Source organism: Variovorax sp. V116 (assembly GCF_041154435.1).
GTDB classification, from domain to species: Bacteria; Pseudomonadota; Gammaproteobacteria; order Burkholderiales; family Burkholderiaceae_C; genus Variovorax; species Variovorax paradoxus.
Window position 1 is genome coordinate 111,517 of the sequence record NZ_AP028662.1, and the last position, 108,077, is coordinate 219,593.

Annotated in this window: 113 protein-coding genes (2 of these 113 only partly in view); 55 read left to right on the plus strand and 58 right to left on the minus strand. The window is 67.8% G+C overall.

Translation table 11 applies throughout. The features are described 5' to 3' along the window. Both ACAM58_RS26465 and ACAM58_RS26470 read right to left on the minus strand, forming a co-directional pair. Nucleotides 1-74, minus strand: the 5' end (the start) of a protein-coding gene (locus tag ACAM58_RS26465) for a carboxymuconolactone decarboxylase family protein (protein WP_369665098.1). 592 nt of this gene lie to the left of the window's left edge; only the first 74 of its 666 coding nucleotides appear in the window; its start codon is at nucleotides 72-74; the stop codon falls past the left edge of the window. Between the two features lie 91 nt (nucleotides 75-165). Further along, nucleotides 166-657: a cupin domain-containing protein gene (locus ACAM58_RS26470; RefSeq protein WP_015865798.1), complete on the minus strand. Its 492-nt coding sequence runs from the start codon at nucleotides 655-657 to the stop codon at nucleotides 166-168. Nucleotides 658-792: 135 nt separating this feature from the next. Here ACAM58_RS26470 and ACAM58_RS26475 point away from each other — a divergent pair, with 135 nt between their 5' ends. Further along, nucleotides 793-1,707 carry a LysR family transcriptional regulator gene (locus ACAM58_RS26475; RefSeq protein WP_369664881.1) on the plus strand — a complete coding sequence of 305 codons (915 nt, stop codon included), beginning with the start codon at nucleotides 793-795 and terminating at the stop codon, nucleotides 1,705-1,707. 27 nt (nucleotides 1,708-1,734) lie between these two features. On the opposite strand, the gene ACAM58_RS26480 is transcribed toward ACAM58_RS26475, so the two are convergent. After that, nucleotides 1,735-2,721: a serine hydrolase domain-containing protein gene (locus ACAM58_RS26480; protein ID WP_369664882.1), complete on the minus strand. Its 987-nt coding sequence runs from the start codon at nucleotides 2,719-2,721 to the stop codon at nucleotides 1,735-1,737. Between the two features lie 388 nt (nucleotides 2,722-3,109). On the opposite strand from ACAM58_RS26480, the gene ACAM58_RS26485 reads away from it, so the two are divergent. After that, nucleotides 3,110-3,964: an NAD(P)-dependent oxidoreductase gene (locus ACAM58_RS26485; protein ID WP_208856359.1), complete on the plus strand. Its 855-nt coding sequence runs from the start codon at nucleotides 3,110-3,112 to the stop codon at nucleotides 3,962-3,964. Between the two features lie 21 nt (nucleotides 3,965-3,985). Here ACAM58_RS26485 and ACAM58_RS26490 read toward each other — a convergent pair whose 3' ends face one another. Continuing rightward, nucleotides 3,986-5,290: a LysR family transcriptional regulator gene (locus tag ACAM58_RS26490; RefSeq protein WP_369664883.1), complete on the minus strand. Its 1,305-nt coding sequence runs from the start codon at nucleotides 5,288-5,290 to the stop codon at nucleotides 3,986-3,988. A gap of 164 nt (nucleotides 5,291-5,454) precedes the next feature. Between ACAM58_RS26490 and ACAM58_RS26495 the strand changes: the two genes are divergently transcribed. From ACAM58_RS26495 to ACAM58_RS26515, 5 genes are read left to right on the plus strand one after another with little or no spacing between them, the layout of a single operon-like run. After that, nucleotides 5,455-6,483 carry an amidohydrolase family protein gene (locus tag ACAM58_RS26495; RefSeq protein WP_369664884.1) on the plus strand — a complete coding sequence of 343 codons (1,029 nt, stop codon included), beginning with the start codon at nucleotides 5,455-5,457 and terminating at the stop codon, nucleotides 6,481-6,483. A gap of 4 nt (nucleotides 6,484-6,487) precedes the next feature. Next, complete coding sequence (ligK, locus tag ACAM58_RS26500; protein ID WP_018904797.1) at nucleotides 6,488-7,195, plus strand: 4-carboxy-4-hydroxy-2-oxoadipate aldolase/oxaloacetate decarboxylase; 708 nt, start codon at nucleotides 6,488-6,490, stop codon at nucleotides 7,193-7,195. 15 nt (nucleotides 7,196-7,210) lie between these two features. After that, nucleotides 7,211-8,233, plus strand: coding sequence for a Bug family tripartite tricarboxylate transporter substrate binding protein (locus tag ACAM58_RS26505; RefSeq protein ID WP_369664885.1), 1,023 nt, complete (start codon nucleotides 7,211-7,213; stop codon nucleotides 8,231-8,233). A 17-nt stretch (nucleotides 8,234-8,250) separates the two neighbouring features. Next, nucleotides 8,251-9,156, plus strand: coding sequence for an NAD(P)-dependent oxidoreductase (locus tag ACAM58_RS26510; protein WP_018904795.1), 906 nt, complete (start codon nucleotides 8,251-8,253; stop codon nucleotides 9,154-9,156). Beyond that, entirely contained in the window at nucleotides 9,153-9,845 is a 693-nt protein-coding gene (locus tag ACAM58_RS26515) for a substrate-binding domain-containing protein (RefSeq protein WP_027730980.1), read from the plus strand. The genes ACAM58_RS26510 and ACAM58_RS26515 overlap by 4 nt, the downstream gene beginning before the upstream one ends. Before the next feature lie 18 nt (nucleotides 9,846-9,863). Here ACAM58_RS26515 and ACAM58_RS26520 read toward each other — a convergent pair whose 3' ends face one another. Further along, the gene (locus tag ACAM58_RS26520; RefSeq protein ID WP_015865788.1) at nucleotides 9,864-10,271 is read right to left on the minus strand and encodes a VOC family protein; all 408 of its coding nucleotides are present in this window, start codon (nucleotides 10,269-10,271) and stop codon (nucleotides 9,864-9,866) included. Beyond that, nucleotides 10,268-10,762 (minus strand): helix-turn-helix transcriptional regulator, encoded by a 495-nt coding sequence (locus ACAM58_RS26525; protein WP_369664886.1) that lies wholly within the window; start codon nucleotides 10,760-10,762, stop codon nucleotides 10,268-10,270. The genes ACAM58_RS26520 and ACAM58_RS26525 overlap by 4 nt, the downstream gene beginning before the upstream one ends. Nucleotides 10,763-10,859: 97 nt before the next feature. Here ACAM58_RS26525 and ACAM58_RS26530 point away from each other — a divergent pair, with 97 nt between their 5' ends. Both ACAM58_RS26530 and ACAM58_RS26535 read left to right on the plus strand, forming a co-directional pair. Next, on the plus strand, nucleotides 10,860-11,339 hold the full coding sequence (locus ACAM58_RS26530; protein ID WP_369664887.1) for a VOC family protein: 480 nt from the start codon (nucleotides 10,860-10,862) through the stop codon (nucleotides 11,337-11,339). 41 nt (nucleotides 11,340-11,380) lie between these two features. Further along, nucleotides 11,381-12,058: a glutathione S-transferase family protein gene (locus ACAM58_RS26535; protein ID WP_369664888.1), complete on the plus strand. Its 678-nt coding sequence runs from the start codon at nucleotides 11,381-11,383 to the stop codon at nucleotides 12,056-12,058. 23 nt (nucleotides 12,059-12,081) lie between these two features. Here the strand turns inward: ACAM58_RS26535 and ACAM58_RS26540 are convergent, their stop codons facing one another. From ACAM58_RS26540 to ACAM58_RS26560, 5 genes are all read right to left on the minus strand, one after another. Then, nucleotides 12,082-12,513 (minus strand): VOC family protein, encoded by a 432-nt coding sequence (locus ACAM58_RS26540; RefSeq protein ID WP_369664889.1) that lies wholly within the window; start codon nucleotides 12,511-12,513, stop codon nucleotides 12,082-12,084. A gap of 29 nt (nucleotides 12,514-12,542) precedes the next feature. Further along, nucleotides 12,543-13,409, minus strand: coding sequence for an alpha/beta fold hydrolase (locus tag ACAM58_RS26545; RefSeq protein ID WP_369664890.1), 867 nt, complete (start codon nucleotides 13,407-13,409; stop codon nucleotides 12,543-12,545). An 82-nt stretch (nucleotides 13,410-13,491) separates the two neighbouring features. After that, nucleotides 13,492-14,004 (minus strand): AAA family ATPase, encoded by a 513-nt coding sequence (locus tag ACAM58_RS26550; RefSeq protein ID WP_307594403.1) that lies wholly within the window; start codon nucleotides 14,002-14,004, stop codon nucleotides 13,492-13,494. 29 nt (nucleotides 14,005-14,033) lie between these two features. Beyond that, the gene (locus tag ACAM58_RS26555) at nucleotides 14,034-14,447 is read right to left on the minus strand and encodes a GNAT family N-acetyltransferase (RefSeq protein ID WP_369664891.1); all 414 of its coding nucleotides are present in this window, start codon (nucleotides 14,445-14,447) and stop codon (nucleotides 14,034-14,036) included. 60 nt (nucleotides 14,448-14,507) lie between these two features. Beyond that, nucleotides 14,508-14,876 (minus strand): hypothetical protein, encoded by a 369-nt coding sequence (locus tag ACAM58_RS26560; protein ID WP_062365022.1) that lies wholly within the window; start codon nucleotides 14,874-14,876, stop codon nucleotides 14,508-14,510. A gap of 189 nt (nucleotides 14,877-15,065) precedes the next feature. On the opposite strand from ACAM58_RS26560, the gene ACAM58_RS26565 reads away from it, so the two are divergent. Next, nucleotides 15,066-15,815 (plus strand): TerC family protein, encoded by a 750-nt coding sequence (locus tag ACAM58_RS26565; protein ID WP_015865779.1) that lies wholly within the window; start codon nucleotides 15,066-15,068, stop codon nucleotides 15,813-15,815. A 13-nt stretch (nucleotides 15,816-15,828) separates the two neighbouring features. Here ACAM58_RS26565 and ACAM58_RS26570 read toward each other — a convergent pair whose 3' ends face one another. Then, nucleotides 15,829-16,278: an SRPBCC family protein gene (locus ACAM58_RS26570; RefSeq protein WP_015865778.1), complete on the minus strand. Its 450-nt coding sequence runs from the start codon at nucleotides 16,276-16,278 to the stop codon at nucleotides 15,829-15,831. Between the two features lie 236 nt (nucleotides 16,279-16,514). Between ACAM58_RS26570 and ACAM58_RS26575 the strand changes: the two genes are divergently transcribed. Then, nucleotides 16,515-17,375 (plus strand): helix-turn-helix domain-containing protein, encoded by an 861-nt coding sequence (locus tag ACAM58_RS26575; RefSeq protein ID WP_369664892.1) that lies wholly within the window; start codon nucleotides 16,515-16,517, stop codon nucleotides 17,373-17,375. Nucleotides 17,376-17,414: 39 nt separating this feature from the next. Next, nucleotides 17,415-18,119: a B3/4 domain-containing protein gene (locus ACAM58_RS26580; RefSeq protein WP_369664893.1), complete on the plus strand. Its 705-nt coding sequence runs from the start codon at nucleotides 17,415-17,417 to the stop codon at nucleotides 18,117-18,119. Nucleotides 18,120-18,146: 27 nt separating this feature from the next. Here the strand turns inward: ACAM58_RS26580 and ACAM58_RS26585 are convergent, their stop codons facing one another. After that, nucleotides 18,147-18,929, minus strand: coding sequence for an IclR family transcriptional regulator (locus tag ACAM58_RS26585; RefSeq protein ID WP_015865774.1), 783 nt, complete (start codon nucleotides 18,927-18,929; stop codon nucleotides 18,147-18,149). A gap of 121 nt (nucleotides 18,930-19,050) precedes the next feature. Between ACAM58_RS26585 and ACAM58_RS26590 the strand changes: the two genes are divergently transcribed. From ACAM58_RS26590 to ACAM58_RS26600, 3 genes are read left to right on the plus strand one after another with little or no spacing between them, the layout of a single operon-like run. After that, a complete protein-coding gene (locus tag ACAM58_RS26590) occupies nucleotides 19,051-20,058 on the plus strand; it encodes a TRAP transporter substrate-binding protein (protein ID WP_015865773.1) in 1,008 nt (335 codons plus the stop codon). Nucleotides 20,059-20,073: 15 nt separating this feature from the next. After that, entirely contained in the window at nucleotides 20,074-20,523 is a 450-nt protein-coding gene (locus ACAM58_RS26595; protein ID WP_015865772.1) for a type II 3-dehydroquinate dehydratase, read from the plus strand. Between the two features lie 35 nt (nucleotides 20,524-20,558). Further along, nucleotides 20,559-21,572: a TRAP transporter substrate-binding protein gene (locus ACAM58_RS26600; RefSeq protein WP_369664894.1), complete on the plus strand. Its 1,014-nt coding sequence runs from the start codon at nucleotides 20,559-20,561 to the stop codon at nucleotides 21,570-21,572. Nucleotides 21,573-21,588: 16 nt separating this feature from the next. Here the strand turns inward: ACAM58_RS26600 and ACAM58_RS26605 are convergent, their stop codons facing one another. Beyond that, nucleotides 21,589-22,182, minus strand: a complete 594-nt coding sequence (locus tag ACAM58_RS26605; RefSeq protein WP_369664895.1) for an NADPH-dependent FMN reductase — start codon at nucleotides 22,180-22,182, stop codon at nucleotides 21,589-21,591. A 31-nt stretch (nucleotides 22,183-22,213) separates the two neighbouring features. Here ACAM58_RS26605 and ACAM58_RS26610 point away from each other — a divergent pair, with 31 nt between their 5' ends. The 6 genes from ACAM58_RS26610 to ACAM58_RS26635 all read left to right on the plus strand — a co-directional run bounded on the left by ACAM58_RS26610 (nucleotide 22,214) and on the right by ACAM58_RS26635 (nucleotide 27,052). Beyond that, a complete protein-coding gene (locus ACAM58_RS26610; RefSeq protein ID WP_369664896.1) occupies nucleotides 22,214-22,930 on the plus strand; it encodes a GntR family transcriptional regulator in 717 nt (238 codons plus the stop codon). A 33-nt stretch (nucleotides 22,931-22,963) separates the two neighbouring features. Further along, nucleotides 22,964-23,515: a VOC family protein gene (locus ACAM58_RS26615; protein WP_015865768.1), complete on the plus strand. Its 552-nt coding sequence runs from the start codon at nucleotides 22,964-22,966 to the stop codon at nucleotides 23,513-23,515. Between the two features lie 36 nt (nucleotides 23,516-23,551). Then, entirely contained in the window at nucleotides 23,552-24,415 is an 864-nt protein-coding gene (locus ACAM58_RS26620; protein ID WP_369664897.1) for a fumarylacetoacetate hydrolase family protein, read from the plus strand. Nucleotides 24,416-24,481: 66 nt separating this feature from the next. Continuing rightward, complete coding sequence (locus ACAM58_RS26625) at nucleotides 24,482-25,453, plus strand: tripartite tricarboxylate transporter substrate binding protein (protein ID WP_369664898.1); 972 nt, start codon at nucleotides 24,482-24,484, stop codon at nucleotides 25,451-25,453. A 10-nt stretch (nucleotides 25,454-25,463) separates the two neighbouring features. Further along, the gene (locus ACAM58_RS26630; RefSeq protein WP_062365011.1) at nucleotides 25,464-26,042 is read left to right on the plus strand and encodes an amino acid synthesis family protein; all 579 of its coding nucleotides are present in this window, start codon (nucleotides 25,464-25,466) and stop codon (nucleotides 26,040-26,042) included. Continuing rightward, nucleotides 26,042-27,052, plus strand: coding sequence for a zinc-dependent alcohol dehydrogenase family protein (locus ACAM58_RS26635; RefSeq protein WP_369664899.1), 1,011 nt, complete (start codon nucleotides 26,042-26,044; stop codon nucleotides 27,050-27,052). The genes ACAM58_RS26630 and ACAM58_RS26635 overlap by 1 nt, the downstream gene beginning before the upstream one ends. Nucleotides 27,053-27,091: 39 nt before the next feature. Here the strand turns inward: ACAM58_RS26635 and ACAM58_RS26640 are convergent, their stop codons facing one another. After that, nucleotides 27,092-27,661 carry a flavin reductase family protein gene (locus ACAM58_RS26640; RefSeq protein WP_369664900.1) on the minus strand — a complete coding sequence of 190 codons (570 nt, stop codon included), beginning with the start codon at nucleotides 27,659-27,661 and terminating at the stop codon, nucleotides 27,092-27,094. Nucleotides 27,662-27,711: 50 nt separating this feature from the next. Beyond that, nucleotides 27,712-28,407, minus strand: a complete 696-nt coding sequence (locus ACAM58_RS26645) for a GntR family transcriptional regulator (protein WP_015865762.1) — start codon at nucleotides 28,405-28,407, stop codon at nucleotides 27,712-27,714. A gap of 82 nt (nucleotides 28,408-28,489) precedes the next feature. Here ACAM58_RS26645 and araD (ACAM58_RS26650) point away from each other — a divergent pair, with 82 nt between their 5' ends. Genes araD (ACAM58_RS26650) through ACAM58_RS26660 form a run of 3 tightly spaced genes read left to right on the plus strand, consistent with a single transcriptional unit; the run spans nucleotide 28,490 to nucleotide 32,010 of the window. Next, a complete protein-coding gene (gene araD / locus ACAM58_RS26650; RefSeq protein WP_369664901.1) occupies nucleotides 28,490-30,217 on the plus strand; it encodes an L-arabinonate dehydratase in 1,728 nt (575 codons plus the stop codon). 53 nt (nucleotides 30,218-30,270) lie between these two features. Continuing rightward, nucleotides 30,271-30,981 (plus strand): ribonuclease activity regulator RraA, encoded by a 711-nt coding sequence (locus tag ACAM58_RS26655; protein ID WP_018904776.1) that lies wholly within the window; start codon nucleotides 30,271-30,273, stop codon nucleotides 30,979-30,981. A 45-nt stretch (nucleotides 30,982-31,026) separates the two neighbouring features. Next, nucleotides 31,027-32,010 (plus strand): Bug family tripartite tricarboxylate transporter substrate binding protein, encoded by a 984-nt coding sequence (locus tag ACAM58_RS26660; protein WP_369664902.1) that lies wholly within the window; start codon nucleotides 31,027-31,029, stop codon nucleotides 32,008-32,010. Nucleotides 32,011-32,113: 103 nt separating this feature from the next. Here ACAM58_RS26660 and ACAM58_RS26665 read toward each other — a convergent pair whose 3' ends face one another. The 3 genes from ACAM58_RS26665 to ACAM58_RS26675 all read right to left on the minus strand — a co-directional run bounded on the left by ACAM58_RS26665 (nucleotide 32,114) and on the right by ACAM58_RS26675 (nucleotide 35,657). After that, nucleotides 32,114-33,622 carry a PPC domain-containing protein gene (locus ACAM58_RS26665; protein ID WP_369664903.1) on the minus strand — a complete coding sequence of 503 codons (1,509 nt, stop codon included), beginning with the start codon at nucleotides 33,620-33,622 and terminating at the stop codon, nucleotides 32,114-32,116. A gap of 138 nt (nucleotides 33,623-33,760) precedes the next feature. Then, entirely contained in the window at nucleotides 33,761-34,861 is a 1,101-nt protein-coding gene (locus ACAM58_RS26670; protein ID WP_062365003.1) for an ABC transporter ATP-binding protein, read from the minus strand. Between the two features lie 31 nt (nucleotides 34,862-34,892). Beyond that, entirely contained in the window at nucleotides 34,893-35,657 is a 765-nt protein-coding gene (locus ACAM58_RS26675; protein WP_018904771.1) for a FadR/GntR family transcriptional regulator, read from the minus strand. 164 nt (nucleotides 35,658-35,821) lie between these two features. Between ACAM58_RS26675 and ACAM58_RS26680 the strand changes: the two genes are divergently transcribed. The 8 genes from ACAM58_RS26680 to ACAM58_RS26715 all read left to right on the plus strand — a co-directional run bounded on the left by ACAM58_RS26680 (nucleotide 35,822) and on the right by ACAM58_RS26715 (nucleotide 44,293). Beyond that, on the plus strand, nucleotides 35,822-37,189 hold the full coding sequence (locus ACAM58_RS26680) for an ABC transporter substrate-binding protein (RefSeq protein WP_369664904.1): 1,368 nt from the start codon (nucleotides 35,822-35,824) through the stop codon (nucleotides 37,187-37,189). Between the two features lie 28 nt (nucleotides 37,190-37,217). Continuing rightward, a complete protein-coding gene (locus ACAM58_RS26685) occupies nucleotides 37,218-38,120 on the plus strand; it encodes a carbohydrate ABC transporter permease (protein WP_369664905.1) in 903 nt (300 codons plus the stop codon). After that, nucleotides 38,117-38,953, plus strand: a complete 837-nt coding sequence (locus tag ACAM58_RS26690; protein ID WP_015865752.1) for a carbohydrate ABC transporter permease — start codon at nucleotides 38,117-38,119, stop codon at nucleotides 38,951-38,953. Before ACAM58_RS26685 ends, ACAM58_RS26690 begins: the two co-directional genes overlap by 4 nt. Before the next feature lie 4 nt (nucleotides 38,954-38,957). Beyond that, a complete protein-coding gene (locus ACAM58_RS26695; RefSeq protein WP_015865751.1) occupies nucleotides 38,958-39,761 on the plus strand; it encodes a shikimate dehydrogenase substrate-binding domain protein in 804 nt (267 codons plus the stop codon). 24 nt (nucleotides 39,762-39,785) lie between these two features. After that, complete coding sequence (locus ACAM58_RS26700; protein WP_369664906.1) at nucleotides 39,786-40,769, plus strand: Bug family tripartite tricarboxylate transporter substrate binding protein; 984 nt, start codon at nucleotides 39,786-39,788, stop codon at nucleotides 40,767-40,769. A 20-nt stretch (nucleotides 40,770-40,789) separates the two neighbouring features. After that, nucleotides 40,790-41,608, plus strand: a complete 819-nt coding sequence (locus tag ACAM58_RS26705; protein ID WP_369664907.1) for an HpcH/HpaI aldolase/citrate lyase family protein — start codon at nucleotides 40,790-40,792, stop codon at nucleotides 41,606-41,608. 26 nt (nucleotides 41,609-41,634) lie between these two features. Next, nucleotides 41,635-43,398 carry an L-arabinonate dehydratase gene (gene araD, locus ACAM58_RS26710; protein WP_369664908.1) on the plus strand — a complete coding sequence of 588 codons (1,764 nt, stop codon included), beginning with the start codon at nucleotides 41,635-41,637 and terminating at the stop codon, nucleotides 43,396-43,398. 115 nt (nucleotides 43,399-43,513) lie between these two features. Further along, a complete protein-coding gene (locus tag ACAM58_RS26715; protein WP_018904764.1) occupies nucleotides 43,514-44,293 on the plus strand; it encodes a sulfite exporter TauE/SafE family protein in 780 nt (259 codons plus the stop codon). 21 nt (nucleotides 44,294-44,314) lie between these two features. On the opposite strand, the gene ACAM58_RS26720 is transcribed toward ACAM58_RS26715, so the two are convergent. The 5 genes from ACAM58_RS26720 to ACAM58_RS26740 form a co-directional block, all read right to left on the minus strand. After that, complete coding sequence (locus ACAM58_RS26720) at nucleotides 44,315-44,782, minus strand: MarR family winged helix-turn-helix transcriptional regulator (RefSeq protein WP_369664909.1); 468 nt, start codon at nucleotides 44,780-44,782, stop codon at nucleotides 44,315-44,317. A 79-nt stretch (nucleotides 44,783-44,861) separates the two neighbouring features. Further along, nucleotides 44,862-45,827 carry a 2Fe-2S iron-sulfur cluster-binding protein gene (locus ACAM58_RS26725; protein ID WP_369664910.1) on the minus strand — a complete coding sequence of 322 codons (966 nt, stop codon included), beginning with the start codon at nucleotides 45,825-45,827 and terminating at the stop codon, nucleotides 44,862-44,864. Continuing rightward, nucleotides 45,824-46,882: an aromatic ring-hydroxylating dioxygenase subunit alpha gene (locus ACAM58_RS26730; protein WP_015865744.1), complete on the minus strand. Its 1,059-nt coding sequence runs from the start codon at nucleotides 46,880-46,882 to the stop codon at nucleotides 45,824-45,826. The genes ACAM58_RS26725 and ACAM58_RS26730 overlap by 4 nt, the downstream gene beginning before the upstream one ends. A gap of 43 nt (nucleotides 46,883-46,925) precedes the next feature. Further along, on the minus strand, nucleotides 46,926-48,263 hold the full coding sequence (locus ACAM58_RS26735) for an MFS transporter (RefSeq protein ID WP_015865743.1): 1,338 nt from the start codon (nucleotides 48,261-48,263) through the stop codon (nucleotides 46,926-46,928). 189 nt (nucleotides 48,264-48,452) lie between these two features. Then, complete coding sequence (locus ACAM58_RS26740; RefSeq protein ID WP_230537800.1) at nucleotides 48,453-49,958, minus strand: sensor domain-containing diguanylate cyclase; 1,506 nt, start codon at nucleotides 49,956-49,958, stop codon at nucleotides 48,453-48,455. 383 nt (nucleotides 49,959-50,341) lie between these two features. Here ACAM58_RS26740 and adh point away from each other — a divergent pair, with 383 nt between their 5' ends. From adh to ACAM58_RS26775, 7 genes are all read left to right on the plus strand, one after another. Then, a complete protein-coding gene (adh, locus tag ACAM58_RS26745; RefSeq protein WP_015865741.1) occupies nucleotides 50,342-51,862 on the plus strand; it encodes an aldehyde dehydrogenase in 1,521 nt (506 codons plus the stop codon). Nucleotides 51,863-51,992: 130 nt separating this feature from the next. Then, nucleotides 51,993-52,433 carry a hypothetical protein gene (locus ACAM58_RS26750; RefSeq protein WP_369664911.1) on the plus strand — a complete coding sequence of 147 codons (441 nt, stop codon included), beginning with the start codon at nucleotides 51,993-51,995 and terminating at the stop codon, nucleotides 52,431-52,433. A 117-nt stretch (nucleotides 52,434-52,550) separates the two neighbouring features. Then, nucleotides 52,551-52,901, plus strand: a complete 351-nt coding sequence (locus tag ACAM58_RS26755; RefSeq protein ID WP_369664912.1) for a hypothetical protein — start codon at nucleotides 52,551-52,553, stop codon at nucleotides 52,899-52,901. Beyond that, a complete protein-coding gene (locus ACAM58_RS26760; RefSeq protein ID WP_369664913.1) occupies nucleotides 52,898-54,325 on the plus strand; it encodes a TolC family protein in 1,428 nt (475 codons plus the stop codon). Before ACAM58_RS26755 ends, ACAM58_RS26760 begins: the two co-directional genes overlap by 4 nt. A 35-nt stretch (nucleotides 54,326-54,360) precedes the next feature. Further along, nucleotides 54,361-55,776 (plus strand): multicopper oxidase family protein, encoded by a 1,416-nt coding sequence (locus tag ACAM58_RS26765; RefSeq protein ID WP_369664914.1) that lies wholly within the window; start codon nucleotides 54,361-54,363, stop codon nucleotides 55,774-55,776. Nucleotides 55,777-55,834: 58 nt separating this feature from the next. After that, a complete protein-coding gene (locus ACAM58_RS26770; RefSeq protein WP_018904754.1) occupies nucleotides 55,835-56,341 on the plus strand; it encodes a plastocyanin/azurin family copper-binding protein in 507 nt (168 codons plus the stop codon). Between the two features lie 30 nt (nucleotides 56,342-56,371). Beyond that, a complete protein-coding gene (locus ACAM58_RS26775) occupies nucleotides 56,372-56,659 on the plus strand; it encodes a copper-binding protein (RefSeq protein WP_369664915.1) in 288 nt (95 codons plus the stop codon). A 151-nt stretch (nucleotides 56,660-56,810) separates the two neighbouring features. On the opposite strand, the gene ACAM58_RS26780 is transcribed toward ACAM58_RS26775, so the two are convergent. The 12 genes from ACAM58_RS26780 to ACAM58_RS26835 form a co-directional block, all read right to left on the minus strand. Further along, complete coding sequence (locus ACAM58_RS26780; RefSeq protein WP_369664916.1) at nucleotides 56,811-57,149, minus strand: hypothetical protein; 339 nt, start codon at nucleotides 57,147-57,149, stop codon at nucleotides 56,811-56,813. 216 nt (nucleotides 57,150-57,365) lie between these two features. Then, nucleotides 57,366-57,548, minus strand: coding sequence for a hypothetical protein (locus ACAM58_RS26785; RefSeq protein ID WP_086012243.1), 183 nt, complete (start codon nucleotides 57,546-57,548; stop codon nucleotides 57,366-57,368). 30 nt (nucleotides 57,549-57,578) lie between these two features. After that, entirely contained in the window at nucleotides 57,579-58,061 is a 483-nt protein-coding gene (locus ACAM58_RS26790; RefSeq protein ID WP_150106887.1) for a hypothetical protein, read from the minus strand. A 253-nt stretch (nucleotides 58,062-58,314) separates the two neighbouring features. Then, nucleotides 58,315-58,710: an immunity 50 family protein gene (locus ACAM58_RS26795; RefSeq protein ID WP_080515781.1), complete on the minus strand. Its 396-nt coding sequence runs from the start codon at nucleotides 58,708-58,710 to the stop codon at nucleotides 58,315-58,317. Next, nucleotides 58,707-59,354, minus strand: coding sequence for an RHS repeat-associated core domain-containing protein (locus ACAM58_RS26800; RefSeq protein ID WP_080515780.1), 648 nt, complete (start codon nucleotides 59,352-59,354; stop codon nucleotides 58,707-58,709). Before ACAM58_RS26800 ends, ACAM58_RS26795 begins: the two co-directional genes overlap by 4 nt. A 70-nt stretch (nucleotides 59,355-59,424) precedes the next feature. After that, nucleotides 59,425-59,868 (minus strand): hypothetical protein, encoded by a 444-nt coding sequence (locus ACAM58_RS26805; RefSeq protein ID WP_015865734.1) that lies wholly within the window; start codon nucleotides 59,866-59,868, stop codon nucleotides 59,425-59,427. Beyond that, a complete protein-coding gene (locus ACAM58_RS26810) occupies nucleotides 59,865-64,697 on the minus strand; it encodes an RHS repeat-associated core domain-containing protein (RefSeq protein ID WP_369664917.1) in 4,833 nt (1,610 codons plus the stop codon). The genes ACAM58_RS26805 and ACAM58_RS26810 overlap by 4 nt, the downstream gene beginning before the upstream one ends. A 52-nt stretch (nucleotides 64,698-64,749) precedes the next feature. Continuing rightward, nucleotides 64,750-67,680, minus strand: a complete 2,931-nt coding sequence (locus tag ACAM58_RS26815) for a type VI secretion system Vgr family protein (RefSeq protein ID WP_369664918.1) — start codon at nucleotides 67,678-67,680, stop codon at nucleotides 64,750-64,752. A 261-nt stretch (nucleotides 67,681-67,941) separates the two neighbouring features. Beyond that, nucleotides 67,942-69,108, minus strand: a complete 1,167-nt coding sequence (locus ACAM58_RS26820) for a mandelate racemase/muconate lactonizing enzyme family protein (protein ID WP_369664919.1) — start codon at nucleotides 69,106-69,108, stop codon at nucleotides 67,942-67,944. A 29-nt stretch (nucleotides 69,109-69,137) separates the two neighbouring features. Continuing rightward, complete coding sequence (locus ACAM58_RS26825) at nucleotides 69,138-69,845, minus strand: SDR family NAD(P)-dependent oxidoreductase (protein ID WP_369664920.1); 708 nt, start codon at nucleotides 69,843-69,845, stop codon at nucleotides 69,138-69,140. Beyond that, a complete protein-coding gene (locus tag ACAM58_RS26830; protein WP_278877958.1) occupies nucleotides 69,835-70,806 on the minus strand; it encodes a tripartite tricarboxylate transporter substrate binding protein in 972 nt (323 codons plus the stop codon). The genes ACAM58_RS26825 and ACAM58_RS26830 overlap by 11 nt, the downstream gene beginning before the upstream one ends. A gap of 57 nt (nucleotides 70,807-70,863) precedes the next feature. Further along, entirely contained in the window at nucleotides 70,864-71,802 is a 939-nt protein-coding gene (locus ACAM58_RS26835) for a dihydrodipicolinate synthase family protein (protein ID WP_278877959.1), read from the minus strand. Between the two features lie 112 nt (nucleotides 71,803-71,914). On the opposite strand from ACAM58_RS26835, the gene ACAM58_RS26840 reads away from it, so the two are divergent. After that, complete coding sequence (locus tag ACAM58_RS26840; RefSeq protein WP_062364981.1) at nucleotides 71,915-72,856, plus strand: LysR family transcriptional regulator; 942 nt, start codon at nucleotides 71,915-71,917, stop codon at nucleotides 72,854-72,856. Between the two features lie 6 nt (nucleotides 72,857-72,862). Here ACAM58_RS26840 and ACAM58_RS26845 read toward each other — a convergent pair whose 3' ends face one another. Beyond that, nucleotides 72,863-73,714, minus strand: a complete 852-nt coding sequence (locus tag ACAM58_RS26845; RefSeq protein ID WP_369664921.1) for a LysR substrate-binding domain-containing protein — start codon at nucleotides 73,712-73,714, stop codon at nucleotides 72,863-72,865. A gap of 151 nt (nucleotides 73,715-73,865) precedes the next feature. On the opposite strand from ACAM58_RS26845, the gene ACAM58_RS26850 reads away from it, so the two are divergent. From ACAM58_RS26850 to ACAM58_RS26880, 7 genes are all read left to right on the plus strand, one after another. After that, entirely contained in the window at nucleotides 73,866-74,417 is a 552-nt protein-coding gene (locus tag ACAM58_RS26850) for a PPC domain-containing DNA-binding protein (RefSeq protein WP_062364980.1), read from the plus strand. Continuing rightward, on the plus strand, nucleotides 74,410-74,811 hold the full coding sequence (locus tag ACAM58_RS26855; protein WP_018904744.1) for a PPC domain-containing DNA-binding protein: 402 nt from the start codon (nucleotides 74,410-74,412) through the stop codon (nucleotides 74,809-74,811). Before ACAM58_RS26850 ends, ACAM58_RS26855 begins: the two co-directional genes overlap by 8 nt. Nucleotides 74,812-74,838: 27 nt before the next feature. Next, the gene (locus ACAM58_RS26860; RefSeq protein WP_369664922.1) at nucleotides 74,839-75,654 is read left to right on the plus strand and encodes an SDR family NAD(P)-dependent oxidoreductase; all 816 of its coding nucleotides are present in this window, start codon (nucleotides 74,839-74,841) and stop codon (nucleotides 75,652-75,654) included. Nucleotides 75,655-75,670: 16 nt separating this feature from the next. After that, nucleotides 75,671-76,840, plus strand: coding sequence for an acetyl-CoA acetyltransferase (locus tag ACAM58_RS26865; RefSeq protein ID WP_369664923.1), 1,170 nt, complete (start codon nucleotides 75,671-75,673; stop codon nucleotides 76,838-76,840). Further along, complete coding sequence (locus tag ACAM58_RS26870; protein ID WP_369664924.1) at nucleotides 76,837-78,426, plus strand: acyl-CoA synthetase; 1,590 nt, start codon at nucleotides 76,837-76,839, stop codon at nucleotides 78,424-78,426. The genes ACAM58_RS26865 and ACAM58_RS26870 overlap by 4 nt, the downstream gene beginning before the upstream one ends. A gap of 63 nt (nucleotides 78,427-78,489) precedes the next feature. Then, nucleotides 78,490-79,503 carry a TRAP transporter substrate-binding protein gene (locus ACAM58_RS26875; protein ID WP_369664925.1) on the plus strand — a complete coding sequence of 338 codons (1,014 nt, stop codon included), beginning with the start codon at nucleotides 78,490-78,492 and terminating at the stop codon, nucleotides 79,501-79,503. Beyond that, nucleotides 79,500-81,368 (plus strand): TRAP transporter large permease subunit, encoded by a 1,869-nt coding sequence (locus tag ACAM58_RS26880; protein WP_018904740.1) that lies wholly within the window; start codon nucleotides 79,500-79,502, stop codon nucleotides 81,366-81,368. Before ACAM58_RS26875 ends, ACAM58_RS26880 begins: the two co-directional genes overlap by 4 nt. Nucleotides 81,369-81,387: 19 nt before the next feature. Here the strand turns inward: ACAM58_RS26880 and ACAM58_RS26885 are convergent, their stop codons facing one another. The 3 genes from ACAM58_RS26885 to ACAM58_RS26895 form a co-directional block, all read right to left on the minus strand. After that, nucleotides 81,388-82,122: a nucleotidyl transferase AbiEii/AbiGii toxin family protein gene (locus ACAM58_RS26885; RefSeq protein ID WP_369664926.1), complete on the minus strand. Its 735-nt coding sequence runs from the start codon at nucleotides 82,120-82,122 to the stop codon at nucleotides 81,388-81,390. After that, a complete protein-coding gene (locus tag ACAM58_RS26890; protein WP_369664927.1) occupies nucleotides 82,115-82,492 on the minus strand; it encodes a helix-turn-helix domain-containing protein in 378 nt (125 codons plus the stop codon). The genes ACAM58_RS26885 and ACAM58_RS26890 overlap by 8 nt, the downstream gene beginning before the upstream one ends. 225 nt (nucleotides 82,493-82,717) lie before the next feature. Beyond that, nucleotides 82,718-83,491, minus strand: coding sequence for a nuclear transport factor 2 family protein (locus ACAM58_RS26895; RefSeq protein ID WP_369664928.1), 774 nt, complete (start codon nucleotides 83,489-83,491; stop codon nucleotides 82,718-82,720). An 87-nt stretch (nucleotides 83,492-83,578) separates the two neighbouring features. Between ACAM58_RS26895 and ACAM58_RS26900 the strand changes: the two genes are divergently transcribed. Continuing rightward, entirely contained in the window at nucleotides 83,579-84,580 is a 1,002-nt protein-coding gene (locus ACAM58_RS26900) for an AraC family transcriptional regulator (RefSeq protein ID WP_369664929.1), read from the plus strand. 17 nt (nucleotides 84,581-84,597) lie between these two features. On the opposite strand, the gene ACAM58_RS26905 is transcribed toward ACAM58_RS26900, so the two are convergent. The 3 genes from ACAM58_RS26905 to ACAM58_RS26915 form a co-directional block, all read right to left on the minus strand. Continuing rightward, complete coding sequence (locus tag ACAM58_RS26905) at nucleotides 84,598-86,355, minus strand: carboxylesterase/lipase family protein (RefSeq protein ID WP_369664930.1); 1,758 nt, start codon at nucleotides 86,353-86,355, stop codon at nucleotides 84,598-84,600. Nucleotides 86,356-86,445: 90 nt separating this feature from the next. Next, nucleotides 86,446-87,390 carry a LysR substrate-binding domain-containing protein gene (locus tag ACAM58_RS26910; RefSeq protein ID WP_369664931.1) on the minus strand — a complete coding sequence of 315 codons (945 nt, stop codon included), beginning with the start codon at nucleotides 87,388-87,390 and terminating at the stop codon, nucleotides 86,446-86,448. A 79-nt stretch (nucleotides 87,391-87,469) separates the two neighbouring features. Then, nucleotides 87,470-88,255 carry an SDR family NAD(P)-dependent oxidoreductase gene (locus ACAM58_RS26915; protein WP_369664932.1) on the minus strand — a complete coding sequence of 262 codons (786 nt, stop codon included), beginning with the start codon at nucleotides 88,253-88,255 and terminating at the stop codon, nucleotides 87,470-87,472. A gap of 132 nt (nucleotides 88,256-88,387) precedes the next feature. On the opposite strand from ACAM58_RS26915, the gene ACAM58_RS26920 reads away from it, so the two are divergent. Both ACAM58_RS26920 and ACAM58_RS26925 read left to right on the plus strand, forming a co-directional pair. Continuing rightward, a complete protein-coding gene (locus ACAM58_RS26920) occupies nucleotides 88,388-89,053 on the plus strand; it encodes a TetR/AcrR family transcriptional regulator (RefSeq protein WP_369664933.1) in 666 nt (221 codons plus the stop codon). 218 nt (nucleotides 89,054-89,271) lie between these two features. Continuing rightward, complete coding sequence (locus ACAM58_RS26925) at nucleotides 89,272-91,062, plus strand: alkaline phosphatase (RefSeq protein ID WP_369664934.1); 1,791 nt, start codon at nucleotides 89,272-89,274, stop codon at nucleotides 91,060-91,062. 24 nt (nucleotides 91,063-91,086) lie between these two features. On the opposite strand, the gene ACAM58_RS26930 is transcribed toward ACAM58_RS26925, so the two are convergent. The 7 genes from ACAM58_RS26930 to ACAM58_RS26960 form a co-directional block, all read right to left on the minus strand. Beyond that, nucleotides 91,087-91,947, minus strand: coding sequence for an NmrA family NAD(P)-binding protein (locus ACAM58_RS26930; RefSeq protein WP_062364969.1), 861 nt, complete (start codon nucleotides 91,945-91,947; stop codon nucleotides 91,087-91,089). A gap of 63 nt (nucleotides 91,948-92,010) precedes the next feature. After that, on the minus strand, nucleotides 92,011-92,820 hold the full coding sequence (locus ACAM58_RS26935) for an AadA family aminoglycoside 3''-O-nucleotidyltransferase (protein ID WP_369664935.1): 810 nt from the start codon (nucleotides 92,818-92,820) through the stop codon (nucleotides 92,011-92,013). A 51-nt stretch (nucleotides 92,821-92,871) separates the two neighbouring features. Continuing rightward, nucleotides 92,872-93,858: a tripartite tricarboxylate transporter substrate binding protein gene (locus tag ACAM58_RS26940; protein WP_307594510.1), complete on the minus strand. Its 987-nt coding sequence runs from the start codon at nucleotides 93,856-93,858 to the stop codon at nucleotides 92,872-92,874. Nucleotides 93,859-93,911: 53 nt separating this feature from the next. Further along, nucleotides 93,912-94,880 (minus strand): tripartite tricarboxylate transporter substrate binding protein, encoded by a 969-nt coding sequence (locus ACAM58_RS26945; protein WP_018904723.1) that lies wholly within the window; start codon nucleotides 94,878-94,880, stop codon nucleotides 93,912-93,914. Continuing rightward, nucleotides 94,877-95,683 carry a citryl-CoA lyase gene (locus tag ACAM58_RS26950; RefSeq protein WP_369664936.1) on the minus strand — a complete coding sequence of 269 codons (807 nt, stop codon included), beginning with the start codon at nucleotides 95,681-95,683 and terminating at the stop codon, nucleotides 94,877-94,879. The genes ACAM58_RS26945 and ACAM58_RS26950 overlap by 4 nt, the downstream gene beginning before the upstream one ends. A 12-nt stretch (nucleotides 95,684-95,695) precedes the next feature. Further along, nucleotides 95,696-96,616 (minus strand): dioxygenase, encoded by a 921-nt coding sequence (locus ACAM58_RS26955; RefSeq protein ID WP_062364966.1) that lies wholly within the window; start codon nucleotides 96,614-96,616, stop codon nucleotides 95,696-95,698. Between the two features lie 46 nt (nucleotides 96,617-96,662). Further along, nucleotides 96,663-97,826 carry a CaiB/BaiF CoA-transferase family protein gene (locus tag ACAM58_RS26960; protein ID WP_062364965.1) on the minus strand — a complete coding sequence of 388 codons (1,164 nt, stop codon included), beginning with the start codon at nucleotides 97,824-97,826 and terminating at the stop codon, nucleotides 96,663-96,665. 122 nt (nucleotides 97,827-97,948) lie between these two features. Between ACAM58_RS26960 and ACAM58_RS26965 the strand changes: the two genes are divergently transcribed. Next, a complete protein-coding gene (locus ACAM58_RS26965; protein ID WP_307594516.1) occupies nucleotides 97,949-98,860 on the plus strand; it encodes a LysR substrate-binding domain-containing protein in 912 nt (303 codons plus the stop codon). A 16-nt stretch (nucleotides 98,861-98,876) separates the two neighbouring features. Here ACAM58_RS26965 and ACAM58_RS26970 read toward each other — a convergent pair whose 3' ends face one another. Then, complete coding sequence (locus tag ACAM58_RS26970) at nucleotides 98,877-99,722, minus strand: nucleotidyl transferase AbiEii/AbiGii toxin family protein (protein ID WP_369664937.1); 846 nt, start codon at nucleotides 99,720-99,722, stop codon at nucleotides 98,877-98,879. Beyond that, the gene (locus ACAM58_RS26975) at nucleotides 99,719-100,336 is read right to left on the minus strand and encodes a type IV toxin-antitoxin system AbiEi family antitoxin domain-containing protein (protein ID WP_062364963.1); all 618 of its coding nucleotides are present in this window, start codon (nucleotides 100,334-100,336) and stop codon (nucleotides 99,719-99,721) included. Before ACAM58_RS26975 ends, ACAM58_RS26970 begins: the two co-directional genes overlap by 4 nt. Nucleotides 100,337-100,458: 122 nt before the next feature. On the opposite strand from ACAM58_RS26975, the gene ACAM58_RS26980 reads away from it, so the two are divergent. Next, nucleotides 100,459-101,607, plus strand: a complete 1,149-nt coding sequence (locus ACAM58_RS26980; protein ID WP_369664938.1) for a hypothetical protein — start codon at nucleotides 100,459-100,461, stop codon at nucleotides 101,605-101,607. A 61-nt stretch (nucleotides 101,608-101,668) separates the two neighbouring features. Here ACAM58_RS26980 and ACAM58_RS26985 read toward each other — a convergent pair whose 3' ends face one another. Genes ACAM58_RS26985 through ACAM58_RS26995 form a run of 3 tightly spaced genes read right to left on the minus strand, consistent with a single transcriptional unit; the run spans nucleotide 101,669 to nucleotide 104,262 of the window. Then, complete coding sequence (locus tag ACAM58_RS26985; protein ID WP_015865699.1) at nucleotides 101,669-101,947, minus strand: hypothetical protein; 279 nt, start codon at nucleotides 101,945-101,947, stop codon at nucleotides 101,669-101,671. 53 nt (nucleotides 101,948-102,000) lie between these two features. Further along, nucleotides 102,001-102,759: a hypothetical protein gene (locus tag ACAM58_RS26990; protein WP_018904714.1), complete on the minus strand. Its 759-nt coding sequence runs from the start codon at nucleotides 102,757-102,759 to the stop codon at nucleotides 102,001-102,003. Nucleotides 102,760-102,816: 57 nt separating this feature from the next. Then, a complete protein-coding gene (locus tag ACAM58_RS26995) occupies nucleotides 102,817-104,262 on the minus strand; it encodes a PLP-dependent aminotransferase family protein (RefSeq protein WP_369664939.1) in 1,446 nt (481 codons plus the stop codon). Between the two features lie 87 nt (nucleotides 104,263-104,349). Between ACAM58_RS26995 and ACAM58_RS27000 the strand changes: the two genes are divergently transcribed. Next, nucleotides 104,350-105,099, plus strand: a complete 750-nt coding sequence (locus ACAM58_RS27000) for an NAD-dependent epimerase/dehydratase family protein (RefSeq protein WP_369664940.1) — start codon at nucleotides 104,350-104,352, stop codon at nucleotides 105,097-105,099. Further along, nucleotides 105,096-105,635 carry a cupin domain-containing protein gene (locus ACAM58_RS27005; RefSeq protein ID WP_369664941.1) on the plus strand — a complete coding sequence of 180 codons (540 nt, stop codon included), beginning with the start codon at nucleotides 105,096-105,098 and terminating at the stop codon, nucleotides 105,633-105,635. The genes ACAM58_RS27000 and ACAM58_RS27005 overlap by 4 nt, the downstream gene beginning before the upstream one ends. Nucleotides 105,636-105,663: 28 nt before the next feature. Here the strand turns inward: ACAM58_RS27005 and ACAM58_RS27010 are convergent, their stop codons facing one another. After that, nucleotides 105,664-106,104, minus strand: a complete 441-nt coding sequence (locus ACAM58_RS27010; RefSeq protein ID WP_369664942.1) for an NUDIX hydrolase — start codon at nucleotides 106,102-106,104, stop codon at nucleotides 105,664-105,666. Between the two features lie 69 nt (nucleotides 106,105-106,173). Here ACAM58_RS27010 and pyrF point away from each other — a divergent pair, with 69 nt between their 5' ends. Next, on the plus strand, nucleotides 106,174-106,872 hold the full coding sequence (pyrF, locus tag ACAM58_RS27015) for an orotidine-5'-phosphate decarboxylase (protein ID WP_369664943.1): 699 nt from the start codon (nucleotides 106,174-106,176) through the stop codon (nucleotides 106,870-106,872). 22 nt (nucleotides 106,873-106,894) lie between these two features. On the opposite strand, the gene ACAM58_RS27020 is transcribed toward pyrF, so the two are convergent. Both ACAM58_RS27020 and ACAM58_RS27025 read right to left on the minus strand, forming a co-directional pair. Beyond that, nucleotides 106,895-107,899 (minus strand): MerR family transcriptional regulator, encoded by a 1,005-nt coding sequence (locus tag ACAM58_RS27020; protein ID WP_369664944.1) that lies wholly within the window; start codon nucleotides 107,897-107,899, stop codon nucleotides 106,895-106,897. An 89-nt stretch (nucleotides 107,900-107,988) separates the two neighbouring features. Beyond that, nucleotides 107,989-108,077: the 3' end of an NAD-dependent succinate-semialdehyde dehydrogenase gene (locus ACAM58_RS27025; protein WP_369664945.1), read on the minus strand. It continues 1,390 nt past the right edge of the window; only the last 89 of its 1,479 coding nucleotides appear in the window; its start codon lies off the right edge, out of view; it ends in the stop codon at nucleotides 107,989-107,991.

Genomic DNA, 108,077 nt, shown 5'->3' on the forward strand with positions numbered 1-108,077 from the left:
GCGAACGCCGCAATCGGGATGATGGATTGCTGGCGCAGCGAAAGCGTTTCGGATGCGGTGCGTGTGGCATTCATGTTCGTGGACTCCTGGGGCACGGTGCCGGCATGGCACGGCGCGGCGGCGAGGCACAGCGCCAAGGCCAGCGCGCCCGCCTTGCTGCCATGCCTAGCGCTGGTTGTATTGCTCATCGCTGACCTTCTCCATCCATTCGACGTTCTTGCCGTCCACGGTGCCGGTGACGGCCAGGTGGACCAGTGCCGTGAACGGAGCGGCGCCGTGCCAGTGCTTGACGCCCGGAGGGCACCAGACGACGTCGCCGGGGCGGATCTCCTGCACGGGTTGGCCCCACTCCTGGGTCAGGCCGAGGCCCGACTGCACCACCAGGCGCTGCCCGGCCGGGTGGGTGTGCCAGGCGGAGCGCGCGCCGGGCTCGAAGGTCACGAGGCCGCCCGAGGCGTTGAGGGTTTCGGTGGCGGGCCAGAGCGGGTCGACGCGGACGCGGCCGGTGAAGTATTCGGCGGGACCGGCTGCCGAGGGTTGGCTGCCGGCCCTTGCGATCTGCTGGGCCGCCCCCGGTGCCGGCGCGGGTTCGGCGCCTGCGCCGATGGAGTTCAGGGCCGCAAGGTAGAGCGCGGCCTTCAAGGGTCGGGTGCACATGGTGGGTCAATTCCTGGTCGTCGATGGCAAGAGTGCGCCGCCTATGAGCGCGACGCGAACGCCTTAACTCTATGGACACCACGCGCGGTTGAGAAGGAAGCAAAATCGGGATGCTTATGTGAATGTGGCTCACCAATGGCAAAAGAAAACCTGAACGATCTCCAGGCCTTCGTGGTGGTTGCCCGCGAACGCAGCTTCACCCGTGCCGCCGCCCAGATGGGCGTGTCGCGCTCGGCGCTCAGCCATTCGATGCTGGCGCTGGAGGCGCGCCTGGGCGTGCGCCTCCTGACCCGCACCACGCGCAGCGTCTCCGTGACCGACGCAGGCGCCCGGCTCCTCCATACGCTGGCCCCACGGTTGCAGGACATCGAGCGGGAGCTCGAATCGCTTTCCGCAATGCGCGACAAGCCGGCCGGCACGGTCCGCATCACCACGCATGACCATGCGGTTGCCACGGTGCTGTGGCCCAGGCTCCTGCCGCTGCTCAAGCAGTATCCGGACATCCAGGTGGAGTTCAGCGTCGACTACGGCTTCACCGACATCGCCGCCGAAAGGTTCGATGCCGGCGTGCGGGTGGGAAACCGCGTCGACAAGGACATGGTGGCGGTCCCGATCGCACCGGCGCTGAGGATGGCGGTGGCAGCTTCTCCGGAATACCTCGCGGGCAAGCCTGTGCCGGTGAAACCCGCGGACCTCACGGCGCACCGCTGCGTGAACCTGCGGCTGCCGACGCACGGCGGCCTGTACGCCTGGGATTTCGAGAAGGGAAGGAAGCAGGTCAGCGTGCGGGTGCAAGGCCAGACGGTGTTCAACAACACCTTCCTGATGCTGCGCGCGGCACTGGACGGCATGGGCTTTGCCTATGTGCCCTTCGACATCATGGAACAGCACATCGAGGAGGGGCGGCTGGTTCCGGTCCTGCAGGACTGGTGGCCGAGCTTTCCGGGCTACCACCTCTACTACGCCCATCGCCGCCAGCTTTCCCCGGCGCTCGCCCTGGTCATCGAAGCCTTGAGGTACCGGGCGCCGCCGCCCAGGCGAACGGGGTGACCGCCCGGCCGGGGCTTGCTGTGTTCTTCAGCGCAGCGACGCGTGGATCAGCTTCTGCACCGCGAAGAGCGGCTTGAGCTGGTCTTCGCGGTAATAGTTGCCCATGAAAATGACATACACCAGCTCGAGCGCAGGAATGACGACCAGCCGCTGGCCTCCGAGTCCGATCGCCATGTAGGCTGGCGAGCCATCCTGGCGCTGGATCACATACCAGTGGTAGCCATACCGGAGGCCTTCGAAAGCGCCGGCGCGCGGCGTCAGCGACTCGGAAATCCAATCCTTCGGAACCAGCGCCCGGCCGTTCCACTCGCCGCGCTGGAGCAGCAGCTGGCCAACGCGAGCCAGATCCGGCGCGCGCATGCGCAGGCCCGATGCGGCGGCCGCCTCTCCATTGAAACCACGGGTCCACTCGACCTTCTCGATGCCCATGGGCGAGAACAGCTTGTCGCGCGCGTAGTCGAGCAGCGGCACGCCCGCGCCCTTGGCGATGAGATGGCCCAGCAGGGCCGTTGCGCCGCCCGAGTAGCGCCACCGCTCGCCCGGGTTGGCGACGATGGGGCGTTCCAGCACATAGCGGTAGCGATCCTTGCTGCGCTCCATCGAAATTTCGCTGTTGCGCGGATCGCTGTAGGGCAGGTCCTCGTTCCACTCCAGGCCCATCGTCATCGCGAGGGCATGGGAGATGCGGATCGCACGCCTGCGCTCGTCGCGGGCCAGGTCGGCGTAGGCGGGAAAGGCGTCCAGCAGCGGCGCATCGAGCGCGGGAACCTTGCCTTCGGCGAGTGCGATGCCGTAGAGCAAGCCCACGATGCTCTTGCTGACGGAACGAAGGTCATGCAAGGTATCGGCGCTGAATGCAACCGTGCCCAGCGGCGTACCCCAGCGTTCGTCCGGGCCTTCGAAGTAGCGCTCCATCTCGACACGGCCCTTGCGCGCAATGAAGACGGCATGCAGGTTCGCGAACTCGCCGCTTTGCACGCCCTGGTCCAGGCGCGCCGCAAGATCCGGCGCCATTGCGCTGGACTCCGGACTGCCTCGCGTCCATTGGAATGGGGTTGCTGCGAATCCCCGTCCCGTGCAGGCGAGCGCAGCTGCGGCGCCGGCCGTCATGAGCACGCTGCGACGCCGCGGGGCATGGGACTGCTGGTGGCTTGTCATATGGGGGCTCGATGGTCTTGGTCGGTAATTCATGGGCATCGCTCACCGGGGCGAAGTACGCGGCCGAGTTTGGTACGCTGCGCCTGCCTGCAGGCCAATCCCAATCCGAGCCATTTCGTCGCACGACCGGTGCTTGCCGACGCAAGCCTAACCCAAGGCGGAACGCAGTCCTCGATCCGGACGGCTGCCCCTGCGTCCCCTACACATCGCAACCCAGGAGACTCCCTTGAAAAAGAACATCGGCATGATCGGCATCGGCATGATGGGCCACGGCATTGCCAGCAACATCGCCAGGCACGGCTATCCGCTGGCGGTGCTCGAGCACCCGGGCAACCAGCCGCTGGACGCGCTCAAGGCCGCCGGCGCGCGCAGCTTCACGCGCGCGGCCGAGCTGGCCGCGCAGTCCGACATCGTCATCCTCGTGCTCACGGGCTCGCCGCAGGTCGAGGCCGTGCTCACGGGTGAAGGCGGCGTGCTGCAGGGCTTGCGCCCGGGCAGCATCGTGATCGACTGCTCCACCGCGATTCCCGCTTCCACGCTGCGCATGGCCCAGGCCGTGCAGGCCGCGGGCAGCCGCTTCCTGGACACGCCGATGACGCGCACGCCGAAGGAAGCGGCCGAAGGCCGGCTCAACCTGCTGGTGGGCGGCGATGCGGCCCTGCTCGAGGAATGCCGCCCGCTGCTGTCGTGCTTTGCCGAGAACATCCTGCACGCGGGCCCGGTGGGCGCGGGCCATGGCATGAAGCTGCTGCACAACTTCGTCTCGCTGGGCACGGTGGCGCTGATCGCCGAGGCGGCGGCTTGCGCCGGCCAGCACGGCGTGGCGCCCGAGATGTTCGTGGAGATCCTGGCCAAGGGCGGCGGCGGCGGCGTGGCGCTGGAGCGGCTGCGCCCCTATCTCACGGCCAAGGACACGTCGAGCCTGCGCTTCTCGATCGCCAATGCGAGCAAAGACCTCGGCTACTACAACACCATGGCGGGCGATGCCGGTGCGCACCGCGACATTGCGGCGGCGGTGCTGCAGACGCTGCAGCATGCGCAGGGCCTGGCGCCCGAAGCCCTGGTGCCCGAGTTGGCGGACCTGCTGGCCCGGCGCTGAGCGCCAGCGGCCGTCCGCATTTCACTGGCCGCGGCTTCCCGCCTTTGCGCGGAAGTCGGGCGAGCGGGCGACCACCGCGCGGATCTCCTGCATCAGCGCGCGCGCACCGGGCGAGGGGAACGCGCCGAGGCGCTGGGTGAGGCCGATCTCGCGCCGCGTCTCGTCGAGCGGAAAGTCCAGCACCACCAGGCTGGCATTGCGGATCTCGTGGCGCAGCTGGTGGGCGGAGATCGCGGTCAGCATGTCGCTTTCGAGCAGCAGGCCGCGCAGCACGGCAAGGTCGCCGGTCTCCACCGCGGGAACCGGCGGCGCTTCGCGCGCGGCCGAGAAAAAGCGCTCGAGCAGCTCGCGCGAAGGCGTGCCCTGCCGCGAGAGCGCCCAGGTCGCCTGACGCAGCGCATCGAAGTCGACACGTGCGGCGCGCGCCAGCGGATGGCCGGCGCGCGCGATCACCGAGATGCGGTCTTCGAACAGCGCTTCCTGCTGCAGGTCGCGCGCCTCGGCACTGCTGCGCAGCGCGCCGAGGATGAAGTCGATGTCGCCACTGCGCAGCGACGCCGCCAGCGCGTCATAGGGGCTTTCGACCGTGGCGACGTGCAGCCCCGGATGGCGCGCCAGCAGCGAGGCAATCGCTTGCGGCAGTATCTGCGTGCGGCCGAGCGGCAGCGCCCCCACGTTCACGCTGCCCTGCAGCATGCCTTCGCTGGCCGCGATGTCGGGGCCGATGTGGCGCAGCTCCGCGAGCACGCGCTTGAAATGGAAGGCCACGATCTCGCCGGCCGGCGTGGGCACCAGGCCTCGCGTCCTGCGCTCGAGCAGCGCGACGCCGAGCCCGCCTTCGAGGTCCTTCAGCGCGCTGCTGATCGCCGGCTGCGTGATGCCGAACTCGCGCGCGACGGCCGGCATGTTGCGCTTTTCCACCAGGCTCGCAATCACCGCGAGACGCCGGCCGTTGAGGATCGATGCAAAGAGCGAATGCACGTCGTCCGATGCGCCGATGCCGCCGCGCGCGACGAGCTGGGCGCGCGCGTCCTCGAACTCGCGCTCGATGCGGCGCGCGCGCAGCAGCACCAGGTCGCCGTAGGAGTTCAGCGCCATGCCGCGCGGGCCGCGGTCGAACAGCGGCCGGCCGAGCGCGCCTTCGAGCTCGGAGATGGAGCGCGTCACGCCCGAGGCGACGCGGAACAGCTGCTCGTCCGCGGCCCGGGCGATGCTGCCGGCCGCCGCCACGGCCGTGAACGCGCGCAGGTGCCGCAGGTTGAGGCCCAGCGCATGAGTGTGCGTGCGGTCGATCACTTTGTCTTGCAGATGGCGTCGGCCCGTCATTCCAGAAGTGCCTGGGCAGGAGCCCTGGCCGATAAGAAAGTCTGATGGTAGGGCAAGCCGAACTCACGCCACGCGGCGGCGTCCGGAACCACACTTGACGCAAGGGCCGGCGCACGCGCTGCGCATGCCGGCAAGACACCACCCAGCCATTCACGGAACCGCCCATGATCATCGACTGCCACGGCCACTACACCACGGCGCCCAAGGCGCTCGAGAACTGGCGCAGCCAGCAGATTGCGGGATTGAAAGACCCCGCGCTGAAGCCCCGCGCCGCCGACCTGAAGATCAGCGACGACGAGCTGCGCGAGTCGATCGAGGGCAACCAGCTGCGCCTCATGAAGGAGCGCGGCAGCGACCTGACGATCTTCAGCCCGCGCGCGAGCTTCATGGCGCACCACATCGGCGACTTCGAGACCTCGTCGACCTGGGCCGCCATCTGCAACGAGCTGTGCTTTCGCGTGAGCGAGCTGTTCCCCGACCACTTCATCGGCGCGGCCATGCTGCCGCAGTCGCCGGGCGTGGACCCGCGCAGCTGCATCGCGGAACTCGAGCGCTGCGTGCGGGACTACGGCTTCGTGGCCATCAACCTCAACCCCGATCCCTCGGGCGGGCATTGGACCTCGCCGCCGCTGTCGGACCGCCACTGGTACCCGCTCTACGAGAAGATGGTCGAGCACGACATTCCGGCCATGGTGCATGTGAGCACGAGCTGCAACGCCTGCTTCCACACCACCGGCGCGCACTACCTGAATGCCGACACCACGGCCTTCATGCAGTGCCTCACCTCGGACCTGTTCAGCGACTTTCCGACGCTGCGCTTCGTGATCCCGCACGGCGGCGGCGCGGTGCCCTACCACTGGGGGCGCTTTCGCGGCCTCGCGCAGGAGATGAAGAAGCCGCTGCTCAAGGACCACCTGCTCAACAACATCTTCTTCGACACCTGCGTGTACCACCAGCCGGGCATCGACCTGCTGACGCGCGTGATCCCGGTCGACAACATCCTGTTCGCGAGCGAGATGATCGGCGCGGTGCGCGGCATCGACCCCGAGACCGGCTTCTTCTACGACGACACGCGCCGCTACATCGACGCCACGCCCATGCTCGACGCCGAGGCGCGCCACAAGGTGTTCGAAGCCAACGCACGCCGCGTGTACCCGCGCCTGGACCGCGCACTCATCGCCAAGGGGCTCTGATCTCATGTCTTCTTTTTCTTCCAACACCCTCCAGCAGCTCGGCGTCGTCCATCGCCACGTGGCGCGCCCGGATGCCGCCGCGGTCGACAAGCTGTCGCGCTTCGGCGTCTCGACCGTGCACGAGGCGCTCGGCCGGCTCGGGCTGATGCAGCCGCGCATCCGCCCGATCCACCCCGATGCGCGCTTTTGCGGCCCGGCCGTCACGGTGCTGCTGCAGCCCGGCGACAACTGGATGCTGCACGTGGCGGCCGAGCAGATCCAGCCCGGCGACGTGGTGGTGGCGGCTTGCACCAGCGACAGCACCGACGGCTTCTTCGGCGACCTGCTTGCCACTTCGTTCAAGGCGCGCGGCTGCAAGGGCCTGGTGATCGACGGCGGCGTGCGCGACGTGCGCGACCTCAACGCGATGGGTTTCCCCGTGTTCAGCCGCGCCATCCATTCGAAGGGCACGATCAAGGCCACCCTCGGCTCGGTCAACGTGCCGGTGGTGTGCGCCGGCGCTCTGGTGCATCCGGGCGACGTGGTGGTGGCCGACATCGACGGCGTGGTGGTGGTGCCGGCTGCGCGCGCGCAAGAGGTGGCCGACGCCGCCGAAGCGCGCGAGGCCAACGAGACGGCCAAGCGCGCGCGCTTCGCGGCCGGCGAGCTCGGCCTGGACATGTACGCCATGCGCGAGCCGCTGGCCAAGGCCGGCCTGCGCTACATCGACTGACGGCGGCAGGACGACATGGCTCGCATCATCGGCACCGCGACCACCGGCATCACCCGCCGCCAGGCCTGCATCTTTTCCGCAGGCGGCGCGCTCTGGCTTGCGAGCCGCAGCGGCGCCGCGGCTGCCGAGGGCTATCCGGACCATCCGCCGCACCTGGTCGTGCCGTTCACGCCCGGCGGCTCCACCGACGTGCTGGCGCGCAGCATCGGGCAGGAGCTCGGCCGCGCATGGAACCAGGCCGTGGTGATCGACAACGTGCCCGGCGCGGGCGGCTCCGTCGGCGCGGAGAAGGTCGCGAAGGCGCCCGCGGACGGCTACACGCTGCTGATGGGGCACATCGGCACGCTGGCCATCAACCCGTCTCTCTACCCCAAGCTCGGCTACCACCCGCTGCGCAGCTTCGCGCCCGTGGCATGGGTCGCGCGCGTGCCGAACGTGCTCGTGGTCCATGCCTCGGTGCCGGCGCGCACGCTGGCCGAGCTGATCGCGCTGGCCAAGGCCAGGCCCGGGCAGCTGGCCTATGGCTCGGGCGGCAATGGCAGCGCGGCGCACATTGCAATGGAATACCTCAAGCTGCAGACCGGCGCCTCGCTGCTGCACATTCCATACCGCGGCACCGCGCCGGCCGTGAACGACCTGCTGGCGGGCCAGCTGCAGGCGATCTTCACCGGCACGCCTGCACTGCTGCCGCACATCAAGGCCGGCAAGCTGCGTGCGCTCGCGGTGTCGAGCCGGCGCCGCATCGCGTCGCTGCCCGAGGTGCCCACGGTGGCCGAGAGCGGCGTGCCCGGGACCCAGGATTTCGAGGCCGACCAGTGGTACGGCGTGGCCGCGCCGGCTGCAACGCCCGCGCCGATCGTCGCGATGATCAACCAGCAGATCAATCGCTCGCTCGACTCGGTGGAGGTCAGGGCGCGCCTCGCGGCCGAGGGCGCCGAGGCCACGCCCGCCACGCCGCAGGTCTTCGGCCAGCTGATCGCGAGCGAGATGGTGCGCTGGGAGCGCGTGATCAAGGCGGCCCGCATCACCGTCGATTGAACAGCAAGGAGACACACATGGGCATCACACTGGGCATCGTCGGCTTCGGCGAAGTGGGCGGCATCTTCGGCCGCGGCCTGCTGCACAAGGAGGGCATCGAGGCGGTCTGGGTCTGGGACCTGAAATTCGCCGACTCCGACGGCGGCGCGGCAGCACGCGCCGCCGCCGAAGCCGGCGGCCTGCGCGTCGCCTCGGGCATGCAGGCGCTGTGCGCCGCGGCCGATCTGCTGGTCTCGGCCGTGACCGCATCCAGCACCTTCGCGGTGGCCGAGGAGGCCGCGCGGCATGCGCGGGCGGGCATGCGTTTTCTCGATCTCAACTCGGCCTCGCCCGGCACCAAGCAACGGGCCGGCGCCTTGCTCGAAGCCGCCGGCGCCGGCTATGTGGAAGCCGGCGTGATGACCTCGGTGCCGCCCTACGGCATCCGCGTGCCCATGCTGCTGGGCGGCGCCCAGGCCGAGGCACTCGCGGCCACGCTGTGCGCATGGGGCATGGACGCGCGCGCCGTGAGCGAGCGGCTCGGCGTGGCGTCGGCCATCAAGATGAGCCGCAGCATCATGATCAAGGGGCTGGAGGCGCTGGTGATCGAAAGCTACACCACGGCGCGGCGCTACGGCGTGGAGGCGCATGTGCTGCCCACGCTCGCCGAGACCTTTCCGCAGATCGACTGGGAGCGGCAGGGCGCCTACTTCTTCAGCCGCGTCGTGCAGCATGGCAAGCGACGCGCCGAGGAAATGCGCGAAGCGGCGCAGACTGTTCGCGAGACCGGCTTCGAGCCTTTCATGGCGGCGGCCATTGCAGCCAAGCAGGATTGGGTCGCGCAGCAGGCGCACACGGGCCTCTTCGAAGGACTGGACGCCAAGAGCCCGTGGCAGGACTACGCCGACCGCCTGATCGGCACAGGGCAGGGCGGCGGGAAATGACGGTGCCTGCGATCCGTGGCCTCTGCTCGATGGCGACCCGGGGCTTGCTGCAGGAGCTTGCGGCCGCCCATTCGCAGCGCAGCGGCGTGCCCGTCTCCTTCCTGGCGATCGGCGGGGTCGAGGCGGCGCGGCGCGTGTCCGCGGGCGAGCCCTTCGACGTGGTGGTGCTGGCCTCGGATGCGATCGATGCGCTTGTCGCGCAGGGCAGGCTCGATGGCGGCGGCAAGGTCGACCTGGTTCGTTCGGGCGTGGCCGTGGCGGTGCCAGCGGGCGCGGCGCACCCCGATATTTCCACCGAGGACGCGCTGCGCAGCGCAGTGCGCACCGCCTCCGGCATCGCGTATTCGACCGGGCCGAGCGGCGTTGCCTTGATGGCGTTGCTCGAGCGTTGGGGCATCGCCGGCGAGATCCGCGCCCGCCTGGTGCAGGCGCCGCCCGGCGTGCCGGTCGGCGCGCTGCTCGCACGCGGCGAGGCCGCGCTGGGGTTCCAGCAATGGAGCGAGCTGATCGGCCTCGAAGGCGTCGACCTGGTCGGCCCCTTGCCGCCGGAGGTCCAGATCACCACGGTCTTTTCCGCGGCGCCGGTGGGCGGCTGCGCGCAGCCGGCCGCGGTGCGCGCACTGCTCGAATTCATGTGCTCGCCAGACAGCGCCGAGGCCAAGCTCCGCCATGGCATGGCGCCGGCCTGAGGCAAGTTCGGCGCTGGTTCAGCCGCGCGCCTGGATCAGCTTCCAGCCATTGCCCGACGGATCACGAAAGCCCGCGTCCACGGTGCCGTAGCGCTCCACCGGCTCCTGCGTGAATTCCACGCCCAGGCCGCGCATCCGCTCATAGGCGGCGCGGCAGTCGTCCACCCGCAGCACCAGCGGCGGCATCGCGCCCTTGGCGACGATGGCGCGCACCGCCTGCGCCGTGGCCGCATCGAGCACCGGCGGTCCGGGCCTGAAAAGGCCGAGCTGGAACGACGGCTGCTCGGGGTGCTGCACCGTGAGCCAGCGGTAGTCGCCGTTTCCCACGTCCGTGTGGACGCGGAAGCCGAGCTTCTCGACATAGAACGCCAGCGCCTCGTCCTGATCGTGCACATACAGACCGGCGACTTCAATGCCCTGATTCATGGAATCTCCTGTGGTTGTTCAGGCTCGTTTGTACCGTCCGCCGCGAGGCGCCGCTTCTCCGAAACTGCGGTCGTGAGATGGGGCCGGTGCGCGGCGTTGACGATGCACACGGGCACCCGGACGAGCTCTTGCGGCGTGGCCTTGCCGCGCGCGCGGATCGCGCTCGGGCTGCTGCCGGTGATGTCGCGGAAGGTGCGCCCGAAGGTGCCCAGGCTCGCCCAGCCCGTCTCGAAGGCGATGTCGGTGATCGGCCGATCGGTCTCGCGCAGCAGCGCCATCGCGCGCTCGATGCGCCGCGTGAGCAGGTACCGGTGCGGCGGCGTGCCGAAGGCCTGCTTGAACGATCGCGCGAAGTGTGCCTCCGACACGCCGCTCACCTGCGCCAGCCGTTCGACCGGCCACTCCTCGTGCGATGCGGCGTCCATCCGGTCCTTGGCGCGCAGCAGCCGCCGCAGAAGTGCGGGGTCCTGGATGATCGGGTCGATGGCCATCGCAAAATTATCGCGGACGCGCGTGTGGCGGCTGGAGGCGCTATCCTGCCGTGGATCGCAACTGGCGTTCGTATCTGTCCCATTCAGGAGACCCAAGATGATCAGCAAGAACACGATTTGTCTCTGGTACGACGGCGCCGCCCTGGATGCCGCCAAGTTCTACGCAGAGACCTTCCCCGACAGCGCCGTGGGCGCCGTCCATCGCGCGCCCGGCGACTATCCCTCGGGCAAGGAAGGCGATGTGCTGACGGTCGAGTTCACGGTGATGGGCATCCCCTGCCTGGGCCTGAACGGAGGCCTGGCGTTCAAGCACAGCGAGGCCTTTTCGTTCCAGGTCGCGACCGACGACCAGGCCGAAACGGACCGCTTGTGGAACGCGATCATCGGCAACGGCGGCCAGGCCAGCGCATGCGGCTGGTGCAAGGACAAGTGGGGACTGTCGTGGCAGATCACGCCGCGCGCCCTGACGGCCGCCATCACCGATCCCGACCCGGCGGCAGCCAAGCGAGCGTTCGAAGCGATGATGGAGATGACAAAGATCGACATCGCCGCGATCGAAGCGGCTCGGCGCGGCTGACGCGCAATTCAACACAGTGGCGGGACACAAGCCGCCGAACCATGATCACCCTGCACCACTGCGTCAGCGCACGCTCGTTCCGCCCTCTCTGGATGCTTGAAGAGATCGGGCTTTCCTACGAACTCAGGATGCTGCCCTTTCCGCCGCGCGTGCTGTCGCGGCCGTACCTCGAGATCAACCCGCTCGGCACGGTGCCGATGCTGGCCGACGGCGCCATGCGAATGACCGAATCGGCCGCGATCTGCCAGTACCTGGCCGCACGCTTCTCGGCGGGCCAGCTCGATGTGGACCGCGACGAGCCGGACTTCGGGCCGTACCTCAACTACCTTCACTTCGGCGAGGCAACCTTGACCTTTCCGCAGACGCTCGTGTTGCGGTACGCGCACTTCGAGCCGGCGGAGCGAAAGCAGCCCCAGGTGGCCGACGACTATGCCAAGTGGTTCCTCGCGCGCCTGCGAACGCTGGAGCCGCTGCTCGCCGAACGCGAGCATCTCTGCGCGGGCCGCTTCACCGCGGCGGACGTGTCGGTCGGCTATGCACTGCTGCTGGCCGAGCACCTGGGCCTGGCCGAGCGCTTCACACCGGCGGTGGCGGCCTACTGGGAGCGCTTGCAGGCGCGACCGGGCTTCAAGGCAGCCATGGCTGCGCAATCGAGAGCGGCCGAGGTGCAGGGGGTCTCTTCGACGCCTGCACCCGACATCAGGCCCGACAGGCCTTGACGGGCGGCCGCGGCCCCAAGCGCCTACGCAGCTTCAGCCCCTGGCAGCAGTTGCGGGTTGTAGATCGCCTCCCACAGGTGCCCGTCGGGGTCCATGAAGTAGCCGGCATATCCGCCGTAGAAAGTGTCGGCCGCGGTTTTCACCACCGTGGCACCGGCCTTCGCGGCTTGCTGCATCACGGCGTCCACGTCGGCCTTCGACATGACGTTGTGCCCGAGGGTGAATTCGAGGGACCCGCCCGCGCGCAGCGGAAGGCCGGCATCGGCCGCGATGCTCGAGCGCGGCCACACGGCCAGCTTGAGACCGTCCTGCAGGTCGAAGAAGGCGACGGCGCCGTTCTCGAACTCCCTGCCCACGATGCCGTTGGTGGGCAGGCCGAGCCCGTCGCGATAGAAGGCGACCGCTCTCTCCAGGTCGTCGACGCCGAGGGTGATGACGGTGATTCTTGGTTGCATGCAGATCTCCAAAAACGACGTGGCGCGCGTCAGGCCGCATGCCCGATTTCAGCGCGAAATGCACGCAGCGCTTCGCAGGTTGCAGCGGGCGCCTCGATGGGAAGGAATTCTCCGCTGCCGCTGATGAGCTGCGATCGAAGATTCGCGGCGCCGGCCTTGCGCAGGCCTTCTACATAGTCGCCGATGTCGCGGCCGCCGGCGTCGCCGCGCAAATACAGGATGGGCGTTTCGATGCGAACAGGGCTCGCGTTGCGTTGCGCGGCGCTCTCGAGCGCCCGGTACCAGTCGAAGCCGGCCTTCAAGGCTTCGGGCCGCTGGTAGGCGCGCGTCCAGTCGTTTCGGATCTCGTTCGTCAGCGCATGCTTGTCGCCCGCGAGCAGGTCGTAGAAGTAGTCGAAATAGGCGCGTTCGCGCCCGCTCACCAGCCGTTCGGGCAACTGCGGTATCGCATGGAACGCGAAGTGCCAGATGCGGGGCTCGGCGACGAGCCTCGACCACGGCGCAACGCCGGGGATGACGGTGTTCATGATCACCGCGCCCGCAATGCGTGCGCCGTGCTCCCGCGCCGCTGCAAATGCGAGCATGCCGCCGACGTCCACGCCCGCGAACACGATCGAATGCGCGCCCAGCGATTCGGCCGCGCGCAGCAGGAGGCCGGCGAGTGCATGCAGCTCGCAGGGCGATGGGCCCGGCGGCAGGCCGAGCGACCCGCCGATGCCGGGCAGGTCGAAGGCGATGGCGTGTTCATCCTTTCCGAGCTCATCGAGCACCGGGTCGTAGATCGACTTCGATTGCGGCCAGCCGTGCAGCAGGATGAGCCACGGCGATCCCGGGTCGCCGGCGCAGCGGTAGGAAAGGGTCACGCCGTCGATCGAAAGCGTGGATTCGCGGGCCATGGGTGCGTGCTCCTTCGAGAAGCACCCTATGCCTCGCGAAGCCCGTGCTGATCAGCCTCGCCCGCAGCCCGATGTAGGCCGTTTACTCGCCTGCGGCTTGGCTGCGCGGCCGGTCCAGGATCAGCGTGGCCGCCTCGCTTGCGCTGACGACCGCCGAATCGATGACGAGGCGGCTGGTGGTCCAGGCCTCGTATTCATGGCGCGCGACTGCCTCCCAGGTCGGCGGAACGTGGCCCGAAATGTCAGCCTTCCGGCTCTCCACGCGCCTGCGGTGCTCGACGGGGTCGGAGCACACGATCTCGAGCTCGAGCAGGCCCGAGGATGTGCTGGCTGCCACTGCACGCCATGCCTCGCGGGTGACCGGGAGCGGATTGACGCAATCGGCGATCACCGACATGCCGAGCGCGAGATTGGACCGGGCAAGCTCGCAGGCCACGGCGTAGCCGGCGGGGCCCACTTCCTCGAGAGCCCCCGATCGGATGAGCGCTTGCTCGATGGTGTCGATGCGCAGATAGGCGCAGGGGAAGCGGGCAGCGAGTTCGCGCGCGATGGTGGTCTTGCCGGTGCCCGGCAATCCACCGAGAACCATCAGCATCGGCTTCGCCGTGCGCGTGATTCCCCCGATCAAGGCGCCACCCGCAGGCGTTGCTCCCTCGGCCGCTCCATCGCGGCCGACGAGGGGCTGAAGCCCAGCCTGGCAAAGAACTCGGCGGCACCCGGCCGGTCGGCCCGCAGCACCCATGTCATGCCCGTCTCCGAACCCAGGATGTGCCGGACCAGCGCTTGCCCGATGCCCTGACGGCGCAGCGGCTCGGCGACCACGACCATGGACAGGTATCCGTTGGAGATGCCATCGCCGATGGCGCGCGCAAAGCCGACGATCTCGCCGTCCGCCGACAACGCGACCACCGCCTGCTGCGACGCCGAGATCAGCCGGCCGAGATGTGCGGCACCGGCGATTCGGTGCGCCCATCCGTTGGCGCAAAGAAGGCGATGGATCGTGTCGGCATCGGAAGCCGCGGCGCTGCGAATCTGCATATCCGCTCCTCGAGAATTGAATGGCATCGAGGGCGACTGTAGCCGCTCGCGCGGCTGCGATCAGTCGCGGTCTTCGCGATAGTGGCGGTAGTGCTCGCGCCGCTCCCATTCGCGGCGGCGCCATTCATGGCGCGCTGCGCGGCGTTCTTCCCAGCTCGGTCCCGGCTCGTAGTAGACGGGTGCCGGTGCAACGTAGGCGGGCGCCTGGTAGCGCACCGGCGGCGCCGGCTCGTAGTAGACAGGGGCCGGCCGCGAATACACAGGCGCGGGCTCGTAGTAGACCGGTGCCGGCTCGCTCACCACCACGCCGGGCACCGACACGCCGATGGACCAGCTGGTGCCCGCGGTTGCGGCGGCCACGCCGAAAAGAGCGCCTGCGGCAATCGTGCCCGAGAGAGCCAGCTTGAGAACGGTTCGAGGAAAGGTCATCTCATCTCCAGAGATATGGGATTGCTCCCGATGCCTCTACCAACGTTCGGCCGTGCGAACTCGCACACATCGCTTCGGTGAAGAACATTTCAAGATGTCACGCGAAAACCCCGGAAAGCCGCATGGCAGACTCCGTTCCTGCTTCCCATCCTTCTTTTTTGCCGGCATTGCCGTGCCGAAAGACCTTCCATGCTTGAACTGCTGACGGATCCCCAGGTCTGGATCGCCTTTGCGACCCTGACCGCGCTCGAGCTCGTGCTGGGCATCGACAACATCATCTTCATCTCGATCCTGGTCGACAAGCTCCCGCCAGCCAAGCGCGAGTTCGCACGGCGCGTCGGCCTCTTCATGGCCATGTTCATGCGCATCGGCCTGCTGCTGGTGCTCGCGTGGATCGTGGGGCTGGTCGCGCCGCTTTTCTCGGTGCTCGGCAAGGACATTTCGGGGCGCGACCTGATCCTGATCCTGGGCGGGCTGTTCCTGATCTGGAAGAGCACGAGCGAGGTCCACCAGTCGCTGGAGGGCGGCCATGAGCAGAAGTCCAGCGCGGTCAAGGCCACCTTCGCGGGCGTCATCCTCCAGATCATGGTCATCGACCTGGTGTTCTCGCTCGATTCGATCATCACCGCAGTCGGCATGGTGGACGACGTGCGGGTGATGATCGCCGCGGTGATCGTGTCGGTGTTCCTGATGATGCTGTTTGCCGGCCCGATCGGCCGCTTCGTCTCGAACCATCCCACCATCAAGATGCTGGCGCTGGCCTTCCTGGTGGTGGTGGGCGTGGTTCTTGTCGCGGAGGGCTTCGGGCACCACGTGCCCAAGGGCTACGTGTACTTTGCGATGGCCTTCTCGCTGGCCGTGGAGATGCTCAACATCCGGCTGCGCAAGAAGGCGGCCAAGGCCGTGGAGCTGCATCCGCCCCATATTCCGGGCGACTGAAGCCCCTCGGCGCTCAGCCCGGAATGTTCGGCTCGACCAGCTGGGCGAGCGCGACAAGCGACTCCTGCCAGCCCAGGTAGCACATCTCCACGGGAATCAGGTCGGGGATGCCTTCCTGCACGACGGACATGTCGGTGCCGCAGGACACGGCCGTGAGCGTCACGGTGGTCTTCATGGTGCCCGGCAGGTTGGGATCGTCGAAGCTCGCGTCGTAGGCAATGCGTTGGCCGGGAACGAGCTCCAGGTACTTCCCGCCGAACGAGTGGCTGTGGCCACTGCCAAAGGCGGTGAAGGACATGCGCCAGGCGCCGCCGACCACGGGGTCCATGCTGTGGACCTTGCCGGTGAATCCGAAGGGCGGCAGCCAGCGCTCGAAGGCGCTGGGCTCGATGAAGGCGCGGTAGAGCCGCTCGGGCGGAGCGCGCAGTACGCGGTGCAGGCGGACGGTGTTGGTAGTAGCCATGGCTGTGTTCTCCTGAAGTGCAGAGGATGCCCCTCCACTGGCACGACGAACGAGGCTGCGGAAAATCGACAGCGAACTGTAGCGCCGTACGATAAAAATTATTTGTAGCCGAAAGTTTGCAGTTTTTTTGGCCTGCGCGCCGCCGGGGTTGCGGGCACCCACAGGCCCTCGTCGCAGTGCTCGTCGTCTTCCAGGCGAATCCTGCAGATTCGCATGCCGCATGCATACTCCGCGCGATGATGAAGAACCCGCACCACGACTGCCGCGTCTTCGGCTCGCCCTGGGAGGGCGTGCATGGCACCCGCATCTCGAGCCAACGGCGCTACGGCAGGCATTGGCATGCCACCTTCGGCATTGGCGTCATCGACGAAGGCGCCCAGCGCTCGGCCAGCGGGTGCGGCGAGGTGGAGGCCCATGCCGGCCATCTCATTGCGACGAATCCGGGCGAAGTGCATGACGGGCGGCCGCTCGGCGCGCCGTTCCGGCGCTGGCGCATGCTGTATCTCGAACCCGCTGCGATCCGATGGGCCGTGGATGCGGCTGCAACGGGCGCGGCGAACGAGGACATGGCCCTGGTCCGCCCCGTCATCAAGGACGAGGGGTTGCGGCGCATGCTCGGCGAACTCCTGCGGCTGCTGGAGGCGCGCACTGCCGCGCCGCAGCGGGCAGAGGTGGATGCACTGCGCAGCGAGGAGCTGCTCGTGCAGACCTGCACCATGCTCGCATCGCGCCACGGTGCGCAAAGGCTGCCCACGCGCGCCGCATCGGCCGACGTCTCGCAAGCGCGCGACATGCTCGCGGATTGCCTTGCGCAGCCGCCCAGCCTGGCGCAGCTCGCGGCGTCTTCGGGGCTGAGCAAATACCAGCTGCTGCGGCGCTTCAAGGCGGTCCATGGCGTTACGCCGTTCGCGTGGCTGCTGCAGCAGCGCGCGGAAGTGGCGCGCGGCCTCATCCGGCGCGGCGCCGCACTGGCGGATGCGGCCATGGCGACGGGCTTTGCCGACCAGAGCCACATGACGCGCGCGTTCGCACTGCACTTCGGCTTCACGCCCGGCGCATGGCAGCGCGCCTGGGTGGCGCCCGCACGGCTGCAATAGCGTTCAAGACAGGCCGCGGCGCCAGCGACACACTGGGCCATGCACTCTTTCTTCTTCTCTCATTCGCCGGAAATCTGGCAGCGCCATCCCGAACTGGTGCCCGGCGTCCTGCTGGCCCAGGGCATCCACCGGAGCGCCTGCGTGCAGGCGCAGGTGGCGCACTACCACGGCGTGGCGCGCGCACGGCTCGAAACCGTCGGCTCGGAAGCCGATCTTCCGGAGATCCAGGCTTGGCGCCGCAGCTTCGCACGCATGGGCCTCAAGCCCACGCAGTACCGGTGCGCCTCCGAGTCGCTGCTGCGCCGGTTCAGGAAGGAAGGCGCGCTGCCGCCGATCCATCCGCTCGTCGATCTTTGCAACGCGCTGTCGCTGGCCTTCGCGATTCCGATCGCGGTGTTCGACCTGTCGAAGGTAGCCGAGGGGCTGCAAGTGCGGTGCGCCGACGGCAGCGAAAGCTACCTCGCGTTCTCGGGCGAAACGGAAACGCCCGAACGCGGCGAAGTCGTCTTTGCGGATGCCGCAGGCTGCGCGCATGCGCGGCGCTGGACCCATCGCCAGAGCGCGCTTTCGGCCGTGCGCGATGAAACCTCCCGCGTCCTCATCGTGGCCGAGGCCCTGCATGCGGATGCCGCCAACGATGTCCGGCAACTGCTGGATGCGCTGTCCCGGGCATTGGCCGAGACCTGGTCGCCGCCGGCCGCGAGCGCGCTGTTGCGGCAAGACGCGCCCCGCCTGGTGTTCTGAAGAGCGGCCCGTCTCCGAAGCGCCCGGTCAGGCGCGCCGCTTGAAGAGCGCGGACGCGCCGCTCGCGTGCGCCACATCCTCGGCCGTGGCCAGCAGGGCCGGGCCCAGCGCGAGCATGCGTTCTTCCGTCAGCCGCACCAGCGGCCCGGCGATGGTGATGACGCCGATCACCGCGCCGTTGCCGCTGCGCACCGGGGCGGCCATGGCCGTCATGGCGGGCGCGAACACCTCGTTGATCATCGCGAAGCCGCGCTTGCGGGCCGCGCGCAGGTACACCAGCAGTGCCTTGACGGTGGTCGGCGCCTTCGGGCCGTAGTCCTCGGGCTTGCCGAAGCCTTGCCTGGCGACCAGCTGGAGCGCCTGTTCGTCCGTCATGGTCGACAGCCACGCGTGGCCCGCGGAACTGCACGAGAGGTTGACCGAGAGGCCCATGTCGGGGTCGTAGCGCAGGCCGCGCACGGCGCCTTGCGCCTTGGCGACGAAGGTCAGCTCGTCGCCGTCGACCACCGCCAGCCGCACCAGCTCGCCCGATTCGGCCGCGAGCCGGTCGAGCAGCGGCTGCGCCACGTCGACGATGCCGCTGTTGCTCAGGAAGCTCAGGCCGAGCGACACCAGCTTGATCGTGAGCATGTAGTCGCCATGGCTCTGGTCCTGCCGCACATAGCCGCAGCGGATCAGCTCGCCCAGCAGGCGGTGGGTGGCGCTCAGCGGCATCTCCAGCTCGGCGGAGAGCGCGGAAAGCGCACGGCCTTCGGGGTGGCCGGCCAGGTGTTCAAGGACCTTGAAGCTGCGTTCGAGGATGGCGCTCATGTCGTTGGAAAGAATGGGAAGCAGGCGCCACTCTAGCTCTTCTGCCAAGTGTTTTCACTAGTGGAAAAGATTTCCACTTCAGTCCTAAGATCGCGCCGCCTCACCTTGCTGGAGAACCATCTTGAGAAAGCTTCATCGCTCGCTGGCAGCCGCCGGCCTGGCCCTCGCATTGGCCGTTCCGGCGCTTGCGCAGGAGGCGCAGGAACGCGTCATCCGCTTCGGCCACCTCAACAACGCCGACCACCCGGTGAGCTTTGGCGTGAAGCGTTTTGCCGAGCTGCTGGCGGCCAAGAGCGGCGGCAAGATGAAGGTGCAGGAATACCCGGCCTCGCAGCTGGGCAACGAGATGCAGCAGCAGTCGGCGCTGCAGGGCGGCGTGCAGCAGATGTCGGCGCCGGCCACCACTTCGCTCGCGGGCATCGTGAAGGAGTTCGGCCTCGTCGACTTTCCGTTCGCGGTCGGCAACTTCGCGCAGGCCGATGCGCTGCTCGACGGCCCGCTCGGGCAGGCGCTGGTTGCGAAGCTGCCGGAGAAGGGGCTGGTCGCGCTGGGCTATTGGGACCTGGGCTTTCGCAACGTCACCAACAGCAAGCGCCCGATCACCCGGCCCGAAGACCTGGAGGGCCTGAAGATCCGCGTGATTCCCAACCCGGTGTTCCTGGAGACCTTCAAGTCCTTCAAGGCCAACCCGGTGCCGATGCCCTTCGCGGAGCTCTACGGCGCGCTCGAGTCGAAGGCGGTCGACGGCCAGGAGAACCCGTACTCGGTGATTCTTTCGAACAAGTTCTTCGAGGTGCAGAAGTTCGTGAGCGCCACCAACCACGTGTACGCGGCCAACATCGTCCTGGTCAGCAAGAAGTTCTGGGACACGCTCAATCCCGCCGAGCAGAAGATGATGCGCGAGGCCGCAGACGAGGCCCGGGGCTACCAGCGCCAGGTGAGCCGCGCCGCCGCGCAGCGCGCCGTGGGCGAGCTCCAGGCCAAGGGCGCGAAGTTCAACGAGGTGGCGCCGGCCGAGCAGGCCCGCATGCGGCAGATTGCGAGGCCCGTCATCGAGCGCTTCGCCGCGAGCTACGACCCCGCCGTCGTCAAGCTCTACAACGACGAACTTGCGCGCATCCGCAAATAGGAAAGAAGCCACGGAATGAAGATCCTCGTCCTGCACGGCCCCAACCTCAACCTGTTCGGCCGCCGCGAACCCCACATCTACGGCACCACCACGCTGGCCGAGATCGACGCCATGCTGCACAAGCTCGCGGGCGAACTCGGCGCCACGCTGGAGACCATCCAGTCGAACCACGAAGGCGTGCTGGTGGACTTCCTGCACACGCACATCGATGATGCGCAGGGCGCGCTGGTCAATCCGGCAGGCCTCACGCAGCACGGCGTTCCGCTGCACGACGCGATCAAGGCCATGCCGTTTCCGACCATCGAGGTGCACATGTCGAACATTGCGGCGCGCGAGGCCTGGCGCGCGCACTCGATCATCTCGCCGGCCGTCAAGGGCACGGTCCAGGGCCTGGGGCCGCAGTCGTACCTGGCCGCGCTGCGCGCGCTGGTCGAGATGCAGCAAAGGCAACCGGCCGGCGCTTGAAGGGAGCCCCGGCGGAACACACGAAGGAGACTCCCATGAAAGGCTCGAAGCAGAAATGGCTGGCGCTGGCCATCGCGGCCTTCGCCGCATTGGCGGCGGCCGGTGCCGGCGCGCAGGTCAAGGAACGCACGCTCAAGTTCGCGTTCCAGAACCAGACTGGCCATCCGCAGGCGCAGGGCGCGCAGAAATTTGCCGACATCGTCGCGGCCAAGTCCGGCGGCAAGATCACGGTCAAGCTGTTTCCGGGCGGCACGCTCGGCGGCGACCTGCAGACCGTGTCCGCGCTGCAGGGCGGAACGGTCGAGCTCACGGTGCTCAACGCCGGCATCCTTTCGGCGCAGGTCAGGGAGTTCGCAGTCTTCGACTTTCCGTTCCTCTTCAACAGCGGCAAGGAGGCCGATGCGGTCACCGACGGGCCCTTCGGCCAGAAGCTGATGGCCAGGCTCGACGACAAGGGCCTGCACGGCCTTGGCTACTGGGACCTGGGCTTTCGCAATCTCACCAACAGCAAGCGGCCGATCGCGGCGGCGGACGACATCGCGGGGCTCAAGATCCGCGTCATTCAATCGCCGATCTACATCGACCTGTTCAGCGCGCTGGGCGCCAACCCCGCGCCGCTGCCGTTCCCCGAGCTCTATCCGGCGCTCGACCAGAAGGCGGTCGACGGGCAGGAGAACCCGAACACCACCATCCTTGCCTCCAAGTTTGCCGAGGTGCAGAAGTACATCACCCAGACGCGGCACGTCTACAACCCGCAGGCGCTCCTGGTGAGCAAGAAGACCTGGGACGGCATGAGCGCCGACGAGCGGCAGATCCTCACCGAGGCCGCGAAGGATTCGACCGTGTTCCAGCGTGCGGCCTCGCGCAGCGCCGCCGACAGCGCGCTCGAGGCGCTCAGGAGAGCCGGCATGACCGTCTCGGAACTGCCGCCGGAAGAAATGGAGAAGCTGCGCGCCAAGGTGAAGCCGGTGATCGACAAGTATTCCGCATCGGTGGGCGAGGCCACGGTCACGGAACTGATGTCGGAGATCGCCAAAGTGCGCAAGTAGCTCCGAGGCAGTCCGTCTAGAGGGACTGGAGGGACGCGGCGCCGCCCAGCAATTCGATCTCCCGGAGCAGATCGGCGAGCGCCGCCCGCAGGAAGTCGAGCGTCGGTTCGTCATGGAGCCGGCCGTCGCGGATGCGCGTGGCAACGTTCGCAATGGCGACGTGCTGCCGCACCACGGGCCGCGCGAGCGTGGCGGCCAGGGCGTCGCGGATCTGCGCCTGCGCGCGCACGCCGCCCGCGGTGCCGGGCGAGGCGGTCGCGATCAGGACCGGCTTGCCCTTGAGCGGCGAGGCGAAGCTGGGCCGCGATGCCCAATCGATCGCATTCTTCAGCACGCCGGGCATGCCGTAGTTGTATTCGGGCGAGCACAGGACCAGGCCGTCGGCCTCTGCAATCGCTGCCTTGAGCCGGGCCACGGCTGCGGGCGGCGCATCGCCGTCCAGGTCGGCGTTGTAGAGCGGAACATCGTTCAGCGCAAAGAGCTCGATGGTTGCCGGCGCAGGCAGCAACGGCTGCAGGCTGCGCAGCACCGCAGTGCAATGAGAGTCGCGCCGGATGCTCCCGGAAATGCCGAGCAGGCGGATGCCGGCGATCGATGTGCTGCGTGTCATGGTGATCCCTTATTTCCAAAATCCAGAGTTTATGCATAAAATTAACTCCATGCACAAACCAGAAATTACCGCCAACGAGCCGCCACTGGCCGAGCAGGCATTCAACCGTTTGCGGCAGGACGTCCTGGCCGGCACCTTCGAAGCCGGCGCCAAGCTCAAGCTCGACGAGCTCCAGTCGGCCTACGGCTACTCGAGCAGTCCGCTGCGCGAGGCGCTCAGCCGCCTGGCGCAGGAAGGGCTCGTGCGCGCCGACGAGCGCCGCGGCTTTCGCGTGGCGCCGATCTCCGAAGAGGACCTGGCCGACATCACGCGCATGCGCATCATGCTGGACGTGCCCGCGCTGCGCGAATCCATCGCGCACGGCGACGACGCCTGGGAGGCCACGGTACTCGCCGCTTTCCATCGGCTGGAGAAGGTCGAGTCGCGCCTGAGCGACGGGCCGGTCATTCTCGATGGCGAGTGGTCGCAGCTGCACCGCAGCTTCCACCTCTCGCTGCTGGCCGCCTGCCCGTCGCTGCGCCAACGTGCCTGGGGCGCGAGCCTGTTCGACCAGGCCGAGCGCTACCGGCGGTTTTCCGCGCGCCACCGGAAGACCGCGCGCCGCAAGTCGAGCGAGCACAAGAAGATCATGGACGCCGCCTTGCGCCGGGATGCGGACACGGCCTGCGCGCTGCTGGAGGAGCACATCCTGAGCACGCAGCGCAACGTGATTGCCGCGCTCAAAGCGGCTCAGGCCGCGCAATCCTAGGGACGCCAGAGCCCGCCACCGGAGACAGACAGCATGCTCAAGGTCGCACGACCCACGCCTTCGCATTTCGGCATCTTCGTCACCGACCTGGAGCGGATGGTGGCCTTCTATACCGAGACCTTCGACCTCACGATCACCGACCGCGGCGAGGGCCGCACCTTCAGGAACCAGCTGGTGTTCACCAGCGCGAGCCCCGACCAGCACCACCAGCTGGTGCTCGCCTCGGGCCGGCCGGCGGAGGCGACGTTCAGTACCGTGATGCAGATCTCGTTCGTGGTGCCGAGCATCCAGCACCTGCGCGACATCTCGGCGCGCGCCGAGGCCCGGGGCGCCACCAACATCCGCGGCCTGAACCACGGCAACGCGCTCTCGGTCTACATGCTCGATCCGGAAGGCAACACGGTGGAGATCTACGTCGACACGCCGTTCTACATCGCGCAGCCGCATGGCGATCCGCTCGACCTGACCAAGGACGACGAAACGCTCATGCGCGAAACCGAAGAGGCCTGCCGCAAGGACCCGAGCTTCATGCCGCTCGCGCAGTGGCAGGCGCAGTTCGAGTCGCGTTCGCCGGCCGCGCCCTGACTCTTCATCCAACCGCACATTTCAACCGGAGTTCCCATGAAGCTTTTGTCATTTGTCCATCAAGGCCGCGAAACCTGGGGCGCCGTCGTCGGCGACGGCGTGGTCGATCTCGGCAAGGCGCGGCCGCAGCATGCGGGCCTGGTCGACTACATCGCCTCGGGCGAGTACCTGCAGGCGGCGCAGCATGTCGAAGGACTGCCCATCGCGGCCGGGCTCGCCGACATCACCTACCTGCCGCCGATCCCCAAGTCCGAGAAGATCGTGTGCGCCGTACGCAACTACATGGACCACCACCAGGAGGTGCTGGCCGCCGGCATGCATCGCGAGCTCTCCGAGCAGCCGCCGATCTTCCTGCGCGTGTGGCGTTCGCAATGCGCGCACAACCAGCCGATCGTGCGGCCGCACGTGTCGGAGTCGCTCGACTGGGAAGGCGAGCTCGCCGTCATCATCGGCAAGGGCGGGCGCAACATCGCCGAGGCCGACGCCTTCGATCATGTGGCGGGCTATTCCTGCTACAACGACGGCAGCGTGCGCGAGTGGCAGTTCCATGCCAAGCAGATCGCCTCGGGCAAGAACTTCGAGTCGACCGGCGGCTTCGGCCCCTGGATGGTGACGGCCGACGAGATCGCGCCCGGCCGCGAACTCAAGCTCGAGACCCGGCTCAACGGCGAAGTGGTGCAGAGCAGCCACACGGGCCACATGATCTTCAGCATTCCGAAGCTCATCAGCTACTCGTCGACCATCTTCACGCTCGCGCCCGGCGACGTCATTGCCACCGGCACGCCGGCGGGCGTGGGCTGGAGCAAGAAGCCGCCGCGCTTCATGAAGCCGGGCGACGTGTGCGAGGTCGAGATCGAAGGCATCGGCGTGCTGCGCAATCCCATCGTCCAGCAGGACTGAGGCCCCGGACCCGGACCGCGGCGGCACAAGCCGCGGCCTTCATTCCACAACATTGGAGACAAAACCATGTGGCACAGACGCTCGCTCGTCGCCGCAGGCCTGGCCCTGGCCTGCGCGGCACCCCTTCACGGACTGGCCCAGGTCTTTCCGGACAAGCCGATCAAGATCTACCAGGGCTTTGCGGCCGGCGGCAACGCCGACACCATCGCGCGCGTGGTCAGCACCGAGATGGCGAAGGGGCTCGGCCAGCCCTTCGTGGTCGAAGCCCAGACCGGCGCGGGCGGCACCATTGCCTCGGGCACGGTGGCGCGCGCCAAGCCCGACGGCTACACGCTGCTGCTGGCCACGGGCGGCCACGCGGTGGCCGGCGCGCTCTACAACAAGCTCAGCTACCAGACAGTGACGGACTTCCAGATGGTCTCGACGATCACCTACTTTCCGTTTCTGCTGGTGGTGCGGGCCGACTCGCCCTACCGCGGGCTGGCCGAGATGCTCGCCGCGGCGCGTGCCGATGCGCGCGGCGTGTCGTACGGCTCGGCCGGCATCGGCTCCACGCATCATCTTGCGGGCGAGCTGCTGGTGAAGAGCGCCAATGTCGAGATGCTGCACATTCCCTACCGCGGCGATGCGGCCTCGGTGGCGGCGCTGCTCGGCGGCGAGGTGCCGATGATCATCGCGCCGCCCACGGCCGTGCTGGCCAACATCAAGGCCGGCAAGCTCCGCGCGCTGGCCACCACCGGCGCACAGCGCTGGAGCCAGATGCCCGAGCTGCCGACCGTGGCCGAGCAGGGCGTGCCCGGCTACGACGTGCGCTCCTGGGCCGGCTTCATGGCGCCCGCGGGCACGCCGCGCCCGGTCGTCGACCGCCTGCGCGCCGAAGCGCTCAAGGCCCTGCAGGCGCCGGCCGTGCGTGCGCGGCTCGAAGAAATGGGCGGCGAAGCGCGCGGCAGCACGCCCGAAGAAATGACCACCATGGTGGCCGCCGAGCTCAAGCGGTGGACCGCCGTGGTGAACGATGCTCACATCCCCAAGCAATAAGGACCCCTCCATGTCCCTGATCGACATCCGCAAGCGCAGTCTTTGCATCGAGACCATCTACCACGAGGGCGGTCCACCGGCCGCCACGCCGCTCAGGCTGGCGGCCGCCTGCGCGGTCATCCACAACCCCTACGCAGGCCGCTACGAGCCGGACCTGCTGCCCTTCATGGCCGAGCTGCGCGCGCTCGGCACGCTGCTGGCCACCGAACTGGTCGAGACGCTCGGGCGCGACAAGGTCGAGGTCTACAGCAAGGCCGCGATCGTTGGCGTGAACGGCGAGATGGAGCACGGCGCCGTCTGGCACGAAGCCGGCGGCTGGGCCATGCGCGAGGTGCTCGGCGAGCCGAAGGCGATCGTGCCGTCGGCCAAGGCGGTGGCCGCCACCGGCTACCGGCTGATGGTGCCGCTGCACTACATCCACGCCGCGTACGTGCGCAGCCACTACAACTCGATGGAGATCGGCATCCAGGATGGGCCGCGGCCGAACGAGATCCTGTTCGCGCTGGTGATGGGCACGGGAGGCCGCGTGCATGCGCGCCTGGGCGGGCTCACCAAGGACAAGGTGTCCGTGCACGACGGGCAGCGTTGATGTCGCGCCCCACGATGAAGGCGATCCAGCTGCAGGCACCGGGCGGCCCCGAGGTGCTGCAGCTGGTGGAGCTGCCGCAGCCGCAGCCGCAGGCGGGCGAAGTTCGGGTCAAGGCCATGGCCATCGGCGCCGGCGGCCCCGACGTGCTGATCCGCAACGGCACCTACAAATGGATGCCGCCGATGCCGGCGATTCCCGGCAACGAGATGGCCGGCATCGTCGATGCCGTCGGCCCTGGTGTCACTGCGCTGCAGGTCGGCCAGCGCGTGTTCGTGAGCGCGCGCGAGCTCGCGCAGCGCGGCGGCTGCTATGCCGAAGCCATCTGCGTGCCCGAGGCCGCGCCCTTCGTGCTGCCCGATGCGATCCGCTTCGAGGATGCCGTGAGCCTCGGCAACTTCCAGCTCGCGCTGGCCATGCTGTCGAGCAACGGCAACCTGCCGGCGCAATCCGTGCTGATTCCTGGCGCGGCCGGCGGCGTGGCCACGGCGCTGGTGCAGGTGGCACGCGACCGCGGCTTGCGCGTGATCGGCACTGCGTCCACCGCGCAGAAGCGGGATTTCGCGCGGGCCAACGGCGCGCACGAGGTGATCGAGAGCGATCCGCAAGGCCTGACCGAGAAGGTCATGCAGCTCACCGGCGGACGCGGCGTGGACCTGGCCTTCGACCACCTGGGCGGCGAGCTCTTCATCGCCTGCCTGCGCGCCCTTGCGCCGTTCGGCATGGCGGTCTCCTACAACATCGTCAACGGCCCGCCGGCCGGCGACGTGTTCGAGGAGCTTCGGCGGCTGCTGGGCAGGAGCCTGGCCGTGCGCACGTTCTCGATCCACGCCATCGACGCCGACGCGGCACAGCGGCGCGGCTTCATGGAGGCCGCGATCGCGCTGATGGCGCAGGGACGCGTGCATGCGCCCCCCGCCACCTGCTTCGCGCTGGCGGATTCGCGCCGTGCACACGAAGTGCTCGACAGCGGAAGCGCGGTCGGCAAGATCGTGCTGCTGCCTGGCGGCTAGGCAACGCGAGCACTTGCCACGGGCGTCGGTCGCAGCGATTCAAAGCAGCGCGCTCCGGAACAAGGATCGCCGGCTGAACGCCTTGCCCGATTCAAGAAAAACGCCGTCGCCGGTGTAGTGGATCGTCTTCGGATGCCGGAGCGACTCGGCGGCGTGGGCCTTCACCACCTCGAGGATGAAGAAGTCGTACTTGCCGACCAGGCTGCGGTCGTGGACGCGGCATTCGAAGCTCGCGTGGCATTCGCCGATGAGCGGCGCCTCCACGCGCTCGGCATCGACTGCCGTGAGGCCGAAGGCCGCGAACTTGTCGATCCCGGCGCCCGAGCTGTTGCCGATGCGCACGACCTCGTCGGTGAGCGGCCGCGTGGGGAGGTTGATGACGCACTCGCCGCTGCGGCGGATCATTTCGAAGCTGTGGTTCGTGCGCGCGATCACGCAGCCGACCAGCGAGGGCGTGAACTCGATCACCGTGTGCCAGCCCAGCGTCATGATGTTGTTCTTCCCCTGCCATCGGGACGACAGGAGCACGACCGGGCCCGGCTCCAGGAACCGGCGCACCTGGGAAACAGGGAAGTCCGCCTTGGCGAAAAGCTTTTTCTTTTTCGTCATCGCGATACCTTTTCGCATTCGGAAATGCGTACGGTACCGCGAAGCACGTCTCAGCTCCTCCCCGCAATGAAATCCGGATGACGCGCGCAGATCTCCGGCAGCGAGCTCAGCGTGCCGGAGAGGTGCTCGCGCAGCGCCTTCTGCGCCGCCGCGCCGTCGTGCTTTGCAATGGCGCGCACGATGGCGCGGTGGTCGCGCAGGATCGCCTCGGTCTTGCCGGCGGTGGGCAGGTGCAGGCGGCGCAGGCGGTCCACGTGGCCCGAGACGCGGGACACCATGTCCCACAGGCTCGGCACGCCCGCGGCTTCATACATCAGGTGGTGGAACTTGCGGTCGGCGCCGACGAAGTCGCCGTACTGCCGCGCCGCTGCCAGCGTGGCCTGCAGCGCGACCTGGGCCTGCAGCTGGGCCACCAGTTCGGGCGGCGCCTCTTCGGCCAGCTGGTGCACGATCTCGAGCTCGATCGAGCGGCGCAAAAAGTGCGCCTGCTTCGCGGCGTCGACGTCGATGCGGCTCACCAGCGTGGCGTGCTGCGGGAACACATCCACCAGGCCTTCCTCGGCAAGGCGCAGCAGGGCCTCGCGCACCGGCGTCTGGCTCACGCCGAAGCGGTCGGCCAGCTCCTGGCGGACCAGCACGGTGCCGGGCACGAGTTCGAGGGAAAGGATGGCACCGCGCAGCTTTTCGAGCACCTGGGGTGCTGCAAGGCGTGTGCGGTCGAGTCGGATCCGGGGGAGGGCTGTCATTCGTTCGAATTTTCGCTTTGACCGAGTGATATATTAGTGTTTTAATGTAGTTGATTCCACGAAGAATACCGGTTCCGCCCCGATGCCACGTTCCTACGACACCCTGCGCAGCGCCCGCTGGTTCGCGCCCGACGACTTCCGCTCCTTCGGCCACCGCTCGCGCGTGATGCAGATGGGCTATGCGCCCACCGACTGGGTGGGCAAGCCGATCATCGCCATCGTCAACACCTGGAGCGACGCCAACCAGTGCCATTCGCACTTCAAGCAGCGCGTGGACGACGTCAAGCGCGGCATCTTCCAGGCGGGCGGCTTTCCGCTCGAGCTGCCGGCCATCTCGCTGTCCGAGAGCATGGTCAAGCCCACCACCATGCTCTACCGCAACTTCCTCGCCATGGAGACGGAAGAGCTGCTGCGCAGCCATCCGGTGGACGGCGCGGTGCTGATGGGCGGCTGCGACAAGACCACGCCGGGCCTCACGATGGGCGCGCTCTCCATGGGGCTGCCGTTCATCTACCTGCCGGCCGGCCCGATGCTGCGCGGCAACTGGCGCGGACAGGTGCTGGGCTCGGGCTCGGACGCCTTCAAGTACTGGGACCAGCGCCGCGCCGGCCAGTTGAGCGACCAGGCCTGGCAGGAGATGGAAGCGGGCATCGCGCGCAGCCACGGCACCTGCATGACCATGGGCACCGCCGCCACCATGATGGGCATCGCCGAGGCCGTGGGCTTCACGCTGCCGGGCGCTTCGAGCATTCCGGCGGCCGATGCCAACCACGTGCGCATGAGCGCCGAATGCGGCCGCCGCATCGTCGAGATGGTGTGGGACGACCTCACGCCCACCCGCATGCTCACGCGCGCCAACTTCGAGAACGGCATTGCCTGCGCGATGGCGATGGGATGCAGCACCAACGCCATCGTCCACCTGATCGCCATGTCGCGCCGCGCCGGCCATCCGGTCACGCTGGACGACTTCGATGCCGCGAGCCGCCGGGTGCCGGTGGTGGCCAACATTCGGCCGAGCGGCGACACCTACCTGATGGAAGACTTCTTCTATGCGGGCGGCCTGCCTGCGATGCTCGAGCGCATCCGCGGCCACCTGAAGACCGGGGCGCGCACGGTCAACGGCCGCACCCTCGGCCAGAACATCGAGGGCGCCGAGGTGTTCAACGACGACGTCATCCGCCCGCTCGCCAACCCCATCTATGCCGAAGGCGCGCTGGCCGTGCTGCGCGGCAACCTCGCGCCCGACGGCGTGGTGATCAAGCCCAGCGCCTGCGCGCCGCACCTGCTGCAGCACACCGGGCGCGCGCTGGTGTTCGACGACTATCCGGCGCTCAAGAAGGCGGTGGACGATCCCGCGCTCGACGTGACCGGCGACGACATCCTGGTGCTGCGCAATGCCGGCCCGCGCGGCGCCGGCATGCCCGAGTGGGGCATGCTGCCGATCCCGACCAAGCTGCTCAAGCAGGGCGTGAAGGACATGCTGCGCCTGTCGGACGCGCGCATGAGCGGCACCAGCTACGGCGGCTGCCTGCTGCACTGCTCGCCCGAGGCGGCCGTGGGCGGGCCGCTGGCGCTGGTGCGCACGGGCGACCGCATCACGGTGGACGTGCCGGCACGCACGATCCACCTGGAGATCAGCGACGAAGAACTGGCCGCGCGGCGCGCCGCCTGGACACCGCCGCCTACGCGCTACGAACGCGGCTACGGCTGGATGTTCGGCCGCCACATCCTGCAGGCCAACGAGGGCTGCGACTTCGACTTCCTCGAAACCACCTTCGGCCGCCCGGTGCCCGAGCCGGACATCTTCTGAAGACCGCTTCCCCGATTAACGACCCCGCCCACAAGCCAACGGAGAGAGACCACGTGAATCCCCAAACCCGCGAGAAGCTGATGAAGGTCAGCACCGCCACCCTGTGCACGGCGCTGTTCAAGCGCGGACTGCGCAACCAGTTCATCCAGGACGTGCATCCGCTCGACCCGACGCTTCCCAACATGGTCGGGGAGGCCTTCACGCTGCGCTACATGCCGGCGCGCGAGGACCTGAACCCGATCACCGTGTTCAACGACCGCAACCATCCGCAGCGCCAGGCCGTGGAGCAGTGCCCGGTGGGCGCGGTGCTGCTGATGGACAGCCGCAAGGACGCGCGCGCCGCCTCGGCCGGCGGCATCCTGGTGAGCCGGCTCATGAAGCGCGGCGTGGCCGGCGTGGTCACCGACGGGGGCTTTCGCGACAGCCCCGACATCGCGAAGCTCGGCTTTCCCGCCTATCACCAGCGCCCGAGCGCGCCCACCAACCTGACCTTGCACCAGGCGATCGACATCAACGTGCCGATCGGCTGCGGCGACGTGGCCGTGTGGCCCGGCGACGTGGTGGTGGGCGATGCCGAAGGCGTCATCGTGATTCCGGCGGCCATGGCCGACGAGGTCGCGGCCGAGGCCACCGAGATGACCGTCTTCGAGGACTTCGTGCAGGAGAAGGTGCTCGAAGGCCGATCGATCCTCGGCCTCTATCCGCCGACCGACGAGCAAAGCCGCACCGAGTTCGCCGCCTGGCGCGAGGCCCGCGGGCGCTGACGCCGGCTTTTTCCGACGACGACCAACGACAACAGAGACAACACCATGCCCTTCATCCAACGCGCCGCGGGCCTTTTGCTCGCCGCACTTGCATTGGCCCCGGTCGCGGCCCTCGCACAAGCCGAATGGCCGGCCGCCAAGACCATCACCTACGTCGTGCCCTTCACGGCCGGCGGCTCCACCGACATCGTGGGCCGCATCCTGTCGAACAAGCTGCAGGAGAGCCTTCACCAGTCGGTGGTGGTGGACAACAAGCCGGGGCAGGCCGGCGGCATCGGCGCGGCCTACGTGGCCAAGGCCGCGCCCGACGGCTACACGCTGTTCGGCGGCACCATCAGCACGCACGCCATCAACGCCAGCCTCTACAAGAAGCTGCCCTACGACCCGATGAAGGACTTCGAGCCCGTGTCGCTGGTCGGGCGGCTGCCCAACGTGCTGATCGTCAACAGCCAGCTCGGCGTGAACTCGGTGGCCGAACTCATCGCGCTGCTCAAGAAGGACGAGTCCAAGCGCACCTTCGCATCGTCCGGCGCCGGCACCTCGACGCACCTGGCGGGCGAGATGTTCGCCGACATGATCGGCGTGAAGCTCACGCACGTGCCGTACAAGGGCACGCCGCCGGCCATGACCGATGTCGCGTCGGGCCTGGTGCCCTTCATGTTCGACCAGGTGACGGCCGCGCTGCCGCTCGTCAAGAGCGGCCGGCTCAAGCTGCTGGCCGTGACCACCGGCAAGCGCATCGCGCTGGTGCCGGAGCTGCCGACCATGATCGAGTCGGGCGTGCCGGGCTTCGAGATGTCGTCCTGGCAGGCCGTGTATGCGCCCAAGGGCACGCCCAAGCCGATCGTGCAGCGCCTGAACGCCGAGATCGTCAAGGCGCTGAAGCAGCCCGACGTGCAGGCCAAGCTCTCGGGCCAGCTGGCGATGGAGATCGTCGGCAGCACGCCCGAGGAACTGCGCGACCACATGGCGCGCGAGATCCCGCGCTGGGCCGAGCTGGTGAAGAAGTCGGGCGCGACCGCGGACTGAGAATCTGTCTGGAGTTCCCACCCCTCTCGCGGCGCATCAGGCCGAAGCTTTCGCCGCCGACGCCGAGCCGGGTGCACGGCGAAAGCTCTTCAGGAGGCGAGCCTCAGTCGTAGCTGGCGGTCAGGCCGACCGACGAGTAGGCGCTGCGTCCGTGGATCGCGATGTAGAAGTCGCCAGGCAGGGGATTGCTGATCGCGATGGCTTCGTTGCTGCCGTTGACGTAGGGGCGATAGTCCCAGGCCGTCAACGACGGAAGTGCGCCGAGGCGAACGTACATGTCGCCATCACCACCGCCGACGGGGCCGGTCATGTTGATGTTGAGTTGCGCGACGCCGGGTGGGACGGTGATCCTGTAGTAGCTCCAGCTGTCGGTGCCGCCGGCCAGGCCTTGGACGGCCTGGTTGTCCAGAAGCTGCACAAGAGGCGGGCGGGTGTCCATCTTGAAGGAGCGCACCATGACGTCCCATCCGGTCCCGGCAGAGGTGCTGACCCATGCCACTGCAAAATTTCCCACCGGGTCCATGGCCAGCAGCGGGTTGGCTCCAAATTGCGGTTGTGGCGGGTCGACTCGGAATTCATCGGCAATCGGCGTTCCGTCGCTGCGAAATTGTCTGGCCGCCAACGTGGAGCTTTGCGGGCCGCCGACCACGCCGCTCGATGCAATCCATGAAACGACAAAATCGCCGTTCTCTGCAACTCCCGGGTTCGGCCCGGGTTGGCCTTCGTGGATGCGCTGGTTGACTCGCACCACTCCGCTGCCGGGGTTGCCATTCGCGTCATAGGGGCGCGCGTAGATGTTCCAGGTGTAGTTGTCATCCTGGGAAGCACTCCAGCTGATGACGGATCTTCCGCCGGGGTCCATGGCGATGCGGCCGCCCGAACTGTAGATCGACCGGACGGCGCCGACGACAAGCGCCGGAGTCAGCGCAACACCTGCGCGGCTGAAGCGCTGGATCATGATGTTGGATTGGTTTGCCGTGGGACCGGGCCTGGTCGCAAATGACAAAGCGATGTTTCCTGCATCGTCGGTGGCAATCGAACTGGGGCCGGAGAGCTTGTCCGGGGCATCGGATGCAACGATGACTTCGGGACCGAGGGCAACTCCGCGGGTATTGAATCGCCTGATCGCAATCGTCCGAGGCGCCCCTTGCGAGGCGGAGCGCGAGTAGGCAGCAGTGATATTGCCATCCGTGTCCATGCTGGCGACCGTGCTCGATGAATCCGGAGTGGTTTGGAAACTGGAGAGCAGAGTGCCGCTTCTGTCATAGGCCGTGACTCTTCCCGGTTCGCTTCCGAAGACGAAGTTGCCGATGCGGTCGACCGAGAAATTCGCATACGCCGGAGGCGCCTGGATCAGGTGTTTGGTCAGATAAGGCGTTCCTGACGACCTGATTCTTTGAGCGTATGTGGCATTTGCCGCGGCGTCGGACCAGATCAGAAGTTTTTCTCCGTTCGATCCTGCGGAGAAGTAGACCGGACGCTGGTTGCCCGCGGTGGCGGTATTCACCATGACGGGATCGCCGAGCGGCGCGGCCTGCGCCAGAGAAGCAGCGGCAAATCCCGACAGGCAGCCCAGTGACATCACAAGTCGTCGCAGCAAGGTGTGGGGCATGGATTCCTTCTTTCGCGATGGGCATCCGAGGGCGTCCCTCGATCCGCGGGAATCATGATGTCGGGGTCGATGAAGTTGTCAACGTAGAGTTAAGTTGCCATCGGTGCTCCGCGTGAGTCCTTTTGGCAGCGGTAATGCTCAAGCCGCCAGCCGCCGCTCCTCGCTGCCCAAGGCCATCCCCTCGGCATCGAAGAAATGAAGCGAGGCCGGCGCGATGGCCAGGCGGAGGGTGCCCGAGAGATCCGCCGCGGCATCGGGCGCCATGAGCACCAGCTCGCCCAGCGACGAGCGCAGATAGCAGTAGGCGCGATCGCCCAGCTGCTCGACCGCCAGCGTTTCGCAGCCCTGCAGTTCGAGCAGCACTTCGCCGGGCGCAGGTTCGCCGATGCGTGCCTGCTCGGCGCGAAAGCCCAGCGTGACGGGCTGGCCCGGCATGCGGCGCGGTATCTGCACGCGGGCATCGCCTAGCCGCAGCAGCGTGCCGTTCGCGTCGCCCTGCGCGGCATCGATCTTGAAGAAGTTCATGCGCGGCGTGCCGATGAAGCCCGCCACGAACAGGTTGGCGGGCGAGCGGTACAGCGCGAGCGGCGAGCCCACCTGCTCGATGCGGCCCTTGCGCAGCACCACGATCTGGTCGGCCAGCGTCATGGCCTCGGTCTGGTCGTGCGTCACGTAGACGGCGGTGGCCTTCAGCGTGCGCTGCATGCGCGCGATCTCCAGACGCAGCTTCACGCGCAGCTCGAGGTCGAGGTTCGACAGCGGCTCGTCGTAGAGGAACACCTCGGGCTTGCGGATCATCGCGCGGCCCATCGCCACGCGCTGGCGCTGGCCGCCCGAGAGCTGGCGCGGATAGCGCTCCAGGAGCGGCGTGAGCTCGAGCTTGTGCGCGATCTCGTCCACGCTGCGCTCCTGCTCGGCGGCCGTGGCCTTGGCCATGCGCAACGGAAAGGCGAGGTTCTGCCGCACCGTCTTGTGCGGATAGAGCGCGTAGTTCTGGAACACCAGCGCGCAGCCGCGCTCGGCAGGAGGAACATCGTTCACCACGCGGCCGCCGACCAGCACCTGGCCGCCGCTCGGCGTCTCCAGTCCCGCGATCATGCGCAGCAAGGTCGACTTGCCGCAGCCCGAAGGCCCGAGCAGCACCGTGACCTGGCCGTCGGGCATGGTGAGATCGATGCCGGGGATCACCTCGACATCGCCGAAGCGCTTGCTGATGGATTGGAGTTGGATCTCTGCCATGGTGGTGGGTTGCTTGCTGATAAGGAGGGGGTCAGGCCGGCGGCGTGGCGCCCGACCTGGCGACCCCGCGCTGGATGTTCGATTCGGTGAGGCCGAGCAGCTCTTCCATGGCCTTGCGCGCCGCGGCCGGCTTGCGGGCCCAGATCTGGTCGAGCACCGCGCGGTGCATCGGCAGGCTCTTGCGTGGCGCGCCCGGCTGGCGCGTGGACAGCTCGAAGGACATGCGCAGCGCCGCCTCGATGGTGGCGCCGAAGGCCACCAGGAACGGATTGCCGGTGGCGCTGAGGATCGCCTGGTGAAAGCTCAGGTCCGGCCCGGCATAGGCCACCGGGTCCATGCCGGCGGCGTCCATCAGGCGGTAGGCGCGCTCGATCGCGGCAATGGCCGCGTCGGGCGCCGAAGCGGCCGCAATCTCGCAGGCGGCCGGCTCGACGATGCGCCGCAGCTGCATCAGGTGCTGCGCCATCTGCGCGCGGTCGTGGCCCGACCAGGTCCAGCGCAGCACGTCCTCGTCGAGCATGTTCCATTGCATGCGCGGCAGCACCCGCGTGCCGGCCTTCTGGCGCGACGCGAGCAGGCCCTTGGCCTTCAGGCGCGTGAGCGCCTCGCGCACGGAGGTGCGGGCCACGCCCAGTTGCTCGGCCAGTTCGACCTCGGTCGGCAGCGTCGATTCGTCATCCCATTCGCCGCCGATCACGCGCCGCGCGAGCGCCTCCGTCACGGCCAGCGGACCGCGCCGCGCGGGCGTGTCCGTGGCGGCGGGTTTCTTCGGCGTCTTGGTTTTATGGTCTGACATATTTATCGGTGGAATGAGCTTATATGGGGGAGTGGTGCAGGGAATTCCGGGTTTTCCATGATCTTTGAAATCTTATTTGTCTGTCATATTCGCTTCCACGAGCAAGTTGAACATGCCGGCCGCCCTCGTTGCGCCGCGTGATTCTGATCGAAAGAGAGACAAGCATGAGCCTCCTGCAATCCCCCGCCGTCGACACGCAGCGCCGCCGGTTGATCAAGGCCGCGGCCGCCACGGCGGTGGCCGGCGCCGGCAGCGCGCTGGCCTTTCCCGCCATCGCGCAAGCCAAGCCCTTTGCCGGCCTCAAGCTGCGCGGCGCCGCGTACCAGCACGGCTTCTTCAACATCCTGCGCAAGTACATCCCGGAGTTCGAGCAGCAGACCGGCATGACGGTCGACCTTCAGCTGTCGGCCTTTCCGGTCTACAACCAGCAGGCCGACCTGGAGCTGTCCTCGGGCGGCAGCGCCTGGGACTTCTGCAACGTCACCTTCATCCTGGCCGCGCGCTGGGTCGCGGCCGGCCTGCTCGCCAACCTGAGCGACTTCGCGGCCGACCGCAAGCTCACGCCCGCCAGCTGGAACCCGGACGACTTCGTCAAGGGCGCGCAGCTGCCCTACCTCGACAAGGCCGGCAAGGCCTACGGCTTTGCATGGGAAGGCGGCGCAATGCTCATGGGCATGAGCCGCACCGACCTGATGAAGAAGCGCGGGGTCGAGGCGCCGCAGACCTTCGACGAACTGATGAAGGTCTGCGAGGCGGTGCACGGCCAGGACGGCGTGACGGGCTTCGTGAGCTCCAACCTGCACCACTGGTTCCTGCCGCCGTACATCCACGGCTTCGGCGGCGACCTGTTCGCCAATCCGCCGGCCGACATCAAGCCCACGCTCGACTCGGCTGCGGCGGTGCAGGCCACGGGCTTCTATTCGACGCTGCTGTCCAAGTACAGCCCGCAGGGCGTGCTCGGCTACACCGAGGACCAGGCGCGCGCCGCGCTGATCGGCGGCCGCTCGAACATCTTCATCCATTCGAGTTCCTGGGTCACGGCAATGCTGAGCTCGCCGGAGAGCAAGGTGAAGGACACCGCGCGCGTGGTGCGCATGCCGGCCGGCCCGAAGGGCGACTTTCCCGCCGCCAACAGCCAGGGGCTCGGCATTCCGAAAAACGCGAAGAACAAGGAAGCGGCCTGGGAGTTCATCAAGTGGGCGCTGAGCCCCGAGCTCACCGCGCGCATCGTGAAGGACACCGGGCATCCGTCGATCTGCCGGCGCTCGGTGATCGAAAGCGCCGAGTACAAGCGCATCAACACCATCAACGGCCAAGACATCGGCAAGCTCTACCTCGAAGTGCTCGAGCAGCCCGGCAAGACGCGCAACTACATGGCGTACCGCACGGTCAAGGAGTTCCCGCTGGTGGGCGACGTGCTGAACAAGGCCGTGGAGCGCGTGGTCTCGGGCCAGGCGCCGGCCGCGGATGCCATGAAGACGGCGCAGGAGGCCGCGCTCGGCAGCCTGCGGCGCGCCGGAGCCAAGGTATGAGCGCAGCAGCAGCGCCAAGGGTGCGGCAATGAGCGCAAAAGGGGCCTCCTACGAGGCGCAGCGGAGCCGCTTCGTGCGCATGGCGATGGCGCCGAGCCTGCTGTTCCTGCTGGTGGTGGCGGGGCTGCCCACCGTCTTCCTGCTGGTCACGAGCCTCACGCCCGGGGCGCTGGTGAATCCGGGCTCGCTGGGCGACTTCTCGGAGCCGCTGCGCAACTACAGGCTGCTGGGCAGCGACGAGCGCTTCGTCGGCTCGCTGGGCGTGCAGGCGCGCCTTTCGGTCTACACGGTCGTGCTGCAGGTGCTGCTGGGCATGGGGCTCGCGCTGCTCGTGCATTCGGGGCAGGAGCGCTGGAAGTCGCTGCGCCACCTGTTCGTGATTCCGATGGTGCTGCCGCCAATCGTTGTCGCGGTGATCTGGAAGCTGGTCTACACGCCCGACATCAGTCCGATCTACCAGGCCGCCCGCATGCTCGGCGTGACACTGCCGGCGCTCACCACGCACGTCGACTTCGCGCTGTGGTCCATCGTCATCGCCGACACCTGGGAGTGGGCACCGTTCACCTTCCTGATGGTGCTGGCCGCCTTGCAGACGCTGCCGGCCGAATACGTCGAGGCCGCCCGCATGGACGGCGCCGATGCCTGGCGCGTGTTCGGCCACATCGTGCTGCCGTACATCGCACCGGTGCTGCTGGTGTGCACCCTGTTCCGCCTCATCGACAGCATCAAGGCCTTTCCGCTGATCTTCCTCTTGACCGGCGGCGGGCCGGGTTCGGTGACGGAGGTGACCAACTACTACGCCTACCTCGTGGCGTTCAACTTCGGCGAGCTCGGCTATTCGAGCGCGATCACCGTCGTGCTGCTCGCGGCCACCGTGCTGATCAGCTGGGGTGCGATGCGCGTGAGCCGCAATGCGGGAGGTGCGGAATGAGCACCAATCGAATGGCGTCGCTGCGCCGGCGCTGGCCGCTCGCGCGCTGGGCCGTGCCGCTCGTCCTGTTCGCGATGCTGCTGCCGTTCCTGTGGCTGCTGCAGATGTCGTTCAAGCCGACGCCGCTGATCCTCGAGTTTCCGCCGCGGGTCTTCTTCATGCCCACGCTGGAGCACTACGTGGGGCTCTGGCAGGCCGGCTTTCCGGAGTCCTTCGCCAACAGCCTGGTCACGAGCATCGTGTCGACGCTGCTCGCGCTGGTGTTCGGCATTCCGGCGGCCTATGCACTCTCGCGCTGGACCGGGCGCGGGCGCTTCGGTCTCGGCCTGGGCATCCTGCTGACGCGCATGGCGCCGCCGATCGCCTTCACGATCCCGTTCTTCCTGGCGTATCGGTATCTCGGCCTGCTCGACACCCGCACCGGCCTGATCCTCATCTACATGACCTTCAACCTGCCGCTGGTGATCTGGATGATGCAGCCCTTCTTCGACGCGGTGCCGGCTTCGCTCGAAGAGGCGGCGCTGATGGACGGCGCGGGCTACGCCACCGTGTTCATGGAGATCGTGATGCCGATGGCGGCCGCCGGCATCGCGGCCACCGCGATCCTGTGCTTTCTCTACGCCTGGAACGACTTCTTCTTCGCGCTGATCCTCACGCGCACCGATGCGCGCACCGCGCCGGTCGCGGTGGTCAACTTCATGAACTACGAAGGCTGGGAGTGGGGCAAGATCGCTGCCGGCGGCTCGCTGGTGATGGCGCCCGTGCTGGTGTTCTCGATGCTGGTGCGGCGCTACCTGGTCAGCGGCCTCACGGCCGGCGCGGTGAAGGGCTGAGGCAATGGTCCCCGCAAACCCCAGCGGCGCGACGCGCCTCGTGCCGATCCTCGCGCACCCGGTCGACCACGTGCGCGCGCCGCGCATCTACAACCCGGCCTTCGCCGCCGCCGGCCTCGACTGGTGCCTGGTGCCGATGGGCGTGCATCCCGGCGACTTCGCAGCCACCGTGGCGCAGCTCGCGCGCGTGGCCAACCTGCAGGGCCTGAACCTCACGATCCCGCACAAGGCCGCGGCGCATGCGCTGTGCGCGCGCCTCGGCCCCGAGGCGCGGCGCACCGGCGTGGTCAACACCATGCGCATCGATGCCGATGGCCAATGGTCGGGCGAGAGCTTCGATGGCGTGGGCTTTGTCGATGCCGCACGCGCACACGGCGTGCTGCGCACCGATCGGCCGGTGGTGCTGGTGGGCGCGGGCGGTGCGGGCACCGCCATTGCCTTCGCGCTGGCCGCGGTCGGCCTGCGCGAGCTGCACGTCGTCAATCGCGAAGCCGAGCGCGCGCAGCAGCTGTGCACCGAATTGCGCAAGGCGTATCCGGACATCCATGCCGACACCAGCGCCGGCAGCCTGGGGCGCGCCGGCCTCGCCATCAACGCCACCTCGGTCGGCCTGCATGCGGGCGACCCGATGCCCTTCGACCCGGCGCAGCTGCCGGCCGATGCGGCGCTGTTCGACATCATCGCCGCGCGCGACACCGAGCTCATGGCCGCCTGCGCCGCGCGCGGGCTGCGGGTGGTCGGCGGCAAACCCATGATCGACCACCAGGTCGCCGCGCAGATCGCTTTCTGGCGCGGCGCCGCCGCATGAACAACACTTGATCCAGGAGACCCCATGAAGAAATTCGCAAGGGCCGCGATGGCCCTGTCGGCCATGGCGCTCGCCGCCGCATCCTCGCTGGCGCAGCCCAAGGCCGACTATCCGCACAAGCCCATCGTGCTGGTCGTGCCGCAGCCCGCGGGCGGCGCGGCCGACCAGTTCGCGCGGCCCTTCGGCCAGGCGCTGTCGCAGCGGCTGGGCCAGCCGGTGGTCATCGACAACCGCCCCGGCGCCAACGGCAACATCGCGGCCGCCTACGTGGCGCGCAACCAGCCGGCCGACGGCTACACCATTTTCTTCGGCTCGGTCAGCACGCTGGCCGTGAACCCGCACCTCTACAAGGCCACGGGCTTCGACGCGCTGAAGGACTTCCAGCCGATCACGCTCACCAACCAGACGCCCAACGTGCTGGTGGTCGGTGCGGGCACGCCCTACAAGACCGTGGCCGACGTGGTGGCGGCCGCCAAGAAAGAGCCCGGCACGCTGAGCTTCGGCTCGGCCGGCAACGGCAACACCATGCATCTCACGGGGCTGCAGTTCGAGGCGAAGACGGGCACCCGGCTGATCCACGTGCCCTACAAGGGCGGCCCCGCCGCACTCAACGACGTGATGGGCGGGCAGATCCCGATGATGTTCCACAACCTCTCGGCCGTGCTGGGCCAGGAGAAGGGCGGCCGCGTGCGCGTGCTGGCCGTGGCCGACACGCAGCGCTCGAAGCTGCTGCCCAACGTGCCGACCATGGCCGAGGCCGGCGCGCCCGGCGTGGTGCAGCTCGCATGGAGCGGCATGCTGGTGCGCAGCGGCACGCCCGCGTCGGTGGTCGAGCGGCTGCACAAGGAGATGGTTGCGATCCTGAAGGAGCCCGCGTTCCGCAAGCCGCTGGAAGAGCAGGGCTTCGATGTACTCTCATCGACGCCACAGGCGTTCGCCGAGCGCCTGAAGGCCGACCACGCCGCGATGGGCGAGGTCATCAAGGCCGGCAACGTGAAGATCGATTGACCCCGCAAAGGACCGAACCCATGCCCTCGCGCAACACCTTCAAGCACGCCCTCGCGGCGAAGATCCCGCAGATCGGCCTCTGGTCGACGCTGCCCGACCCCTACATCTCCGAGCTGCTCGCGGGCGCCGGTTTCGACTGGATGCTGCTCGATGCCGAGCACACGCCCGGCGATCCGACCACCATGCTGCGCCAGCTGCAGGCGGTTCAGGCCGAGCGCGATCGCCCCACCTCGGCCGTGGTGCGCCCGCCCTGGAACGACCCGGTGCTGATCAAGCAGTACCTGGACATCGGCGCGCAGACGCTGCTGCTGCCCTTCGTGCAGAACCGAGCCGAGGCCGAGGCCGCCGTGGCCGCCACGCGCTATCCGCCGAACGGCATCCGCGGCATGGGCGGCACGGTGCGCGCCACCCGCTTCGGCCGCGACACCAAGTACGTGGCCGAGGCCTCCGGCGAGATCTGCGTGCTGGTGCAGGTGGAGACCGTCGAAGCGCTCGAGCACCTGGAGGACATCGCGAACGTCGACGGTGTCGACGGCGTCTTCATCGGCCCCGGCGACCTGTCGGCCAGCATGGGCGTGGCCGGCCAGGTCAACCACCCCACGGTGCGCGCCGCCATCGACCGCGCCATCGCGCGCATCCTCGCCTGCGGCAAGGCGCCCGGCATCCTCATGAACGACGAGCCGCGCGCGCGCGAGCTGCTCGACCTTGGCGCGCTCTTTGTGGCGGTGGCCAACGACCAGCTGCTGCTGCGCAAGAGCGCCGACGACATCGCCGCGCGCTTCAAGCAGCGCGGCGCGCCCGCCGCCCCCGCTTCGGCGCCGGCCCCAGCCACCTATTGAACCCAGAGATCCAGAGAACACACCGCATGTCCACAGAAGCCGCCCGCCCCAAGACCCTGCAGGAACTGCGCAGCCAGCGCTGGTTCGCGAGCGACGACATCCGCGGCTTCGCGCACCGCCAGCGCATGCAGCAGCAGGGGCTCGCGCGCGAGGAGTTCATGGGCCGGCCGGTCATCGGCATCGTCAACACCTGGAGCGAGCTCTCGCCGTGCCACGCGCACCTGCGCGAGCGTGCCGAGTCCGTCAAGCGCGGCGTGCTGCAGGCCGGCGGCTATCCGCTCGAGCTGCCCGCGCTGAGCCTGGGCGAGGTGATGGTCAAGCCCACGACCATGATCTACCGCAACCTGCTGGCCATCGAATGCGAGGAACTGCTGCGCAGCCTGCCGATCGACGGCGTGGTGCTGATGGGTGGATGCGACAAGACCACGCCCGGCCTGGTCATGGGGGCGCTGTCGATGGACATCCCCGCCATCTTCCTGCCCGCCGGTCCGATGATGAATGACCGCTACAAGGGCCAGGCCGTGGGCGCAGGCACGCACACCAAGAAGTTCTGGGCCGAACGCACCATCGGCAACATCGACGAGGCCGAATGGATCCGGCTCGAAGCGCGCATGACGCGCACGCCCGGCACCTGCAACACCATGGGCACGGCCAGCACCATGACCGCCATTGCCGAGGCCATGGGCCTGTCGCTGCCCGGCGCGATGAGCATCCCGGCCGTCGACTCGGAGCACAGCCGCATGGCATGGCGCTGCGGCGAGCGCATCGTCTCGATGGTGTGGGAAGACCTGAAGCCCTCGCGCATCGTTACCAAGGCGTCTTTCCTCAACGCCGTGGCCGCCTACATGGCGCTCGGCGGCTCGACCAACGCAGCGGTGCACCTGCCCGCGATGGCGGGGCGCGCAGGCATCGAGCTGAACATCGACGAGCTCGACGCGATCGCGCGGCGCGTGCCCGTCATCGCCAACCTCTATCCGTCGGGCGAGAAGCTGATGGAAGACTTCCACTACGCCGGTGGCCTGCCGGCGGTGCTCAACAGGATCGCGGCGCACCTGGACCTGTCGGCGCGCACCGTCACCGGCCGCACGCTCGGCGAGGACATCGCGGGCTGGCCCGCGGAGGACGACGGCACCATCCTCGACCCGGCCTCGCCGCTCAAGCAGGGCACGCCCGAGTGCCCCGAGGCCGGCATTGCGCTGGCCGTGCTGCGCGGCAACCTGTGCCCCGACGGCGCGGTCATCAAGCCTTCGGCCGCCACGCCCGAGCTGCTGCGCCACACCGGGCGCGCGCTGGTGTTCGACTCGAACGCCGAGATGCTCGCGGCCATGGCCGACGAAGAACTCGACTGCGACGCGTCGACCGTGCTGGTGCTGCGCAACGGCGGCCCGGTCGGCGGCCCCGGCATGCCCGAGTGGGGCAACCTGCCGATTCCCAAGAAGCTGCTGCGGCAGGGTGTGCGCGACATGCTGCGCATTTCCGATTCGCGCATGAGCGGCACGCACTACGGCACCTGCGTGCTGCATGTGTCGCCCGAGTCGGCCATCGGCGGTCCGCTGGCGCTGCTCAAGACCGGCGACACGATCCGCCTGGACATCGGCGAGCGCCGCCTCGACATGCTGGTGTCCGACGAAGAGTTGGCCGAGCGCCGCAAAGAGTGGACGCCGCCCGCGCCGGCCTACGCGCGCGGCTACACGAAGATCTTCCAGCACGAAGTGACGCAGGCGCACCTGGGCTGCGACTTCGCGAGCCTGGCCGGCAACGCGCCCACGCCCGAGCCGCCGATCTACTGAAAAAAGCGCCCCGCGCCTTGCGCGCGGCGCAGCGGAATCGGCCACCGGCCGTTCGGGGACAATACGGCCCGCGACATTCGGGCCCGACGCGGCCTCTCGACGATTTTCTTTTCCGGTGCAAGCGATTCTTTCCGAAGCCGGCCCCGTGCTGGTCTTCATGGCCTGCGTGGCGCTGGCCACTTATGCGCAGAACCTCACGGGGTTCGCATTCAGCCTCATCCTGCTTGGCCTGGTGTCGGTGTTCCACGTCGCCAGCGTGGGCGACACGGCCAACGCCGCCACGGTGCTGAGCCTGATCAATGCATGGACCTATTTCCGCGCGCGGCCCGGCGTGGTGCCGTGGCGGCTGATGAAGCCGGCGCTCAACGGCAGCACCGTGGGCGTGATCGCGGGGCTCATGCTGCTCACCTGGCTCAGCGGCGGCGCGGTGAACTGGCTGCGCGGCCTGCTGGGCGTGTCGATCCTGGGCTGCGCGCTGCTGCTGGTGCTGCAGGGCCGGCCGCAGCCTGCGGTGTCGGGCCGCACGAGCTTTGCCGTCATCGGCGGGCTCTCGGGCGTGCTGGGCGGGCTGTTCTCGAGTTCGGGGCCGCCCATCGTCTTTCACATGTACCGCCAGCCGCTGGAGCGCGAACTGGTGCGCCGCGCGCTGCTGCTGATGTTCGCGTTCAATTCGCTGGTGCGGCTCGTGATCGTGCTGCCCACGGGGCATTTCTCGTGGCGCGCGGCGCTGCTGGCCGCCTGCGCGATGCCGGTGGTCTACGGCGTGACGCGGTTGCACCACCGGCTGCCGAACAAGCTGCAGCCGCGCACCCTCCAATGGCTGGTGGGCGGGCTGCTGGCCGCGGCGGGTTCGACGCTGGTCGTGGGCGCGTGGCTGGCGATTGCGCAGGCCTAGCGGGCCCGCCCGCTCCTTGCCTCACGCGCGCATGGGCGCGCGGCTTCTGTCGTTGTTGGCCGTGACGAACTTGGCGAGCAGCTTCATGAAATCGCGGCGCTCCTGCTCGCTCATGGTGCTGAAGAGCGCATCCTGCATCTCGGCCATGGCCGGCACCGTCTGCGCGAGCAGCCCGGTGCCCTCGGCCGTGAGGCGCAGTTCGCGCTGGCCGCGCGCGAGCACCTGGCGCGTGATCCATCCCTTGGTCTCCAGCCGCGCGGCAATGTCGGCGGCGGTGGAGGTGTCGAGCGCCACCTGCTGTGCCAGCGTGACCTGGTCGATGCCCGGCTTCTTCTGCAGGGTGCGCAGGATCGCGTACTGGACCGGTGTGATGTCGCGCCCCAGCTTCTCGTGGAACACCGACACCGCGATCTGGTGAGCCCGGCGGATCAGGTGTCCGGGCTGGTCATTGATGTCGATCTCGGTGGCGTCGGAAGTGGGGCTGGGCATGGATGTCGAAACCTGAATCGGGTCCCGGCGGTAAGGACGGAGCCTGCGATTCTATGGCGCCGCTGCGACGCGCCCGCGCCTACAGGTCGAGCACCAGCATCGGCGAACGCGAGCGCGAACAGCAGGGAGTGAACTGGTCGTTGGCCGCCTGTTCTTCGGGCGACAGGTACATGTCCTTGTGGTCCGGCTCGCCTTCGAGCACGCGCGTGAGGCAGGTGCCGCACACGCCCTGTTCGCAGGAGGTCGCCACCTCGACGCCCGCCGCGGCAAGCGCCTGCACCACCGTGCAATCCTTGGGCACCGTGACGATGCGCCCAGAGCTCGCGAGCTTGACCTGGAATTCCGCATCGGTGTCCGACGCGGCGATCTCGGCCGAGAAGAACTCGTAGTGCAGCTGGTCGGCCGGCCAGCCGGCGGTGCGCGCGCCATCCAGCACCCAGTCCATGAAGCCCTTGGGGCCGCAGACATACAGGTGCACGCCGGGCTGCGGCGTGCCGATTGCCGCCGGCAGCGACAGCTTCTGCGCCGCGTCCCCGTCGTCGAAGTGGAACTGCACCTGCGATGCGAACGCGGACTGCGCGATGCGTCCGGCAAAGGCGGTGCGCTCGCGCGAGCGCGTGCAGTAGTGCATCTCGAACGGCGCTGCGCTCAGTGCCAGCCGCTCGGCCATGCACAGGATCGGCGTCACGCCGATGCCGCCTGCGATCAGCACGCTGCGGGTGGCCGCGTGGGCCAGCGGAAAGTGGTTCTTGGGTGCGCTGATGCGCAGCAGGCTGCCTTCCTGCACCAGCTCGTGCATCGCCTGCGAGCCGCCGCGCGATGCAGGATCGCGCAGCACGCCGATCAGGTAGCGGTGGCTCTCCTGCGGATCGTTGCACAGCGAGTACTGGCGCGTGAGGCCGTTCGGCAGGTGCACGTCGATGTGCGAGCCGGCCGAGAACGCCGGCAGGGCCTGCCCCTCGGCGTGCACCAGCTCGAAGGTGCAGATGTCCAGCGCCTCCGCATGCTTGCGGGCGACGCGCACGTTCAGTTCGGAGGCGTTCATGCCGCACCTGCCGGAGCCGTCGCCGGGGCCTGGCCTTCCTGCGCGATCAGGCGCTCCAGCACGCGGCGCGACTGCACGCCGCCCGAGTCGATGTTGAGCTTCAGCAGCGAGCGGTTCGGATGCGCGAGCAGGTTGCGCTGCTGGGATTCGAGCATCTCCAGGTCTTCGCTGAAGATCTTGCCCTGGCCTTCGCGGATCGATGCGGTCAGCGCCTTGTCGTGCGGCTGGAAGTTGCGCGCCATGCCCCAGAAGTACCAGTGCGAGGTCTCGGTCTCGGGCGTGATGAAGTCCACCACGATGCTCGACACCTTGTGCGCCGGATCGGCGTCGTAGCCGCCCTTGCCGGCGTGGGCGACGCCCACTTCGATCAGCACGTGGCTCGGCGGCGTGAAGCGGCAGATCTGCCAGCGGTCGACCGGCACGTCGTCGGCCAGGTGGTTGCCGCGCAGCGCCATGCGCCAGAAGGGCGGCGCCGAGATGTTCTCCATGAAGCGGCTGGTGGTGACCTGGTCGCCCTCGGTCTTGGTGGTGGTGGGCGTCTCGTCGATTTCCTTCTGGCCGATGCTGGTCGAGTGCACGTAGGTCTCGTGCGTCAGGTCCATCAGGTTGTCGATCATCAGGCGGTAGTCGCACTGGATGTGGAACAGCCCGCCGCCGTAGGCCCAGTCGGGGCTTTCGGCCCATTCGAGGTGATGCAGCTTGGCCGGGTCGGCCAGCGCAGGGTCGCCGGGCCAGATCCAGACGAAGCCGTAGCGCTCGATCACCGGGAAGGAGCGGATCGGCGGAAAGCCGCGCACGCGCTGCCCGGGCATGGCGACCGTCTTGCCGTCGCAGCCCATCTCCAGTCCGTGGTAGCCGCACACCAGCTTGCCCTCGACCACGCGGCCCAGTGACAGGGGCGCACCGCGGTGCGGGCAGAAGTCTTCCAGCGCCGTGGCCTTGCCTTCCGCGGCGCGGTAGAGCACCAGGTTCTCGCCACAGATCTTGCGGCCCAGGGGCTTGTCGTCGATCTCGTTGCCTGTGCAGGCCACGTACCAGGTGTTTTTCGGGAACATATGGCTTTCCTTTGGATGGCTGGGTTGGGAGGAGAAGGGGCGTTCAATGGGCGCTGGCCACGCGGCCGGCCGGCTGTGCCTTGGCGCTGCGGCGCAGCGCGAGCACAGCCGCCATCGCCGCCACCAGCGGCAGCGCGTAGGCGTAGTAGAGATGCGGCGGCTGCCAGCCGCGGTCGAGCAGCATCCCGGCGATGAGCGGCGCGAGGATGGCGCCGATGCGGCCGATGCCGATCGCCCATCCCATGCCGGTCGTGCGCACGGCGGCCGGGTAGATCACCGGTGCGAACGCATAGAGCCCGGCCATCGAGCCGAAGATGAATCCGCCGATCAGGAAGGCGATCGCGAACGACGCGCCCAGGTGCCCGGTGGCCGCGCCGAATGCGGCCATGGCCAGCGCCGTGATGACCAGGCTGGCGGCCGTCAGGCGCCCGAGGTCCAGCCGCGCGACGAGCAGCCCGAACAGGCTGCCGCCGACGATGCCGCCGATGTTCAGCAGCACGCCGCCGGTGATGCCCTCGCGTGCCGACAGCCCCGCCGAGACCAGCAGCTTCGGCGTCCAGCTGAGCGCAAAGTAGAAGCCGAACATCAAGAGGAAGAACGCGGCCCACAGCAGCAGCGTCGAGCGCGCCAGGCCTGCGTTGAACAGGCTCGCCACCGTGGAGGCGGAGCGCTCGCCGGCCGGTGGCAGCGGCGGGAGTTCGGCCAGCTCGGGGCGCTTCATCTGGCGCAGCAGCGCGTTGAGCTTGCGCAGCGCGCCGGCGGGGCGCCTGGAGACGAGGAAGTCGACCGATTCGGGAAGGCGCCACAGCACCAGCGGAATCATCAGCGCCGTGGCCAGGCCGCCGAAGACGAAGACCGAACGCCAGCCGTAGTGCTCCAGCAGCACCGCGGCAATGCTGCCGCCGATGGTCGCGCCGATCGGATAGCCGGTCGCCTGCAGGGCCACCGCGGTGCTGCGCCATTTGTTCGAGGCGTATTCGGAGGTGATGACGCCCACGCTGGCCAGCATGCCGCCGATGCCCAGGCCGGTGAGCGCGCGCAGCGCCGCCAGCTGCGTGCTGCTCTGGGACAGCGCCGACAGCCCCATGCCGAGCGCGATCACCACCAGGCACAGCAGGATGACGGTTTGCCGTCCGAAGCGATCGGCCAGCGGCGCGAGGAACAGCGAGCCGGCAGCCATGCCGAACAGGCCGGCACTGAACAGCACGCCGAGCTGCGCGCCGCTGAGCTTCCACTCGGCCGACACGCTGGCCGCGGTGAAGGCCATGACCAGCACGTCGAAGCCGTCGAGCATGATCAGCGTGATGCAGATCGTGATCGCGCTCCACTGGAAGCGGCTCATGGGGCCTTCGTCGAAGGTCTTGCGTAGATCGTGGGTCAAATTTTGTCTCCTTGTACAGGGCAGCCAAGTACATTGCCGGCGCTCCTGTATTCAGTACACTGAACGACAATCAGTGTACTGAATCATCGCGGGTGGAATCAAGGGGCCAAGTACTGGGGTTTACCCTGCGTAGAGCCGCGGAAGGCTTCTTCGAAGCCGAGGGAAGGCGGGCTGAGGCTCAGACCCGCGTCACGCCGCCAGCGGCTGTCCGGTCGAGGCGCACACGCGGTTGCGCCCGCCCGACTTGGCGGCGTACAGCGCCTTGTCCGCGGACCGGATCAGTTCCTTGGGCTGGCCGCCGATGCCGGCCTGGGGACTGAGCGCATCCACGCCGGCGCTCAGCGTCACGAATCCGTCGGCGGTGCCCGCATGTTCGATCTTCAGCTCGCGCACGGCGCTGCGGATGCGTTCGGCCAGCATCACGGCGCCCGCCACGTCGGTGTTCGGCAGCAGCACCGCCAGCTCTTCTCCGCCATAGCGCGCCGCAAGATCTCCCGGGCGCCGCGACGCGACGCGCGCGATGGTGCGGCCGATGGTCTGCAGGCACTCGTCGCCCGCCGCATGGCCGTAGATGTCGTTGTATTGCTTGAAGCAATCCACATCCATCATGATCAGCGCCAGCGTGCTCGCGTTGCGCGCGGCGCGGCTGTATTCGCTGTCCAGCGCCACGTCGAACTGCCTGCGGTTCGCGAGCCCGGTCAGGCCGTCTTCCATGGCCAGGGTGTTGAGGGTCTTGTTGAGCGTTTCGAGCGCATCGCGCGCCTGCCGCAGCTCGGCCTCGGTGCGGGTCTGGAGCTGGAACTGCCGCACCAGGCGCCATCCGATGAAGCCGACGATCAGGCTCAGCAGAACGACGCCGCCCGAATGCCACAGCGTGTCGCGCCACCAGTTGGCCAGGATCTCGTCCTTGGACAGCGCCGCGGAAACGAACAGCGGGTAGTTGTCCAGGCGCCGGAAGCTGTTCAACCGTGTCACGCCGTCCTGCGCCGACTTGATGTAGGCCGTGCCGACCGGCCCATGCGCGGCGTAGGAGCGAAAGAGCTGGGTCTCCAGCATGTTCCGTCCCACCATGTCGGGGCTGTAGGGCCGCCGGGTCATCATGGTTCCGTTCTCGAGCACCAGCGCCACGGCGCCGGCCTGGCCGATGTCCAGGCTGTCGTAGAACCTGGAGAAGAAGTCGACGTGGATCGTCGCGAGCGCCACGCCGGCAAAGCTGCCGTCCGCATGGTTGATGCGCCGCGAAACCGGCACCAGCAGACGGCCGCTGGTACGGCTTTGAACCGGAATGCCGATGTGCGGTCCGCGCTCTGCGTGCGTGCGGTGGAAGGCGAAGTACTCGCGGTCCGCGTTGTTCAGGTTCTCCGGCCGCGTGGGGCGGGAGTTCGCAATCCAGTTGCCGTCCTGGTCGTAGATGTGCAGGCCGTCGAGCTGGGGGAGCTCGGCAACGCGCAGGGCCAGCAGCTGGCGAAGCCGCGCCACGTCGGATGGATCGGTGCCGTCGTGCTCCACGCGCTCGACCATGCCGACCAGCACGGTGTCGGCCTTCTTGATCGTGTCGTCGGCCTGCTGCGCCATGGCGCGCGAGAGGTTCGACGTGGCCACGTTCATCTGCTGGAGCTGGTCGGTGCGCGCCTCCCAGCTGTTCCAGAAGTCGATCGCCAGCAGGCTGAGGCAGACGACGGCCACGAAAGCCATGGTCCGGGCGGTGATGGAGGGTCCGCGAATCACTACGCGCTTTCGGGGCAAGGAAGCATGGCGGCGGAAGGAAGGATGGGGTGGCTCGCCGGAGGCGAACGCGGCCCCAATGTATCCGAATGCGACGCCCAGCGCGCATCCGGCAGCCGCTCGATCTTGTGTGCCAGCGGCGGGTGTCTTGTCCCGTTTCGTGACAGCTGCTCACCGCGACACGCAGCGCTGTTGCAGCCTGGCGCAGGAAATCGGGCCGATGCATGTGCCAGATCGGGCGAATGGCCTCCAGGACCGCGTGGCATGGCGCGTGCAATGCAGCACCCGGGACCGCGCGGCATCCGGCTTGCGCGGCCGCCTTCCACCCCTTTACCCGACGGAGACAAGAGACCATGCAATACGCGAGCCCCAACACCCCCGGTGCCAAGATCGACTTCAAGCCGGCCTACGACAACTTCATCAACGGCAAGTTCGTGCCGCCCGTGAAGGGCCAGTACTTCGACGTGATCACGCCGATCACCGGCAAGCCCTACACGCGCGCCGCCCGCTCGGGCGCGGAGGACATCGAGCTCGCGCTCGACGCCGCCCACGCGGCCGCGGGCCAATGGGGACGCACCTCGCCGGCCGAGCGCGCCAACCTGCTGCTGAAGATTGCCGACCGCCTGGAGCAGAACCTCGAGCTGCTCGCCTATGCGGAAACCGTGGACAACGGCAAGCCGATCCGCGAGACGCTCAACGCCGACATTCCGCTGACCATCGACCACTTCCGCTACTTTGCCGGGTGCCTGCGCGCACAGGAAGGCGCGCTGAGCGAGATCGACGAGAACACCATCGCCTATCACTTCCATGAGCCGCTGGGCGTGGTGGGGCTGATCATTCCGTGGAACTTCCCGATCCTGATGGCCGCGTGGAAGCTCGCGCCCGCCATTGCCGCGGGCAACTGCGTGGTGCTCAAGCCCGCCGAATCCACGCCCGTGAGCATCATGGTGATGGCCGAGCTGCTGGCCGACCTGCTGCCGCCCGGCGTGCTCAACATCGTGAACGGCTACGGCCGCGAAGCCGGCATGGCGCTGGCGGGCAGCAAGCGCATCGCGAAGATCGCCTTCACGGGCTCCACCGCCACCGGCCGCGTCATCGCGCAGGCCGCGGCCGGCAACCTGATCCCGGCCACGCTGGAGCTCGGCGGCAAGAGCCCCAACATCTTCTTCGAGGACATCGCCGACGCGGACGACGACTTCTTCGACAAGGCCATCGAAGGCCTGGTGCTGTTCGCCTTCAACCAGGGCGAGGTCTGCACCTGCCCGTCGCGCGCGCTGATCCAGGAATCGATCTACGACAAGTTCATGGCGCGTGCGCTCGAGCGCATCAAGGCCATCAAGCAGGGCCATCCGCTGGACACCGACACCATGATGGGCGCGCAGGCCTCGGCCATCCAGATGGACAAGATCATGAGCTATCTCGCGCTCGGCAAGGAAGAGGGCGCGCAGTGCCTGACCGGCGGCGGCCGCGCGCAGCTCGGCGGCGAGCTGGCCGGCGGCTACTACATCGAGCCCACGCTGTTCAAGGGCCACAACAAGATGCGCATCTTCCAGGAGGAGATCTTCGGCCCCGTGCTCGCCATTGCCACCTTCAAGACCGAGGCCGAGGCGCTGGAGATTGCCAACGACACGCCCTACGGCCTGGGCGCCGGCGTGTGGACGCGCAACGGCAGCACCGCCTACCGCATGGGCCGCGCCATCCAGGCCGGCCGCGTGTGGACCAACTGCTACCACGCCTACCCCGCGCACGCCACGTTCGGCGGCTACAAGGAATCGGGCATCGGCCGCGAGACGCACAAGATGATGCTCGACCACTACCAGCAGACCAAGAACCTGCTCGTGAGCTATTCGCCGAAGAAGCTCGGCTTCTTCTGACGGCACGGCGGCGCCCGAAGATGACGGCGCTGTAATCCGGCCGACGGGAAACCGTCGGCCTGGATGGCTAGAGTGGCATGCATGCCCGTCGAATACGGACAGGCATTGCTGCTCTATCTACAATCCTCGCATGCACCGGGTTCGCCTCTTCGTCCTCTGGATCGTGATGTTTGCCGTGCCCTTCCAGGCGTACGCGGCTGCCGCCATGGTCTTTTGCGGACCGGGCCATGAGGGTGCTGCCCTGGCTGCTGCGGCAGCCGCCGCGCCGGCCGAAAGCCATCGGCATGCGCAGCAGGCGCACGGCGATGGGCATGCAGGCCATCAGCACCACGAAGCTGCCGCGCAGGACGCCGGGACATCTTCCGGCGACCAAAGCGCTCACGCCGACACCCACGCGTCGCCCGATGGCATGCACAAGTGCGGCACCTGCGGCGCCTGCCACGCCACCGCACTCACCAGCACGCTGGAACTGATCGTGTTCCAGGGCCTTCCCCGCGCCGACCTCGCCGAGCCCGCCAGCACGGTGGCCACGGTCGCGCCGCGCCTTCTCGACAAACCTCCTCGCGCCTGAAGCGTTCGTGCGCCTGCGCGCGCCCGGTCACGGGCCGCGGCAGCGCGCATGCATCGCCTGCGTCACGCCCCTTCGGGCGGCCGTGACGCATTCCGTTCATGAACACGCGAGGATTCCATGTTCCATTCATTGCCGGCCCGTTGGCTGGCTGTTCTTCCGGCCATGGCAGCGGCGCTCGCTGCCGCGGCCCAGCCGGCACCGGCCTCCGCGCCGCGCGCTGAAGAGGCAGCCACCCGTGCGCCCACCACGCTGAGCTACAAGTCCGCGCTCGAGGGCTATCGGCCCTTCACCGACGACAAGCCCGTTCCCTGGAAAGAGGCCAACGAGACCGTCCGCCAGCGCGGCGGCTGGAAGGCCTATGCCGAAGAGGCGGCGGGTGGGGCAGGTGGCGGCGCCTCCGAGGCACCCGCCGCGCACCAAGGGCACACGATGCCGATGCCTCCCGCCAGCAAGGAGAAGAAGCCATGAAGCGCACCTTGCGCCTCACGGCCGCGGCCGCTGCTGCGGCCCTCTTGCTGGCCGGCTGCGCCTCGGTCGGCATCGACGACGCGCTGCAGGACACCAACACCCAGGCCGGGCAGTTCACCGGCGGCAAGCTCGAGCTCAGCCGCACGCAGGAACAGCGCGAACGCCGCGCGGCGCTCGCGCAGGAGCTGCTCTCCAGGCCGATTTCGCAAAGCGACGCGGTGCAGCTCGCGCTCACCAACAGCCCCGCGGTGCAGGCGCTGGTCGCGCAGAGCTGGGGCGACATCGCCGCGGCGAACCAGTCGAGCCGGCTGCCCAACCCGGTCTTCAGCTTCGAGCGCATGCGCCTGGGCAGCGAGCTCGAACTCGGGCGGCTCCTGTCCTTCGGCCTCGTGGACCTCATCCTGCTGCCGCAGCGCCTGTCGATCTCGCGCAGCCAATCGAGCCAGGCCAAGGTGCAGCTCACCGGCGCCGTGGTCGACCAGGTCACGCAGGTGCGGCAGGCCTGGGTCCGCGCGGTGGCCGCGCAGCAGATGCTGCGCTATGCCGAGCAGGTCAACCGATCGGCCCAGGCCAGCGCGGAACTCGCGCGGCGCATGCAGCAGATCGGCAACTTCAGCAAGCTGCAGCGCGCGCGCCAGCAGGTCTTCTATGCCGATGCGACCACGCAGCTGGCCTCGGCGCAGCACGCCGCCACTGCTGCGCGCGAGGAGCTGGTGCGTGCCTTGGGGCTCGACGATGCGCAGGCCGCCCAACTGGCCTTGCCCGATCGGCTGCCCGATCTGCCAAAGGCGCCGCGCGAGGCCAAGGAAGTGGCCGCCACCGCGACCGAGCAGCGGCTGGACGTGCAGCTCGCGCGCGCGCAGCTCGACGTGGCGGGCAAGTCGCAGGGCATCAACCTGCTGTCGACCTTCGTCGACGTGGAGGTGGGCGGCCGGCGCGACACCGTGTTCGACAACGCCGAAGGCACCAAGGGCACGCGGCGCGGCTTCGAGCTCGACATCCGGCTGCCGCTGTTCGACTGGGGCTCGGCGCAGCGCGACGCACTGAACGCGCAATCGCTGGCGGCGGCCAACCGCTACGACGCCACGGTACGCGGCGCTTCTTCCCAGCTGCGCGAAGGCTACTCGGCCTACCGCACTGCCTACGACATCGCGCGGCACTACCGCGACGAGATCGTGCCGCTGCGCCAGGCCATGGCCGACGAGAACGTGCTTCGCTACAACGGCATGCTGATCGGCGTCTTCGAGCTGCTGGCCGAGACGCGCGACCAGATCGCGAGCGTGAGCAACGCCATCAACGCCCAGCAGCAGTTCTGGCTGGCCGATGCCGCGCTGGCGGCCTCGGTGATCGGCAAGCCCGTGGCCATGGGTGCTTCAACCGCCAATGCGGGCGCCGAAGCCGCCTCCGCCGGTGCTGCTCATTGAATGCGCCAACCGCGCCCACCAACGATTCGAACGACATGACAAACAGACGCAACTTCCTCGGCGGCGCCGGCGCCATCACCGGCGCCCTTGCCGCCGCGAGCGTGAGCAAGGTGGCCATGGCCGCGCTGCCCGAGCCCGTGACCCAGACCACGCCCAACACCATGCCGCCGCTCATGCCACCCGGTGGTCGGCCCTACAACCCCGTGGTCACGCTCAACGGCTGGACGCTGCCCTGGCGCATGAACAACGGCGTGAAGGAATTCCACCTGGTGGCCGAGCCCGTGGTGCGCGAGATGGCGCCCGGCTTCAAGGCCAACCTGTGGGGCTACAACGGCCAGTCGCCCGGCCCGACCATCGAGGTGGTCGAAGGCGACCGCGTGCGCATCTTCGTGACCAACAAGCTGCCCGAGCACACCAGCGTGCACTGGCACGGCCAGCGCCTGCCCAACGGCATGGACGGCGTCTCGGGCCTGACCCAGCCGCCGATCCGCCCCGGCAAGACCTTCGTCTACGAGTTCGTCGCGCGCCGCCCCGGCACCTTCATGTACCACCCGCATGCGGACGAGATGACGCAGATGGCCATGGGCATGATGGGCTTCTGGGTGACGCACCCCAAGGCCGAGCATCCGCTGATCGAGAAGGTCGACCGCGACTTCGTGTTCCTGCTCAACGCCTACGACGTGGAGCCCGGCAGCGCCACGCCCAAGATCATGACCATGCTGGACTTCAACCTGTGGTCCTGGAACAGCCGCATCTTTCCGGGCATCGACTCGCTCAACGTGCGGCTCAACGACAAGGTGCGCATCCGCATCGGCAACCTCACGATGACCAACCACCCGATGCACCTGCACGGGCACGAGTTCCTCGTCACCGGCACCGATGGCGGGCCGACGCCCAAAAGCACGCGCCAGTACGAGGTGACCACCGACGTCGCCGTCGGCCAGATGCGCCAGATCGAGTTCCTGGCCGACGAGGAGGGCGACTGGGCCTTCCACTGCCACAAGAGCCACCACACGATGAACGCGATGGGCCACGACGTGCCCACCCTCGTCGGCCTGGACCACAAGGATGTGGCCCGGCAGATCACGAACCTGGTGCCCGACTACATGGTGATGGGCGAGCGCGGCATGGCCGACATGGGCGAGATGGAAATGCCCATTCCCGACAACACCGCGCGAATGATGACGGGCGAAGGGCCCTTCGGCTCGGTCGAGATGGGCGGCATGTTCAGCATGGTGAAGGTGCGCAGGAACCAGAAGCCCGGCGACTACGGCAACCCCGGCTGGTTCAAGCACCCCAAGGGCACCGTGGCCTACGAGCTCGACGGCCCCGCGCCCGAGACTTCGCGCCAGCGCGACCCCGGCGCGGCCGCGATGCCCGCGCGGAACATGCCCGCAAAGAACATCGAAGTGCAGATCCGCAAGCCCGGTGGTGGCCACTCCGGCCACTGAGTTTTTTCTGTTCGTTCCTTCTTTCTCTTTCTTCCAACCAACCTTCCAAAGGAAAACCATGAAGCACAGCATCCTCCGCAACGCCGCCTTCGCAGCACTCTGCGCCGTGGCGGCCGCAGGCGCCTCTGCCACCGGCAACCACGCCGGCGGGCATGGCCACGGCGACGCCGAAGCCGCCATCGGCCAACCCGGCGTGGCCGCCAAGGCCACGCGAACCATCAACGTCGACATGACCGACGGCATGCGCTTCACGCCCGCCGACATCAAGGTGAAGCAGGGCGAGACCGTGCGCTTCGTCGTCAAGAACTCCGGCCAGCTGAAGCACGAGCTCGTGCTCGGCACCGAGAAGGAACTCAAGGAGCACTACGAAGCCATGAAGAAGAACCCCGAGATGGAGCACGCCGATCCCAACATGGTGACCCTGGCCGCAGGCAAGAGCGGCGAGATCGTGTGGCAGTTCACCAAGGCCGGCAAGGTCGACTTCGCATGCCTGCAGCCGGGCCACTACGACGCCGGCATGAAGGGCGCCGTGACGGTGGCCAGCAAGACCGCTGCCGCCAAGTAAGACAACCCAACCTCCAGGAGAAACACGACCATGTCGAAGATTCGCATTGCACTCATGGCGGCGCTGGCCGCATTCGCTTTCACGGCCTCTGCCGCGGAGCTTGCCGATGGCGAGATCCGCAAGGTGGACAAGGACAACAAGAAACTCACGATCAAGCACGGCCCGCTCAAGAGCCTGGACATGCCCGGCATGACCATGGTCTTCGGAGTGAGCGACGAGACCGTGCTGGACAAGTTCCAGCCGGGGGACAAGGTTCGCTTTGATGCGGGGAAGACGGATGGGAAGATTGTTGTGACGCATATCGAGCCTGCGCGCTGAGAAGGGCGGAAGCTTCGGCGAGCGAGCACTCCGCGTCATCTGGGGTGCTGAGGTGTCTATTGCCCGATCCGACCTTGTGCCGGCCGGCTTCGTCGTCCCTCTAAGAAAACTGTTCGGTCGCCATCGGAGCCGAAAAGAGATGGTGCCCCGACTATGTCGAATAGTCCAAACCACTCGGCCCGATTTCGTCGATCAGAACAAAATCGTCCACATTTGTCGAATATGGAGGGATATTTAACGCAAAGAGAATGCCCTCCAAATAATCGCGCCTATCTGCTACGCGATTAAGGGCGAGATCGTGGGGGATGGCGCTTCGCCATAGCGAGTCATTGGAAAAATCCGCCAAAACGTAGTTTAATCCGTTGATGATATTCTCTTTTGATATAGGTCCAAATGTCAAAAAACTACGCCTCATTTCTTCAAAGAGAATTTTCTGATTGGCAGTGGAATTAATGTCAAATCGCTCCAGCTCCTCATCGCTTTTGCTCATTAAAAAATCATAGAGGCCTCGTAGGTAGCCAAGATTTAATGAATTCATACGGATAACTGTTTGGATTTAGCCGAAACTGGTTTTTGGACCGTGACGTGCGACATAGTGGCAGGTGACGTCATGCTCGGAGCGCTTGGCGATGCGCCGGCCCCGGGCGTCGTAACTGAAGGTGGTGGTCTTGCCGCAACTGGTCCCGCTGCGCATGCGGTTGAATTTTCATGAGTTGTCGAGCTGATCAAGCAGATCGGCAAATCTCTTGAGTTGATCAGCCAATGCCCTGGCTTCACTTGCGGTGAGCTCAACTGGATCACCAAATTTGCTGATCGACTTCAGCTGAATTGATGATTCTTGCTCGACCCACAAGTCGATGGCGCCGTCTTTGAATGTATGCCGATCCATTGGTCCTCAGTTATTCAAATTCCCTTGGCCTTACCAAGTGGTAATTTGGCAAATCTCTTTGTTCGTGCCATGAATCTCTGGATTTCCTGCGTAAACATCTAAAACAACGCCATACTTAAGTTTCTCAGAAACCAAGGCTAAGTAGTCTACTTGAGTCAATCGTTTTCGCATTGATTCAAGAAGTAGGTGTAATTGGGCTGCCTCTGCTTTTATTGCAGGATATTGCGTATAAATAAACCCGCTTTGAGGCGAAAGACCGGGAAGAATGAGGAGGCATGCATCACTTTGATTGGCTGCAAAATCGAATAAATGTTCGAATAAATGCGCGGTTCCCTGTACTTCCGTGCCATCCTTGAATTTTGTAATATTTTTTATTTTTTCCAGAAGAATTGAAGATTCTGGAAATTGGATCAAATCTATAATTGAATCCGAATCGAGAAATAATTCCTGGAAGTTTTTTTGCTGCAGAAGAGTAAATCTCTTCTCCTGGGCTTTTGTCAAATTGAATGCCATTATTCATACTCCACTGAGGCCTATTTACTCGGTATGCGCGCCGCGGGCATTTACAGCGCTAACCATCTGTCTGTCCATGCCTGAAGTGATGACGCGCTATGAGAGTCACCTTGCTATCGGAGTCTTGCTAGTTGAATGGACCATTTCTCATCTGGGACTGAACCGGTGCGAAGGCTTGCACTTGACGAATCTACGGTAACGCCGTGAAGAAGTAGAAGCTCTTGGGTCTATTGCGCACTGTCAGATTGAATTGCTATGGAGTCCCAATGCTTCCTGGGGCAACGCTGTCAACTGAAATCCAGTCGCAATCAAAGGAGAATGAAAAATCATTTTTACAGGATATGCGCACTGACACCGAGTCATTTGGATTTTCAATGTTAAATTGATCCACGGTGTTGGTGTGTCCCCAACCACTTTGAGTAATTTTTTTGACCCCAATAAAAGATATGCCCAAATAAACCACGTCAAAGCCTTGGGGCCATCTGGCGGGAGTTTTTTCTGGTTTATTGCTGGTCATGATTTTCATAGAAACCCTAGGCTCGTCGCGCTTAAATAGGATTTCCATTATTTCCGATCCATTTAAGGATGGAAATTCTTCATACATTGACAATAGTGCTTGGGGATTTATAATTCTATTAGGGGTATTCATTTTTTATTCCGGCAATTGAAATGGTAATGATCGTCCATTCCGTCAACTTTTCCAGTTCGGGTATTTTCTTCTGGGCGAACATTATGATGGGATGGTTGGTCTCCAACTCCACCTTCGCCGTAATAGTGGCCGGCAGAGTGGTCTTGAACGACTACGTTCTTTCCGTTGACCTGATAAGTCAACTCCCGGGTCATGATCGGCTTCTTATTCTCCCCCAGAATCCAACCGCCTGTTGAATCGGTCAGTGGAATCATTTTTTGACCTATGGGTTGCTGAGACATTGAAATTCCAAGCTGTCTGCGAATTTCTCTCAGACTAGCACGCCTAGTGGAATGGCACGTCAACCCAAATGGATCGATCCACTGCACAGGATTTGGCACAAACAGATGAAGGTTCGTGCCTCCTGCCAGCCCAATTGGATCTCCCGAGACGAACCGTCCGCCCACCGGGTCGTAATACCGATACCGGTTGTAGTGCAGCCCCGTCTCGTCGTCAAAGTACTGCCCCTGGAACCGGATCGGATTCCTGAACCCCGCCTTCCGTCCCGCCTCGCTAATTGCCTGCCCGGCTTCGCCCCAGGCCTTGTACTGCGCCGACCAAGCGATCCGCCCCTCATGATCCGCTAGTTCCTGCGGCGCATTCAAGTGGTCGCGTGTTTATGGGGTCGGCATTTTGCGACGTTCGCGATCATTCATAGTGGGAGGACGCAACCTCTTAGCGGAGGAGTGAATTTTTGAAATACCTAATAAAGTCGGGCTCTATATCCGGAAGTATTTTCCTTAGATAAAAGAGGCAATAAAATACCGGGGAGTCTTGGGCTACATCCCAGTCTTCCATCTTCCCGTAGATAATTATTGTGCACCTCGCCAAGTTATACAGATCTGGGTTCGTTTCGCGATTTTCGTCGGCCAGGGCCCACAAGCTATTTCTTATCGCCTTTCTCTCTTCTTCTTTTCCTTCGGCTAACAACCGTATCGATTTTTTAAGGCAATCACGAATATATGTGAGGCTTTTTTTGGGGATTGCCGTGAATTTTTCGTTGTTCGCGAGATCTTCAAGAAAATCCCTGTATATGGAAAGTAAATCTTCAATTGGGATGTTATTTTCGTTGAGCGCCTCTTCCAGTGCATCAAAATCTTCAGAATTTTGGGTGTTCATTTTCCTCGATTCCTTGCATTATCTCGAATTCCGAGAGTTCCTGTTACGTGCCTGCAAGAAGAACAGCACACCATAAGTTTTCCATCATTTCTAAGTGTTTCGGTGGCACTTCCGTTGGTGAGAGCTTGTAGCTGCTCGATGCTTTTAGCATTATTTAACGATGCAATTTTGCTCAATGCGTCTGCCTCGCCGCAATCACCGTGGAAGACGGATCGTTCATCTCGAGGAACAGAGTCATACAGGTCTCGAACAACAGGATGGGAGGCGCCATTTCCGCCCGCTTTTGTGCTATATCCGGCAACTGGTTGAGGCAGATTGCCTCCTTCAATAGTGGTACGAGTTCCCTTGTTGTTCGGTGTAATTCCCTTACCGGCCAGTCCCAACGGGTCTATCCAACCGAGTGGATTGGGGGCGTACTGCTGGAGATTGCTCCCGCCGGCCAGTCCGATGGGATCTTTCGAGACAAACCGCCCGCAACTCGGGTCGTAATACCGGTGTCGGTTGTAGTGCAGCCCCGTCTCGTCGTCAAAGTACTGCCCCTGGAACCGAATCGGATTCCTGAACCCCGCCTTCCGTCCCGCCTCGCTGATCGCCTGCTTGGCTTCGCCCCAGGCCTTGTATTGCGCAGACCAGGCGATCCGCCCCTCATGGTCCGTCAGCTCCTGCGGCGTGCCCAAGTGGTCGCATTGGTAGAACGCGATCTCTTCTCTCGCAAAGGCCTGCGGCGTCTTGAGTTGCTCCCCATTCCATAGCGGATCCTGCTCGATGTCGTAGCGCCCGCCATTGGCCGCGATCAGCGCCTTCACGTCGGTGGTCTGGCTCAGCGCCACGGCTTGGGCCTGCCTGATCTGCACCAGCGGCACGAAGGAGCCGGGCTCGTGGATGTAGTGCACGCTGTCGCCGCGCCAGGCCTGCAGCTCCTGCTGGCCCTCGGTGCTCTGCGTGCTCTCGAAGGCCAGCGTGTCGCCGTCCCAGCCGAACAGGGTCGTCGCGTGAGAGCTTCGCTTGGCGATGCGCCGGCCCAGCGCGTCGTAGCTGAAGCTTGTGGTCTCACCGAAGGTCTCGGCGCTGCGCATGCGGTTGAAGCCGTCCCAGGTGAAGGTGGTGATTTCTCCGTTGCGGCTGCGCTCGATCAGGTTGCCCCGCTCGTCCCAGGTGTAGTGGGTGCCGGCATAGTCCTTGAGCAGGTTGTCCATCAGCCGGCCGGCCATGCTGCGGCCATCACCGCCCAGGCGCACCGCGACGCGGGTGGTGACGCGGCCGGTGGCCTGCGCGTTGGCACTGGTGTCGTCGGAAGGATTGCCGATGTTGCCCGCCGGATCGAACGCAAAGATCTCGCGGCCCAGGCGGCTGTGGGCTTCCAGCAGACGCCCCACGGGGTCGTAGCGGTAGCTCAGGTTGCCGCGGCGGCTGTCGCCGATGGCCACCAGCTGCCCGGCCTTGTCGTAGGCATAGCTGCGGCGGATGCCGACAGCCTCGATCGCGCCCGGCCTGGTCTGCGAGATCTGCTGCTCCAGCAGCCGGCCGGCGGGGTCGTAGTGCAGCTTCTGCGTCAGCCCGTTGCCCTGTTCGCGGCCGATCTCGCGGTGCAGGTCGTCGCGCTCGAAGCCCAGGATGTCCTGGCCGTCCACGAGCAGGCCGTGCACGTGGCCGGAGCCGTAGGTGAGCCATTGGGTGACGTGGCCATCGGGGCGGATGCTGGCGATGCGCTGGTTGAGCTCGTCGTAGCCGTGCTGCCAGACGGCCGTGTGGCCATGGTCCAGGTAGTGCTGGTGCTCGCGCACGAGGTTGCCCGCGCGGTCGTAGAACCACTGGAGCTTGGCCTCGGCGTTGGTGGCTTCGACCAGGCGGCCGTTGCGGTCGTAGGCGAAGCGTTCGGCCTGCTCGTCGGCCTGGCGCTCGCTCAGGCGGCCCAGGGGGTCGAACGCGAGCCGGGTGCTGTGGCCGGCTTCGATGACCTCGGCCAGCACGCCGCTGGCTTCGTCATAGCGGTACTGCGTGCTCTTGCGGTCGAAGCCGGTTTCTTCGAGCAGCTTGCCGACCGGGTCGTAGCGGAAGTCGTAGCGGCTGCCGTTCTCGTTGTGCAGCTCGCGCAGGCGGCCCAGCAGGTCCCAGTGGTACTTGAGGGTGCGGCCGGCCGCATCGGTGCGCTGGGCGACGAGGCCGGCGCGGGTGTAGCCGTAGCTGGTGCGGCGGCCCAGCGCGTCGGTGTGCGCGAGCAGGCGGCCTTCGGCGTCGTGCGCGAAGTACTCGCTGGCGTTGTCGGGGTGGACGATCTCCTCGAGCTGGCCCGGATGGTTGTTGGCCTGGCCGGGCATCGCGGACTGCGCGGCTTCGCCGGCTTCGGTGTAGCGAAAGCGCGTGGCCTGGCCCAGGGCGTTGGTGATCCTGGCCAGGCGGCCGCGGCCGTCGTAGGCCCACTGGGTGGTCTTGCCCGAGCAGTCGGTGTGGCTGGCCAGCTGGCCGTCGGGGGCGTAGGCGAGGATCTTGATGCCGCCCTTGGCGTCGGTGATGCGCACGGGGCGCCCGGCGTTGTCGTAGGCGTATTCGGTCTTGTGGCCGAGCGGGTCGATCTCTTCGGTGAGGTTGCCGCTCGCGTCGTAGTCGCGCTTCCAGGCGCCGCCTTCGGCGTCGAGGATGCCGGTGATGCGGTGGCGCGCATCGTAGGCGTAGTGCACGCTGCTGCCGTCGGCGCGGGTGTGGGTCTTGAGGTTGCCGTGGGCGTCGTAGACGTAGTCGTCGGTGGTGCCGTCGGTGTGGATGTGGCGCGTGATGTTCTTGGCGTCGTCGCGCAGGAACCATTCCTCGCGCTTGTCCGGGTGGATGATCCGGTAGGTGTAGCCGAGCACGTCGTAGTAGTACCAGGTCTCGCCGCCCATGGCGTCGGTCAGGTAGGTGAGGCGGATGTTCTTGTCCCACTCGAGCGTGAGCGCAAAGCTGCCGTCGTCGGACCATTCGCGCACGGCCTTGGCATCGGCGCCGGTGCCGTCGTACTGCAGGTTCATGCCGCGGCCGGTGCGGTCGGTGTAGCGGGTGACGAGGTGATGGCCGTAGCTGTACTGCCAGCCGGCGCCGTTCTCGTCCTGCGCGGCGACGAGGTCGCCTTCGGCGTCGTGGGTGTAGGCGGCCAGCTGGCGCACGACGCGGCCTTCCTTCAGCTCCCACAGGGCCTTGATGAGGCCGGTCTGCGCATCGGGCTGGGTGCCGACATGGGCGATGACGGCCTCGCCCTGCCTGCTGATGATGTCGCTGAGCACCTGCTCGCCGGTGGCCGCGATCACGTGGTCGTAGCGCAGGCCGACGGCGGCGCCGCTGTTCGTGTGCTGCGCCACCAGCCGGAAGTGCTGCTTGCCTTGCGCGGCGGCCTTGGCGGGCACGGTGTCGACCAGCTCGTAGGTCTCGCGCCAGTCGGGGGCCTGGCCGGCCGGCATGGGCTTGCCGAAATCGACCGCGAGCAGCCGTTCGCCGAGGCGGGTGAGGGTGATCTCCTCGATCGGGTTGCGATGGCTCTGGCCCACGGCCAGCAGCGGGAAGGCGTGGCTGCGGCCATCGGCACCGCGATAGATCAGGCTCATCTGGCCCTGGCGGCGGCCCCTGGCGGGCTTGGCAACATCGACGCGCGTGCTGAAGGGCGTGATCCAGCGCGCGCCGAGGCTGCCCTGGTCGAAGGCGGCAAGATCGCTGCGGTAGGTGCGCGTCCAGGTGATGGGCAGGGGGGCGCCCAGCACGAAGTCGGTGTGGTCGAAGCTCTCGCAGCCGGTGGCCAGGCTGATGGCGCCGCCCGCGGCGGCGCTCGTGCAGTTCTTGCAGCCGGGGTCGCCGCCGGCTGGCACCTGGGCGGAGGTGGCGGCCTGTTCGCCGCCGGGCTTCTTGCTTTCGACCTGCGTTCCGTTGTTCGCGGAAATGTTGGCGCTGTGCTTTCCCTTGCGCCTGAGCAATGCATCCTTGAGGATCTTGATCATCCACTTGATGCCGTACTGCAGGCTCTCGTCGCCCAGCCGCATGATCTGCCGGCGGGCCGCGCCCTTGAGGTCGGTCAGGCTGGCGACGGTGTCCCGGATCATGGCCTTGGCGCTGTCGGGCAGCGCATAGTGGCTCGCGGTGGCCGCCGCGTAGTTGGCGGATTTCTTCGCGGCCTCGGCCGCGGCGGCCATCATGCGGCTCCAGGTGCTCTGGGTCTTGGGGTCGTAGGTGTTCCGCTCGGCAGCGGCGCCGGTCGCGAACACCGGCTTCTCGCCCAGCGCCACCTGCAGCGCGCCGATCAGCGCATCGGCGATGCCGTCGACCTTTTTTGCGCAGGACTGCAGGAAGTCGTCGAGGTAGCCGAGCGCCTCGTCCACGAACTTGTCGAGCGTGCCGGCGATGGTGTCGTTCAGGTGCGTGATGAGCACGGCAATGAACGCCTCGCCGATGTTCGGCACCGCGTTCTTGGCCGACTTGGCGATCTCCTGCTTGAGCAGGTGCAGCATGGGCCGCAGGCTCATGCGCGCTGCGCCGGTGGCGGGCGGAAACGGGATCACGCCCAGCAGGTTGATGGCCAGGCTGACCCACTGCAGCACGTCGCTGTACGCCTTCTTGGTGACCATCTCGATGAGGTCCCAGACCGCGTCGATGAGCGCCATGATGTTGCCGATGACCGGCAGGCTGCCCGCGAAGGTTGCCAGCACGTTCAGCGTGACGTAGTCGTTGGTGAGCTTGCGCAGCCACTTGTCGATCTTGGCGGCGCCGGCGCCGATGTCTTCCTCGCCGATGGTGTTGAGCGGTGCCACCGCGGTCTGGCGCTCGCGCTCCTTGGCTTGCGCGTCGTTCTGGGGGGCCTGGTCAGCCATTCGCGGATCTCTCCCGTGTTCTCTTGTGGTCGTCGTCTTGCGGTGCCGGCGATCAGCCCGCAAAGCCCGGCGTCTGGCCGCGCGGCAGCGTGGCCAGGGACTTCAGCGAGGGCATCGAAGGCAGCGACGCGGGCAGCTTGGGCACCATGGCGCCCACGGTCTGCGCGGCCATGCCGCTGGCCGCCTGGCCGACCTGGCCCAGCAATGCCTTGGCGCCGCCTTGCTGGATGGCCTGCACGGCGCCGACGGCCTGCTGCGCGGTGCTCGCTGCCTCGCTCGCCTGGCTCACGAGGCCGCCCGCCTGGCCCAGCAGGCCCGCCGCTGCGCTGCCGAGTCCGCCCGTTCCGCCGAGGAAGCCCGCTCCACCGCCTCCCGCGTCGACGGCCTTGTCGCTCGCAGGCCGGGTGGGCCAGCGGTTCGGCTGGCCGAAGTAGCTGCCGGTATCCCAGGGGTCGCTCGGATCGCCGCCGAACGTGACCTTGGCCTGCCCGAGCGGAAGCCCCGCCACGGAGGCGAAGCCGTTCGCGTCCAGCTTGCCCGTGTGCGTGCCCCCGTCGGAGTCCACCACCGTGTAGTCGCCTTGCTTCACGCCTTGGCGCGTGGCGCCGTCGGCCTTGACGTACTGGTGGTACAGGTCGAGCTGGCCTCTCGGAAGCTGGGGCGGCTGCGGCAGCCGGGGCTGTCCGTCGCTCTTGGGCCCGACCATCGAATGCGAAGCCGCATGCGCGCGCCACGTCCCGTTGGTGCCACTCTCGATGCCGCCCGCCGTCCAGCGCGTGTAGCTGGAGCCGCCGTTGATCAGGACCTCTTCCTTGGCGGTGATGGTGATCCGGTTGGCCTCCATCTTGATGTCCAGCTTGGCCAGCGCGTTGATGCTGTCCTTGAGCGCCGTGAGGTCGATGTCGGCGGCGGCCGCCGCCAGGCGGATGCCGTGGTTGAAGGCGACCATGCGCACCGCGTCCTTGGCGCTCACCAGGAAGCTGTTGCCCGTGGCCACGCTGGTGTGCGCACCGCTGCTGATGGCCGTGTGCTCCACGCTCACGAGGTGGGTGCTGGCGGCCGTGGTGGCCTGGATGCCCGCCGGGCTGGCCAAGGTCAGGTGCGGCTCCTGGAACTCCGGGAACTCGCCCGGGCCCGAGGGGCCGCCTTGTCCCCTGATCGCGTCGTTCTGCGCCTTCAGCGCGCGGGCCACCTCGTCCTGGTCGCCGGCCTCGTGGGCCTTGGCCTGCTGCGCCACCTGCGCCAGGCTCTCGTGCAGGTCGCGCCCCTCGGTGAGCCTGGCGATGGTCTCGCGCATGTCGGTGATGTGGCCCTGGGCGTTGGGCCGCGCCTCGGTGCTCAGCAGCAGGCCGCGGGCGGCGCGCACGGCGCCATGCCCGTCGGTGCGCAGCTCGAAGCCCTGGCCGCGGTCGTCCTTGCGCCCGGCCGTGTCCTCGATGCGCCCGATGTGGCCCAGGCTCAGGCTGGTGCTCTGGTGGTCGCTCTTGAGCTGGGCCTGCACCTTGCCGCTCGAATCGTCCAATGCGAGGTGGTTGCTGCGCCCGCCGCCCAACTCGCGGCTGCGGATGCCCGTGAGCTGCTTCTGCTGGGGCAGCTGCCAGGCGGGCATCTCGTCGGCGTTGTGCACCCGGCCGGTGACGATCGGGTAATCGGGATCGCCGTTGAGGAAGTCGACGATCACCTCCTGCCCGATGCGCGGCAGCGCGGCCGCGCCGAAGGTGGCGCCGGCCCAAGCGGTGGACACGCGCAGCCAGCAGCTCGAATTCTCGTTGCGCTGGCCGAGGCGGTCCCAGTGGAACTGCACCTTGACGCGGCCGTAGGGATCGGTCCAGATTTCTTCGCCGGCGGGGCCGACCACCACAGCGGTCTGCGGGCCGCGGGTGCGCGGCTTGGGCGTGCTGCGGCGCGGGCGCCAGGCGTAGCTGGTGGGCTGGGCCTCGAAGGCAAAGCGCTGCACCGAGCCTTCGGAGGCATGGGCGCCTTCGCTGGCCTGCAGGTTCTCCTGCAGTTCATAGTCCACGGCCAGCAGCAGGTGCTGGCGGTTCTGGTCCTCGCGCGGATGGTCCCGCAGGCGGAAGGTGTGGCCCGGCGCCAGTTCGCGGAGGTTGGAACGGCCTGTGACCCGGCTGCGCTGGCTCAGTTGCTCTTCGGTGCGGAGGCGCGCGTAGGTCTCGCCGTCGTCGTGCTGCAGGTAGTCGCCCGGCCATTCGTACTGCTCGAAGCCATCGTGCTCGTGGCCCGGCGGCATCTGGCGCCGGCTGGCGAGGTCGGCCTGGGGCTTCTCGAAGTCGTAGTGGTTGCGAAAGTGATGGCCGGGGCGGATCTCCTCGGCCTGCGCCCATTCGTAGATGCGCTCGCTGGCCTCCAGCCCGCCGGTCATGCCGGCCTTCTCGTGCGGGTGGTAGCGCACGGTCTCCCCGCCGGGCAGCGGGGCGTGGGAGGCGGCGATGTCGTCGGCGAAGACCAGCACATGCTGCTCGGCTTCGTGGCGGAAGTGGTAGTAGATGCCTTCGTGCTCGCACAGGCGCGAGATGAAGTCGAAGTCGCTCTCGTGGTATTGCACGCAGTAGGTCCAGGGGCGGTAGCTGCGGTGGAGCTTCTGCTCCATCGGGTGGCCGTAGCGGCCCAGCACGGCCGCAACGATCTCGGGCACGGTCTGGTCCTGGAAGATGCGGAAGTCGGAGCGGCGCGTGGCCAGCCACAGCCACGGGCGCAGGCGCATCCTGTAGAAGGCCTGGCGGTCGTCTTCGTGCGACAGGCCGAAGCGGGTGACGAGGCCGGCCAGGTAGCGCGGGGCACCGCTCTCGGTTTCCATCACGACGGTGGCGGGCTTGCCCAGGATGGACTTGGGGTTCAGCGCATTGCTGCTGCCCAGCAGGTCCAGGTCGAAGGCGTAGGCCTGGCTGAGCGCCTCGCGGCCCGCCAGCCGATGGAATTGCAGTGCCTCGCCCAGCGGCGTCTGGATGGTGACGCGGCGCTTCACGAGCCGCCACCTTGCAGGAACGTGGTGTCCATGTGACCTCCCTGATCTTTTTCTTCTTCTGGAGAAGAAACTAGCCAATCAACTGTCTGGATGCAATGTGTGTGACAGGACGCATCAAAACAGCTGGATTATGCAAGAGGCCTTGACTCATTCCCTGGTAATTCGGCACGGATCGGGGCTATTTGATCGCAGTTGCCGAAAGATGTAATCCATACGGGCTACACCGCGCGCATTCTGCGAAGCCCGATGAAGCCCTTCGGGTTAACCCGCGAGCGCGCGCATCTCGGCGATCAGGTCGGCCTTGCCTTCGAACCCGATGCCGGGCAGCGGCGGCAGCGTGACGTAGCCGTCCTGCACCTTCACGCCGTCAGGGAAGCCGCCATAGGGCTGGAACAGGTCGGGGTAGCTTTCGTTGCCGCCGAGGCCCAGGCCCGCCGCAATGGCCAGCGACATCTGGTGGCCGCCGTGCGGAATGCAGCGCGAGGGCGACCAGCCGTGCTCCTTCAGCATGTCGAGCGTGCGCAGGTACTCGACGAGGCCGTAGCTCAGCGCGCAGTCGAATTGCAGCCAGTCGCGGTCGGGCCGCATGCCGCCGTGGCGGATCAGGTTGCGCGCGTCCTGCATCGAGAACAGGTTCTCGCCCGTGGCCATGGGGCCGGCGTAGACCTCGCCGAGCTTGGCCTGCAGCTCGTAGTCGAGCGGATCGCCGGCTTCCTCGTACCAGAAGAGCGGGTATTGCGAGAGCGCGCGGCCGTAGTCGATGGCGGTGGCCAGGTCGAAGCGGCCGTTGGCGTCCACCGCCAGCTGCTGGCCGGGGCCGAGGATCCTGAGCACCGACTCGATGCGCTCGCAGTCCTGCGCGAGCGTTGCGCCGCCGATCTTCATCTTGACCACCGAGTAGCCGCGCTCCAGGTAGCTCGCCATCTCGCGCTGCAGGCCCTCGACGCCCTTGCCGGGGTAGTAGTAGCCGCCCGCGGCATAGACGAACACGCGCGGGTCGGGCGTGCCGCTGCCGTAGCGTTCGGCCAGCAGCTGGTAGAGCGGCTGGCCGGCGATCTTGGCGACCGCGTCCCACACGGCCATGTCGATGGTGCCCACGGCCACCGAACGCTCGCCGTGGCCGCCGGGCTTCTCGTTGATCATCATGCGGGCCCAGATCCTGTGCGGATCGAGGTTGTCGCCGGTCTCGTCGAGGAGCGAGGCCGGCTCGGCCTCGAGCAGGCGCGGCAGGAAGCGCTCGCGGATCAGCCCGCCCTGGCCGTAGCGCCCGTTGGAGTTGAAGCCGTAGCCCACCACCGGCCGGCCGTCGCGGATCACGTCGGTGACCACCGCCACGAGGCTCAGGGTCATCTTGGAGAAGTCGATGTAGGCGTTGCGGATGTCCGACTTGATGGGGCGCGTGGACTCGAGGATGTTGACGATCTTCATGGTGCTTGTAGCTGGAGGAAAAAAAGAACTCAGCGGTGCAGCGACGCACCGCCGCAGATGGCGATGTCCTGGCCGGTGATGGCCGCGGCCGGCGCCGAGAGCAGAAAGGCCACCAGCGCCGCGATTTCCGCGGGCTGGATCAGCCGGCCGATGGGCGGCAGGCGCGGCGCGCTGCCGGCGCGCGCCGGGTCCTGCAGCATCGCGGTCTGCGTGGCGCCGGGCGACACCACGTTGAGGGTGACGCCGCGCTCCGCGACCTCGGCCGCCCAGCTGCGCGCGAGCGCGACCAGCGCCGCCTTGGTGGCGGCGTACTGGCCGCGGCCCGGCATGCCGTGCGCCACGCGGCTGCCGACGAACACCACGCGGCCATGGCCGCGCGCGGCCATTGAGGGCACCAGCGCATCGGCCAGCCGCGTGGCGGCATCGACATGCAGGCGCCACATCAATTCGCCGCCCGCATGGTCGAGCTGCCCGAGCGGGCCCACGCGCAGCACGCCGGCCGCATGCACGAGCGCGCCGGCATCCTGGAGAGCGGCCGCGGCGCGCGCGATGGCCTCGGCATCCGACAGGTCGACCGCCACATGCGCAAAAGCGGAATACGAGAGCGTGGGCGCCGCCAGGTCGAGCCCGCTCACGCGCCAGCCTTCTTCGAGCAGGTGCAGCGCAATGGCGCGGCCGATGCCGCTGCTGCTGCCCGTCACCACGGCATGCGGGGCTGCTGCCGCTTCATTCGACACGGATGTTGCCCTCGACGATGATCTTCTTCGAGCGCTCCATGTCGGCCTGCTGGAACTTCGCGAAGTCGTCGACGCTGCCCGGCGTGAGCAGCAGGCCCTGTGCGTTGAGCGTCTCGCGCATGTCGGTGCCCAGCGCCTTGTTCACTTCGGCATTGAGCCGCTGCGTGATCGCGGCCGGCAGCCTGGCCGGACCCCACAGGCCATACCAGCTGTAGAACTCGTAGCCCGGGATGGTCTCGCCCACCGTGGGCACGTTCGGCAGGCTGGTGGCGCGCTGGGCCGAGGTGACGGCCACCACGCGCAGCATGCCGCTCTTGTGGTATTGCAGCGAGCCGAGGATCGGATCGATGAAGCCGTCGATCTGCCCGCCGATCAGGTCCTGGAAGGCCGGCGCCGTGCCCTTGTACGGCACGATCAGGTAGTCGAGCCCGCCGGCGCGCTTGAGCAGCTCGGTCGACAGGTGGCCGGCCGAGCCGATCGAGCCCACCGCGAAGGTCATCTTGCCCGGATGCGCCTTGGCGTAGGCGATGAGCGACTTGACGTCGGTGATCGGCAGGTTCTTGTTGATGGCCACCGACAGCGGCGCCTTGGCGACCAGCGCCACCGGCGTGAAGTCGCGCGCGACCTCGTAGGGCACGGACTTCATCGTCATCGGCGCCGTGGTGAAGGTCGAGGCGTTGAACAGCAGCGTGTAGCCGTCGGCCGGCGCCTTCGACACCACGTCGGCGCCGATCACGCCATTGCCGCCGGGCCGGTTCTCCACGATGAAGGGCTGGCCCAGCTGGTCGCCGAGCTTCTGCGCGAGCAGGCGGCCGACGGTGTCGAGCGTGCCGCCGGGCGGGAACGGGATCACCATGCGCACGGGTCGGGCGGGCCAGGGCTGGGTCTGCGCAAAGCCGGGCGACGCCGCGGCGAGCGCGAGGGCCGCGAGCGCGGCGCGCAGGAAATGGGTGCGTTGCATGTCTCTTGTCTCCTTGTGTTTTTCGGGGGGAGGGCGGCGTGCCTTCCGCGTGTTCGCTCAGCGCCTCGACAGCCCGGCCTGCGCCACGGCGGCGCGTAGCGCGTCCATCTCGCGCGCATTGGGCGCCTCGGTCGGCGGGCGCACCGTGGCGTTGTCGAGCACGCCGGCCAGGTACATGCCGCCTTTCATGCGCGCATGCGCCTCGCCGGTCGGCTCGCCGCCGCCGTACACCGCGTCCTTCAGCGGCGTGATCAGGGCCTGCACCGCCATCGCCTTCTTCAGGTCGCCGGCCTTGACCGCGTTCCACAGGTCGATGATCAGTTGCGGGATGAAAGTGGCAAAGCCGACCAGCGCGCCGTCCACGCCCTGCACCATCGAGGCCAGCAGGTACTCGTCGTGGCAGCTGAGGATGGCCTTGGACGCATCGGCCTCGCGGATGGCCTGGATGTCGCGGGCGTACTTGTTCATGTCGCGCTGGCCGACCTTGAAGGCCTGCAGGTAGGGCAGGCGGGCCAGCTCGGCCAGCAGCTGCGACGAGTAGGAGGCGCGGGTCCAGGCCGGGTACACGTGGCAGACCAGGTCGAGCTCCGGCGCGGCGCGGTGGATGGCCTCGAAGTACTGCAGCGCATGGCCCGGCGTGAAGCCGAAGCGCAGCCAGTGGTGCGGCGGCATCACATCGAGCGCGGCCGCGCCGGCGGCCTGGGCGGCGCGCGCATGCTCGGCGGCTTCGGCCAGGCCTTCGCACACGATCGACGAGATCACCGGCATGCGGCCGCGCAGCTCGTCGGCGACGATGCGGGTCACCTCGGCGCGTTCGGCCGGCGTCAGCGAGAACACCTCGCCGGTGTGGCCGTTGGTCATGACCGCCACCACGCCGTCGTGCCCCGCCAGCCACGAGGCCAGCTTGCGCAGCGCCGGCTCATCGATGCGGTGGTCCGCGGTGAAAGGGCAGGAAATGGCGGGAATGATCCCGCGATAATTCGCGATGGAAGGCATGCTGTGTCTCCGTTGGGGTTCAAGGTGCAGGAATGCCCGCATCTTTGGCCGGCGGGGCATGCACCGTCCAATACTCGAATCGCATACAACTATTCAACCGCTCGCACTGCGCATGGGCCCCGGCAACCGACCCCTCGACCTCGAATGGCTGGAAGACTTCCTGGCCCTGGCCGAGAGCGGCAATTTCTCGCGCGCGGCGCAGGCGCGCTCCATCGCCCAGCCGGCCTTCAGCCGCCATATCCGCGCGCTCGAGGAGTGGGTGGGGGTCGACCTGTTCGACCGCAGCGCGCACCCGGCCGCGCTCACGGCGGCGGGCAAGCGCTTCCAGCCGCTGCTGCAGGAGGTGCTGGCCGCGCTGGAGGCCGCGCGCATCAAGACGCGCGCGGCGCACGACATGGCCGCGGCGAGCCTGAGCTTCGCCGCCACGCACGTGCTGTCGCTGACCTTCTTTCCGCGCTGGCTGGCCAGCGTGGAGGCGCGGCTGAGCCTGGGGCCGATCCAGACCATCTCCGACAGTTCGCAGGCCTGCGAAGACCTGATGCTGCAGCGCCGCGTGCAGTTCGTGCTGTGCCATGGCCATGCGGGTGCGCCCGGCCGGCTCGATGAAGCGCAGTACCCCATGCAGCGCCTGAGCGGCGACGTGCTCGTGCCGGTGGCGGCGCCGGATGCGCGCGGCCTGCCGCTGCATGCGCTGGGCACGCAGCAGGCGCCTTCGGTGCTGGCCTACAGCGAGGCTTCGGGGCTGGGGCGGATCATGCGGGCGATCCAGGACATCGAGTTCGGCAAGGACTTCGCGCCCTCGCTGTCGGTGGTCTTCACGGCGCACCATGCCGCGCTGCTGCGGACCATGGCGCTCGAAGGGCGCGGCCTCGCATGGCTGCCGATGAGCCTGGTGGCGGACGACCTGCGCGGCGGCACGCTGGTGGATGCCGGTGCAGGCGGCTGGCGGGTGCCGGTGGACATCCGGCTGTACCGGCAGCAGGCCCACATGGCGCCCGTGGCCGAGGCGCTGTGGGACCTCGTGAAGGACGGCGCCGCGGCGCCCGGCGCCTGAGCGCCCTCAGACGCTGCTGAGCGTCGGCAGCAGCGCCAGCAGCGCGCGCACCAGCGGCGAATCGTCCGCCTTGCGCCAGACCGCCAGGGTATCGATGTAGGTCTTCTCGCCCTTGAGCGAGCGGTACGCCACGCCCTCGCGGTGCAGCGCCTTGACGCAGGCCGGCACCAGCGCCACGCCCAGCCCGCCCGAGACCAGGCTCACGATGGTGTGCATCTGGCGCGCCGGAAACAGGCGCGGGCTGAAGCCGCGCCGCATGCAGGTGGCCACGATCGCATCGAACACCTGCGGCCCGAAGTGCCGCTCGAAGCCCAGGAAGCGCTCGCCCGAGAATTTTTCGAGCGCAATGCTGCCGGGCCGCACCAGCGGATGCGCCTCGGGCATCGCGAGGATCAGCGCATCCTTCTGCACCAGCCGCGAGCCCAGCGAGGCGGGCATGCTGGACGGCTGCAGCACCAGGCCCACGTCGAGCCGGCCCGATTCGACGTCGCCGATGATCTGGTCGGTCGTGCCCTCCCACAGCGCGATCTCGGCCCGCTCGTTCTCGTCCGAGAACTGCCGCAGCACCCGCGGCAAGAACGAATAGGCCGGCAGGCTGATGAAGCCGATCGAGATCGATCCCATGAGCCCGGCCGCGGCCTCCTGCGCGCGCCGGCGCAGCGTGTCCATGCCGAGCAGCACGGCGCGCGCGTCGCGGAGCGCTTCGTCCCCCGCGCGCGTGATCGCGATGCGGCGCGAGGTGCGCTCGAACAGCGTGACGCCCAGTTCTTCCTCCATCTCCTTGATCGCGAGGCTCACGGGCGGCTGCGACAGGTTCAGGCGCTGCGCCGCGCGCCCGAAGTGCAGCTCTTCGGCCACGGCGATAAGGCAGCGGAGGTGGCGGATTTCCATTGATCTGAATTTTGTATTGATCGATACGAATTCTAAATTTGTTGCTATTGATGTCAACTTCTAGACTTTGCCTCCACCAGCGCTGTCGATCCGAACGGCGCGGCAAGGAGACAACGCGATGGTCGAGAAACTGATGGGGCTGCCGCGCTCGCGCACGGTGGTGCATCCGGGGCCTTTCCGGCCCGTGCGCATCGATCGCATGCGCGACCAGAAGGGCCGGCACTTCCGGCTTTCGCTGCCCGGCGGCCGCACGCTGCACGAAAGCCTCGTGCAGGCGCTGGCGGACGAAGGCGTGGCCAGCGCATCGATGACGCTGATCGGCGGCGAGCTGGCCGAGCTCGGCTTCTGCCTTGCGTTGCCCGATCCCACGGGCCGCGTGCTCGCCACCTACGGCGCGCCGCACACGGTGCAGGGCGCCTGCTTCATCTTCGGCAACGCGACGCTGGGCAGCTCCGCCAGCGGCACGCCGGTGGTCCATTGCCACGGCGCCTTCCGCACCGCCGACGGCGCGGTGCGCGGCGGCCACATCCTGACCGACTGCACGGTGGTCGGACGCCGCAGCGTCACCGCGGTGGTCACAGCGCTCGACAGCTTCGAACTGCGCGTGGTCTACGACGACGAAACGCGCATGCCGCTGATGCGGCCCCAGGCCAGGCGCATCCATGGCTGAGATGCGCATGATCGAAAGCGGGCGCATGGGCCGCGTGGCCTATGCGCGCATCGCGCCCAACGAAGACCTCGTCTCCAGCGTCGAGAAGCTCTGCCTCGCGGAAGGCTTCGGCCATGCGTTCGTGCGCGGCGCGCTGGGCAGCCTCGTCGATGCCTGCCTCGAACGCGCCGACGGTTCCTGCCAGGTGATCCGCGGTCCGGCCGCCGAGATCGTGAGCCTGGCCGGCGAGGTGCGTTCGCAGCCCGACGGCTCGCTGCGCGCCGCGCTCACCGGCGTGGTGGCGGACACGCACGGCCACCTGTATGGCGGGCCGTTCGTGGCGGGCGCCAATGCCGTCTGCGTCACCTTCGAAGTCACGCTCGAAGAGTGGCTGCCATCGCCGGGCAACAACTGATCTCATTCACTGCAGAAATTCCCATCCATGACCGAACTCTCCACTCCATCTTCTTCCCGCGTCGCCGTCGTCACCGGAGGCGCGCGCGGCATCGGCCTGGCCATCGGCCGCTGGTTCCTGGCGCACGGCTACAGCGTCGCGCTGCTCGACATCGACGGCGCCACGCTCGACCAGGCGGTGGCCGAACTCGCGCAGCCCGCGAAGCTGCTCGGCCTGCACTGCGACGTGTCGAAGCCGTCGCAGGTCGAGAGCGCGGCAAAGGCCGTGGTCGAGCGCTTCAGCCGCGTCGATGCGCTGGTCAACAACGCCGGCGTGGCGGTGTTCAAGCCGGTGCTCCAGACCTCCTTCGAGGAATGGCGCACCGTGCTCGGCACCAACCTGGACGGCGCTTTTCTCTGCACGCAGGCCTTCGGCGCGCTGATGGTCGAACGCGGGAGCGGCGCGGTGGTGAACATCGCCTCGATCTCGGGCCTGCGCGCCAGCACGCTGCGGGTGGCCTACGGCACCAGCAAGGCGGCGCTCATCCACCTGACCAAGCAGCATGCGGTGGAGCTGGGCAACGCCGGCGTGCGCGTGAACGTGATCGCGCCGGGGCCGGTGGAAACCGAGATGGCCAAGCTCGTGCACAGCGTGGCGATCCGCTCCGACTACTACGACACCATCCCGCTCGGCCGCTACGGCACGCCGGAGGAAATGGCCAACGCCGTGGGCTTCCTGTGCAGCGACGAGGCGAGCTTCATCAACGGACAGGTGCTGGCCGTCGATGGCGGCTTCGATGCCGCGGGCGTCGGCCTGCCGACCCTGCGCCGGGGCATGCCCGTGCCCGCCACCGACCACGCCTGACAAGGAGAACCGCTCAATGACCACCAACGCCTGCATCATCGGCTGGGGACACACGCCTTTCGGCAAGCTCGATGCCGTGGAGAGCGAAGCGCTCATCCGCTCGGCCGTCGAGCCTGCGCTGCAGACTGCGGGGCTCGCCGCGGCCGACATCGACGGCGTCTTCGTCGGCCACTTCAACAGCGGCTTCCTGCCGCAGGACTTCAGCGCGTCGCTCGTGGGCATGGCGTTGCCCGAGCTGCGCCACGTTCCCGCGGTGCGCATGGAAAACGCATGCGCCACCGGTTCGGCCGCAATCTGGGCCGCGCTCGATGCGGTGCAGTGCGGGCGCGTGCGGCATGCGCTGGTGGTCGGCTTCGAGATCATGAACGCCGTGCCCGGCCCGCGCATTGCCGAGACGCTGCTGCGCTGCTCCTACGTGAAGGAAGAGGGCGAAACGCCGGCGGGCTTTGCCGGCGTCTTCGGCAATATCGCGGGCGGCTACTTCGAACGCTTCGGCGACCAGAGCGATGCGCTCGCGGCCATCTCGGCCAAGAACCACGCCAACGGCGTGCACAACCCTTATGCGCACATGCGGCGCGACCTGGGTTTCGACTTCTGCCGCCAGCCGTCGGAGAAGAACCCCTTCGTCGCGGGCCCGCTCAAGCGCTCCGACTGCTCGCTGGTCTCCGACGGCGCGGCGGCGCTGGTCATCTCGGCCGGGCCGGTTGCGTCGGCGACGGTCCCCGCGGTGCGCTGGCGCTCGCGCACGCAGGTCAACGAGTACCTCCCGCTGTCGCGCCGCGACCCGACGCGCTTCGAGGGCGCGGCGCTCGCGTGGCAGCAGGGGCTGGCCGCGGCGGGGCTCTCGCTGCATGACCTGGGCTTCGTCGAGACGCACGACTGCTTCACCATTGCGGAGCTGCTCGAGTACGAAGCCATGGGCCTGGCGCCGCACGGGCAGGGCGCACGCGTGATCCTGGACGGCGTGAGCCGCAAGGACGGCAAGCTGCCCGTCAATCCGTCGGGCGGACTGAAGTCGCGCGGCCATCCGATCGGCGCTACCGGCGTGTCGCAGCATGTGATGGCGGCGATGCAGCTGGCAGGCCTGGCGGGCGACATGCAAGTCGGCTCCGGCAAGCCGGGCGCGGTCTTCAACATGGGCGGCGCCGCGGTCGCCAACTACCTGAGCGTGCTGGAGGCGGCATGAGCCAGGCGCGGGCGATGAACCTGTCCGCGCTGCTGTCGCAGACGGCCGCGCTCTTTCCCGATCGGCCGGGCCTGATCCAGGGCGAGCGGCAGTGGACTTGGCGCGAGATCGATGCGCGCGTCGATGCGCTGGTGCAGGCGCTGCGCGCGCTCGGCATGCGGCCGGGCGACAAGCTGCTCGTGATGTCGCGCAACAACCCGGCGCTGTTCGAGAGCTGCTGGGCCGCCTTCCGCCTGGGCGCGGTGTGGGTGCCCGTCAACTTCCGGCTCACGCCGCCGGAGGTCGCCTACCTGGGCAGCGCCAGCGAAGCCAGCGTGATGCTGGCCGAGGACTGCTTTGCCGAGCATGTGGAGGCCGTGAAGGCCGCGTCTTCGCATCTGCGCTCGGTCGTCACCATCGGTCTTTCGCGCGCGGATGAACTCGGCTACGAGGCGCTGCTCGCGGCCAACGCCGGTGCGCCCGCGGCGATGGTGCAGGTCGATGCCGATCATCCGCTGTGGTACTTCTACACCTCGGGCACCACCGGCCGCCCGAAGGCCGCCGTGCTCACGCACGGGCAGATGGCCTTCGTCGTGGCCAACCACCTGGCGGACCTGATTCCGGGCACCACCGAGCACGACTGCTCGATCGCCGTCGCGCCGCTGTCGCATGGCGCGGGCATCCACGCGCTGCTCAACGTGGCCCGCGGCGCGGCCACCGTGCTGCTCGCGTCCGACAGGCTGGAGCCCGCCACCTTCTGGGCGCTGGTGGAGCGGCACCGCGTGACCAACGTCTTCACGGTGCCGACCATCGTCAAGATGCTGGTGGAAGACCCGGCCGTCGACCGCTTCGACCACGGCTCGCTGCGCTACGTGGTCTATGCGGGCGCGCCGATGTACCGCGCGGACCAGAAGCGCGCGCTGCAAAAACTCGGCAAGGTGCTGGTGCAGTACTTCGGCCTGGGCGAAGTCACGGGCTGCATCACGGTGCTGCCGCCGGCCATGCATGCCGCCGCCGACGACGATCCGAACGCGAACATCGGCTGCTGCGGCCGGGCCCGCACCGGCATGGAGGTGGCCATCCTCGACGCGTGGATGCAGCCGGTGCCCGCCGGCACCGTGGGCGAGATCTGCTGCCGCGGACCGGCCGTGTTCGCGGGCTACTTCAACAACCCCGAGGCCACCGAGAAAGCGCTGCGCGGCGGCTGGTTCCACACCGGCGATCTCGGCCGCATGGATGCGCGCGGGCTGCTCTACATCACGGGCCGCGAATCGGACATGTACATCTCGGGCGGCTCCAACGTGTACCCGCGCGAGGTCGAAGAAATCTTGCTGATGCATCCCGGTGTGCGCGAGGCGGCGGTGCTCGGCATCGCGGACGAGAAATGGGGCGAGGTGGGCGTGGCGGTGATCGTCGCTTCGCAACCCGGCCTCACGGCCGAGCAGCTGCTGCAGCACCTGGACGGCCGCTGCGCGAAGTACCGCTGGCCGCGGCACATCTTCTTCTGGGATGCGCTGCCGAAGTCGGGCTACGGCAAGGTCGCCAAGGCCGACATCCGCAAGCAGTTGCTCGAACGCGGTGACGTGAAGGAGGCCGCCACCACCTGAGCGCACCCATCGACGCCGCCCCGCACGAGCAGATCCATTCACAAAAGGACCAGGAGACAAAAAATGAGCATCACCCGCCGCACCGTGCTGCGCTCGACGGCACTGGCCGCCAGCCTCGCCGTTCCCATGCATCGGGCCTTCGCGCAGAAGGCCGAGTTCAACTACAAGTACGCGAACAACCTGCCGGTCACGCATCCGCTCAACATCCGCGCCAAGGAGATGGCCGACGCCATCCGCGCCGAGACCGGCGGCCGCGTCGACATCCAGATCTTCCCGAGCAACCAGCTGGGTTCCGACACCGACGTGCTGAGCCAGCTGCGCTCGGGCGGCGTGGAGTTCTTCACGCTGTCGGGGTTGATCCTTTCCACGCTCGTGCCTTCGGCGTCGATCAGCGGCGTGGGCTTTGCGTTCAACGACTATGCGAGCGTGTGGAAGGCGATGGACGGCGAGCTGGGCGCGCACATTCGCCAGCAGATCACCAAGGCCAACATCGTGCCGATGGAGAAGATCTGGGACAACGGCTTCAGGCAGATCACCTCGTCGAGCCGGGCCATTGCCGCGCCGCAGGACATGAAAGGCTTCAAGATCCGCGTGCCGGTGTCGCCGCTGTGGACCTCGATGTTCAAGGCGCTCGACGCCGCGCCCACGTCCATCAACTTTGCCGAGGTCTATTCGGCGCTGCAGACCAAGATCGTCGACGGGCAGGAGAACCCGCTCGCCATCATTGCGACGGCCAAGCTCTACGAGGTGCAGAAATTCTGCTCGCTGAGCAACCACATGTGGGACGGCTTCTGGTTCCTGGCCAACCGGCGTGCCTGGGACAAGCTGCCCGCCGACCTGCGCACCGTGGTGGCCCGCCACATCAACGCGGCCGGCATGAAAGAGCGCGCCGACGTGGCCGAGCTCAACGCCGGGCTGCAGAAGGAACTGGCCGCCAAGGGCATGGCCTTCAACCAGCCGGACGCAGCCGCCTTCCGCGACCAGTTGCGCAAGGCCGGCTTCTACAGCGAGTGGAAGGCCAAGTACGGCGACGAGGCCTGGGCGCTGCTCGAGCGCAGCGCGGGCAAGCTTGCATGAGCGGGCCGGCCCTCGGCCTGGCGGCCGGCGCGCGGGTCGATGCGCCCCGGCTGTCTGCCATCGAGCGCCGGCTCGGCACGCTGGTCGACATCGCGGCCGGCGGCCTCGTGCTGGCCGACGTGGCGGTGCTGCTGGCGGGCGTGCTGGCGCGCTTCGTGTTCCACAGCCCGCTGGTCTGGTCCGACGAGCTCGCGTCGATCTTGTTCATCTGGCTCGCGATGCTGGGCGCGGTGGTCGCGCTGCGGCGCGGCGAGCACATGCGCATGACGGCGCTGGTCTCGATGCAGCCGCCATCGCGGCGTCCGTTGTTCGAGGCCTTGGCGCTGTGCGCCTCGCTCGCCTTCCTGGCGATGGTGGCGTGGCCGGCCTGGGAGTACGCGTCGGAGGAGCGCTTCATCACCACGCCCGCGCTGAACATCTCGAATGCATGGCGGGCCGCGGCGCTGCCGGTGGGTGTGGGCCTGATGGGCCTGTTCGCGGTGCTCAGGCTGCTGCGCGACGTGGAGTGGCGCATCACGGCCAAGGCGGTGGCCATCGTCGTTACGTTGGTGGTGGCGTTCACGCTCGGCCGCTCGGTGTTCCAGGAGCTCGGTCGGCTGAACCTGCTGGTGTTCTTCGTCGGCGTGGTGCTGGCGGGCGTGCTTGCGGGCATTCCCATCGCCTTTTCGTTCGGCCTTGGCACCTTCGGTTACCTGGCGCTGGCCACCGACACGGCGCTGCCGGTGATCGTGGGGCGCATGGACGAGGGCATGTCGCACCTGATTTTGCTGGCGGTGCCGCTGTTCGTGTTCCTTGGCCTGCTGATCGAGATGACCGGCATGGCCAAGGCGATGGTCGCGTTTCTCGCGGGCCTGCTGGGGCATGTGAAGGGCGGGCTGTCGTACGTGCTGGTGGGCGCGATGTACCTCGTGTCGGGCATCTCGGGCTCCAAGGCGGCCGACATGGCGGCGGTGGCGCCGGCGCTTTTCCCCGAGATGAAGCAGCGCGGCGCGAGCGAGGGCGAACTCGTCGCGCTGCTGGCCGCGACCGGCGCGCAGACCGAGACGGTGCCGCCCAGCCTGGTGCTGATCACCATCGGCTCGGTCACGGGCGTGTCGATTGCCGCGCTGTTCACGGGCGGCCTGCTGCCGGCTGTGGTGCTGGGCCTGATGCTGTGCGTGGTCGTGTACTTCCGCTGCCGCGGCGAGGACCTGCGCGAGGTCGTGCGCACGCCGTGGCGCGAGGTCGGCCGGCTGGCCGTCGTGGCGCTGCCGGCGCTGGCGCTGCCGTTCGTGATCCGCGCGGCGGTGGTCGAAGGCGTGGCCACCGCCACCGAGGTGTCGACCATCGGCATCATGTACGCCGTGGTCGCGGGGCTGGTCGTGTACCGGCAGTTCGACTGGAAGCGGCTGGGGCCGATGCTCGTTGCGACGGCGTCGCTGTCGGGCGCCATCCTGCTGATCATCGGCACCGCGACGGCCATGGCCTGGGGCCTCACGCAGTCGGGCTTCTCGCGCCTGCTGGCCGAAGCGATGACCGGCCTGCCCGGCGGCGCGCCGATGTTCCTGGCGGTGTCGCTGGTGATCTTCGTGGTGCTGGGCAGCGTGCTCGAGGGCATTCCGGCCATCGTGCTGTTCGGGCCGCTCTTGTTTCCGATAGCGCGCCAGTTGGGCATCCACGAGGTGCACTACGCGATGGTGGTGGTGCTGTCGATGGGCCTCGGCCTGTTCGCGCCGCCGCTGGGCGTGGGCTACTACGCGGCCTGCGCGATCGGCCGCGTGCATCCTGACGCGGGCATCCGGCCGATTGCAGGCTACATGGTGGCGCTGCTGGTGGGGACGATTGCGGTGGCGGCGATTCCTTGGCTGTCCATTGGGTTTCTTTGAAGGGGCGGGGGACCTGCTATCAGTAGTTGGCAGCTTTGCCCCTGGCGCTCGGAGTTCGGGGCAGCAAGGCCTTGATGCGCTGGCGAAGCAGCGCGGGTGTCACAGCAGGCGTCATTTGCAGCACCGCCATGCAGCGGTCCATTCGTCCGTGGCGTGTCAGCAGCGCATTCACGGCCTTTGCCAGATCGCTGTCGATGCTGCTGCCGTAGGCTTGTCTGGCCTTGGTCGCCGCGCGGCGCAGCAGTGCAGAACCAGGGTGCATCATGGCCAGGTCGATGATGTCGCGGCTGAAGACGCTGTCGTCGGCCCAGCGATCCGAATTTGCAAGCAGCTTGCTTGCGGCCATGTCCAGCACGGTGAGCGTCGCAATGTCGCCGATGCGGTCTTGCTCGCCCGGCGCATCAAGTTCGATGCGTGCTTCGAGCACGATCTCGAACTTGATATCGACGTCACCCACACGCACCATCGATCGGATGCCATATTGATCGGCGCGAAGTTCGCCGGTCTGCTGGATCTTCGCGCCCTTGCGGGCCAGCGCGCTCAGCCCCTGCTCACCGGTCAGCAGCTGGCGCAGCTGCCGGTAGCCATCGATATCGGAAACGAGGAAGTCGATGTCCACCGACTCGCGGTACTCACCATAGCGAAGCGCGATGGCCGTGCCGCCGCCGAACAGGCAATGGTTCTCGGCGAGCAACTCGGCATCGAGCATTGCAAGTGCCTCGGCGACCCGTCGGTGGTGCGGCCGTTCAAACATGCAGCGGCTTCCTGCCCAATGCGCGTGCCAGTTCGTCGAGCAGTTGCCGCTCCCGCGCGTCGAGCGCCGATGCGTCGACATGGCGCCAGTTGCGTTCGTAGGTGGCCCAGGCCTCTGCAGGTGTGAGCTCGGTATCCGGCGCCAACTGCCAGGCGAGCCGGCGCAGTTGGGGGTAATCGGAGATTCGAACGCCGCCCGCAATCGGCGCCGGGGGCGCGGATTGGGTTGCCGGGACCACGTCGACATCCAGCCCCAGCGCGGCGAGGGCATTCATGTAGGCCCCCATCGTGACCGAGGGTTCGCCGCGTTCGATTCGGTGCAGCGTCATGCGGGACACGCCCGCCGCCTCTGCCGTTGTGGTGGCGCTCACGTTCAGGGCCTTGCGGCGAGCGTGGATGCGCCGGCCGAACGCTGCAAGGCGGCGATCGGCCGCAGGGGCAAGGGGTGGCGCTGCAGAGGGCATATATGTATCTCATACTAGACAAAACTTGAGAATATGTCCAGAATGAGATACGTAAATTGAGATTACGGCGAACATTGCCGCACGGCGCGGCCTGCTCAGTTCCTTTTCGGGCTGGCAGAACTCCTCGCGCGTTCATTCGCCCTTGACGTAGCCGCGCGCTTCCACGATCTGGCCGCCGCGCACCAGCATCAGGTTCACGCCGCGCACCGACTGGCTTTCGTCCTCGCCCCAGTGCAGCCGCCAGCGGATCGTCGCCCGCTCTCCGGCGACCGTCACGTCCTCGATGTCGAACCAGGTATCCGGACGGGTCGCGATTCCCCGCCACAACGCCAGGCAGGCGTCGTGGCCGACATGGCGCGAGCCATTCGGCGCCGGCGTGGTGTTCTCGATGACGCAGTCCGCGGCGATCAGCTCGGGGAGGGCCGCCGGATCATGCCGCTGGAAGACCTCGTTGAACCGCCGGATGACCTCGGAGGTGCTCTGCTGCCCGGCCTGGCCGAGGTTCGACACCGCCGGTGTCTTGGCGTAGCCCAGGGCCTCCGCGATCCGGCCGTGGCGCACCTTGATCAGCGTGACGCCCCGGACCGAATTCTCCTGGCCCTCGCCGAAGCGGTAGCGCCAGCGGTTGATCGCCCGGTCGCCGCAGATGACCACTTCCTCGGTCTCGAAGGCGCCGTTTGGATCCGCGATCATGGCCTGCCAGAAGGCGACATTGGGCTCCTGGCCCTCGACCCGCAGCCCGTCGGGCGCCGGCTGCATCGCTTCCATGATGCAATCCGGAGCGACGAGCTCCCGTATGGCGGCGGCGTCCTTGTGCCGGAATGCGGCCATGAAGCGTCGCACGGCATCGGCCGTCTCCCCGGCCGATGCGGAATCGGAAAATATGAAACTGCTTGCGTCGGTCATGATGGTGTGTCCATGGTTGTCGAGCCCCAAGGATGGGCCGCCTGCGGCCGCATGACCTGATCGAGCGTCCGGCTTACTTTGCAGCGCATGAACCAGACCGATCCCCTTTCCGAAGCGTTGGGCAACGTGCGCCTGAGCGGCGCGATCTTTCTTGACGCCGAGCTGAGCGCGCCCTGGGGCTTTGCGTCGCCGCCAGCCAGCGCGGGCGCGCACCTCATCGCGCCTTCGGCGGAACACATGGTGCTGTTTCACCTGCTTGTCGAAGGCAGGGCCTCCGTGCGGCTTCCGGGGCAGCCCCGGTTGGCGCTCGAGGCGGGCGACGTTGCCATCCTCCCGCTGGGAGACGCGCATGAGCTCTGGAACGGGCGCGGGGCCGAGCTCACCGACTCGTCCGCGCTGCTGCCGAAGATCCTGGAGGGAGCGGTGGTCTCGGAGCGCGGCGGCGGCGGCGGGCCCGTCACCAAGTTCATCTGCGGCTATATCGGCTGCGATCGCCAGGCCAGGCGCTTCTTCCTGGCGGGCTTGCCGCCGCTGTTCAAGGTGAACATCCGCCGCGGGTCGACGGGCGCGTGGATCGAAAGCACGCTCCGCCACCTCGCCTCCGATCGCGAGCCGGCCGGCGCCGGGCGCAACGCGCTGCTCGCCAAGCTGGCCGAGGCGCTCTTCATCGAGACGCTGCGCCGCTACATGTCCGAGCTGCCGCGGCAGCGGACCGGATGGCTCGCGGCCGCACGCGATTCGGCGGTGGGCCGGGCCCTGGGCGCGATCCATCGCGAGCCCGCGCACCCGTGGACGGTCGCGTCGCTGGCCGAACAGGCCGGGATGTCGCGCACCGTGTTTGCGGAACGGTTCACCCGCCTGCTGGGCGAGGCGCCGCTGGGCTATGTCGCGCGCTGCCGCATGCAGCTCGGCGCCCGCCTGCTCGAGAGCACCGATGACACGGTGCTCGAAGTCGCGCTGAACGCGGGCTACGAGTCCGAGGCCGCCTTCAACCGTGCGTTCAAGCGCGAGTTCGATGTTCCGCCTGCGCGCTATCGGACGCAGCGGCGCAGGGGAGACCGGATGGCGGCGGACAGCGGCGCGCAATGACCGCCCGCCCGGGTGACTCAGTAGCCGAGCAGGGCGTCCCAGACACCCAGTTGTGCGAACTTGGGTACCGGGCCGATCGTTGCCACCGCGGCGTTCTGCCCGCCGAACGACGCCGCGGAGTCCGACACGCTTGAAAAGCGCGGCCAGCCGAGCTCCGGCGCCAGCCGCGCATTCCCATCGCTCGCGAACGACAGCACCGCGGTCATCAATGCGTCCGACAGCTGCGCTTCGGCAGCGCCTGCTCCCACCTTGTCTCCGTAGTAGTCGAGCCCGAAGCTGCCGAACAGCATGGGCAATTCCGCGCAATGGGGCACGCCGCGCCCCGGCGCCTGTATCTGATGCGCATAGGTGGCGTATCGGACATTGCCTCCGTCGCCGGCAACCTTGGCGGCATAGCGCACGCTGAAGTTGCGCAGGACGCGGTCGCCATAGATTTCGATCCACACATCACCCGGCGCGGTCGACCGGCCTTCGCGTGCGGCTGCATCGGTGTAGGCGTCGATCACCGCATCGGCGTTCGCCTGCGAGCCACCTGCTTGTGGTGTCACCAGGGCCAGGAGCTCGGCGCGGCTGGCGGGCAAGGCCGGCGTCAGCCGTGCCTGGGTGATCGGGTCGTAGGCATCGAGGAAGAACGATCCTTCCGTCAGCGTATTGGTGATCACGAGGGGAAGATCGCCCGGCCACGCGGTGCGCGTCCAGTCGGAAAGGCAGACCTGGCCGTCGATGATCGGTGCTGCGCGCAAGCCCCGGCCGGAGGTGATGCCCGCCGGCAGCGGCTGCGCATTGAGCGCGAGTTCGGCCTGGTGCAGCGTCGAAGCCGGAATGTCGCGCAGGCCCGAGGGCGTTGTCTGCAGCCTGGCGGCCAGCGCTTCGGCATACCTTCCGGCGTCGGCCAGGGTGAAGCCGGTGGGCGCCGGCACGCCGGCCGGGCTCAACAGCATGGCCTTCTGGAAGCAGGCCCGCGCCACCGGGTTCTGCGCCAGGATCGCGCCGCTCGTGCCGCCGGCGGACTGCCCGATGAGGCAGACATTGGCGGGATCGCCACCGAACGCCTCGGCGTTGCGCCGCACCCACTGCAGCACCGCGATCTGGTCCTGCAGCTGCCAGTTGGCCTGCGTCCCGGTGTCGGGATCGACGAGGTCCGGGTGCGACAGCGTGCCCATCGCGCCGAGCCGGAAATTGGCGGTGACGACGACCACGCCCTTGCGCGCGAGAGCCTCGCCGTTCATCAGCGGCATGCTGGTGGCGCCGGTGCGCCATGCGCCGCCGTGCAGCCACACCACGACGGGCAGCTTGCGGCGCTGGCTCGGCGCCCACACGTTCAGCGTCAGGCAGTCCTCGCTCTGAACCGCAGGGGAGGGATAGATCCAGGTCACGTACGCCGGCAAGGTCTGCAGGCTGGCGGCCCCGAAGGCCGTGGCGTCGAACACGCCGCCCGGGGCCCGGTACGGCTGCGGCGAGCGAAAGCGCAGGGCGCCGACGGGCGGCTGCGCATACGGGACGCCGAAGAAGAACGCGACGGCGTCATCGGCCGTGCGCTGGCCCTTCAATGTGCCGGAGCTCGTTTCGACCATGGGTGCCGGGGCCGGCGCGGGTGCAGGGGCGGGTGCGGGTGCGGGAGGCGCCGCCGCAGCGGGCAAAGGGAGAAAGCCGTTGCCGCTGTTGCCGCCGCCGCCGCAGCCACTCAGCGGCACGGCGGCCAGTGCGCCGGCGGAAAGGATGAACCGGCGCCGGCTGGTTGCCGAATGCCTGCATGGATCGCTCGACGTCGTCATGTGCTTCCTTGTTCGCCGGCCCGGGATGGTGCCGAAGCGGCCGCGAGTCTAGGAAGGATGACCGCCGCATGACAGGGCCGGCGGCGCAACTCAGCTTTCCAAAAATGCGTTGCCTTGGCCCGGCTGGCCCAGCACCGAGGCCGCTTCGCAGAGTTCGTCCAGGAAAAGGCGCCCCGCAATGGTGAGATCGCGCCGCGAGGGGTAGAGCGCAAAAAGCGAGATCGGCGGCGGCGTCCAGCCGGGCGCGATCAGGCCGAGGCGCCGGGCCTTGAAATCCGCGGTGCACATCGAGGCGGGCAGCTGCGCCACACCGAGCCCCGCGAGCGCAGCTTCGCGGATCTGCAGCAGGCTGTCGCTCGTGAACTGCACGCGCACATCGATCTCTGCGTCGCCCTCGTGCGCGTGGTTCAGCAACCAGCGTGCAGGATGCGGCATGAAGGTCCAGCCGATCGCCGGGCAGCCCTGCAAGTGCGCGGGAAGCGCGGCACCCGGCAGCGCATCGCGCACCTTGGGCGATGCGACGAGTACGTAGGGAATGTCGGCCAGCTTGCGCATCACCAGGCTCGAGTCGCGAAGCGGCTTGACCGAAGGACGAATCAACAGGTCGACGGGATCGCTGAATGCCGAGGGCCGGCCGTCGGTTGCGTCGAGCGTGATCGCCACGCGCGGATGCCGCAGGCTGAAGTCGATGGCCAGCGGGGCCACGAGCATGGCACTCAAGGCGATGGGACACGAGATGCGAAGCGTGCCCGATGCCTCGCCCAGGCTGTCGCGCGCGGCGGACAGCGCGCGCTGCGCTTCGGCCCGTATGTTCGCGCCGTGCGCATACATCCGCTGTCCGATGTCGGTCACCTTGAACCTGCGCGAATTGCGCACGATCAGGCTGACGTTCAGGCGTTTCTCGAGCCCCGAGATGCGGCGGCTGAGCCGCGACACGGGAATGCCGAAGCGCTGGCTCGCGGCGCTGAACCCGCCTGCCTCGACCACGGCGACCAGGGCCATCAGGTCGTCCGCGACATCTCCGGTTTCGTCCATCTTCGGCTCCCAAGGCAAAAGACGGCATTGTGGGTTGGCCGGGCACCTGGCGGCGGCCCGGGTGGCGCGCGCGGCGCGCTCAACTGTTCATGACGCGCGCAAAGATGGCCTGGTGCAGCCATCGCGGCGTTGCCCACACCATCGCCACGGCCGCCTTGTTGTTGAAGCCTGGAACCACACTGACGCGGCCGGCGTGCAGCGCATGGATTCCCGCCCGCACCACCGGTGCCGGCTTCATCATCAGCAGCTTGAGCCCCCATGTGATCTTCTGTTTTGCGGCCTGCGCAAAGCCGGTGTCGGACATGCCGGGGCACAGCGAGGTCACCGTCACGCCATCGCGCTTGAACTCACGGTGCAGCGCATCGCCAAGGCGCAGCACATAGGCCTTGGCTGCGCCATAGACGGCCATGTTTTCCACGCCGAAGTAAGCCAGCATGCTGGCCACGAGCAGTATCTTGCCGTGGCCGCGTGCGCGCATGTCCTCGCCGAAGAGCCGCGTCATGACCGTCAGGCTTGCGATGTCCAGTTGCAGCATGTCCAGCGCGCTTTGCATCGGCGTGTCGAGGAAAGTACCCTGCAGGCCATGGCCTGCGTTGTTGATCAGGATCTCGACCTCGATGGCGCGCTCGCGAAGGCTGGCGTGCAGCGCGTGGACGGCGGCCACGTCCGACAGGTCGGCCTGTTCCACGATGACCCTGGTGCCCCACTCCTGTTGCAGCGCCGCAGCCAGGGCTTGCAGCCGATCGAGCCGGCGCGCCACCAGAATCAGCGGGTGGCCCTTGGCCGCGTATTGCCTTGCGAATTCTTCGCCAAAACCACTGGATGCACCAGTGATGAGAACCCAGGAGTCGATGTTGGTAGCCATGATGTTCGCCTTTGTTGAAGCCGCTGTGATGCTGGAGGTGGCCGGCATCCTTGCTTTCAGGCAAGATTGGAGACCGACGGTCTGTAATGTAACAGACCATCGGTCTTTTAGCAAATGGAGTGTGATCGCCGCATGAATTCGCCCATCCCCTACGTACGCGCCCGCTCTGCCGAGCAGAAGGAAGAGCGGCGCCGCCATCTGCTGGCCACGGCCCGGGAAATGCTGCACCGGAGCCCGGAGGCCCTCGACCTGGGCATCAACGAACTCGCGCGCGAGGCGCAGATGACCAAGTCGAACGTCTACCGGTACTTCGAAAGCAGCGAGGCGGTGTTGACGGACCTGCTCGTCGAAGAATTCGCAGGCTGGCATGCCGAGCTGGGCGCGGCACTGGCGCGCGGCGGCAAGGCCGGCGCGAGCGTCGAGCACATTGCCCGCGTCTTCGCCTCGACCATTTCTGCGCGGCCCTTGCTTTGCCGGCTGATCAGCATCCTGCCGTCCATCCTCGAGCGCAAGGTGTCGTTCGAACGCATGGTCGACTTCAAGGGCAGCCTGCTGGCGGTCCGCCAACAGACAGCGCGGGACTTCCATGCCCGCGTGCCCGCCATGCCGGTGCCGGCCTTCGAACAGGTGGTGAAGCATTCGCTGCCGCTCATCATCGGGCTGTGGCCGCTCAGCAACCCGGCGGGGATGGCCGCGCAGGTGACCGAGCTCCCCGAGTTGAAGAGCCTGCGGTACGACTTCGAGAAAGACCTCGAACATGCCCTGCTCACATTGATGCGGGGAATGGCCCAGGCGTAGAAGGCGTTCGCAGCGGGAATGCGCCATGCGCGGTTGGAGCGCTGTGCATCGTGGCCGCCGACACCCTGAACTGACGGCACGCCGTGCGCTCCCGGCTGACGCGCGCATCGGCGGCAGCCTACGTTGAAAACCAAGGTCCTCACATTCAAATGGCGCCGACGTCGAACGGGGACCGAGGCGTGCCGTGCGTCTTGCCGTCGGCGGATCAGGAGACTGCCATGCGCATCCACGACGAGAAGAAGAACAACGGCGAGGCAAGCCATGCCGTTCATGATGCAGACACCGACCCCCCGCAAGCCCTGAGCGGCACCACCCGGCGCTCGCTGCTGCGCAGCGCCGTGCTGTTCGCGATGTTCTCGGGCAGCGGCATCGGCCTGACCGCCTGCGGCGGGGGCGGCGGCGGAGGAGGAGGAGGAGGAGGGGGCATCGGCGGCGGAGTGGGGGGAGGGCGTCCGCCCGACGACTCCAACTCGGTGTTCAAGCACGGGATCGCGAGCGGCGATCCCTTGTCCGACCGCGTGATCCTCTGGACCCGCGTGACGGCCGCCGCGCCGGGCACTCTCAACGTCGAGTGGGAAGTGGCCAGCGACGAGCGCTTCGGCATCATCGTGGCGCGCGGCACCGCGAGCACCGGCCCCGAGCACGACTACACGGTCAAGGTGGACGCCATGGGGCTCCAGCCGGCCAGCACCTATTTCTATCGCTTCCTGATGGGCAACGACCACTCGCCCATCGGCCGCACCCGCACGCTGCCGGTGGGCGGCGTGTCGCAGGCCAGGCTGGCGGTGGTGTCGTGCTCCAATTTCCCGAGCGGCTACTTCAACGTCTATGCCGACATTGCCAAGCGCACCGACATCGACGTGGTGCTGCACCTGGGCGACTACATCTACGAGTACGGGGTGGTGGGCTATGCGTCGCAGCTGGCCATTGCGATCGACCGCACATCGAACCCCGACCACGAGATCCTGACGCTCGCCGACTACCGCCTGCGCCATGCGCAGTACCGCACCGACGGCGACCTGCGCGCCCTGCATGCGCGGCTGCCCATGATCGCGGTGTGGGACGACCACGACCTGGCCAACGGCGCATGGTCCGGCGGCGCCGGGAACCACGACGAAGCAACCGAGGGCAGCTTTGCGGCCCGGCGCGCGGCCGCCGTGCAGGCCTACCACGAGTGGCTGCCGACGCGGCTGCCCGACCCGGCCAACCCGCTGCGGATCTACCGCTCCTTCGACTTCGGCACGCTGGCTTCGATGCACATGCTCGACACCCGGCTGATCGGCCGCGACAAGCAGGTCACGCTCTCGCAGTACCTGGCCGGCGAGGCTTCGGCGGCCACGCGGCAGCTGATGGGCCAGCCGCAGGTGGACTGGCTGTCGCAGCGCATGGCCGCATCGCCCTGCACCTGGCAGGTGCTCGGCCAGCAGGTGCTCATGATGCGCATGGCCATCCCCGTGAGCATCGCGACCGACTTCAGCCTCGAGACGCTGAGCGCCTACCTGGCGGCGCAGGCGCTTCCGGATTCCGCCCGCAGCGACAGCCAGCGCGCGCTGATCACGCAGCAGAAGGTGCCCTACAACCTGGACGCGTGGGACGGCTACCCGGCCGCGCGCGACGTGGTGCTTGCCATGGCGCGCAACCAGGGCAAGAACCTGATCTCGCTGGCCGGCGACACGCACAACGCCTGGGCCGGGAACCTCACCGACGCCTCCGGGCAGCGGGTCGGCGTGGAGTTCGGCACTTCCTCGGTGTCGTCGCCCGGCTTCGAGCGGGCGCTGCCGCTGATTGCCAACGACCTGCTGGCCGATGGCTTCCGGCGCATGGTCGACGACCTGCGCTACGCCGAGACCAGCAAGCGCGGCTATGCGGTGCTGACCCTCACGCCGGCCGAAGCGCGCTGCGACTACATCGAGATCAGCACGGTGCTGAGCCGCGACTATTCGGTGAGGACCGCAGCCACGCTGCGCGTGCTGCCCGGTGTCGGCAACCTGCAGGTGCTCGCTGCCTGAACATGGGTGGGTGGCGCGGTGCCGTCAGGATCGCGCCACCAGGCCGCGGATGTAGGCCTCGAGCGTCGTCGAGCCGCGCAGCGCGTCGCCTGGCATCTCGAAGCCGCTGTCGACGCTCACCGCGGTCATCCGCGCATACGAGTCCGCGGCAGCTTCGGAAAAGCCGAGGTCGCGGAACGCTGCCTTCCACTTGCCGCGCGGCGTGACGTCCAGTTCCACCGGCCGGCCGAGCGCCTCCGAGAACGCCCTTGCCACGTCGGCCGAGGTATAGCGCCGCGGGCCCTCCACGTAGCGGATGCCGACGTCGTCGAGCGGGGACACCAGCCTGCGGGCCGCGATCTCGCCGAGGTCGTGCGGCGCGGCCATGGGAATGGCAAGCTCGGGGTCGAACATCGTGGGCAGCCTGCCCGTGCTGCGCACCGTATCGAGCAGTCCGTCCCAGTTGCTCATGTAGTAGGCCGCGCGGTTGATGGCCGCCGGAATGGATTGGCGGCGCAGGCCCTCTTCGAGTTCCCACAGCACGCTCAGGTCGCCGATGCGCTCGCCGGGCTGCGCGCCGCCGGTCGATTCCGCCACCACCTTCTGCAGCCCCGAGCCTTCGAGCGCCTGCAGGATGTTGGCGACCGTGCGCCGCTCGATGGTGTCGGTGTCCGCCGACGTGTCCGCGGACGGATTGAGCAGGAAGGCGCGGCGCCCGCGCTGCAACGCCGCGCGCAGCGACGCCACGTCTTCAGCATTCGCCTCGGCGATCTCGGCGCCCTTTGCGCGCCACGCGCCTGCGCGCTTCGCGTCGCGCGTGACGATCGTCACTGCTTCGCCGCGGCCGAGCAGCGCCTGCGCGACCGCCGAACCGACATGCCCCGTACCGCCCATGATGACGTACATCCGTGTCTCTCCTTTTCGTCGTGCCTGGAGGAAAGCCTGGCGGGGTGCGACTGGCGCAATGGCTCACCGCGCGGGCGCGGGGCCTGCGCAGACGACACCCTCGATCAGCGCCTTGGTGTAGCGCACGAATGCCGCGAGCTGGGTAGGACGATCGGCCAAGTTGTCCGGTGCATGGCCCAGGTAAGCCGCATGCGCACTCGCCAGCACGGGCCGGTGCTCGCCGGGCAGGCGCTCCAGCGCCCATGCGGCGGCGGCATCCTTGGGCGCGATCCGGCCGGTGCAGGCACTGAACCAGATGCGCGCGAGCGCGAGCACCACATTGCGCTCGTCGCCCTGCCAGTCCGGCGCGTTGTTCCACTGCGCCACGGTGTCCAGCAGCGACTGCGAGAAATCGGCGCGCGGCACGGGGTCGAACAGTTCGTCCGCGGGAGGGCCGAGCAGGCAGACGCTGTGCTGCCGGAGCTTCGTGAGCAGGATCGCCAGGTCATGGTCCGGCATGGCCGGCTCCACGATGCCGGCCTGCAACTCTTCGCGCAGCCATTCGCCGAACTGCAGCTCGCGCAGCGGCGGATAGCGCCAGGGCACGACCTCGTCCCGCACCACGGCCGTCACTTCGAGCGGGCGCCATGGTCCGCCGGCGCCGGGGCTGCCCGAGACCGACAGCAGGTCCGTCATCAGCGGATGCCGCACTTGCGCGGCCAGCGGCGCTTCCACGGTCACCATCAGGTCGATGTCGCTGTGCGGCTTGAGCCCCCCATCGACGGCGGAGCCGAACAGGTGGATGGCCTGGAGCGTGCCGGCCAGGTGGCGCTCGAGAACGGCGCGCGCCTGCGCCAGCTGCGGGATGATTTCGGGTGGCAGTGAAGCGGTCATCACGGCCGATGTTAAGGGCCGTGAGGAGTGGAAGCCGATGGGCGCGGCAGGTCAATCCACGCGGATGTTGCGCGCCTTCACGACGCGGCTGTAGATCTCCGCGTCGCGCCGCACCATCGCGCTCATCTCGGTGCGCGTGACGCCCAGCGGCTCGCTGTTGAGATCCTTGATGCGCTTGGCAAGGTCCGGGTCCTTGCTCGCTTCGACGAACACCGCGTTGAACCGGTTGAGCACCGCGGCCGGCGTGTTCGCGGGCGCCCAGATGCCGTGCCACGACATCATCGAGAAGCCCGGCATCACCTCCGAGAGCGTGGGCACATCGGGCAGCGCGGGGTGCCGCGTGGGGCCCGAGTAGGCCAGCGCCTGCACGCGGCCGCTGCTGATCAGCGGGTAGCCCGTGGCGATGGGTTCCATCAAGGTGTCGACCTGTCCGCCAACGAGATCGGCGATGGGGCTCGCGCGGTAGGGCACATGCAGCATGGTGATGCCCACCTCGTCCTTCAGCGATTCGACGATCAGCTGCGACGGGCTTCCCGCGCCGTACGAGGCGTGCGAATAGGTGCCGGGCTTTTCCTTGGCCGCGGCCACGAGCTCCTTGAGGGTCTTGGCCGGAAACTTGGTGTTGGCGATCAGCACGAGGCCCTGGCGCATCGTGGTGGCGACGGGAACCAGGTCCTTCTCGGGGTCGAACGGCAGCTTGCTGTAGATGTACGGGTTGATCGTGAACGCGGTCGACAGGTTGTAGAGGAAGGTGTAGCCGTCCGCGGGCGCCTTGGCGACGGTGTCCGACGCCAGGTTGCCGGCCGTGCCGGGCTTGTTGTCGATGAGCACCGGCACGCCGAGCTTGCGGCTCGCATAGTCGCCGTACATGCGCGCGAAGATGTCGGGCGGCGTGCCGGGCGCGAAGCCCACCACGATCCGGATCGGCTTGGTGGGCCACTCCGCGGCCTGGGCGCTTGCATGGCCCGTGGCCAGGATGCCGGCAAGGCCCAGCACCAGGCCGAGCATCTTCTTGACGAGGTTTTTTGTCGAACGCATGGCTTGTCTCCTTGGGCTGATGGGTGCCCGTTTGTTGGGTTGTTCTGTCTACTTCAATCCACCTGCGCGCCGGAGCGGCGCACGGCCTCGCCCCACTTCGCGATCTCGGCCGCGGCGAAGGCGGCCATGTCCGATGCGTTCATCGCCATCGGCTCGATGCCCTGGGCCGCGAGCTTGTCGCGCACCGCGGGCTGCGCGAGCACCGCCTGCGTGGCCTCGCGCAGGCGGTCGCGCTGCGCGGCGGGCATGTCGGCCGGCGCATACAACATGAACCATGCGACCAGGTCGAAATCCGGAATGCCCTGCTCGGCCAGCGTGGGCACGTCGGGCGCGGCCATGCTTCGCCGGGCGCTCGATGCACCCAGCGCGCGCAGCCTGCCGGCGCGGATCTGCGGCAGCACGGCGGCCGGGTGATAGAACATGAACTGCACATTGCCCGCCATCACCTCGGTGAGCGCCTGGGCGCCGTCGCGGTAGGGCACGTGCACGAAGTCCTTGCCGAGCCGCAGGTTGAGCAACTCGCCCGCCAGGTGCCCCGAGGTGCCGTTGCCGGCCGAGGCAAAGCTCACCGACTTGCCGCTGGCCTGGCGCAGATCGGCCACCGTCTTCCACGGCGCGGCGGCGGGCACGACCAGCAGCGTGGGCGTGGCGCCGACGAAGCCCAGCGGCACGAAGTCGCGCTGCGGCTGGTAGGACAGGCGCTTGTAGAGCGTCGCGTTGATGGCATGCGTGCCCACGGTGCCCAGCAGCACGGTGTGTGCATCCGCCCCCGAGCGGGCCACCAGTTCGCTGCCGATGGCGCCGCCCGCACCGGGCCGGTTGTCGACGATCACCGCCTGCGACAGCTGGCGCCCGAGGGCTTCGGCCAGCACCCGTCCCACGATGTCGGTCGTGGTGCCGGCCGCGAAGGGCACGACCAGCTTGAGGGGCCGCGCGTCGCCCGCCTGCGCCCATGCGCTGCTGTTGCCCTGCGCCAGCATTGCTGCTGCGGCAACGGCCAGGATGGCGCGGCGCTTCGTCACCGCGCCTCCCCGAAGCCCGCGGGCACGGTGCCTTCGTACTGCAGCTCGCGCGTGGCCTGGTAGGACAGCGCAAAGCCGCTCGGCGTCTCGGCCTCTTCCGCGAGGTGCGCGATCAGCCCCGCTGTGCGCGCGAGGATCGGCACGCCGCGCAGCGACGCCACCGGAAAGCCCACGCCCAGCAGCACCGCCGGAATCGCCGCCGAGACGTTCATGCGCAGGTCCTTGCCCACGATGCCCGGGATCGCCTCTTCGAGCGCCTGCGCGATGCGCACATAGCGCAGGTCGGCGCCGGACTGCGTCGCCACGTCGATCAGCCGGTCGACGCGCGGATCGCGTTCCTTGTGCAGCGGATGGCCGTACCCGGGGATCGCGGCGCGCGCGGCCTTGAGTTCGGCGATGGCCGCGGCGGCGGCCTGCGGCAGCGTGGCGCCCGCATCCACGCGCGCTGCCACCTCGATGAACAGTCGGCCCGCGGTTTCCGAAGCGCCGAGGATCACGGAGCCGCAGCCGAGGATGCCGGCCGCCACCGCGCCCTGCAGCGCATCGGGCGCGGCCGCGAAGGTCATGCGGCTGGCCTGCACGCTCGGCACGAGGCCGTGCTCGGCAATCGCCACCAGCGTGGCGTCGAGCACCGTGCTGCACGCGGCATCGGGGCGGCGCCCGGTGAGCAGCAGGAAGAAATAATCCGTGAACGACAGGTGCCCGATCAGCTCCCGGCACAGGTCCTGGCCGCGCACGACGATGGTGTGTTCGTCCGAGGTGCAGATGGCGGTGCGCGGGACGGTGGACTTTCCGATTTTCATGGGCGTGGTCTTTCAGGCGTGTCGGGGTTCGAGGCAGAAGTCGTAGTGCGCGGACCAGTAGGGCGTTTCCAGCGGCCTGCCGTCGGGCGCGCGGCCCGGCGGATGCGACTCGAAGTCGACGACGAGCCGCGGCCGCACGCCGAACACGGCGTCGGACTCGATGTACGGGCTGCCCGCCACGAACAGGTGCGTGGTCACGGGCACATGGCCCGGCGCCGAGACCATCATGTGGATGTGGCCGGGGCGGTTCGGATGGCGGCCCATCGCTTCGAGCATGCGGCCGACGGGCCCGTCGACCGGGATCGGATAGAAGCTCGGGCGGATCGACCAGAACCAGTAGCGGCCTTCGTGGTCGGTGCGGATGCGCCCGCGCGCCTGCATCGCGGCGCCTTCGAGCTGCATGTCGTACACGCCTTCGCCGTCGCCCGACCAGATGTCGAGCAGCGCACCCTGGAGCGGCTGGCCGTGGGTGTCGGTGACGCGGCCGCTGTAGAAGGTCGGCTCGCCGCGGGCGCCCTGGGCCACGTCGGCGCCGAGCGGCAGGTCGGGCGCGCCCTCCCAGTAGAAGGGGCCCTGCACGGTGGCGTGCGTGGCCTCGGTGAGCTCGGTGGCCTGCGTGGCTTCGCTGGCCTCGGCCCGGCCGCGCTTGCCGGCGGCGGCGCGCAGCTGGTCCAGGATCACGACCATCATCGAGGCGCCCAGCGTGTCCGACAGCAGGATGAACTCCTGGCGCTTGTCGGTGCAGGTCTGGCCCGTGGCCGTCAGGAACTCGATGCCCTGCATCCATTCGTCGGGCTTCAGGTCCACTTCGCGGATGAAGGCATGCAGGTGCGTGATCAGCGACTGCATCAGCTGCAGGAAGCGCGCGTCGCGCGTTCCCTCGAGGCTCTGCAGCACGGTCTGCGTCAGCTCGCTTTCGTTCGATGGGGTCATGGTTGTCTTGTCTCCTGGCTCGTTATGTCTGGAAGGCCGCGCGGGGTCAGCGCGCGGCGTTGGGCGGCTGCCCCAGGCGCTGGCGGATCGGATCGACGATGGCCGCGTTGTCGGCGCCGAGCATGGGCGGCGCCGTCACCTCGAGCGAGCGCTCGCCGTCGAAGCTCACGGGCGAGCGGATGGTGTGCCACTCGCCGCCCTCGGGGTGCGGCGCGCTCACCTGCAGCTGCAGGTGCCGCGCCTGCGGGTCTTCCATGGCCTCGCGCGTGTCGTACATGGGCGCGTGCGGCACGTCCTCGGCCTCGAGCCGCGCACACCACGTTGCGCGGGTCTGCTGGCGGAACACGTCGCCGAGCAGCGCGATCAGGTCTTCCTGGTGCGCGATGCGCGCCTCGCGCGTGGCGAAGCGCGGGTCCGCGAACAGGCGAGGGCGCTCGATGGCATTGGCCAGGCCCTGCCAGAACTTCTCGGGCGAGGACATGTGCAGCGCGATCCACAGGCCGTCCGCGCACTCCAGCACGTAGGACTGCGAGACGCTTGGCCGGCTGAACGGGCCCATGACCTCGCTCTCGGAAAAGTAGTGCGTGAAGGCGTCGAGGTTGAAGTGGCACATGGCCTCCAGCATCGACACCTCGACCGCGCGCCCGCGGCCGGTGCGGCCCCGTTCGACCAGCGCGCCGAGCACGCCGTAGGCGGCGTAGAAGCCGGTCATGGCATCGGCCAGCGCGGGGCCGACCACGCGCGGGTTGGCCGGGTTCACGAGCAGCTTGAGGAAGGCGCTGGCGGCCTGCGCCACCGTGTCGTAGGCGGGGCGCCCCGCTGCGGGGCCGGTCTGCCCGAAGCCGCTGATGGCGCAATACACGAGCCGCGGATTGAGCGCCCGCAGCCGCGACTCGCCAGCGCCCAGCCGCTCGGCCGCACCGGGGCGGAAATTCTGGATGTAGACGTCGGCGTCCTTGACGAGCTCGTCGAACACGGCCGCATCCTCGGGCAGCTTCGGGTTGAGCGTGACGCTGCGCTTGTTGCGGTTGTAGGTCTGGAAGTGCGGGCTGTAGAGGCCGCCGCGAAAGGCGCGGAACGGATCGCCCGCGCCGGGCTGCTCGATCTTGACCACCTCGGCACCCAGGTCCGCGAGGAACATGCCGGCGGCCGGTCCGGTGATGAACGTGCCTTGTTCCAGCACCTTGATGCCGCTGAGGACTTTTTGCACCGGGAGGTCTCCTGTCGTTGTTGTGGGGCCGGAGAAACTTTAGGTTGCATCCACGAATTCCGAAAATGATTGTTTTACATCGTTAGCATCGATGCCATCGATCATTGCTCCCGGGGAACGCCATGGAACTCAGGCACCTGCGCTACTTCATCGCCCTGTCGGGCTCGCTGAACTTCACGCGCGCGGCCGAGCGCCTGCATGTGACGCAGTCGACGCTGTCGCACCAGATCAAGCAGCTCGAAGAGGAGATCGGCGTTGCGCTGTTCGACCGCATCGGCAAGCGCGTGAGCCTGACCGATGCCGGCGACGAGTTCCTGCACTACTGCACCAAGGCCCTGCACGAGATCGACCTGGGGCTGGGCGCGCTGCGCCAGGACAGCTCCGAGGTGGCGGGCGAGCTGCGCGTGGGCTCCACGCACACCTTCAACCTCGGCTTCATCCCCGACTGCATCGCGAGCTTCCAGGCGCGGCATCCGCGCGTGAAGGTGGTGGTCGAGGAACTGTCGGCCGACCAGATCGCCGCGCGCCTGCAGCAGGGCACGCTGGACCTGGGCATCGCCTACCGGCCGAGCGTGCCCGGGCCGCTGCAGTTCGAGCCGCTCTACAACGAGGAGATGGTGCTGGTGGTGGCCAGGAAGCACCCGCTCGCGCGGCGCAAGCGCGTGCGCATGGTGGAGCTGCACCGCCTGCCGATGGTGCTGCTGCCGGCCAGCTTTGCCACGCGCAAGATGCTCGACGAATGCTTTCGCTCCTGCGGCGCGCAGCCCCACGTGGTGGCCGAGATCAACACGCTGGCGCCGATGATGGACCTCGTCGCCAAGACGCAGCTCGCGTCCATCGTGGCCGCGAACGTGGTCAACCCGCTCTCGGGGCTCGTGGTCATCCGGCTCGAAAGCCCCACGCCCGTGCGCACGCCCGGCATGCTGTGGTCGCCGGTGGCGCGCGATGCCGCGGCCACGCGCGCGTTCTCGACCATCGTGCGCAAGCTGGCGCTGCGCAGCAGCCTGCAGGGGGCTGGCCCGCGCGTGCGGTAGCGGCGGGGCCGGTTCTTCAGGCGGTTCCGAGCTTCTGGAATTCGCTGCGCAACAGCGCGACGACCGTGGAGAGGGCGAGGTCGCCCAACCGGTTCCTTTGGAGGAAGGCGGCCCATTGGCCTTGTTTTGCCGGATCATGCGCGAATGCATCGCTCAACCCCAAGGGCACGGTGCCGGGCACCGCCAGTTGCCGCCGCGCGAAAGTGGCATGGACAGCGCGGCGCAGCTCGGTGGCTTCCAGCGCACGCTCGGTGAGCAGCACCCAGAGATCGAAGTAGTCCTTCATGCGGGTATTACCCATGCCCAGCAGGCACACCGCATGAAACTTCTCGGCGACCACCGTGTATTTCGGATAGGCGCGCAGTTGCGGCGCGGACAGGTCTTCGAGCAGCACCGGGTAGCTCACCGGTTCGGGTGCCGGCGTGACCGCATCGCCAAAACCGATATCCACTTGCAGCGCGAGGCGCGCGCCGTCCAACTTCGCAAGCAAGTCGATCCGTACGCCGCCGTAGCCCGCCTCCTTGCGGATCACCGAGCCCCTGACCGAAGCGGTGTCGAACGCGATGCCGTCGTCCACTTCGATCTGGCAGATCTCGCGGAAAGCCGATACCGCGGTGTCGACGTCATCCGGACCAAAGCCCAGCAGATCTGCGTCGCGCGTCGGCCGATGCGGCTGGTCGTACCACAGCGAAAACAGCAGCGCACCCTTGAGCAGGTAGTTGGCTGCATGCGGCGACACCGAGAGCCGGTACAACAGCCGCTCCAGCCCGTAGCGGGTGAGCGTCAGGTTGAAGTCCTGTCTCGTGGCATCGGCTCGCTGCTTCAAGCGGGCGCGGACGGACGCTGCGAGATTGCGGCTCATGCAATGACGCTTTCCAGGTAGGGCCGCATGACATTGGCCACGCGATTCACCGTTGCGTAGTGCCAGAGCGCATCCATCGACAGCTTGCGCTGCGACCAGCCATCTCGCAGCGCTTCCAGTGCCACGTCCAGGCCGATCTTGTTGCGGTACTTGAAGCAGTCGGCCACCGTCTTGGCGGCATTGAATACCGGCACTTGCACGCCGTCGATGTCGACGAGATCGACGCCTTCAGTCAGAGCCGCCCCCGACATGCGCACCACGCGAAGCGCGGGCTGGTCCAGCCGCGGCGTGGGCGAGTGATGGGGAATCGCCATCCAGACCTCGAACGGCGCCTGGGTGCCAATGCCGTGGACGCGCAGCGCCGACAGCAGGCACACCACGCCTCGCGGCACCCGCAGCGCCGCTTCGGCCAGCGACCGGTGCTCGCTGAGCGCGCGTCCCGGAAGGCTGTAGACGCCGCGGGCAACGCGTTCGAGCCTGCCGGCAGCCACGAGCCGGCTGAGAACCACCGTCGGCAGGCCGTGCGTTGCAAGATCTCGCGCGCGCAGCAGTGGCTGACGCTCGGCGAGTGCCAGCGCGGCTTGTTCCAGGGTGGGATCGGAGTGCAGTGCCACTGCGCCAGTTTGTTGCAATTACTAGTCATTTGTCAATAAATGACTAAATATTGCACCGCGAGGGCGTGAGCACGTACTCGGTCTCGGTAGCGAAGGCGGTGCGAGGCTGGTAGAAGCACGGCATGACCGTCTCGCTCGCGGCCTCCCTCATCGAACTCGCACTCGGATCGGAACTCGGGGCGTCCGGCGATGCCGGGCGCAACCGCTGCACGCTCGAGGGCGTGACGTGGCAATCCATGCCGGACGGCGCCGTCGAACTCCGGGTCCGGCGGTTCGAGGCGATGGCGCTGCGGCTTGCGTCGGATCCGTTCGTCCTTGAAATCGACCGCATCGATGTGCACGAACTGGTGGCCCGGCTGCGCACCGAGGCCGGCGTGCCGCGGCTGGTGTCCGTCCAGGCGGACAAGGCCGAGTGCTCGGGATTGAAGCTGCATGGCCCGCTGGTGCTGCCGCCGCAGATCCAGAAGATCCGCGAGGCGAGCCAAGGCGTGGACGCGTCGGCGGCAACACCCACCGTGGCCGGCCAGGCTGCCGCCGACGCGTGGCGCCTTGCGCCGCTCAACGAGGCGGAAGGCACGGTCCGCGGCCAGATCACCGACGCGCACCTGCTGTTCGATGCCGATGTCACGGTGCCCATTCGCCACGGCCAGATCGACTTCAACGATGCGACGGTCGAACATGTCGGGCCCGACTCGCGCATGGGCGTGAGCCGGATGGGCATCTACGTCGATGCGCCCAACGGTCGCAGCTACCTGTACCAGTTCGCCGCGGCGCCGCTCGCGGGCGTGGTGTTCGAGCACCGCGGTACCTTGCTGGGCCCCTGGGTTTCCGAGCGCGGCAAGTTGCAACTGCAGACCTTTGCCGAATCGATGCTGCGCCAGGGCCGGCGCGGACCCGGCCAGGGCCTGACGCAACAGGCGCGCCTGCTGCTGGGCCGCACATCGCTCTCGGGCGAGCTGCGGCTTGGCGAGGGGCTCGTCGCGGTGCCGGGCCTGCAAGTGCATCTGGAAGGGCGCCATGCGATCGGAGTGCATTCCCAGTCCGTCGGCCGCGGCCTCAAGGTGGAGATGGCTTCACTCGCGGCCCGCGATGCCGCGGCGGCCTGGAAGGGCGCGCAGATGGGCTTCGACCGGGCGACGGCGAAGCTCGAACTCGAGGTCCTTGTCGAAGGTCCGGCGATGCGTTTCGCGCTTCATGTCGAGAACGGCATCGCCGAGGGGCTGCGGGTCGATCTTCAGCGCAGAGGGCCGGACGGCGGCGAAGGGACCTGAGGCAAGCGCACCTCGCTGAAGCGCATCCAGGCGAAGGTCGCCCTCGGCACTTGGGCGCGCATCAAGGGGCGAAGCCGTTGAGGCGCCAGAACGCTCGCAGGATCAGAGCCTCCACCAGCCACCATTGACCGGCCAGCAGGCCGAGGGCTGTTGCTGCGACCGGCCAGGCCCTGAGGCCAGTCTGCAGGAGAAGTCTCGCCGCGAACACGGCGCTCAGGCCAGCCAGCAGCCACAGGAGCGCGTAGTACCACTCGCTCGCGGAAAGGGTCCTGTAGACCAGGAAAGCGAGGGCGGATACACAGGCAAAAGGAATCCAGGGACTGGCTTGCCGCAGGTTCATGCGTCAAGCCTGAGACCGAGCCGGGACCATCGAGGCATGCGGGAGTCCAGATCCTATTTCACGCCATTGCTCAATGCCTGAGCGGCGCTGCGCGAAAGCGACCGCAGGTGCGCATCGATCGAGGCAGCCACAGGCGCGAACTCTGCATTGCTCAGCCGCTTGAAATCGCGGGGCTCGGGAAAATTGTCGAGTTGCCGGACACGGCGCGCCTGCAGGGTCTTCATCGGCTCGTAGGCCATGAGGTCCATCGGAGGATCCATGACAAAGACCTTTGCCTCGATGGCCGGCACGGCGAAGTATCTCGTCATGCCCAACATGCTGCGCGTGAAAAGACCCGAGTTCGCCATGTAGCTTTCGGCGCAGGGGCCACCGGTGCATTCGAGCCGCGCGAGCGTTCGTTTCCCTTCGACCAGGACGACTGCCGAGATCTGCTCTTCCCGGAGCTTTCGGGCCGCCCATTCCTGCTTTGGATTCGCGCTCCATCGGTCGTCGGATGAAACGGCCAAGGCATCGATGGTGCTCGTTGCAAAGCTCGAGAGCCGCACGACCTGGAAGCCCTCCTTCTCCAAGTCTGACGCGACGATCTCGTAGGCCCTGGCGGTGGGCGTCCAGGGAAACTGATAGTTCGTGGAGAAGTTGTTGAAGACGGTGGTACCCACGTGCAGGTGCTGCGCCGGCGAAGGCATGTAGACCAGCACCCCGACCTTGGCGCCTTTCGCCAGCTTGCCTGTATGGGGCGGAACCGGTGGCGCCGTGGCAGCGCATCCGGACAGGACGATCGCAATGACAAAGGCAAGCAGTCGGCTGCGCATGGTTCTCTTCTCCTTTTTATGTATGGCTGGCACGGTGGATTGTGCCCGTGCACGGTCTCAGGGCTCGCGGCCCAAGGCCTTGTGCAGCTTCGCCGCGAGCTGCTGCGCATGCAGCGCCGAGCCAACACTGGTGAAGCCCATCAACAGCCCCTCGTCCCGGAAGCTTGCCGTGCCCCGCGCGGACAGCGGCTGGCAGTTCAGTCCGGCGTGCTGCGCCCGGCGTGCCAGTTCCGCGTCGCCCTCGCGCCGCCGGTCGAAGCGCGCGATCAGGTGCATGCCGCCGGCCTGCAGGTCGATGCGCACTTCGTCACCGAAGGCCTTCTGCAGCGCGGCCGCGAGCATGTGGCGGCGGCGCGCATAGAGCAGCCGCATCTTCTTCAAGTGGCGCGAGAAGTGGCCTTCGCGCATGAAATCGGCGACCACCGCCTGCGTGAGCTGCGGGCATCCGTTGGACCCGGTCCGCGCGGCCTCGTCGAAGGCGCCGCGCAGCGCGTCGGGCACCACCACGTAGCCCAGTGCCAAGCCGGGGTACAGCACCTTCGAGAAGCTGCCGGCGTAGAGCACGCGGTCATGGCGGTCGAGGCTCTTGAGCGCGGGCAGGGGCGGGCCGGTGTAGCGGTATTCGCCGTCGTAGTCGTCCTCGACGATCCAGGCCTTCGCCTGCGAGGCCCAGTCGAGCAGCTGCAGCCGGCGGGCGAGCGACATCGAGACGCCGAGCGGCGCCTGGTGCGAGGGCGTGACGACGGCCATCTTCGCCTTCGCTGCCTTGCGCATGCCGCGCGCAACGACCAGGCCTTCTTCGTCGACCGGCACGGGCACCGTGCGCTGGCCGGCGCTGCGCAGCACCTCCTGCGTCGGCGGATAGCCCGGGTCCTCCACCCACACGCGCTCGTCCCTTGCGAGCAGCGCGTGCGAGATGAGCGCGAGCGATGCGCGGTAGCCGCCGGTCACGAAGACCTGCGACGGATGGCATGCGACGCCGCGCGACACCCGCAGGTAGGCGGCAATGGCGGTGCGCAGCGGCGGATGGCCCGAGGGGTCGCCATAGAACATGTCGGCCGCGGCCATCGCCCTGGCGCGGCGTGACACCAGGCGCGCCCAGAGCTTGCGCGGAAAAGCATCGAGCGCCGGGATGCCCAACTGCAGGGGCGGTGGCGGCGCGGGTTCGGCCAACTCGTGTTCCACGGCCCGCGCCTCGGCTTGCCGGGACGTGCGGCGCGCCGACCGCGGGGAGGGCAGCGAGGGCGAGACCACCGTGCCGGCCTGGCCCTGCGGCGAGAAATAGCCTTCGCCCGCGAGCTGGTTGTAGGCCGCCTCGATGGTGCCGCGCGCCACGCCCAGTTCGCTGGCCAGGCTGCGCGCCGAGGCCACGCGGCTGCCCGGGCGGAGCAAGCCCTGCTCGATGCCCGTGCGGAAGCGCTCGTAGATCTGCCGGTGCAGCGGCGTGGACGCTGCGCGGTCGAGCGCGAGGAGGGCGGCGGGCGATTTCTTCTCTTGCGTCATGGCCCATTCATTTTGACGAATCTTGGCTCTTTGGAATGGTGCATCGAAAACCTAAGCTTCGAACTGCCCATGAAAAAAGGACATGCGATGAGCGAGAAGATATTCGTGGCGGGTGCGGCCGGGGCCATCGGCAGCGCACTCGTGCCCCTGTTGGTCGACGCGGGCTACACCGTGTACGGCAGCACGCGGCGCACCGAGCGCGCGCAGGCGCTGGAGGCAAGCGGTGCGGTGCCGGTCGTCGTCGACGTGTTCGACGCGAAGGCGCTGCGCGCGGCGCTGATGCGCATCGCACCGGCGATCGTGATCCACCAGCTCACCGACCTGCCGCGGGATCTCGATCCCAGGCGGATGGCCGATGCCGCCCATCGCAATGCGCGCGTGCGCACCGAGGGCACGCGCAACCTCGTGGCCGCCGCGGTGGCGGCCGGTGCCCGCCGGTTGGTGGCGCAGAGCATCGCCTGGGTCTATGCGCCCGGCGCTACCCCGCATGTCGAGGAAGACCCGCTCGATCTCGCGGCCGAAGGCACGCGCGGCGTCAGCGTGGGCGGCGTGGCGGCGCTGGAGCGCAGCGTGCTGGGCACGGCGGGCCTCACGGGCACGGTGCTGCGCTACGGGCAGTTCTACGGTCCCGGCACGTCGACCGCCGAGCCCAGGGGCGCGTGTCCGGTCCACGTGGAGGCCGCGGCCTGGGCAGCGGTGCTGGCGCTGCGGCATGCACGCGGCGGTGTCTTCAACATCGCCGAGGACAACCCCGAAGTCAGCAGCGAGAAGGCCAGGCGCGAGCTGGGCTGGAGTGCATCGCTGCGGCTGCGCCAGCGGCGGGGAGTGGCCTCGTGAAGGCGGGGCGGCTTCATCGCCGGCAGCTCGGCGCGGGCATTGCGGCGCTCTCCCTGGTGCTGGCCGCCGGCTGGGCGCTGACGCCGCATGGCAACCGGCAGGAGGCGGCGCTGTGGTTCGCCGACGTGTGCAGCAGCGTCGCCCGGCCGATGTTCGCGTCGGCCCCGGCGCCCGCGGGCTCGGGCGCCGATGCGAGGCCCGCGACCTCGAGCAAGGTGCTCTCGTGCGAGGCGCTGCCGAACGTGCCGGGCAAGTCGGTGACCACCGTGCTCGTGGACTTTCCGCCGCTGGCCTATTCGCCGGCCCATCGGCATCCGGGCTCGGTGACCGCGATCATTCTCGAGGGCACCATCCGCTCGCAGCTCGGCGGCGGACCGGTGGGCACCTACAGGAGCGGCGAAACCTTCTTCGAGCCGCCGCGCACGCTGCATCTCTTTGCGGAGAACCCCGATCCGGTGCGCCCTGCGAAGCTGCTGGCGGTGTTCGTGGCCGACGAGAACTGCGGGCCGCTGGTGCTGCCGCCGGATGCCGATTGAGCGAAGGCCCGTCGAGATACACGCGGCCTCAGGTGTCCCTCGTCGTTCCGAAGCCGGGCAGCGTCCGAAGCACCGCCGTCATCGACTTGGCGGCAAGCACCGGTATGTCTGCGGTGTCCACCCACTTGAACTGGTCCACCTCGGGCGTCATCACGCCTGAAGCGTGATGAGGAAAGAAGCTCGTGCACTTGCACGCCGCAATGTCGCAGTCGCGCGTGTGCACGAAGGCACGGAACAGGTGCAGGTCCTTGGCCGGGCGGTAAGGCATGCGCCCGAGCTCTTCCATCGAATCCGCGGCCAGCTCGATGCCCGTCTCTTCCCGAACCTCGCGGATGGCCGCTTCGCACGCGGACTCGCCTGCTTCTGCGCCGCCCTTGGGGATGTCCCAGTGCTTCTGGCCCGTCGCGTGCGCCATGAGAAGCTGGTTCTGCTCGTTGACGATGAGCACGCCATAGGAGGTGGTTGGCATGATCGAACGATTGTCGCCATGCCGCTGCAACGCTGCAACAATGCCTGATTCTCGATTCGAAGTAACCGCTTGGACAACCGCATCATCGTGTCGCTCGACTTCGCCACCGCCGCATCGGCCGCAGGCCTCGTGCGGCAATTGGGCGCTGAAGCGATGTTCTACAAGGTCGGCTTGCAGTTGCTGACCGCGGCCGGGCCTTCGGTCGTGCGCGAGCTCGTGGCGGGCGGCAAGCGTGTTTTTCTGGACCTCAAGCTGCTGGAGATTCCGAGTTCGGTCGCGGCAGCGGTGTCCGCGGCGGGGCAGATCGGCGCCTCGATGGTGACGGTCCATGCCTCGGGCGGTTCGGCGGTGCTTCGGTCTGCGGTCGAGGCCGCGCGCCGCTTTCCCGAGCTGAAGGTGCTCGCCCTCACCGTCATCACCAGCATGGACGACGAAAGCTTGCGCGAAGTGGGCGTGGGCTCGACGGTGACCGAACAGGTGCTGCGCCTTGCGCGGCTTGCCGCCGCTGCAGGATGCGACGGCGTCGTCGCTTCGCCGCTGGAAGCGCGGCTGCTTCGCGAGATGCTGCCGCCGGGCATGCTGATCGTCACGCCCGGCATACAGCTGGCCGGCGACTCGGAGAAGAGCGACCATGCGCGCTTCACCACGGCGGCGCAGGCCATCGATGCGGGCGCGACGCACGTGGTGGTCGGCCGGCCGATAGCGCATGCACCGAATCCCGCGGATGCCTTCGCTGCCATGCGCGCGGAGCTGTCGGCGCTGCGGTGACAGTGCCTGCTTCGATGCGTGCTCAGGCCGCCTGCCGCCACGCGACAACCCCCGCCGTTCGCGCCCGCACTTCCGGCGACGCCAGGCAGGTGGCGACAGCCTCGTAACCCGGCGCGCCGGGGCAGGGCGCGACCAGGCTCGGCGGGCTGTGGTTCGCGGGACACAGGATGATCGCCTCGTCCGGTCCGACGGCCGCCAGGTCGAGGATCGCGCAGGAGCGCGTGAGCATGAAGATCGGCCGCGCGTTGGGTCCGCGGCGGCGCAGCCGGTCGATCAGCGCCTCCTGGGTGGCCTGGTCCAGGCCATGTTCGATCAGGTCCACGACCACGGCATCGGGCCCTTCGGCTTCCAGCCCGGCCAGAAGTGCAGTCAGCGCATCCGATGGCGTCGCACCGTCCTCCACGAGCCAGGCCAGCGCGCGGTCGACCCGAGGCCCGCGCGCAGCGGCGCCGCTCTCCGCCTGCCGGTCCAGCCCGAGCCAGGCCGCATTGGGCAGCACCTCGGCAATGCGCTGCGCCAGCCGGGTTTTGCCGCTGCCCAGCGGCCCGACGATGTAGTTGAGCGGCCGGATGTCCCGAAGCTCGAAGCGCTCGCCGCCCCAGGGCCATGGCAGGTCGAAGGCCAGGCGCACTTCGGCGGCGGGCGCGAGCAGGCCCGCGAGCTCACCGATGCTCGGCGTCCGGCCTTGCGCAACGCCGCTTCGCAAGTCGCGGACCTTCTCGACCGTGTGCATGAGCTGGCGGAGCTGTACCTCCAGCGCCGCCTGGTGTGCGGCCAACGCCTGCTCCAGGCCTTCAGGGTTGCCCGCAAGCACCCGTGCCACCTGGGCCAGGCTGAAGCCCAGCGCGCGAAGCGCGACGATCTCGCCGGCGCGCGCCATCTCCGCGGGGCCATAGGCACGCCATCCCGCCGCGGTGCGGCCGGGCTCGACCAGGCCGCGCTGCTCGTACAGCCGCAGGGCCTTGGCCGAAACGCCGAGCCGCCGCGCGGCTTCGGAGGGGGTCAGGTGCGGGGCGGGAGATCGCATGAAGTGTTCCTTTCGATGGATCTTCCCCTTTTAAAGGGTGCCCCTGGGGCCGGGTCAAGCCGGAATGCCGAAAAGGCGCGGTCGCCGCCTCAAAGCCCGCCCTGACACAGGTACTTGGTGTGCATGTAGTCGTCGAGCCCGTGCACCGAGCCTTCGCGCCCGTAGCCCGATTCCTTCA

What these genes read in the sequence shown, in the direction of transcription:
- ACAM58_RS26575 (WP_369664892.1), top strand. Translation starts at nt 16,515, where the DNA reads ATGATGAAGAACCCGCACCACGACTGCCGCGTCTTCGGCTCGCCCTGG.
- ACAM58_RS26595 (WP_015865772.1), top strand. Translation starts at nt 20,074, where the DNA reads ATGAAGATCCTCGTCCTGCACGGCCCCAACCTCAACCTGTTCGGCCGC.
- ACAM58_RS26900 (WP_369664929.1), top strand. Translation starts at nt 83,579, where the DNA reads ATGAACCAGACCGATCCCCTTTCCGAAGCGTTGGGCAACGTGCGCCTG.
- ACAM58_RS26665 (WP_369664903.1), bottom strand. Translation starts at nt 33,622, where the DNA reads ATGCCCCACACCTTGCTGCGACGACTTGTGATGTCACTGGGCTGCCTG.
- ACAM58_RS26615 (WP_015865768.1), top strand. Translation starts at nt 22,964, where the DNA reads ATGCTCAAGGTCGCACGACCCACGCCTTCGCATTTCGGCATCTTCGTC.
- ACAM58_RS26730 (WP_015865744.1), bottom strand. Translation starts at nt 46,882, where the DNA reads ATGTTCCCGAAAAACACCTGGTACGTGGCCTGCACAGGCAACGAGATC.
- ACAM58_RS26785 (WP_086012243.1), bottom strand. Translation starts at nt 57,548, where the DNA reads ATGGATCGGCATACATTCAAAGACGGCGCCATCGACTTGTGGGTCGAG.
- ACAM58_RS26675 (WP_018904771.1), bottom strand. Translation starts at nt 35,657, where the DNA reads ATGTCAGACCATAAAACCAAGACGCCGAAGAAACCCGCCGCCACGGAC.
- ACAM58_RS26525 (WP_369664886.1), bottom strand. Translation starts at nt 10,762, where the DNA reads ATGGCCATCGACCCGATCATCCAGGACCCCGCACTTCTGCGGCGGCTG.
- ACAM58_RS26905 (WP_369664930.1), bottom strand. Translation starts at nt 86,355, where the DNA reads ATGACGACGTCGAGCGATCCATGCAGGCATTCGGCAACCAGCCGGCGC.
- ACAM58_RS26685 (WP_369664905.1), top strand. Translation starts at nt 37,218, where the DNA reads ATGAGCGCAAAAGGGGCCTCCTACGAGGCGCAGCGGAGCCGCTTCGTG.
- ACAM58_RS26475 (WP_369664881.1), top strand. Translation starts at nt 793, where the DNA reads ATGGCAAAAGAAAACCTGAACGATCTCCAGGCCTTCGTGGTGGTTGCC.
- ACAM58_RS26485 (WP_208856359.1), top strand. Translation starts at nt 3,110, where the DNA reads ATGATCGGCATCGGCATGATGGGCCACGGCATTGCCAGCAACATCGCC.
- ACAM58_RS26505 (WP_369664885.1), top strand. Translation starts at nt 7,211, where the DNA reads ATGGCTCGCATCATCGGCACCGCGACCACCGGCATCACCCGCCGCCAG.
- ACAM58_RS26965 (WP_307594516.1), top strand. Translation starts at nt 97,949, where the DNA reads ATGGAACTCAGGCACCTGCGCTACTTCATCGCCCTGTCGGGCTCGCTG.
- ACAM58_RS26835 (WP_278877959.1), bottom strand. Translation starts at nt 71,802, where the DNA reads ATGCCTTCCATCGCGAATTATCGCGGGATCATTCCCGCCATTTCCTGC.
- ACAM58_RS26560 (WP_062365022.1), bottom strand. Translation starts at nt 14,876, where the DNA reads ATGACCTTTCCTCGAACCGTTCTCAAGCTGGCTCTCTCGGGCACGATT.
- ACAM58_RS26635 (WP_369664899.1), top strand. Translation starts at nt 26,042, where the DNA reads ATGTCGCGCCCCACGATGAAGGCGATCCAGCTGCAGGCACCGGGCGGC.
- ACAM58_RS26885 (WP_369664926.1), bottom strand. Translation starts at nt 82,122, where the DNA reads ATGTTTGAACGGCCGCACCACCGACGGGTCGCCGAGGCACTTGCAATG.
- ACAM58_RS26830 (WP_278877958.1), bottom strand. Translation starts at nt 70,806, where the DNA reads ATGCAACGCACCCATTTCCTGCGCGCCGCGCTCGCGGCCCTCGCGCTC.
- ligK (WP_018904797.1), top strand. Translation starts at nt 6,488, where the DNA reads ATGTCTTCTTTTTCTTCCAACACCCTCCAGCAGCTCGGCGTCGTCCAT.
- ACAM58_RS26925 (WP_369664934.1), top strand. Translation starts at nt 89,272, where the DNA reads ATGCGCATCCACGACGAGAAGAAGAACAACGGCGAGGCAAGCCATGCC.
- ACAM58_RS26940 (WP_307594510.1), bottom strand. Translation starts at nt 93,858, where the DNA reads ATGCGTTCGACAAAAAACCTCGTCAAGAAGATGCTCGGCCTGGTGCTG.
- ACAM58_RS26480 (WP_369664882.1), bottom strand. Translation starts at nt 2,721, where the DNA reads ATGGCGCCGGATCTTGCGGCGCGCCTGGACCAGGGCGTGCAAAGCGGC.
- ACAM58_RS26805 (WP_015865734.1), bottom strand. Translation starts at nt 59,868, where the DNA reads ATGAACACCCAAAATTCTGAAGATTTTGATGCACTGGAAGAGGCGCTC.
- ACAM58_RS26810 (WP_369664917.1), bottom strand. Translation starts at nt 64,697, where the DNA reads ATGGCTGACCAGGCCCCCCAGAACGACGCGCAAGCCAAGGAGCGCGAG.
- ACAM58_RS26535 (WP_369664888.1), top strand. Translation starts at nt 11,381, where the DNA reads ATGATCACCCTGCACCACTGCGTCAGCGCACGCTCGTTCCGCCCTCTC.
- ACAM58_RS26860 (WP_369664922.1), top strand. Translation starts at nt 74,839, where the DNA reads ATGACCGAACTCTCCACTCCATCTTCTTCCCGCGTCGCCGTCGTCACC.
- ACAM58_RS26915 (WP_369664932.1), bottom strand. Translation starts at nt 88,255, where the DNA reads ATGGCTACCAACATCGACTCCTGGGTTCTCATCACTGGTGCATCCAGT.
- ACAM58_RS26510 (WP_018904795.1), top strand. Translation starts at nt 8,251, where the DNA reads ATGGGCATCACACTGGGCATCGTCGGCTTCGGCGAAGTGGGCGGCATC.
- ACAM58_RS26780 (WP_369664916.1), bottom strand. Translation starts at nt 57,149, where the DNA reads ATGAGCAAAAGCGATGAGGAGCTGGAGCGATTTGACATTAATTCCACT.
- ACAM58_RS26950 (WP_369664936.1), bottom strand. Translation starts at nt 95,683, where the DNA reads ATGAAAATCGGAAAGTCCACCGTCCCGCGCACCGCCATCTGCACCTCG.
- ACAM58_RS26995 (WP_369664939.1), bottom strand. Translation starts at nt 104,262, where the DNA reads ATGACGCAAGAGAAGAAATCGCCCGCCGCCCTCCTCGCGCTCGACCGC.
- ACAM58_RS26990 (WP_018904714.1), bottom strand. Translation starts at nt 102,759, where the DNA reads ATGCGCAGCCGACTGCTTGCCTTTGTCATTGCGATCGTCCTGTCCGGA.
- ACAM58_RS26765 (WP_369664914.1), top strand. Translation starts at nt 54,361, where the DNA reads ATGACAAACAGACGCAACTTCCTCGGCGGCGCCGGCGCCATCACCGGC.
- ACAM58_RS26740 (WP_230537800.1), bottom strand. Translation starts at nt 49,958, where the DNA reads ATGGCTTTCGTGGCCGTCGTCTGCCTCAGCCTGCTGGCGATCGACTTC.
- ACAM58_RS26695 (WP_015865751.1), top strand. Translation starts at nt 38,958, where the DNA reads ATGGTCCCCGCAAACCCCAGCGGCGCGACGCGCCTCGTGCCGATCCTC.
- ACAM58_RS26875 (WP_369664925.1), top strand. Translation starts at nt 78,490, where the DNA reads ATGAGCATCACCCGCCGCACCGTGCTGCGCTCGACGGCACTGGCCGCC.
- araD (WP_369664901.1), top strand. Translation starts at nt 28,490, where the DNA reads ATGCCACGTTCCTACGACACCCTGCGCAGCGCCCGCTGGTTCGCGCCC.
- ACAM58_RS26935 (WP_369664935.1), bottom strand. Translation starts at nt 92,820, where the DNA reads ATGACCGCTTCACTGCCACCCGAAATCATCCCGCAGCTGGCGCAGGCG.
- ACAM58_RS27020 (WP_369664944.1), bottom strand. Translation starts at nt 107,899, where the DNA reads ATGCGATCTCCCGCCCCGCACCTGACCCCCTCCGAAGCCGCGCGGCGG.
- ACAM58_RS26495 (WP_369664884.1), top strand. Translation starts at nt 5,455, where the DNA reads ATGATCATCGACTGCCACGGCCACTACACCACGGCGCCCAAGGCGCTC.
- ACAM58_RS26840 (WP_062364981.1), top strand. Translation starts at nt 71,915, where the DNA reads ATGGGCCCCGGCAACCGACCCCTCGACCTCGAATGGCTGGAAGACTTC.
- ACAM58_RS26540 (WP_369664889.1), bottom strand. Translation starts at nt 12,513, where the DNA reads ATGCAACCAAGAATCACCGTCATCACCCTCGGCGTCGACGACCTGGAG.
- ACAM58_RS26610 (WP_369664896.1), top strand. Translation starts at nt 22,214, where the DNA reads ATGCATAAAATTAACTCCATGCACAAACCAGAAATTACCGCCAACGAG.
- ACAM58_RS26605 (WP_369664895.1), bottom strand. Translation starts at nt 22,182, where the DNA reads ATGACACGCAGCACATCGATCGCCGGCATCCGCCTGCTCGGCATTTCC.
- ACAM58_RS26850 (WP_062364980.1), top strand. Translation starts at nt 73,866, where the DNA reads ATGGTCGAGAAACTGATGGGGCTGCCGCGCTCGCGCACGGTGGTGCAT.
- ACAM58_RS26770 (WP_018904754.1), top strand. Translation starts at nt 55,835, where the DNA reads ATGAAGCACAGCATCCTCCGCAACGCCGCCTTCGCAGCACTCTGCGCC.
- ACAM58_RS26775 (WP_369664915.1), top strand. Translation starts at nt 56,372, where the DNA reads ATGTCGAAGATTCGCATTGCACTCATGGCGGCGCTGGCCGCATTCGCT.
- ACAM58_RS26750 (WP_369664911.1), top strand. Translation starts at nt 51,993, where the DNA reads ATGCACCGGGTTCGCCTCTTCGTCCTCTGGATCGTGATGTTTGCCGTG.
- ACAM58_RS26705 (WP_369664907.1), top strand. Translation starts at nt 40,790, where the DNA reads ATGCCCTCGCGCAACACCTTCAAGCACGCCCTCGCGGCGAAGATCCCG.
- ACAM58_RS26880 (WP_018904740.1), top strand. Translation starts at nt 79,500, where the DNA reads ATGAGCGGGCCGGCCCTCGGCCTGGCGGCCGGCGCGCGGGTCGATGCG.
- araD (WP_369664908.1), top strand. Translation starts at nt 41,635, where the DNA reads ATGTCCACAGAAGCCGCCCGCCCCAAGACCCTGCAGGAACTGCGCAGC.
- ACAM58_RS26570 (WP_015865778.1), bottom strand. Translation starts at nt 16,278, where the DNA reads ATGGCTACTACCAACACCGTCCGCCTGCACCGCGTACTGCGCGCTCCG.
- ACAM58_RS26985 (WP_015865699.1), bottom strand. Translation starts at nt 101,947, where the DNA reads ATGAACCTGCGGCAAGCCAGTCCCTGGATTCCTTTTGCCTGTGTATCC.
- ACAM58_RS26645 (WP_015865762.1), bottom strand. Translation starts at nt 28,407, where the DNA reads ATGACAGCCCTCCCCCGGATCCGACTCGACCGCACACGCCTTGCAGCA.
- ACAM58_RS26520 (WP_015865788.1), bottom strand. Translation starts at nt 10,271, where the DNA reads ATGAATCAGGGCATTGAAGTCGCCGGTCTGTATGTGCACGATCAGGAC.
- ACAM58_RS26625 (WP_369664898.1), top strand. Translation starts at nt 24,482, where the DNA reads ATGTGGCACAGACGCTCGCTCGTCGCCGCAGGCCTGGCCCTGGCCTGC.
- ACAM58_RS26555 (WP_369664891.1), bottom strand. Translation starts at nt 14,447, where the DNA reads ATGCAGATTCGCAGCGCCGCGGCTTCCGATGCCGACACGATCCATCGC.
- adh (WP_015865741.1), top strand. Translation starts at nt 50,342, where the DNA reads ATGCAATACGCGAGCCCCAACACCCCCGGTGCCAAGATCGACTTCAAG.
- ACAM58_RS26970 (WP_369664937.1), bottom strand. Translation starts at nt 99,722, where the DNA reads ATGAGCCGCAATCTCGCAGCGTCCGTCCGCGCCCGCTTGAAGCAGCGA.
- ACAM58_RS26895 (WP_369664928.1), bottom strand. Translation starts at nt 83,491, where the DNA reads ATGACCGACGCAAGCAGTTTCATATTTTCCGATTCCGCATCGGCCGGG.
- ACAM58_RS26670 (WP_062365003.1), bottom strand. Translation starts at nt 34,861, where the DNA reads ATGGCAGAGATCCAACTCCAATCCATCAGCAAGCGCTTCGGCGATGTC.
- ACAM58_RS26910 (WP_369664931.1), bottom strand. Translation starts at nt 87,390, where the DNA reads ATGGACGAAACCGGAGATGTCGCGGACGACCTGATGGCCCTGGTCGCC.
- ACAM58_RS26820 (WP_369664919.1), bottom strand. Translation starts at nt 69,108, where the DNA reads ATGAAGATCGTCAACATCCTCGAGTCCACGCGCCCCATCAAGTCGGAC.
- ACAM58_RS26620 (WP_369664897.1), top strand. Translation starts at nt 23,552, where the DNA reads ATGAAGCTTTTGTCATTTGTCCATCAAGGCCGCGAAACCTGGGGCGCC.
- ACAM58_RS26630 (WP_062365011.1), top strand. Translation starts at nt 25,464, where the DNA reads ATGTCCCTGATCGACATCCGCAAGCGCAGTCTTTGCATCGAGACCATC.
- ACAM58_RS26660 (WP_369664902.1), top strand. Translation starts at nt 31,027, where the DNA reads ATGCCCTTCATCCAACGCGCCGCGGGCCTTTTGCTCGCCGCACTTGCA.
- ACAM58_RS26545 (WP_369664890.1), bottom strand. Translation starts at nt 13,409, where the DNA reads ATGGCCCGCGAATCCACGCTTTCGATCGACGGCGTGACCCTTTCCTAC.
- ACAM58_RS26580 (WP_369664893.1), top strand. Translation starts at nt 17,415, where the DNA reads ATGCACTCTTTCTTCTTCTCTCATTCGCCGGAAATCTGGCAGCGCCAT.
- ACAM58_RS26565 (WP_015865779.1), top strand. Translation starts at nt 15,066, where the DNA reads ATGCTTGAACTGCTGACGGATCCCCAGGTCTGGATCGCCTTTGCGACC.
- ACAM58_RS26855 (WP_018904744.1), top strand. Translation starts at nt 74,410, where the DNA reads ATGGCTGAGATGCGCATGATCGAAAGCGGGCGCATGGGCCGCGTGGCC.
- ACAM58_RS26980 (WP_369664938.1), top strand. Translation starts at nt 100,459, where the DNA reads ATGACCGTCTCGCTCGCGGCCTCCCTCATCGAACTCGCACTCGGATCG.
- ACAM58_RS26725 (WP_369664910.1), bottom strand. Translation starts at nt 45,827, where the DNA reads ATGAACGCCTCCGAACTGAACGTGCGCGTCGCCCGCAAGCATGCGGAG.
- ACAM58_RS26955 (WP_062364966.1), bottom strand. Translation starts at nt 96,616, where the DNA reads ATGACCCCATCGAACGAAAGCGAGCTGACGCAGACCGTGCTGCAGAGC.
- ACAM58_RS26870 (WP_369664924.1), top strand. Translation starts at nt 76,837, where the DNA reads ATGAGCCAGGCGCGGGCGATGAACCTGTCCGCGCTGCTGTCGCAGACG.
- ACAM58_RS26550 (WP_307594403.1), bottom strand. Translation starts at nt 14,004, where the DNA reads ATGCTGATGGTTCTCGGTGGATTGCCGGGCACCGGCAAGACCACCATC.
- ACAM58_RS27010 (WP_369664942.1), bottom strand. Translation starts at nt 106,104, where the DNA reads ATGCCAACCACCTCCTATGGCGTGCTCATCGTCAACGAGCAGAACCAG.
- ACAM58_RS26720 (WP_369664909.1), bottom strand. Translation starts at nt 44,782, where the DNA reads ATGCCCAGCCCCACTTCCGACGCCACCGAGATCGACATCAATGACCAG.
- ACAM58_RS26470 (WP_015865798.1), bottom strand. Translation starts at nt 657, where the DNA reads ATGTGCACCCGACCCTTGAAGGCCGCGCTCTACCTTGCGGCCCTGAAC.
- ACAM58_RS26490 (WP_369664883.1), bottom strand. Translation starts at nt 5,290, where the DNA reads ATGACGGGCCGACGCCATCTGCAAGACAAAGTGATCGACCGCACGCAC.
- ACAM58_RS26790 (WP_150106887.1), bottom strand. Translation starts at nt 58,061, where the DNA reads ATGGCATTCAATTTGACAAAAGCCCAGGAGAAGAGATTTACTCTTCTG.
- ACAM58_RS26680 (WP_369664904.1), top strand. Translation starts at nt 35,822, where the DNA reads ATGAGCCTCCTGCAATCCCCCGCCGTCGACACGCAGCGCCGCCGGTTG.
- ACAM58_RS26920 (WP_369664933.1), top strand. Translation starts at nt 88,388, where the DNA reads ATGAATTCGCCCATCCCCTACGTACGCGCCCGCTCTGCCGAGCAGAAG.
- ACAM58_RS26700 (WP_369664906.1), top strand. Translation starts at nt 39,786, where the DNA reads ATGAAGAAATTCGCAAGGGCCGCGATGGCCCTGTCGGCCATGGCGCTC.
- ACAM58_RS26515 (WP_027730980.1), top strand. Translation starts at nt 9,153, where the DNA reads ATGACGGTGCCTGCGATCCGTGGCCTCTGCTCGATGGCGACCCGGGGC.
- ACAM58_RS26690 (WP_015865752.1), top strand. Translation starts at nt 38,117, where the DNA reads ATGAGCACCAATCGAATGGCGTCGCTGCGCCGGCGCTGGCCGCTCGCG.
- ACAM58_RS26600 (WP_369664894.1), top strand. Translation starts at nt 20,559, where the DNA reads ATGAAAGGCTCGAAGCAGAAATGGCTGGCGCTGGCCATCGCGGCCTTC.
- ACAM58_RS26760 (WP_369664913.1), top strand. Translation starts at nt 52,898, where the DNA reads ATGAAGCGCACCTTGCGCCTCACGGCCGCGGCCGCTGCTGCGGCCCTC.
- ACAM58_RS26530 (WP_369664887.1), top strand. Translation starts at nt 10,860, where the DNA reads ATGATCAGCAAGAACACGATTTGTCTCTGGTACGACGGCGCCGCCCTG.
- ACAM58_RS26795 (WP_080515781.1), bottom strand. Translation starts at nt 58,710, where the DNA reads ATGAATACCCCTAATAGAATTATAAATCCCCAAGCACTATTGTCAATG.
- ACAM58_RS26930 (WP_062364969.1), bottom strand. Translation starts at nt 91,947, where the DNA reads ATGTACGTCATCATGGGCGGTACGGGGCATGTCGGTTCGGCGGTCGCG.
- ACAM58_RS26865 (WP_369664923.1), top strand. Translation starts at nt 75,671, where the DNA reads ATGACCACCAACGCCTGCATCATCGGCTGGGGACACACGCCTTTCGGC.
- ACAM58_RS26585 (WP_015865774.1), bottom strand. Translation starts at nt 18,929, where the DNA reads ATGAGCGCCATCCTCGAACGCAGCTTCAAGGTCCTTGAACACCTGGCC.
- ACAM58_RS27000 (WP_369664940.1), top strand. Translation starts at nt 104,350, where the DNA reads ATGAGCGAGAAGATATTCGTGGCGGGTGCGGCCGGGGCCATCGGCAGC.
- ACAM58_RS26755 (WP_369664912.1), top strand. Translation starts at nt 52,551, where the DNA reads ATGTTCCATTCATTGCCGGCCCGTTGGCTGGCTGTTCTTCCGGCCATG.
- ACAM58_RS26640 (WP_369664900.1), bottom strand. Translation starts at nt 27,661, where the DNA reads ATGACGAAAAAGAAAAAGCTTTTCGCCAAGGCGGACTTCCCTGTTTCC.